At 73.5% G+C, this 112,619-nt stretch carries 99 protein-coding genes, 1 tRNA gene, 1 other RNA gene and 3 pseudogenes (1 of these 104 running past the window's edge); 52 read left to right on the top strand and 52 right to left on the bottom strand.

The genetic code is table 11. The features are described from left to right. The first annotated feature begins 84 nt into the window (after window positions 1-84). The 4 genes from ACH4PY_RS33100 (at window position 85) to ACH4PY_RS33115 (ending at window position 4,886) form a co-directional block, all read left to right on the top strand. Window positions 85-3,486 (top strand): hypothetical protein, encoded by a 3,402-nt coding sequence (locus ACH4PY_RS33100; RefSeq protein ID WP_398191646.1) that lies wholly within the window; start codon window positions 85-87, stop codon window positions 3,484-3,486. A gap of 3 nt (window positions 3,487-3,489) precedes the next feature. Beyond that, window positions 3,490-4,161, top strand: a complete 672-nt coding sequence (locus tag ACH4PY_RS33105; protein WP_398191649.1) for a hypothetical protein — start codon at window positions 3,490-3,492, stop codon at window positions 4,159-4,161. Window positions 4,162-4,313: 152 nt separating this feature from the next. After that, window positions 4,314-4,607, top strand: a complete 294-nt coding sequence (locus ACH4PY_RS33110; RefSeq protein WP_398191652.1) for a hypothetical protein — start codon at window positions 4,314-4,316, stop codon at window positions 4,605-4,607. Window positions 4,608-4,760: 153 nt separating this feature from the next. Then, on the top strand, window positions 4,761-4,886 hold the full coding sequence (locus tag ACH4PY_RS33115; RefSeq protein ID WP_398191655.1) for a hypothetical protein: 126 nt from the start codon (window positions 4,761-4,763) through the stop codon (window positions 4,884-4,886). A 415-nt stretch (window positions 4,887-5,301) separates the two neighbouring features. On the opposite strand, the gene ACH4PY_RS33120 is transcribed toward ACH4PY_RS33115, so the two are convergent. The 3 genes from ACH4PY_RS33120 to ACH4PY_RS33130 form a co-directional block, all read right to left on the bottom strand. Further along, on the bottom strand, window positions 5,302-5,706 hold the full coding sequence (locus ACH4PY_RS33120; protein WP_398191658.1) for a hypothetical protein: 405 nt from the start codon (window positions 5,704-5,706) through the stop codon (window positions 5,302-5,304). Continuing rightward, on the bottom strand, window positions 5,703-5,972 hold the full coding sequence (locus ACH4PY_RS33125; protein WP_398191660.1) for a hypothetical protein: 270 nt from the start codon (window positions 5,970-5,972) through the stop codon (window positions 5,703-5,705). The genes ACH4PY_RS33120 and ACH4PY_RS33125 overlap by 4 nt, the downstream gene beginning before the upstream one ends. Before the next feature lie 460 nt (window positions 5,973-6,432). Then, window positions 6,433-7,980: a hypothetical protein gene (locus ACH4PY_RS33130; RefSeq protein ID WP_398191663.1), complete on the bottom strand. Its 1,548-nt coding sequence runs from the start codon at window positions 7,978-7,980 to the stop codon at window positions 6,433-6,435. Between the two features lie 323 nt (window positions 7,981-8,303). Here ACH4PY_RS33130 and ACH4PY_RS33135 point away from each other — a divergent pair, with 323 nt between their 5' ends. From ACH4PY_RS33135 to ACH4PY_RS33155, 5 genes and pseudogenes are all read left to right on the top strand, one after another. Continuing rightward, a complete protein-coding gene (locus ACH4PY_RS33135; RefSeq protein ID WP_398191667.1) occupies window positions 8,304-9,362 on the top strand; it encodes an iron-siderophore ABC transporter substrate-binding protein in 1,059 nt (352 codons plus the stop codon). Between the two features lie 70 nt (window positions 9,363-9,432). Continuing rightward, on the top strand, window positions 9,433-10,305 hold the full coding sequence (locus tag ACH4PY_RS33140) for a Nif3-like dinuclear metal center hexameric protein (protein WP_398191670.1): 873 nt from the start codon (window positions 9,433-9,435) through the stop codon (window positions 10,303-10,305). Next, on the top strand, window positions 10,302-11,042 hold the full coding sequence (locus tag ACH4PY_RS33145; RefSeq protein WP_398191939.1) for a zinc ribbon domain-containing protein: 741 nt from the start codon (window positions 10,302-10,304) through the stop codon (window positions 11,040-11,042). The genes ACH4PY_RS33140 and ACH4PY_RS33145 overlap by 4 nt, the downstream gene beginning before the upstream one ends. Before the next feature lie 38 nt (window positions 11,043-11,080). Further along, window positions 11,081-11,722, top strand: a pseudogene (locus ACH4PY_RS33150) (histidine phosphatase family protein); the annotation flags it as partial. Between the two features lie 37 nt (window positions 11,723-11,759). After that, entirely contained in the window at window positions 11,760-12,137 is a 378-nt protein-coding gene (locus ACH4PY_RS33155) for a hypothetical protein (RefSeq protein WP_398191673.1), read from the top strand. 12 nt (window positions 12,138-12,149) lie between these two features. Here ACH4PY_RS33155 and eda read toward each other — a convergent pair whose 3' ends face one another. Continuing rightward, window positions 12,150-12,767 (bottom strand): bifunctional 4-hydroxy-2-oxoglutarate aldolase/2-dehydro-3-deoxy-phosphogluconate aldolase, encoded by a 618-nt coding sequence (eda, locus tag ACH4PY_RS33160; protein ID WP_398191676.1) that lies wholly within the window; start codon window positions 12,765-12,767, stop codon window positions 12,150-12,152. A 380-nt stretch (window positions 12,768-13,147) separates the two neighbouring features. After that, the gene (gene yaaA / locus ACH4PY_RS33165) at window positions 13,148-13,924 is read right to left on the bottom strand and encodes a peroxide stress protein YaaA (RefSeq protein WP_398191679.1); all 777 of its coding nucleotides are present in this window, start codon (window positions 13,922-13,924) and stop codon (window positions 13,148-13,150) included. A gap of 87 nt (window positions 13,925-14,011) precedes the next feature. On the opposite strand from yaaA, the gene rnpB reads away from it, so the two are divergent. Together rnpB and ACH4PY_RS33175 are read left to right on the top strand one after the other, a co-directional pair. After that, window positions 14,012-14,415, top strand: an RNA gene (rnpB, locus tag ACH4PY_RS33170) — RNase P RNA component class A. A gap of 96 nt (window positions 14,416-14,511) precedes the next feature. Continuing rightward, window positions 14,512-15,534, top strand: coding sequence for an LLM class flavin-dependent oxidoreductase (locus tag ACH4PY_RS33175; protein ID WP_398191682.1), 1,023 nt, complete (start codon window positions 14,512-14,514; stop codon window positions 15,532-15,534). 9 nt (window positions 15,535-15,543) lie between these two features. On the opposite strand, the gene ACH4PY_RS33180 is transcribed toward ACH4PY_RS33175, so the two are convergent. Beyond that, on the bottom strand, window positions 15,544-16,494 hold the full coding sequence (locus tag ACH4PY_RS33180; RefSeq protein WP_398191685.1) for a LysR family transcriptional regulator: 951 nt from the start codon (window positions 16,492-16,494) through the stop codon (window positions 15,544-15,546). A 173-nt stretch (window positions 16,495-16,667) separates the two neighbouring features. Between ACH4PY_RS33180 and ACH4PY_RS33185 the strand changes: the two genes are divergently transcribed. Beyond that, on the top strand, window positions 16,668-17,924 hold the full coding sequence (locus ACH4PY_RS33185) for an MFS transporter (RefSeq protein ID WP_398191688.1): 1,257 nt from the start codon (window positions 16,668-16,670) through the stop codon (window positions 17,922-17,924). 158 nt (window positions 17,925-18,082) lie between these two features. Here the strand turns inward: ACH4PY_RS33185 and ACH4PY_RS33190 are convergent, their stop codons facing one another. Both ACH4PY_RS33190 and ACH4PY_RS33195 read right to left on the bottom strand, forming a co-directional pair. After that, window positions 18,083-18,595, bottom strand: a complete 513-nt coding sequence (locus ACH4PY_RS33190) for a hypothetical protein (protein WP_398191691.1) — start codon at window positions 18,593-18,595, stop codon at window positions 18,083-18,085. A 15-nt stretch (window positions 18,596-18,610) separates the two neighbouring features. After that, window positions 18,611-20,047, bottom strand: coding sequence for a helix-turn-helix domain-containing protein (locus ACH4PY_RS33195; RefSeq protein WP_398191694.1), 1,437 nt, complete (start codon window positions 20,045-20,047; stop codon window positions 18,611-18,613). A gap of 131 nt (window positions 20,048-20,178) precedes the next feature. On the opposite strand from ACH4PY_RS33195, the gene ACH4PY_RS33200 reads away from it, so the two are divergent. Further along, window positions 20,179-20,412, top strand: a complete 234-nt coding sequence (locus tag ACH4PY_RS33200; protein ID WP_398191696.1) for a hypothetical protein — start codon at window positions 20,179-20,181, stop codon at window positions 20,410-20,412. Between the two features lie 159 nt (window positions 20,413-20,571). Here ACH4PY_RS33200 and ACH4PY_RS33205 read toward each other — a convergent pair whose 3' ends face one another. Continuing rightward, a complete protein-coding gene (locus tag ACH4PY_RS33205) occupies window positions 20,572-21,504 on the bottom strand; it encodes a hypothetical protein (RefSeq protein WP_398191699.1) in 933 nt (310 codons plus the stop codon). Window positions 21,505-21,775: 271 nt separating this feature from the next. Continuing rightward, window positions 21,776-23,959 (bottom strand): serine/threonine-protein kinase, encoded by a 2,184-nt coding sequence (locus tag ACH4PY_RS33210; protein ID WP_398191702.1) that lies wholly within the window; start codon window positions 23,957-23,959, stop codon window positions 21,776-21,778. Between the two features lie 444 nt (window positions 23,960-24,403). Between ACH4PY_RS33210 and ACH4PY_RS33215 the strand changes: the two genes are divergently transcribed. Beyond that, window positions 24,404-25,210, top strand: coding sequence for a LysM peptidoglycan-binding domain-containing protein (locus ACH4PY_RS33215; RefSeq protein WP_398191705.1), 807 nt, complete (start codon window positions 24,404-24,406; stop codon window positions 25,208-25,210). 155 nt (window positions 25,211-25,365) lie between these two features. Here ACH4PY_RS33215 and ACH4PY_RS33220 read toward each other — a convergent pair whose 3' ends face one another. Beyond that, window positions 25,366-26,565 carry a cellulose binding domain-containing protein gene (locus ACH4PY_RS33220; RefSeq protein WP_398191708.1) on the bottom strand — a complete coding sequence of 400 codons (1,200 nt, stop codon included), beginning with the start codon at window positions 26,563-26,565 and terminating at the stop codon, window positions 25,366-25,368. Window positions 26,566-26,899: 334 nt separating this feature from the next. On the opposite strand from ACH4PY_RS33220, the gene ACH4PY_RS33225 reads away from it, so the two are divergent. Then, a complete protein-coding gene (locus ACH4PY_RS33225) occupies window positions 26,900-28,258 on the top strand; it encodes a SpoIIE family protein phosphatase (protein ID WP_398191711.1) in 1,359 nt (452 codons plus the stop codon). A 73-nt stretch (window positions 28,259-28,331) separates the two neighbouring features. Here ACH4PY_RS33225 and ACH4PY_RS33230 read toward each other — a convergent pair whose 3' ends face one another. Beyond that, window positions 28,332-28,583, bottom strand: a complete 252-nt coding sequence (locus ACH4PY_RS33230) for a hypothetical protein (protein WP_398191714.1) — start codon at window positions 28,581-28,583, stop codon at window positions 28,332-28,334. A gap of 97 nt (window positions 28,584-28,680) precedes the next feature. Between ACH4PY_RS33230 and ACH4PY_RS33235 the strand changes: the two are divergent. Next, window positions 28,681-29,436: pseudogene (locus ACH4PY_RS33235) on the top strand (helix-turn-helix domain-containing protein); the annotation flags it as partial. 37 nt (window positions 29,437-29,473) lie between these two features. Here the strand turns inward: ACH4PY_RS33235 and ACH4PY_RS33240 are convergent. Then, the gene (locus ACH4PY_RS33240) at window positions 29,474-31,666 is read right to left on the bottom strand and encodes a tetratricopeptide repeat protein (protein ID WP_398191717.1); all 2,193 of its coding nucleotides are present in this window, start codon (window positions 31,664-31,666) and stop codon (window positions 29,474-29,476) included. Between the two features lie 119 nt (window positions 31,667-31,785). After that, entirely contained in the window at window positions 31,786-32,430 is a 645-nt protein-coding gene (locus ACH4PY_RS33245; protein WP_398191720.1) for a dihydrofolate reductase family protein, read from the bottom strand. 226 nt (window positions 32,431-32,656) lie between these two features. On the opposite strand from ACH4PY_RS33245, the gene ACH4PY_RS33250 reads away from it, so the two are divergent. The 3 genes from ACH4PY_RS33250 (at window position 32,657) to ACH4PY_RS33260 (ending at window position 35,675) form a co-directional block, all read left to right on the top strand. After that, complete coding sequence (locus ACH4PY_RS33250) at window positions 32,657-33,598, top strand: ABC transporter ATP-binding protein (protein ID WP_398191723.1); 942 nt, start codon at window positions 32,657-32,659, stop codon at window positions 33,596-33,598. Next, on the top strand, window positions 33,598-34,329 hold the full coding sequence (locus tag ACH4PY_RS33255; RefSeq protein WP_398191942.1) for an ABC transporter permease: 732 nt from the start codon (window positions 33,598-33,600) through the stop codon (window positions 34,327-34,329). The genes ACH4PY_RS33250 and ACH4PY_RS33255 overlap by 1 nt, the downstream gene beginning before the upstream one ends. 80 nt (window positions 34,330-34,409) lie before the next feature. After that, window positions 34,410-35,675: a sensor histidine kinase gene (locus ACH4PY_RS33260; RefSeq protein ID WP_398191726.1), complete on the top strand. Its 1,266-nt coding sequence runs from the start codon at window positions 34,410-34,412 to the stop codon at window positions 35,673-35,675. 41 nt (window positions 35,676-35,716) lie between these two features. Here the strand turns inward: ACH4PY_RS33260 and ACH4PY_RS33265 are convergent, their stop codons facing one another. Next, complete coding sequence (locus tag ACH4PY_RS33265; RefSeq protein WP_398191729.1) at window positions 35,717-36,175, bottom strand: ASCH domain-containing protein; 459 nt, start codon at window positions 36,173-36,175, stop codon at window positions 35,717-35,719. Between the two features lie 86 nt (window positions 36,176-36,261). Next, complete coding sequence (locus tag ACH4PY_RS33270) at window positions 36,262-37,347, bottom strand: DUF5937 family protein (RefSeq protein ID WP_398191732.1); 1,086 nt, start codon at window positions 37,345-37,347, stop codon at window positions 36,262-36,264. A gap of 102 nt (window positions 37,348-37,449) precedes the next feature. Here ACH4PY_RS33270 and ACH4PY_RS33275 point away from each other — a divergent pair, with 102 nt between their 5' ends. Together ACH4PY_RS33275 and ACH4PY_RS33280 are read left to right on the top strand one after the other, a co-directional pair. Further along, complete coding sequence (locus ACH4PY_RS33275; protein WP_398191735.1) at window positions 37,450-38,760, top strand: MFS transporter; 1,311 nt, start codon at window positions 37,450-37,452, stop codon at window positions 38,758-38,760. Next, complete coding sequence (locus ACH4PY_RS33280; protein ID WP_398191738.1) at window positions 38,757-39,383, top strand: response regulator; 627 nt, start codon at window positions 38,757-38,759, stop codon at window positions 39,381-39,383. The genes ACH4PY_RS33275 and ACH4PY_RS33280 overlap by 4 nt, the downstream gene beginning before the upstream one ends. A gap of 35 nt (window positions 39,384-39,418) precedes the next feature. Here the strand turns inward: ACH4PY_RS33280 and ACH4PY_RS33285 are convergent, their stop codons facing one another. Continuing rightward, window positions 39,419-40,867: an MFS transporter gene (locus ACH4PY_RS33285; protein ID WP_398191741.1), complete on the bottom strand. Its 1,449-nt coding sequence runs from the start codon at window positions 40,865-40,867 to the stop codon at window positions 39,419-39,421. A 237-nt stretch (window positions 40,868-41,104) separates the two neighbouring features. Between ACH4PY_RS33285 and ACH4PY_RS33290 the strand changes: the two genes are divergently transcribed. From ACH4PY_RS33290 to ACH4PY_RS33305, 4 genes are all read left to right on the top strand, one after another. Next, on the top strand, window positions 41,105-41,776 hold the full coding sequence (locus ACH4PY_RS33290) for a class I SAM-dependent methyltransferase (RefSeq protein ID WP_398191744.1): 672 nt from the start codon (window positions 41,105-41,107) through the stop codon (window positions 41,774-41,776). 105 nt (window positions 41,777-41,881) lie between these two features. Continuing rightward, a complete protein-coding gene (locus ACH4PY_RS33295; protein ID WP_398191747.1) occupies window positions 41,882-42,796 on the top strand; it encodes an N-acetylmuramoyl-L-alanine amidase in 915 nt (304 codons plus the stop codon). Between the two features lie 202 nt (window positions 42,797-42,998). Beyond that, window positions 42,999-43,814: a hypothetical protein gene (locus tag ACH4PY_RS33300; protein ID WP_398191749.1), complete on the top strand. Its 816-nt coding sequence runs from the start codon at window positions 42,999-43,001 to the stop codon at window positions 43,812-43,814. A gap of 141 nt (window positions 43,815-43,955) precedes the next feature. Continuing rightward, window positions 43,956-44,240, top strand: a complete 285-nt coding sequence (locus tag ACH4PY_RS33305) for a hypothetical protein (protein ID WP_398191752.1) — start codon at window positions 43,956-43,958, stop codon at window positions 44,238-44,240. A gap of 42 nt (window positions 44,241-44,282) precedes the next feature. Here the strand turns inward: ACH4PY_RS33305 and ACH4PY_RS33310 are convergent, their stop codons facing one another. From ACH4PY_RS33310 to ACH4PY_RS33320, 3 genes are read right to left on the bottom strand one after another with little or no spacing between them, the layout of a single operon-like run. Then, on the bottom strand, window positions 44,283-45,389 hold the full coding sequence (locus ACH4PY_RS33310; RefSeq protein WP_398191755.1) for a prenyltransferase/squalene oxidase repeat-containing protein: 1,107 nt from the start codon (window positions 45,387-45,389) through the stop codon (window positions 44,283-44,285). Next, a complete protein-coding gene (locus tag ACH4PY_RS33315) occupies window positions 45,386-46,147 on the bottom strand; it encodes a class I SAM-dependent methyltransferase (protein WP_398191758.1) in 762 nt (253 codons plus the stop codon). The genes ACH4PY_RS33310 and ACH4PY_RS33315 overlap by 4 nt, the downstream gene beginning before the upstream one ends. Next, window positions 46,141-47,640 carry a glycosyltransferase family 4 protein gene (locus ACH4PY_RS33320; protein ID WP_398191761.1) on the bottom strand — a complete coding sequence of 500 codons (1,500 nt, stop codon included), beginning with the start codon at window positions 47,638-47,640 and terminating at the stop codon, window positions 46,141-46,143. Before ACH4PY_RS33320 ends, ACH4PY_RS33315 begins: the two co-directional genes overlap by 7 nt. 205 nt (window positions 47,641-47,845) lie before the next feature. Between ACH4PY_RS33320 and ACH4PY_RS33325 the strand changes: the two genes are divergently transcribed. Both ACH4PY_RS33325 and ACH4PY_RS33330 read left to right on the top strand, forming a co-directional pair. Then, window positions 47,846-48,445 (top strand): TetR family transcriptional regulator, encoded by a 600-nt coding sequence (locus tag ACH4PY_RS33325; RefSeq protein ID WP_398191944.1) that lies wholly within the window; start codon window positions 47,846-47,848, stop codon window positions 48,443-48,445. Window positions 48,446-48,736: 291 nt separating this feature from the next. After that, the gene (locus tag ACH4PY_RS33330) at window positions 48,737-49,342 is read left to right on the top strand and encodes a LuxR C-terminal-related transcriptional regulator (protein ID WP_398191947.1); all 606 of its coding nucleotides are present in this window, start codon (window positions 48,737-48,739) and stop codon (window positions 49,340-49,342) included. Here the strand turns inward: ACH4PY_RS33330 and ACH4PY_RS33335 are convergent. The 4 genes from ACH4PY_RS33335 to lanKC form a co-directional block, all read right to left on the bottom strand. After that, on the bottom strand, window positions 49,311-51,050 hold the full coding sequence (locus ACH4PY_RS33335; RefSeq protein ID WP_398191764.1) for an ATP-binding cassette domain-containing protein: 1,740 nt from the start codon (window positions 51,048-51,050) through the stop codon (window positions 49,311-49,313). The genes ACH4PY_RS33330 and ACH4PY_RS33335 overlap by 32 nt on opposite strands. Before the next feature lie 322 nt (window positions 51,051-51,372). Continuing rightward, window positions 51,373-53,049, bottom strand: coding sequence for an ABC transporter ATP-binding protein (locus tag ACH4PY_RS33340; protein WP_398191767.1), 1,677 nt, complete (start codon window positions 53,047-53,049; stop codon window positions 51,373-51,375). Between the two features lie 443 nt (window positions 53,050-53,492). After that, a complete protein-coding gene (locus tag ACH4PY_RS33345; RefSeq protein WP_398191770.1) occupies window positions 53,493-53,609 on the bottom strand; it encodes a SapB/AmfS family lanthipeptide in 117 nt (38 codons plus the stop codon). Window positions 53,610-53,677: 68 nt separating this feature from the next. Next, window positions 53,678-56,368 (bottom strand): class III lanthionine synthetase LanKC, encoded by a 2,691-nt coding sequence (gene lanKC, locus ACH4PY_RS33350; protein WP_398191773.1) that lies wholly within the window; start codon window positions 56,366-56,368, stop codon window positions 53,678-53,680. A gap of 482 nt (window positions 56,369-56,850) precedes the next feature. Here lanKC and ACH4PY_RS33355 point away from each other — a divergent pair, with 482 nt between their 5' ends. Then, entirely contained in the window at window positions 56,851-57,705 is an 855-nt protein-coding gene (locus tag ACH4PY_RS33355; protein ID WP_398191776.1) for a helix-turn-helix domain-containing protein, read from the top strand. A gap of 16 nt (window positions 57,706-57,721) precedes the next feature. After that, window positions 57,722-57,916 carry a DUF397 domain-containing protein gene (locus tag ACH4PY_RS33360; protein WP_398191779.1) on the top strand — a complete coding sequence of 65 codons (195 nt, stop codon included), beginning with the start codon at window positions 57,722-57,724 and terminating at the stop codon, window positions 57,914-57,916. Between the two features lie 18 nt (window positions 57,917-57,934). On the opposite strand, the gene ACH4PY_RS33365 is transcribed toward ACH4PY_RS33360, so the two are convergent. The 3 genes from ACH4PY_RS33365 to ACH4PY_RS33375 all read right to left on the bottom strand — a co-directional run bounded on the left by ACH4PY_RS33365 (window position 57,935) and on the right by ACH4PY_RS33375 (window position 61,402). After that, window positions 57,935-58,573 (bottom strand): hypothetical protein, encoded by a 639-nt coding sequence (locus tag ACH4PY_RS33365; protein ID WP_398191782.1) that lies wholly within the window; start codon window positions 58,571-58,573, stop codon window positions 57,935-57,937. Next, complete coding sequence (locus ACH4PY_RS33370; RefSeq protein WP_398191785.1) at window positions 58,570-59,256, bottom strand: hypothetical protein; 687 nt, start codon at window positions 59,254-59,256, stop codon at window positions 58,570-58,572. The genes ACH4PY_RS33365 and ACH4PY_RS33370 overlap by 4 nt, the downstream gene beginning before the upstream one ends. Before the next feature lie 94 nt (window positions 59,257-59,350). Next, window positions 59,351-61,402 carry an MFS transporter gene (locus tag ACH4PY_RS33375; RefSeq protein ID WP_398191788.1) on the bottom strand — a complete coding sequence of 684 codons (2,052 nt, stop codon included), beginning with the start codon at window positions 61,400-61,402 and terminating at the stop codon, window positions 59,351-59,353. Between the two features lie 234 nt (window positions 61,403-61,636). On the opposite strand from ACH4PY_RS33375, the gene ACH4PY_RS33380 reads away from it, so the two are divergent. The 3 genes from ACH4PY_RS33380 to ACH4PY_RS33390 all read left to right on the top strand — a co-directional run bounded on the left by ACH4PY_RS33380 (window position 61,637) and on the right by ACH4PY_RS33390 (window position 64,566). After that, complete coding sequence (locus tag ACH4PY_RS33380) at window positions 61,637-62,734, top strand: peptidoglycan-binding protein (RefSeq protein ID WP_398191791.1); 1,098 nt, start codon at window positions 61,637-61,639, stop codon at window positions 62,732-62,734. 509 nt (window positions 62,735-63,243) lie between these two features. Next, complete coding sequence (locus ACH4PY_RS33385; protein ID WP_398191794.1) at window positions 63,244-63,801, top strand: hypothetical protein; 558 nt, start codon at window positions 63,244-63,246, stop codon at window positions 63,799-63,801. A gap of 111 nt (window positions 63,802-63,912) precedes the next feature. Next, window positions 63,913-64,566, top strand: a complete 654-nt coding sequence (locus ACH4PY_RS33390; protein ID WP_398191797.1) for an HAD-IA family hydrolase — start codon at window positions 63,913-63,915, stop codon at window positions 64,564-64,566. On the opposite strand, the gene ACH4PY_RS33395 is transcribed toward ACH4PY_RS33390, so the two are convergent. Then, window positions 64,567-65,148 carry a TMEM165/GDT1 family protein gene (locus tag ACH4PY_RS33395; protein WP_398191800.1) on the bottom strand — a complete coding sequence of 194 codons (582 nt, stop codon included), beginning with the start codon at window positions 65,146-65,148 and terminating at the stop codon, window positions 64,567-64,569. 602 nt (window positions 65,149-65,750) lie between these two features. On the opposite strand from ACH4PY_RS33395, the gene ACH4PY_RS33400 reads away from it, so the two are divergent. Continuing rightward, complete coding sequence (locus ACH4PY_RS33400) at window positions 65,751-66,437, top strand: DedA family protein (protein WP_398191803.1); 687 nt, start codon at window positions 65,751-65,753, stop codon at window positions 66,435-66,437. 287 nt (window positions 66,438-66,724) lie between these two features. Next, window positions 66,725-68,143, top strand: a complete 1,419-nt coding sequence (locus tag ACH4PY_RS33405) for a family 2B encapsulin nanocompartment shell protein (RefSeq protein WP_398191806.1) — start codon at window positions 66,725-66,727, stop codon at window positions 68,141-68,143. Window positions 68,144-68,334: 191 nt separating this feature from the next. On the opposite strand, the gene ACH4PY_RS33410 is transcribed toward ACH4PY_RS33405, so the two are convergent. From ACH4PY_RS33410 to ACH4PY_RS33430, 5 genes are all read right to left on the bottom strand, one after another. Further along, the gene (locus tag ACH4PY_RS33410) at window positions 68,335-69,087 is read right to left on the bottom strand and encodes a hypothetical protein (RefSeq protein WP_398191809.1); all 753 of its coding nucleotides are present in this window, start codon (window positions 69,085-69,087) and stop codon (window positions 68,335-68,337) included. A 19-nt stretch (window positions 69,088-69,106) separates the two neighbouring features. Continuing rightward, the gene (locus tag ACH4PY_RS33415) at window positions 69,107-69,373 is read right to left on the bottom strand and encodes a hypothetical protein (protein WP_398191811.1); all 267 of its coding nucleotides are present in this window, start codon (window positions 69,371-69,373) and stop codon (window positions 69,107-69,109) included. Between the two features lie 1,069 nt (window positions 69,374-70,442). Further along, window positions 70,443-71,747: an RNA polymerase sigma factor gene (locus ACH4PY_RS33420; protein ID WP_398191813.1), complete on the bottom strand. Its 1,305-nt coding sequence runs from the start codon at window positions 71,745-71,747 to the stop codon at window positions 70,443-70,445. Further along, window positions 71,747-72,166: a YciI family protein gene (locus tag ACH4PY_RS33425; protein ID WP_398191816.1), complete on the bottom strand. Its 420-nt coding sequence runs from the start codon at window positions 72,164-72,166 to the stop codon at window positions 71,747-71,749. The genes ACH4PY_RS33420 and ACH4PY_RS33425 overlap by 1 nt, the downstream gene beginning before the upstream one ends. A gap of 195 nt (window positions 72,167-72,361) precedes the next feature. Beyond that, window positions 72,362-72,433: transfer RNA gene (locus ACH4PY_RS33430), tRNA-Val, on the bottom strand. Window positions 72,434-72,439: 6 nt separating this feature from the next. Between ACH4PY_RS33430 and ACH4PY_RS33435 the strand changes: the two genes are divergently transcribed. Continuing rightward, window positions 72,440-73,846, top strand: coding sequence for a hypothetical protein (locus ACH4PY_RS33435; protein WP_398191819.1), 1,407 nt, complete (start codon window positions 72,440-72,442; stop codon window positions 73,844-73,846). 75 nt (window positions 73,847-73,921) lie between these two features. Here ACH4PY_RS33435 and ACH4PY_RS33440 read toward each other — a convergent pair whose 3' ends face one another. Further along, complete coding sequence (locus tag ACH4PY_RS33440) at window positions 73,922-74,152, bottom strand: zinc ribbon domain-containing protein (RefSeq protein WP_398191822.1); 231 nt, start codon at window positions 74,150-74,152, stop codon at window positions 73,922-73,924. Window positions 74,153-74,250: 98 nt separating this feature from the next. Here ACH4PY_RS33440 and ACH4PY_RS33445 point away from each other — a divergent pair, with 98 nt between their 5' ends. After that, a complete protein-coding gene (locus ACH4PY_RS33445) occupies window positions 74,251-74,793 on the top strand; it encodes a DUF4383 domain-containing protein (RefSeq protein ID WP_398191825.1) in 543 nt (180 codons plus the stop codon). A gap of 90 nt (window positions 74,794-74,883) precedes the next feature. On the opposite strand, the gene ACH4PY_RS33450 is transcribed toward ACH4PY_RS33445, so the two are convergent. Continuing rightward, entirely contained in the window at window positions 74,884-75,540 is a 657-nt protein-coding gene (locus ACH4PY_RS33450; protein ID WP_398191827.1) for an O-methyltransferase, read from the bottom strand. A 36-nt stretch (window positions 75,541-75,576) separates the two neighbouring features. Here ACH4PY_RS33450 and ACH4PY_RS33455 point away from each other — a divergent pair, with 36 nt between their 5' ends. Then, a complete protein-coding gene (locus ACH4PY_RS33455; RefSeq protein WP_398191831.1) occupies window positions 75,577-76,206 on the top strand; it encodes a nucleoside/nucleotide kinase family protein in 630 nt (209 codons plus the stop codon). A gap of 15 nt (window positions 76,207-76,221) precedes the next feature. On the opposite strand, the gene ACH4PY_RS33460 is transcribed toward ACH4PY_RS33455, so the two are convergent. Genes ACH4PY_RS33460 through ACH4PY_RS33470 form a run of 3 tightly spaced genes read right to left on the bottom strand, consistent with a single transcriptional unit; the run spans window position 76,222 to window position 80,825 of the window. Beyond that, entirely contained in the window at window positions 76,222-77,037 is an 816-nt protein-coding gene (locus ACH4PY_RS33460; RefSeq protein ID WP_398191834.1) for an HAD family hydrolase, read from the bottom strand. Next, on the bottom strand, window positions 77,034-79,628 hold the full coding sequence (locus ACH4PY_RS33465; RefSeq protein ID WP_398191837.1) for a phosphoribosyltransferase: 2,595 nt from the start codon (window positions 79,626-79,628) through the stop codon (window positions 77,034-77,036). The genes ACH4PY_RS33460 and ACH4PY_RS33465 overlap by 4 nt, the downstream gene beginning before the upstream one ends. Before the next feature lie 21 nt (window positions 79,629-79,649). Beyond that, window positions 79,650-80,825: an HpcH/HpaI aldolase/citrate lyase family protein gene (locus ACH4PY_RS33470; RefSeq protein WP_398191840.1), complete on the bottom strand. Its 1,176-nt coding sequence runs from the start codon at window positions 80,823-80,825 to the stop codon at window positions 79,650-79,652. Window positions 80,826-81,075: 250 nt separating this feature from the next. Between ACH4PY_RS33470 and ACH4PY_RS33475 the strand changes: the two genes are divergently transcribed. Further along, window positions 81,076-82,005 carry a TerD family protein gene (locus tag ACH4PY_RS33475; protein ID WP_398191843.1) on the top strand — a complete coding sequence of 310 codons (930 nt, stop codon included), beginning with the start codon at window positions 81,076-81,078 and terminating at the stop codon, window positions 82,003-82,005. 21 nt (window positions 82,006-82,026) lie between these two features. Here ACH4PY_RS33475 and ACH4PY_RS33480 read toward each other — a convergent pair whose 3' ends face one another. The 6 genes from ACH4PY_RS33480 to ACH4PY_RS33505 all read right to left on the bottom strand — a co-directional run bounded on the left by ACH4PY_RS33480 (window position 82,027) and on the right by ACH4PY_RS33505 (window position 86,561). Further along, window positions 82,027-82,758, bottom strand: a complete 732-nt coding sequence (locus tag ACH4PY_RS33480; RefSeq protein ID WP_398191846.1) for a Tellurium resistance — start codon at window positions 82,756-82,758, stop codon at window positions 82,027-82,029. Between the two features lie 92 nt (window positions 82,759-82,850). Beyond that, entirely contained in the window at window positions 82,851-84,026 is a 1,176-nt protein-coding gene (locus tag ACH4PY_RS33485; protein WP_398191849.1) for a DUF475 domain-containing protein, read from the bottom strand. Between the two features lie 59 nt (window positions 84,027-84,085). Then, a complete protein-coding gene (locus ACH4PY_RS33490; protein WP_398191852.1) occupies window positions 84,086-84,661 on the bottom strand; it encodes a TerD family protein in 576 nt (191 codons plus the stop codon). 72 nt (window positions 84,662-84,733) lie between these two features. Beyond that, entirely contained in the window at window positions 84,734-85,309 is a 576-nt protein-coding gene (locus ACH4PY_RS33495) for a TerD family protein (protein ID WP_031523543.1), read from the bottom strand. A gap of 70 nt (window positions 85,310-85,379) precedes the next feature. Next, window positions 85,380-85,859 (bottom strand): peroxiredoxin, encoded by a 480-nt coding sequence (locus tag ACH4PY_RS33500; protein WP_398191856.1) that lies wholly within the window; start codon window positions 85,857-85,859, stop codon window positions 85,380-85,382. Window positions 85,860-86,120: 261 nt separating this feature from the next. Then, window positions 86,121-86,561, bottom strand: a complete 441-nt coding sequence (locus ACH4PY_RS33505) for a DUF3052 domain-containing protein (protein ID WP_398191859.1) — start codon at window positions 86,559-86,561, stop codon at window positions 86,121-86,123. Window positions 86,562-86,956: 395 nt separating this feature from the next. Here ACH4PY_RS33505 and aceE point away from each other — a divergent pair, with 395 nt between their 5' ends. From aceE to ACH4PY_RS33520, 3 genes and pseudogenes are all read left to right on the top strand, one after another. Continuing rightward, on the top strand, window positions 86,957-89,704 hold the full coding sequence (gene aceE, locus ACH4PY_RS33510) for a pyruvate dehydrogenase (acetyl-transferring), homodimeric type (protein WP_398191863.1): 2,748 nt from the start codon (window positions 86,957-86,959) through the stop codon (window positions 89,702-89,704). Between the two features lie 484 nt (window positions 89,705-90,188). Then, complete coding sequence (locus ACH4PY_RS33515) at window positions 90,189-91,313, top strand: alpha/beta hydrolase (RefSeq protein ID WP_398191950.1); 1,125 nt, start codon at window positions 90,189-90,191, stop codon at window positions 91,311-91,313. Between the two features lie 54 nt (window positions 91,314-91,367). After that, window positions 91,368-92,081, top strand: a pseudogene (locus ACH4PY_RS33520) (DUF4429 domain-containing protein); the annotation flags it as partial. Window positions 92,082-92,091: 10 nt separating this feature from the next. Here the strand turns inward: ACH4PY_RS33520 and ACH4PY_RS33525 are convergent. Next, window positions 92,092-93,111 carry an aldo/keto reductase gene (locus ACH4PY_RS33525; protein ID WP_398191865.1) on the bottom strand — a complete coding sequence of 340 codons (1,020 nt, stop codon included), beginning with the start codon at window positions 93,109-93,111 and terminating at the stop codon, window positions 92,092-92,094. Continuing rightward, window positions 93,108-93,575, bottom strand: coding sequence for a MerR family transcriptional regulator (locus ACH4PY_RS33530; protein ID WP_398191869.1), 468 nt, complete (start codon window positions 93,573-93,575; stop codon window positions 93,108-93,110). The genes ACH4PY_RS33525 and ACH4PY_RS33530 overlap by 4 nt, the downstream gene beginning before the upstream one ends. Before the next feature lie 61 nt (window positions 93,576-93,636). Here ACH4PY_RS33530 and ACH4PY_RS33535 point away from each other — a divergent pair, with 61 nt between their 5' ends. Then, a complete protein-coding gene (locus ACH4PY_RS33535; RefSeq protein ID WP_398191872.1) occupies window positions 93,637-94,452 on the top strand; it encodes a serine hydrolase domain-containing protein in 816 nt (271 codons plus the stop codon). 286 nt (window positions 94,453-94,738) lie between these two features. On the opposite strand, the gene ACH4PY_RS33540 is transcribed toward ACH4PY_RS33535, so the two are convergent. After that, window positions 94,739-95,449 (bottom strand): pirin family protein, encoded by a 711-nt coding sequence (locus ACH4PY_RS33540; RefSeq protein ID WP_398191875.1) that lies wholly within the window; start codon window positions 95,447-95,449, stop codon window positions 94,739-94,741. 97 nt (window positions 95,450-95,546) lie between these two features. Between ACH4PY_RS33540 and ACH4PY_RS33545 the strand changes: the two genes are divergently transcribed. The 5 genes from ACH4PY_RS33545 to fabF all read left to right on the top strand — a co-directional run bounded on the left by ACH4PY_RS33545 (window position 95,547) and on the right by fabF (window position 100,521). Continuing rightward, window positions 95,547-96,752, top strand: coding sequence for a PucR family transcriptional regulator (locus ACH4PY_RS33545; RefSeq protein WP_398191878.1), 1,206 nt, complete (start codon window positions 95,547-95,549; stop codon window positions 96,750-96,752). An 89-nt stretch (window positions 96,753-96,841) separates the two neighbouring features. Continuing rightward, on the top strand, window positions 96,842-97,798 hold the full coding sequence (locus ACH4PY_RS33550) for an ACP S-malonyltransferase (RefSeq protein WP_398191881.1): 957 nt from the start codon (window positions 96,842-96,844) through the stop codon (window positions 97,796-97,798). Further along, window positions 97,795-98,832 (top strand): ketoacyl-ACP synthase III, encoded by a 1,038-nt coding sequence (locus ACH4PY_RS33555; protein ID WP_398191884.1) that lies wholly within the window; start codon window positions 97,795-97,797, stop codon window positions 98,830-98,832. The genes ACH4PY_RS33550 and ACH4PY_RS33555 overlap by 4 nt, the downstream gene beginning before the upstream one ends. Before the next feature lie 68 nt (window positions 98,833-98,900). Next, window positions 98,901-99,149, top strand: a complete 249-nt coding sequence (locus ACH4PY_RS33560; protein WP_398191887.1) for an acyl carrier protein — start codon at window positions 98,901-98,903, stop codon at window positions 99,147-99,149. 103 nt (window positions 99,150-99,252) lie between these two features. Next, entirely contained in the window at window positions 99,253-100,521 is a 1,269-nt protein-coding gene (gene fabF, locus ACH4PY_RS33565) for a beta-ketoacyl-ACP synthase II (protein WP_398191890.1), read from the top strand. A 75-nt stretch (window positions 100,522-100,596) separates the two neighbouring features. Here fabF and ACH4PY_RS33570 read toward each other — a convergent pair whose 3' ends face one another. Beyond that, window positions 100,597-101,472 carry an NAD(P)-dependent oxidoreductase gene (locus tag ACH4PY_RS33570; RefSeq protein ID WP_398191893.1) on the bottom strand — a complete coding sequence of 292 codons (876 nt, stop codon included), beginning with the start codon at window positions 101,470-101,472 and terminating at the stop codon, window positions 100,597-100,599. Window positions 101,473-101,556: 84 nt separating this feature from the next. Further along, window positions 101,557-102,051 carry a DUF3145 domain-containing protein gene (locus ACH4PY_RS33575; RefSeq protein WP_398191896.1) on the bottom strand — a complete coding sequence of 165 codons (495 nt, stop codon included), beginning with the start codon at window positions 102,049-102,051 and terminating at the stop codon, window positions 101,557-101,559. 261 nt (window positions 102,052-102,312) lie between these two features. Between ACH4PY_RS33575 and ACH4PY_RS33580 the strand changes: the two genes are divergently transcribed. Continuing rightward, complete coding sequence (locus tag ACH4PY_RS33580) at window positions 102,313-103,212, top strand: SGNH/GDSL hydrolase family protein (RefSeq protein WP_398191900.1); 900 nt, start codon at window positions 102,313-102,315, stop codon at window positions 103,210-103,212. A gap of 274 nt (window positions 103,213-103,486) precedes the next feature. On the opposite strand, the gene ACH4PY_RS33585 is transcribed toward ACH4PY_RS33580, so the two are convergent. Further along, entirely contained in the window at window positions 103,487-105,967 is a 2,481-nt protein-coding gene (locus ACH4PY_RS33585) for a glycoside hydrolase family 3 protein (RefSeq protein WP_398191903.1), read from the bottom strand. 84 nt (window positions 105,968-106,051) lie between these two features. Here ACH4PY_RS33585 and ACH4PY_RS33590 point away from each other — a divergent pair, with 84 nt between their 5' ends. The 4 genes from ACH4PY_RS33590 to ACH4PY_RS33605 all read left to right on the top strand — a co-directional run bounded on the left by ACH4PY_RS33590 (window position 106,052) and on the right by ACH4PY_RS33605 (window position 108,917). Next, the gene (locus ACH4PY_RS33590; protein ID WP_398191906.1) at window positions 106,052-106,624 is read left to right on the top strand and encodes a TetR family transcriptional regulator; all 573 of its coding nucleotides are present in this window, start codon (window positions 106,052-106,054) and stop codon (window positions 106,622-106,624) included. Between the two features lie 454 nt (window positions 106,625-107,078). Further along, window positions 107,079-107,252: a hypothetical protein gene (locus ACH4PY_RS33595; protein WP_398191909.1), complete on the top strand. Its 174-nt coding sequence runs from the start codon at window positions 107,079-107,081 to the stop codon at window positions 107,250-107,252. Window positions 107,253-107,267: 15 nt separating this feature from the next. Further along, the gene (locus ACH4PY_RS33600) at window positions 107,268-107,450 is read left to right on the top strand and encodes a hypothetical protein (protein WP_398191912.1); all 183 of its coding nucleotides are present in this window, start codon (window positions 107,268-107,270) and stop codon (window positions 107,448-107,450) included. A gap of 513 nt (window positions 107,451-107,963) precedes the next feature. After that, on the top strand, window positions 107,964-108,917 hold the full coding sequence (locus ACH4PY_RS33605; protein WP_398191915.1) for a zinc-binding dehydrogenase: 954 nt from the start codon (window positions 107,964-107,966) through the stop codon (window positions 108,915-108,917). 36 nt (window positions 108,918-108,953) lie between these two features. On the opposite strand, the gene ACH4PY_RS33610 is transcribed toward ACH4PY_RS33605, so the two are convergent. Beyond that, window positions 108,954-111,314, bottom strand: a complete 2,361-nt coding sequence (locus ACH4PY_RS33610) for an extracellular solute-binding protein (protein WP_398191919.1) — start codon at window positions 111,312-111,314, stop codon at window positions 108,954-108,956. Continuing rightward, window positions 111,311-112,619, bottom strand: partial view of a VWA domain-containing protein gene (locus ACH4PY_RS33615; protein WP_398191922.1) — the 3' portion only. Its footprint extends 164 nt past the window's final position; 1,309 of the gene's 1,473 nt are visible here — the last part of the coding sequence; its start codon lies beyond the right edge, outside the window; it ends in the stop codon at window positions 111,311-111,313. The genes ACH4PY_RS33610 and ACH4PY_RS33615 overlap by 4 nt, the downstream gene beginning before the upstream one ends.

Genomic DNA, 112,619 nt, shown 5'->3' on the forward strand with positions numbered 1-112,619 from the left:
ACCGCGGGGAAGACGGCGTCCGCGCACGACATCACGGCGGCGACCGCTGCTCCGCCGGACACGTCCGCGGCCAGGGACAAACAGGTGGTGCCGCTCCACCCGGATCAGCCCCCCGGGAATCCCGGTGCGCCGTCTGCTGCTGATGCGGCCCCTGTTCCGCAGCCGGCGGCGGTGACGGATTTCTCGCCGGGGCCGAAGCAGACCGATGAGCAGATGAGGTCCGCGGACGTCACCGACGACCAGCTCGCCCGCAGCAACGAACCCGACTTCACCGGTGCGCTGAAGGACAAGAAGCAGGCAGATGCGCACTCGGCCACCGCGCCGGGCAGGGCGCGGGGTGCGGAGAAGCAGCAGATCGCCGCGGCCAAATCCGGGGCTGCGGCCTCCGGTGCGCACGCGATGGCGCAGCTGACGGCGACGCGGCACGCGGCGGGGAAGGCGGTGGACTCCGGCAAGGGCGGGGCGAAGTCGAGGGACGAGTCGCGCCGGGCGGAGGCCACGGCCCGGCTGCAGAAGGTCTTCGACGCCACGAAAAGGGACGTCGAAGCGATTCTGTCGGGCCTGGACAAGAAGGTCGATGCGCAGTTCTCCGCGGGGGAGGCGAAGGCGCGGGCGGCGTTCGAGACGGATCAGAAGGCCCGGATGTCCGCGTACAAGCACAAGCGGTACGGGGGTTGGCTGGGCGGGGCGAAGTGGGCGAAGGACAAGCTGCTGGGGATGCCGAAGGAGGCGAACGACCTCTTCCAGATCTCCCGGCAGGTCTACGTCACCCAGATGCAAGGCGTCATCTCGTCGGTCGCCGACACCATCGGCACGGACCTGGGTGCGGCGAAGTCGCGGATCGCGAAGGGCCGTGCGGACCTCACGGCGGAGGTGAACAGGCTCCCCGCGGACCTGAAGAAGTACGGCCAGGACGCGGCGAAGGACTTCGCGGGCAAGTTCGACGACCTCGAGTCCGAGGTGGACGACAAGTCCAAGGAGCTCGTGCAGACCCTGGCGACGAAGTACACGCAGGCGCTGCACAAGGTCGACGAGGAGATCAAGAAGCTCCAGGACGCGAACAAGGGCCTGGTGTCCAAAGCGGTCGGGGCGATCGCGGGGGTGATCAAGACCATCACGGAGCTGAAGAACCTCCTGATGGGCATCCTCGCCAAGGCCGCCACCGCCATCAGCAAGATCATCAAGAACCCCATCGGGTTCCTGAACAACCTCGTCCACGCCGTCGGCGCGGGCCTGAAACTCTTCCTCGCCAACATCGCCGACCACCTCAAAAAAGGCCTGGTGTCCTGGCTGCTGGGCACCGCGGTCAAAGCCGGACTGAACCTGCCCGCCTCCTTCGACCTCAAGGGCATCATCCAGCTCATCACCGGCCTGCTCGGCCTGACCTGGGCCAACATCCGCGCCCGCATCACCGCCAAGGGCATCCCCGACCAGGCCATGACCGAGGTCGAGAAATCCGTGCCCGTCGCCCAGAAGCTCGCGAAGGAAGGCCCGGCCGGGGTCGAGCAGGAGATCGTCAAGGACGTCGGCGACCTCAAGGCGACCATCCTCGGCAAACTCACCTCCTACCTGATCCCGACCGTCATCATCGCCGGCATCACCTGGATCCTGTCCCTCCTCAACCCCGCGTCCGCGTTCGTCCGCGCGGTCAAGGCGATCGTCGACATCGTCTCCTTCGTCATCAACCAGGGCGCCCAGGTCGTCGAGTTCGTGCAGGCCGTCCTCGACGCCGTCATCGCCATCGCGAACGGCGGCACCGCCGGCGTCCCCAAAATGGTCGAAACAGCCCTCGCCGCCGCCATCCCCACCCTCCTCGGCCTCCTCGCCTCCCTCCTCGGCATCGGCAACCTCGCATCCAAAGTCAAATCCGTCTTCCACGCCGTCGCCAAACCCGTCAACCGCGTCATCGACAAAATCGTCGGTTTCATCGTCAAAATCGGCAAGAAGATCTGGGCGAAGCTCAAATCCAAGCTCAGCAAGAAGAAGGGGGGACACAACAGCAAGGGCAAAGACACACCCGAGAGCAAACAGCAGCGCCTCACCAAGGGGCTTGCCGCAGCCCGGTCCGCTGCCCAGCGACTGAACAGAAGCGGTCGGTTCAGCAGAGCAGCCCTTCGCACAGTTTTTGCGGCGATCAAGACCCGCTACGGAATGACAACTTTGGAACCGATCGCACGGGGGACCAGTTGGTCTGCCCGTGGAACGGTGAATCCCACCGGCGAGATCGGACTTGACGTTGACAACTCTGAAGCCGGCGATAACGATCAAGATACGCAGGATCCATCAGACGCGCACTACCTCGAAATGATCCGCGGCGCGTTGCCCAAACACGCCGAAAAATTCTCCCGAGAGGCGCAGGAGTCATGGAACAAAACCCTGCGGGAAGTCGAGGTCGACGAAACACCGGTATGGAGCGAGCCACCCGTTCAACTTGCCGGCCTTCCGTCGGACGCCGCAACACTTATCAATAATCAAGAAATCTTGAAGCAGCTACTCGGCTATTTCAAGGAGAAGTCCCGAAAGAGAAGTCCCAATGGCGCCCCCTCGGACACCCCTGCAGACACGGGCAATTTCTACAACCACGCCTTCAGGACAGGCGGCCCACTGCGTGAGAAAATGCTGCTGGCATTGGGTAATGCCGCACTGCAGGAACTCAAGGAGCCGAGCGACGACCGCTCGACGGATGCCACGAACCAAGTCAACACCATGCAGTACGGAGTAGCCTCGGGTTCGTTCGGAAAGTTCGCACCGTTACCCGGATCCGGTCCCGGGGCGAACAAGGAGCTCGAAGCCATGGTCACCACAAAGGGGGGAATCATTGGGTTTCTCCGCTTCGTCGCCACCGAAAGTTCGGAATGGAATACGAAAGTTTTTGACCTGTGGATGAAACACAAGCCCTCCAAAGAGTATCTGATGAGCCTGTTCCGGGAGGCAGACTCCGGCAAGCACGAATGGATTCCCACCGATTACATCCCGGCCGTTCTCTTACGCGCCATGAGTCATCTCACTCAGGGAGACAAGCTCGAAGCGGCTCGCTGGGTGGCGTTGCACCACGCCCTGCGATCAAGGACCGAGCAGGTAATCTGGGCCATTGAAGGCGTATCACCTAAGGGCCATTCCGGCGCCCTCTGGGAGCAGTACGTCAAGGACGGAAAGACCAAGTACAAATTCACCCTGACCAACGGCCAGGAAGCTTTCCACAACCAACTGCGCAGCATCTTCGACCAGCACCACGGCAGCGCTCTGCAGTACGTGAACGTCCTGCGAGGGCGACTCAAAGACGCTGACAACCCCCTGATCTGGAACGGTCGCCTCGACCGACACGACCCACAATTCCTCGACAAGCCGGTCGCCGCGCTCGTCAAGACGGCTGTCGGCATAATGGAGTTGACCGTCCGGGAGTTTGCCGTTGAGCAAGAGATGAACTTCGACGACATCATGACCGATCTTGACGAAGCCGACGAAACCGTACAAGAGGTGAGCTGAAAGATGTCATTCCTCGAACCTCAGATTGAGCGGGCTGTTCAACGCCGACTGAAGAGGAATCCGCCCTTCGGCGACGCCGACATCGCCCAGATCGAGGCCTTGGCCGTCCTCTTCCCGCGCGATCTCGGCGACCTCGCCCGTTTCCCCATGCTGAGGACGCTGAACGTGATCGGGTACGGGGGACGCGACCTCTCTGTGCTCGCTGGCCACCCGCGGTTGGCGTCGCTTTCCATGCGGTTCAGCGCTCTCGCCGATGTGAGCGCGGTGCCGACGCTTCCGTCGATCCGCCGCCTCAAGATTCCCCTCAACGCTATCGAGGACATCTCCCCCCTGCGGTCCGGGTCAACGAAGCTACGCGAAGTCGACCTCGTCGGCAACCCACTCCTCGAGGAGAGCTATCGCGAAGTGGTGCCCGAACTTCGGCAGCAAGCAACGGAAACCGTGAACGTCTCCGAAGAGCGAGAGTGGAAGATCACTCGCAAGCTATACGCTATCGGACTACCGTTCGACTATTTCCGGCAGGGTGACACCTACCTCCTGTGTCGGCCCGGGCTGGAGTTCACCAACACGCCCGACGCAGGTCACCTGGAAATCGCCCCAGCCGATCTGGAGGAAGTCCTTCAACGAGGCCCGGAGGAAGTCCGCAGGCTGTTCATCACGAAAGCGGACCACTGAGTTTGTCGCTGGGATGTCGGGTGGGGGCTGACGGGGCATGACGGTCGCGTATTCCGGTTGATGAGGTATCCGCTGGGTGGTGGTTTTGACACCTGAACGGTGTCCCATAATTGATCTCTGAATGGGCTCGGGTGTGGTCGTGCCCTGTGAGGGTGGGTCGTCTGTCCGGCGAGGGCGACGTTGCACATGCGGGCGAAGACGTGCTCGACGCGGGCGCGGACCAGCGGTGGCTTGCGGTGTACATCGTGGATGTCGACCGCCGTCCACGCGAAGATCCTCTCGCGTTCGTTCAGCTTTGCGGCGCGGACGGTCAGCGGCTCGAAACCCACTTGGTGGCTGACCGAGTGATGCAAAACCCTGAGACTTTGCCTCACGTCCTCAAGGCAAACAGGCATCAGCGTCGAAAAGACTTAATTCGCGCGACGCTACGGAACATGAACTCGTGATGTCGGTTGACTCGTGGTGACGGCGTCAGGGTCCGAGACCGCCGGCTGTTAGCGGCTCGGGTTCAAGACTCTGGCTGCAACCATCGCCGCGGCGAGATTCACTTCGACGTCATCTCTCCATGAGCAGACCTCCAGCCATGAGAGGTAGCCGCCTTGCACGAAGACCAGGACCTCGCCAGGGCACTCGCCGGTTTCCGTGAACAGCTGCATGTCGGCAGCCACGACGGTGCCGGGCCCGTTGGCGCGGGCTCCACCGCATCGACGTCGATGTCGAAGTAGGTAGTGCCGCACCCGCACTCACAGCGGGATCGCATGCTGAGTCGGGGCACCTGCCGTCGGAGGGCGACGTGAACGGGCTCGTCCTGGTTCAGGACGAGGTCAAGCACGTCGACTACGTCCTCGGGCAAGCTGTCAGTCATGCCGCCACCGTAGCTGACCAGCAGCTTTGGTCTTCGATCAATGTCGGGGCCGTCGACCCCACGCTCACAGGTCCAGGGCCGGGTCGGTGCCGGCGATGCAGCCGTCGATGGCCTCCGGTCGGTTCCGCGGCATCGTCAGTTATCGACTGCCCTGCCTCGTCTTCCAAGACGAGGCAGGTATTTGCGCCTGGCCGCGGTGCGCCTGCCCGCGGCCAGGTCTCCTTCCTCACCTCGACCGCGTCGTCATCGCGCTCGATACGCTCCACGGCAAGTAGTCAGATTTGTTGGACGGTGATGCGGGGGTAGTCCGCGAGGAGTTTGGTGAGGTCGTCGGTGTCGGAGGTGAAGACGATCACCGCGCCGGGTTGGTCGAGGGCGGTGACGGCCAGGAACGTGTCGATGACGTATTTGTGGCCGTGCATGCCTGTCGAGCGGCGGAGGGATTGGGCGGCTCGGGCCTGGTCCGCTCCCAGGGGGTGGATCACCAGGCGGGAGGTGAGCCAGTTCCAGCGGGGCTGGGGGATGCGGCCGTCGTCGGCCTCGACCACCGTCATCGGGGTGATGACCACCGGGATGCCCTCGCGGCGGGCGTCCTCGATCAGGGCCAGGACGGAGCGGTCGGCCCGCACCGCTTTGGACAGGGCCTCGCTGTCGAAGACGTAGACGAACGGTGAGGTCACGCGGCTCCTCGTCGGTCCGCCGCGAGTTGGGCGGCAATGCGGGCCTGGGCTGCCTCGCGGACGTGGCGGGCCTCGGCCAGTTCCTCGTCCGTCACCGCGCCGTGCTCCTCCTGGAGCCAGTCCGACAGCTCGCCCAGACGGTCGATCCGGTCCTGGTGGACCAGGGCGTCGGTGACGTAGGACGACAGCTCGCGCTCCCCGACCCGTTCGCGGATCGACGCGAGCAGCTCCTCCGGGATGGTGACCGTCACGCGCTTCATCGTCATACTTCGAATCATACTCTCGCATGGTGATGCTGCCCGGCTTCGGCGCCTCAGGACTCCGCCGGGCGGCGGTGGCGGCCTGGGGTGGGTGGGGGGTTGGGGGGCGGGGACTCCGGGGAGGCGGGGCCGCGGTGGCGGCCCGGCGGGGGTGAGGGGTCGTGCGGGTCGGTGCTGGTGGATGCGGTGGCGTCGGACAAGGTCGAACTCCCCGTGGTGTGTCGGCGGCGCCGGAGACGAGCGAGCAGCGATGACGCGTCCGCGTGCTCACGTTGCGTCCCCCGATGCGCAACGGCGAGCGTTGAGCTTATCTCCGGGTGGGCGGGCGGGAGTGGCCGGCCCCCCGGCTCTCCTTCTGCCGCCCGTGGTTGCCCTGGGCCGCCCAGCTCCTCCCATCGCACCCTCGCCGTCACCGCCCGTGGGTGGGGTGCCCAGCGGGCGGGGTCGGCCGCCGGTGCCGTGCGGCTCATGACGCGCGGACCGCGGCGAGCGGTGCCTGCTGGAGCGGCAGTACGGCCCAGGTCCGGCGTACCGGCAGCGCCCTCCCGTACTCCCCGGCGGAGGCGGAGGCGGCCCCGGGCGCAAGCGCCCCCGGCGAAGGGGCCCGGCCCCCACCGCCCCCCACGGGCAGCAGCACCCGGCCTCCGGCGCACCCGGCGAAGGCCCTCGTCCCCCGGGAGCCCGCCGACACGCACGGCGTGGCCCCGAGTACGGCTCCCCCGGCGAGAGCCGCGGCCCCCTCCGCCGAACCCCCTCGCCCCAACGCCCGCCGCCCCGCGGCGCCTTGCCCTGCTCCCCCGCCGGAGGTCCCGGCACCCGGCGGCTCCACCGGCGCGGTGCCCGTCGCGGCCTCCCAGGCCGGCGCCACCACCCCCCAGCTCACCGGCGGCTCGTACGCCGCCAGCCCCCACACTCCCGCGGCCCCTCCCGCCGCGCCCGGCGAATCTCCCGCGCTCTCCGTGAGCCCCGGCTGCCCCACCGCGTACGGCAGCTTCAGCTCGTCCCGCGGCAGCCACACCCCCGCCGCCCCCAGCCAGCCCACCGGCGAGGCCCGCCAGTGGAGGCGGCGTTCGCCGGGGCGCCACAGCGCCAGCGACTCCGCGCCGCCGGGGACTTCGGCGCGGAAGGCCACCACGGAGGCCTCGGGGGCGAGGATGAGGCCGGGCTGGGCGGCGACGGGTGTGAGCTGGACGCCGGGGACGCGCAGGGCGTCGGGGAAGCGCACGGGGTGGTGGCTGCCGAGGACACCCCAGCCGAGCCGGGCCTCTCCGGGCGCGTCGCTGCGCAGCACCAGCAGCCCGCTGTCGGGCTCGGCGAGCAGCAGCCGGTCGTCGCTGTCGTCGGTGATCTGGAGCAACGGGCTGGTGCGCCCGGTGCCGAGGTCGGCGGCCACCGCCTTGGTGCGGCCGCCGAGTTCGCGGTCGAGGACGAGCAGCCGTCCGGCGCGGTCGAGCCAGACGCCGCCGGTGCAGCGGCCCTCGACGGTCAGGACGGGCTGCGGCCCCTGCCCGTCCGTGGTGCCGTGGACGCGCCACACGCGGGTACGGCAGGTGGCCGCGTCGTACGCGAGGGCGTAGGCGACGGGCGGGGAGGCGGGGACGGGCGGCAGCAGCCGTACGTCGTCGCCGGTCAGCGAGCCGACGGGCTGCTCGGCGGTCTCCGGGCCGGAGGGGTGGAGCAGGACGAGGTCCCAGTGGTCGGCGACGCGGCGGCGGACGAGCACCCGCCCGTCGGCGAGCGGCAGCGTCTCGGTGCCGGGTTCCTCGGGCTGCCGTCCGGGCAGCGGTACGGCGTAGGGCTCGGGCCCGCCGAGGGTCCAGCGCTCGACGAGCAGGCCGCGGCCGGTGCCGTCGGACGTGACGCTCTCGGCGAGGCAGGCCGCGTACGAGCCGTCCGCGGCGATCGTGAACCCGGTCCGGCGCACGGTCCGCAGCAGCACGTCGGCCGCCGCTCCCGCGGCGCCGCCGCCCGCGGCCCGCAGCGTGCTCATCGCTCCCACAGCTGTGACGGTCATGTGTGTCGTCCACCTCCGGCGCAAGACCGTAGTTTTCGCACTTCCGGGCGATCAACGCGACTGGGGGCCATTCACCCGTAAGGGTGTCGCCGTGCACGATTCGCCCGCGGGGCGTACGCGGGTGTGCAAAACGGCGCTCAGCCGGACGGAGCGGCCGCAGGCCCGGAAAACGGGGGTGGGTGTAGGACGCACCCACGGATGAGGTTAGGCTCACCTAAGACTGTGTTTGAGCTTTGAACCACCAGCGGGGCCACGCCCACCGCGCACGGCCCCGCGCACCTCACAGCCACGCCCACGCACACCCACGCACCAGGAGTCCCGTCATGTCCCACCGGCGCCGCCGTACCACCACCGCCGCCGTCGCTCTCGCCGTCGCCGCCGGGCTCGCCCTCGCCGCGTGCGGCGGTTCCTCCGACGACGGCGGGAAGGGGTCGGGCGGCGCGGACGCCGCCGCCAAGGACAAGCAGGCGGTCGCCAAGGGCGGCAAGGACTTCGGCTCCGCGGGCGACAAGACCGCCGAGATGGGCACGGACGCCAAGCCCGGCCAGTGGCCGCGGACGGTCAAGCACGCGATGGGCACGACCGTGATCCCGAAGCAGCCCACCCGGGTCGTCGTCCTCGACGTCGGCGAGCTGGACAACGTCGTGTCGCTCGGCGTCAAGCCGGTCGGCTACGCGCCCACCGAGGGCTCACCCGCGCTCCCGTCATACCTGAAGAAGGACGGCGGCAGCCCGAAGAACATCGGCACGATCAACAACCTCAACCTGGAGGCCATCGCGGGCCTCCACCCGGACCTCATCCTGGGCAGCCAGCTGCGCGCCGCCACGCAGTACAAGGCGCTGGAGAAGATCGCGCCGACCGTCTTCTCCGTCCGGCCCGGCTACACCTGGAAGCAGAACTACCTGCTCAACGCGGCCGCGCTGGACAAGACCGCGCAGGCCGAGGCGAAGCTCACCGAGTACGACGGCAAGATCAAGGCGCTGGACGCGGCGCTCGGGGCGAAGAAGCCCGTCGTGTCGATGGTCCGCTACATGCAGGACGGCAAGACGCGGCTGTACGCGAACCAGTCCTTCATCGGCACGATCCTGAAGGACGCGGGCATCCCGCGGCCCAAGAACCAGGACATCGACGACCTCGCCGCCGAGATCTCCGCGGAGAACATCGACAAGGCGGACGCGGACTACATCTTCACCGGTGTCTACGGCGACCCGAAGACGACGGACATGGCGCGGGCGCAGGCGAACCCGCTGTGGAAGAACCTGCGCGCGGTCAAGGCCGGGCACGCCTTCGACGTCCCGGACGAGACCTGGTACCTCGGGCTCGGCGTCACGGCCGCCGACCTGGTCGTCGCCGACCTCCAGCACTACCTGACGGCGTCCTGAGGGCCGCCCGGCCCGCACTCCCTCCCGCCGCGGGAGGCTTCGGCGCCCTCTGCGGGTAATCTTCCTAGACGTGCCACGTCTATCCGACCTCATCGACGCCCTCGACGCCCTGTGGCCGCCGGCCACGGCGGAGAGCTGGGACGCCGTCGGGCTGGTGTGCGGCACCCCGGAGGCGCAGGTCTCCCGGGTGCTGTTCGCCGTCGACCCCGTGCAGGAGGTCGTGGACGAGGCCGTCGCCGCGGGCGCCGACCTGCTCGTCACCCACCACCCGCTCTACCTGCGCGGCACCACGAGCGTCGCGCCCGTGGGCCCCGCCGGTTTCAAGGGCCGGGTGGTGCACGACCTCATCCGCAACGGCATCGCGCTCTACGTGGCGCACACCAACGCAGACCGCGCCGACCCCGGCGTCTCCGACGCGCTCGCCTCCGCCGTCGGGCTGCGGGTGACCGGGCCGCTCGTGCCGGACCCGGCCGACCCGGCGGGGCGCCGCGGGCTGGGCCGGATCGGCGTGCTGGACGAGCCGCTGAGCCTCGCCGAGTTCGCCGCGCAGGCCGCCCGCGGGCTGCCCGAGACGGCGACCGGGCTGCGGGTGGCCGGCGACCCGGCGGCCCCGGTCCGTACCGTCGCGGTGTGCGGCGGCTCCGGCGACAGCCTGTTCGCGCAGGTGCGGGCCGCGGGCGTGGACGCGTACCTGACCGCCGACCTGCGGCACCACCCCGCCTCCGAGGCGCGCCAGGCCGCGCCGCTCGCGCTGATCGACGCCGCGCACTGGGCCACCGAATGGCCGTGGTGCCCGCAGGCCGCCCGCGAGGTGGACGCGCTCGCCGAGCGGCACGGCTGGGCGCTCAGCACCCAGGTCTCGTACGCCGTCACCGACCCGTGGACGGCGCACGCACCCTCCGCTTCTCCCGTCCCTTCCAGCAGCCCAGGAGCCCCCCGCTGAACGCCGAGCCCGCCGACCAGATCCGCCTTCTCGAAGTCCAGGCCCTCGACGCGCGCATCGCGCAGCTGGACCACAAGCGCAAGACCCTCCCCGAGCACGCCGAACTCGAACGCCTCGGCGCCGACCACGCGCAGCTGCGCGACCTGCTGGTGGCCGCGCAGACCGAGGAGAGCGACACCGCCCGCGAGCAGACCAAGGCGGAGCAGGACGTCGACCAGGTCCGCCAGCGGGCCACGCGCGACCAGCAGCGGCTGGACTCCGGCGCGCTCGGCGCGAAGGACCTGGAGAACGTGCAGCGCGAGCTGGCCTCGCTCGCCAAGCGGCAGTCCGACCTGGAGGACGTCGTGCTCGACGTCATGGAGCGCCGCGAGGCCGCGCAGCAGCGCGCCGCGGAGCTGGGCGGCCGGGTCGGGGCCGTGCAGTCCGAGACGGCGGCGGCCGAGGCCCGCAAGACGGAGGCGCTGGAGGCCATCGACGCGGAGGGCTTCACCGTCGCCAAGGAGCGCGAGGTGCTCGCCTCGGCCGTGCCCGACGACCTGATGAAGCTCTACGACAAGCTGCGCGCGCAGGGCGGCGGCGTCGGCGCCGCCCGCCTCTACCAGAAGCGCTGCGAGGGCTGCCGGCTGGAGCTGAACATCACCGAGCTGAACGAGGTGCGCGCCGCCCCCGCGAACCAGGTGGTGCGCTGCGAGAACTGCCGCCGCATCCTGGTGCGCACCGCCGACTCGGGCCTGTAGGACCGGTGACGGCGCCGGAGACGGGGGCGGCCTCCGGCGCCGGGCCCGACCTCGGGGCGCCCACCGTGCTGCTGCTGCTCCGGCACGGCGAGACCGCGCTGACCGCCGGGCGCCGCTTCTCCGGGAGCGGCGGCGCGGATCCGGCGCTGTCGGACCGCGGACGTGAGCAAGCGGAGCGCGCGGCACGGGCGTTGGCGTCCGCGCGGCCGCCGGTGGACGCCGTCGTGTCCTCGCCGCTGGCCCGCTGCCGGGAGACCGCCGCGGTGGCCGCGGGCCGGCTCGGTCTGCCGGTGACCGTCGAACCGGGGCTGCGCGAAACGGCGTTCGGGACGTGGGAGGGCCTGACCTTCGCCGAGGCCCGCGAACGCGACCCGGCCGCGCTGGACGCCTGGCTCGCCTACCCCGCCGCCGCGCCGCCCGGCGGGGAGAGCTTCGCCGACGTCGCCGCCCGCGTCACCGCGGCCCGCGACACGCTGCTGGCCGCGCACCGCGGGCGTACGGTCCTGGTGGTCAGCCATGTCACACCGCTGAAGACCCTGCTGCGGCTCGCGCTCGGCGCCCCGCACGAGGCGCTCTTCCGGATGGACCTCGCCCCGGCGTCGCTGTCGGCGATCGCCTGCTACGCGGACGGCAACGCGACCGTCCGCCACCTCAATTCCACCGCGCATTTGACGCCTTGACCGTGCACAGCGGACGGCACGGGGTCACAATGACCGCGTGGACGGACCAGACGGGGACGCGCGGGAGGGCTCGCCCGACCGCGCAGGAATAGACCGGCTCATGGAGCCGCTGCGGACGAACATGCCCGCCGACGGCGACATCAGCTTCGAGGGCATCCGCGGGATGGGCAACCCCGTGCCCCTGCTGGTGCAGAACGACGGCACCAGCGTGCTCCAACTGTGGCTCGAACCCTTCGGCCAGGACTACTGGCTGAACCCCGGCGAGTCGGTGTACGTCACCTCGTACGGCATGTGGAACGGCCACCCGTTCGAGGTGGTCCACGAGGAGGACTGCATCACCGTGTGGGCGACCTCGTGGTTCGCGACGGTCTCCGACATGGCCGGGGCCGAATTCCCGGCGGGCAGCCGGAGTTAGCCCACCGCGGCCTCACGGCGCGAGGGCGGCCGCCTCCTTGGCGAGGGCGGTGACGCCCTCCCAGTCGCGGGCGGCGAGCAGATCCTGCGGGATCATCCAACTGCCGCCCACGCAGGCGACGTTCGGGAGCTTCAGATACTGCGGGGCACGGGCCGCGTCGATCCCGCCGGTCGGGCAGAAACGGGCCCGCGGCAGCGGCGAGGCCAGCGACTTCAGGAAGGGCGCGCCCCCGGCCGGCTCCGCCGGGAAGAACTTCATGTCCGTGATGCCACGCTCCAGCAGGTTCAGCACCTCGGAGGCCGTGGACACACCCGGCAGATACGGCAGCCCCGTCCCGCACATCGCGTCCAGCAGCGCGTCCGTCCACCCCGGGCTCACCAGGAACCGCGCCCCGGCCGCGGTCGCCGCCGCCGCGTGGTCCGGCGTGAGCACCGTCCCGGCCCCCACGACCGCGCCGGGCACCCCGAGGGCCACCGCCTGGATCGCCTCCAGCGCGGCGGGCGTCCGCAACGTGATCTCGATCGCCCCGAGCCCCCCGGCGAGCAGTGCTTGCGCGAGCGGCACGGCGTCGTCGGCGTCCTCGACGACGACGACGGGTATCACGGGGGCGAGGCCGAACACGGAATCCATGCGCTTATCCTGACCGGCGGGTCCATCCCGTGCAACGCGCGTTGCACAGGGCGCAACACCACGATGCCTGGTTCTTGCCACCTGGCGTGGCAGGTCGCCTTTCGCCCCGGCGGGGGCTGAGCGCTCCGTTCTCCCCCAGAGCTTCGCCTGGGAGGTGCCCCCACGCGCCCCTGGGTGGTTGCCACGGGCGGTGGCAGCTCGCCTTTCCCCCGGTGGGGGCTGAGTGCTCCGTTCTCCCCCAGAGCTTCGCCTGGGAGGTGCCCCCACGCGCCCCTGAAAAACGGGGCCCCCGCAAGGCCAGCTCCCGCAGGGGTTCGCGCATGCCGCGCAGGGCACCTCCCAGGCGAAGCTCTGGGGGAGAAGGGCGAGCCCGGCGGGGGCTATAGCTCGGGGACGAGGATGTCGAAGCGGGGGCCGTCTGTCTCGACGGTGAAGCCGAGGTCGCGGAGGTCGGAGGCGAGGGCCTCCCGCGTGCGGGGGCGGGCGCCGGCGGAGAGCAGGGACCGCACCACGCGGCCCTTCGTCGCCTTGTTGAAGTGCGAGACGACCGTGCGCCGCTCGACCCCGTCCACGACGGTGACCTGGAGCACCCGCACGGCCACCGTGCGGTCCGCGACGTCCCCGCGGGGGCGCCACGCCGCCGCGTACGCCGACGAGCGCAAGTCGAGCACGAGCCCGCCCCCCGCTGCCTCCGGCAGCACCCGCTCCAGGTGCGGCTTCCAGTACGCGGCGAGCCCGCCTGCGCCCGGCAGCCGTACGCCCATGGAGCAGCGGTACGCGGGGATGCGGTCGGCAAGGCGTACCGCGCCCCACAGGCCGGAGAAGACCAGCAGGGACTGCCCGGCGCGGCGCTTGGCGGCGGTGTCGAGGGTGGCGAGGCCGAGCGCGTCGTAGAGGACTCCGGTGTAGAGCCGTCCGGCGGGCACCGCGGGGGCGGTGCGCAACGCGGCGTTGCGGGCGATCTCGCCGCGCAGCCCGGGGGTGAGGCCGAGGATGTCCGCGGCCTTGTCCTCGTCGCCTTCGCACAGCGTGATCAGCTCGTCGAGCACGGCCGCGCGGGGTGCGGTGAGCGCGGGCAGCGACAGCTCGTCGAGTGCGAGCGGGCGCCCGCGGACGGCGCCGGTCTTCCCCTCCGACGGCGGCAGCAGGACGAGCACGGTTTCTCCTTCGCGCGGTGCGGTCGCCGCCAGCCTACGCGGCCTGAGCAGGGGCGCCTGATCCACTAGGATGGCGGGTACGGCAGACGAGCCGGGCGGACGGTCGCGTCGGGATCCTCGGATCCCGCCGAGGAAGGTCCGGGCTCCACAGGGCAGGGTGATGGCTAACGGCCACCCGGGGTGACCCGCGGGACAGTGCCACAGAAAACAGACCGCCGGGGATCTCGGTCCCCGGTAAGGGTGAAACGGTGGTGTAAGAGACCACCAGTGCCCAGGGTGACCTGGGCAGCTAGGTAAACCCCACCCGGAGCAAGGTCAAGAGGACGGTGCGGGAACGTACCGTCCGCGCGGACGTTTGAGGGCTGCCCGCCCGAGTCCGCGGGTAGACCGCACGAGGCTGTCGGCAACGGCAGCCCTAGATGGATGGCCGTCGCCCGGGCCGCCGCGAGGCGCCCGGTGCACAGAACCCGGCCTACAGCCCGGCTCGTCTGCCGCCCTCTCCCGTTCCCTGCCGGGGCGGGGCCAGGGGCCCGGCGCGGCTCCGGTGATTGAGGAATCAACCAACTGGCGGAGGTGTTGTCCCGCTCATGAAACGCATCGGCTTCCTGTCCTTCGGCCACTGGTCCGACACTCCCCACTCGCAGACGAGAACCGCCTCGGACGCGCTGCTCCAGGCCGTCGACCTGGCGGTGGCGGCGGAGGAGCTCGGGGCCGACGGCGCGTACTTCCGGGTGCACCACTTCGCCCGGCAGCTGGCCTCGCCCTTCCCGCTGCTGGCGGCGATCGGGGCGCGGACGTCGCGGATCGAGATCGGCACGGGCGTCATCGACATGCGCTACGAGAACCCCCTCTACATGGCCGAGGACGCCGGCGCCGCCGACCTCATCTCCGGCGGGCGGCTCCAGCTCGGCGTCAGCCGTGGTTCACCGGAGCAGGTGATCGACGGGTGGCGCTACTTCGGGTACGGGCCCGCCGAGGGCGAGACCGAGGCGGACATGGCCCGCAAGCACACCGAGGTGCTGCTGGAGGTGCTGCGCGGCAAGGGCTTCGCGCAGCCCAACCCGCGGCCGATGTTTCCCAACCCGCCGGGGCTGCTGCGGGTCGAGCCGCACGCGGAGGGGCTGCGGGACCGCCTGTGGTGGGGCGCGGGCTCGAACTCCACCGCGGTCTGGGCCGCCGGGCTCGGCATGAACCTGATGAGCTCGACGCTCAAGAACGACGAGGGCGGCGCGCCCTTCCACGTCCAGCAGGCCGCGCAGATCCGCGCGTACCGGCAGGCGTGGGCCGAGGCGGGCCACGACCGCGAGCCGCGCGTCTCGGTGTCGCGCAGCATCTTCGCGCTCACCGACGACCGGGACCGGGCGTACTTCGGCCGTGACGGCGACAGCGCCGACCACGTCGGCTACATCGACGCCGACACGCGCGCGGTTTTCGGCCGTACGTACGCGGCCGAGCCGGACGTGCTGGTCAAGCAGCTCGCCGAGGACGAGGCGATCGCGGAGGCGGACACGCTGCTGCTCACCGTGCCCAACCAGCTCGGCGTCGACTACAACGCCCATGTGCTGGAGAGCATCCTCACGCACGTCGCCCCGGCGCTCGCCTGGCGCTGACCCGGTCCGTCAGCGCGGCACCGTCCACGGCGGGGTCCACGTCCCCGGCCCCGAGTGGGCCGGGACGGTGGCGGCCAGGTGGGTGCGCAGCAGTGGCAGGGCGGGGTGCGGGTTGTCGCGGTGCCACAGCAGGGCGTGCGGGTAGACCGGGCTGGGGTCGGTGACCGGGACCAGGCGCAGGCCGCGGGGGGCGAGGGTGGCGGCCCGCGGCACCCGGGGCAGCGCGAACTCGCCCATGAACGTGGCCAGTTCGGGGTTGCCGACGATGGTGTCGAGCAGCGCGTCGGAGCCGAAGTTGGGACCGGTCGCCTCGATCGTGAGGCCGAACCGCGCGATCAGGTCGTCGTAGTAGGCGCCCCACTCCGTGCCGGGGGCGAGGCCGGGCATCCAGATGCGGTGCCCGGCCAGTTCGGCGAGCGGCACCGACGGGGCGTCCGCGAGGGCGTGGGCGGGGCCGGTCAGCAGGTGCAGCGGCTCGTCCAGCGCACGGGCGTACGCGATGTCGTCGGGGAGCGGATGACCGGGCGCGACGACGGCGCGGAAGGTCGCGTCGAGGGTGCCCGCGCGGATCGCGGCGACGGCCTCCTCGATCCCGAACAGCATCACCACGTCCAGCTCGATCCCGGGGTGCGCCTGGTGGAAGGCGCGCATCGTGCCGGACGCGGCGCTGCGCGAGGCCATGATGTCGACGCGCAGCGGGCGGCTGCCGGCCCGCACGGACGCCGCCGCGCGTTCGGCGGCGCGCAGCAGCTCGCGTGCGTGCGGCAGGAACGCCTGCCCGTCGACGGTGAGCTGGGCCCCGCGCGGGGTGCGGGTGAACAGCCGGACGCCGAGGCCGCGCTCCAGGGCGGCGATGCGCTTGGAGACGGCCTGCTGGGTGAGCGACAGCTCGGCTGCGGCCTCCTGGAAGCGCCCCGCGTCGGCCGCGGCGACGAAGGTCCGGACGGTGTCGAGGTCCATGCCGCCAGCCTAGGGACACAACCGCGGGTTGTGGCCCGGCGGCCTCGCGGTTGTTTGCGCGCCGTCGTCGGCGCCCGCTTGGATGACGCGGGTCGCGGACCGGACGGGCAGGCCGGCCGCGCGTCCGCCCGCCGCAGGCCGGGCGGCACCGGCATGCGCGGAAGGCGGGACGGATGGGCACGACGGGGGCGGCGGGCGGAAGCGGCGGTCAGCGGCTGGGGCGGCGGTTCGCCTGGCTGTGGGGGGCCTACGGGACGAGCGCACTCGGCACGTGGCTGGCGTTCGGCGCCTTCCCGCTCATCGCCATCCGGGTGCTGCACGCCGGGCCCGCCGAGGTCGCCGCGCTGTCGGCGACCGGCGCGGCGGTGGGGGCGGCGGTGGCGGTTCCGCTGGGGCCGTGGGTCGAGTTCCGCCGCAAGCGGCCGGTGCTGGTGGCGCTGGACCTGGTGCGGTGCGGGGCGCTGCTGACCGTCCCGGTGGCCTATGCGCTCGGGGCGCTGACCTTCGTGCAGCTGCTGGCCGTGTCGGTCGTGGTCGCCGCTGCGGACATCGGCTTCCGCACCGCCTCGGGCGCCTACCTCAAGACGCTGCTGCCGCCCGAGCATCTGCTCACCGCCAACGCGCGCTTCGAGTCGACGGCGTGGTCGACCACGATCGTCGGGCCGCCGCTGGGCGGCGCGGCGATCGGGCTGCTCGGGCCGGTGGCGACGGTGGTCGCCGACGCGGCGAGCTACCTGCTCTCCGCGCTGGGCATCCGCGCGAGCGGACGCGGCGGCGACGAACCGCGCCCCGACCGCGGAAAGATCCCCCGGACCCGGGCGCGCGACCTGCTCGACGGCTGGCGCTACATCCTCGCCGACCCGGCGCTGCGCCCGCTGTTCTTCTGCGCCGCCCTCTTCAACGCCCTGGTGATGGCCGCCGAACCGCTGCTGGCCGTGCTGATGCTGGGCCGTCTCGGCTTCACCCCGTGGGAGTACGGGCTGGCCTTCGCCGCGCCCTCGCTCGCGGGCCTGCTCGGCTCGCGGCTGGCCCGGCGCCTCGTGACGCGCTTCGGGCAGCACCGGGTACTGGTCGGCTCCGGCACGTTGCGCGCGCTGTGGCCGGTGGGCCTGGCCTTCATCGGGCCGGGAGCGGGCGGGCTGGCGCTGGTGATCGGGGTCGAGCTGGGGCTGATCTTCTGCTGCGCGGTCTTCAACCCCGTCTACGCCACGACCCGTCTGGAGCGCGCCGCCCCCGACCGGGTCGCCCGCATCCTGTCCGCGTGGGCGGTGACGACGAAGGCCTCGACGGCGCTGCTGACCGCGGTGTGGGGTGTGCTGGGCGCGCTCGTCGGCCCGCGCCCGGCGCTCGCGCTGGCCGGGGTGCTGGTCCTGGCGACCCCGCTGCTGCTCCCGCGCCGCGAGCCGGAGCCCGTGCCCGTACCGGCGTGAGGCCTTCGGCGGGCGGCCCTCGGCGGCGGGACTCAGCGAGTGGGCGGCCCTCGGCGGCGGGACTCAGCGAGTGGGCGGCCCTCGGCGTCGGGGCTCAGCGAGCGGGGGGCCCTCGGCGTCGGGGCTTCAGCGGGCGGGCGGCCCTCGGCGTCGGGGCTTCAGCGGGCGGGCGGCTGCGCGCGGGCGGCGCCGGGCGGCCACACCACGTCCACCGGTATGCCCAGGGCACGGGCCTCCAGGACGGTGTCGGCCGTGCCGCCGCCCCTGCCGGTGGGGGGCTCGCCGTTCCACACCGCGACCAGGCGCTGGGCGCGGCGCAGCAGGGCGCGGTTGGCGGTCTCGTACGCGCGCCGGTCGGCCGTGGCGTGGTCCATGACCTCGACCTCGGCCGCGGCGCCGAGCAGCCGGTCGAAGCGGGCGGCGTGCCCGGGGCCGACCTTGGCGGCGCGGTAGTCGCGGGAGGGGACGACGGCGACGAGCCGGCCGCCCGCGGCGAGCACGGCCTCGGCGAAGACGCTGTCGGCGCCCGCCGCGAGGCATGACACACCCGTCAACTCCGGTCCCGCGTAAGGGGCGAGGAGTCGGTCGAGGGCGGTCCGCACCAGCGGGACGGACTCCGGTGTGAGGTCCATGTGGCCGGTCACGGCCAGTGTCGCGCGCTGCGTCGCCATGGCGTTCGCTCCCCCTCAGTCGGCCAGTTGTTCGCGGAGCCTAGCGCGCACCTCCCGGACCGGCGCCGAGTGCCCGTAGCCGACGGTGCAGGAGTAGAGCCACTCCGCGCCCTCGCGGACCCGGCCGGAGCGCACACCGGACGCGGCGTCCACGGCGGCGTGCGCCTCCGCGACGGCGGCGTGCAGGTCGCCGAGCAGGAAGTAGGTCTCGGCCAGGCCCAGCCGGTCGAGGGCGACGGCCCGCCCGGCGCCCTCGCCGCGGGTGGCGAGCGCGTGCCGGATCTCCTGCCCGGCCCGCTCGGCGTGCTGGTGCGGGTCGTTGCGGGCGAGTTCGAGGTGCCGGCCGCCGGTGGTGCCCGCCAGTTCGGCCTCGTCGAAGTAGCCGATCCAGTACGGCTCCTGGCCGCCGCCGGACGTCACGGACAGCGCGTGCCGGGCCTGCTCGGTGGCGCGGGTGAAGGCGGCGGTACGGCCCATCGCGGCGAGCGCCCATGCCTCGCGGGTGTGCAGCATGGCGCGCAGCCGGGGTCCGGCGACCTCGCGGGAGCCGTCCTGCGCGAGCCGGATCAGCTCCAGCGCGTCCGACGGCCGCCCGGCGTAGAGGAGTTGGCGGGCCATGCCCGCGAGCACGTTGGCGCCCCACAGCCGGTCGCCCCCGGCGTGCGCGGCGCGCAGGCTGAGCCGGTAGTAGTCCTGGGCGCGGCGCTGGAGGCCGGAGTCCCAGGCCATGCCCGCCGCGGTGCCGGCCAGCAGGGCGAGCACCCGGTAGAGGCGCTCCTCGACGGCCGGTGCCTGGTGCTCGCTCAGCAGCGCGGTCACCTCGGAGAGCTGGCCGAGGACCGCGCGGCGCCGCAGCCCACCGCCGTAACTGTGGTTCCAGGCGCGGAACGCCCGTGCTGTCTCCTCCAGTTGGCCGATGTCGCGCAGTCCCAGGCGGCCCGGACGGACCCGTCGGCGGCCGGTCTCACCGGGGTGCATCCAGCCCTCCAGCGAATCGAGCAGGACGGGCCCGCTCATCGCGGTCGCGGCGAGCGCGCGGGCCAGCGCCCGGCGGTCCATCGCGAGGTCGGCGCGGGTGAGCCGGGCCGCCAGATCGACGGTCGCGGCGGCCTGCCACGGGGAGTCCACGCGCAGCGGCACCTCGGGGTCGGGCGCCGCCTGCGGTGCGCGGGCGCGCTCCCAGGGCCGGGAGGCCAGGCCGAGCAGATCGCCGGGGACGCGCAGGCCGTCGGCGATCCGCCGCAGCACCTCGATCGAGGTGATCTGGGCGCTGCCGGACATGATCGTCGAGACCTTGCCGGGCGTGAGGCCGCACGCGAGGGCGATCTTGTTCTGGGACATCCCCGCGTACTGCTTCAGCAGCCGGAAGGCGGCGGCGAAGTCGTGCTCACGCAGGGCGTGTCGGAGGTCCGGCCTGGCCAGGACGCCGGACGGGATGGGCGAGGGGCTCACGGTGTACTCGGCGCTTCCTCGTGTTCGTCGGGCTCGTGGAAGCCCGACTGGGGCTTCGTGCACGGGGGTTACCGCCTCGGGAACCCGGGACGGTACTACCCGCATTCGTCCCGCCCCACGACTCTGGGTACATGCCTGATCACGAGACGGCCCAGACGCTCGGCGCGCGCCGGGGTGCGCCCCCGGCCGCGCCACCCCGCGCACCGCGCCGCTGCGACCACTGCGGGCGGACCACCACCGAGTGGGCGGTACGCGAACGCGCCGACGACCGCGGCCCGGTGGAGCTGGTGTGGTGCCGTGACGCGCGGTCCTGCGGCGCCACCCGCCGCGCGTGCCGCACCCTGCCCCGTACCTGGGACAGGTGAGTTGAGCCGGGCCCCCGGCGGTTCGCCGTGCTGCCGGAGGCCCCGCCTGCGTGACCCGTGCTCCCCCGCGCCGGGTCACGCAGGCACCCATGCCCCGCGGGGGCGCCGGCCGACGCGTTTGGCCCGTTCCCCGCAGCCGGGGTGGTAGCGGGACCTGGCTCAGTCGTCCTTGCTGACGGCGTACCACAGGTCGAGGTTGCTCCGGAACAGCCGGCCCGGGTATTCCTCCCCGGTGTCGGGGACGGTGATCCGGACGTACGGGTGGTCGCCCTTGTCGACGGTCACCTTGCCGCCGCCGTACACCTCCGGCTTCTTCGCCGCGGCGGCCTTCAGCCGGCCCGCGACGGCGTCGGCGGTGTCCTCGTCCTTGGTGACCACGCACATCACCTCGGTGTTCTTGCCGCCGTCGTCCGCCTGGCCGAGCACGGTCAGCTGCACGTCCTCCTTGGCGCCGAGCGCGTTGAAGTCGGCGCGGTAGACGTCGCCGAGGCAGTCGGCGGCCCGCCCGTACTGCTCCGAGCCCGCGAGCGAGTCGCCCTTGCCGGGGTCGGCGGCCGTGAAGCCCGCGGCGCTCGTGGAATAGCGCACCTCGTCCTTGGTGACCAGGATCGTCAGGCCGCCGCCCTTGTCGCCCTTGGAGGTCAGGACGTCCGTGCCGTCCTTCTTCGCCACCGTCCAGCCGGCGGCCTTGAGCTTGGCGACAACCGCGGCCTGGTCGAAGTCGCCCTGCCAGACGCCGGATTCGCCGGTGTCGATCTCGTTCGCGATCTGCTCCGGCTTGAGCGTGTCGCCCCACGGCGGCCCCGCGTAGCTGTTGAGCAGCGCGCTCGGCGACACCGCCACGGAGCTGTAGCGCTTCTTGTCGGACGCGCTCAGCTTGCGCACCCGCTCCTGGTCGACGTAGGTCACCTGCTGTGACGCGGCGCTCTTCGGCAGGTGCCGCAGCGCCTTCTCCGTCGCCGAGCCACCGCCCGAGCCGGACGAGCAGCCGCTCACGGCGGCCGCGACCAGCACGACGGCGGCGAGCGCGGGGGCGCCGCGGACGACCGCGGGAACGAACGGGGCAGCGGATCTGTCAGGTCCTATGTGCATGACAGTGCAGCCTAGGGCCTGCCGCTTGGGTCTCCGTGGAGGAAGGAGCGGGGTCCGGTACTCCCCCAGAGCTTCGCCTGGGAGGTACCCCCAGCTGCAAGGCCGATGAGGGAGGCAACGCGGCGGGGGTCCCCCCATGGCGAAGCCTCCGGGGGGAGTTGTCGACCGACGACAACGCCGGGGGCACCTCCCGCCGAAGGCAGGCGGCAGATGTGCGTGCCGGGGCACGCGACGCCGCGGAGACCCAAGCGGCAGGCCCCAGGGGGAGTTGTCATTGCAGGGCGGCGATCGCCTTGCGTACGCGGGTCGCCAGTGCGTCGGGCAGCGGGCCGAAGCCGACGGCGGTGGCGTCCTGCGTGCCGGGGGTGCTCGTCGCGTACGTCAGGAAGGCCCGCAGCGTGGCGAGGGTTCCGGCGGTGTTGCCCTTCGCGCACACGACGGCGTAGCTGACGGCGGTGATCGGGTAGGCGCCGGGCGCGCTGCCGGTGTGGGCGGGGGCGAGTACGAGGTCGCCGCCGGGGCCGCCGCCAGCGGTCGCGTATGTGAGGAAGGCCGTGGCGGTGGCGGGGCCGACCGCCACCGGGTCGCCCGCGCCGGTCGCGATCCGCGCGGTGGCGAGCGGGTCGGCGGGGCCGGCGACGGTGTAGCCGATCGAGCCCGCGACCGTCCCGACCTCGTGCTCCTGGGCGATCGCGCCGGCGCTCCCGACACCGTTCCCGTCCGGCCACGAGCCGTCGGGGGTGTGGGTCCAGACGGATCCCGCGGCCGTGTGCAGATAGGTGGTCAGGGCCAGGGTCGAGCTGCTGTAGTCGGCGCGGTGGACGGCCCGGACCGCGGTGGAGGGGAGCGTGGCGTCCGGGTTGAGGCTGCCGATCGCCGCGTCGTCCCAGCGGGTGATGCGGCCGTCGAAGATCTTCGCGAGCGTGGTCGCGTCCAGGACCAGGTCCTTCACGCCGGGCACGTTGTAGACGACGGCGATCTGCGTGGCGGCGAGCGGCAGATCGACGGCCTGCCCGCCGTCCTGACTGTCGCAGCGGGCGCGCGACTGGTCGAGGCCCTTCTGGTCGAGCGGGGCGTCGTCCACCGCGAAGTCCGTCTGCCCGGACAGGAAGCTCGTGAGGCCCGCGTCCGGGCCCGTGCCGAGGTAGCCGACCGTGGCGCCGGGGCACCGCGCCTGGAAGCGCGTGGTCCACCGGTTCATGAGCGGGCCGACCAGGTTCGAGCCGCTCCCCCGGACGCCGCCCTGGGCGCCGGCGCAGGAGAAGGGGGCGGCGGTGGCGGTGGGGGACGCGCTCTTGCCGGGGCCGTCGGCCGAGGCGTGGTCGCCGCCGTGGTCACCGCCGTCGCGCAGGACGACCAGGGGTACGGTCACGGCCGCCGTGACCGCGAGCACGGCGCCGGTGACGACGGCCGCGGTGCGCTTCGGCCTGGGCCGCCGCGGGGCGGGGGCACCGGAGGCGGACGGTATATAAGGGGCGGGCGGTACGGGAGGGGCCGCGGGCCCGGGGGCCGCGTCGGGGCGGGTCACGTTGTCCGGTCGCGTCGGGGTGTCCCGGCGCGTCGGGGTGTCGGCGGGCGCGGGTACGGACGGGGACCCGGCGGGAGCGGCGGGTGCGGGTGCGCCGGAAGCAGGCGCCGGGGGCGCGGGCGGCTCGCCCGTGGGCGCCGACAGGGCGGTGAGCAGCTCCTCCACGGTGGGCCGGTCGGCGGGCTCCTTCGCCAGGCACCCCGCGACGAGGGGCCGCAGCGCGCCGGGCAGCCCCGTCAGGTCGGGGTCCTCGTGGACGACCCGGTAGCCGATGCCGTACGAGCCCTTCCCGTCGAAGGGGCCGTGGCCGGTCGCGGCGAAGACCAGCACGGAGCCGAGCGCGAAGACGTCGCCCTCGGGACCGACACCCCCGGTGCGCAGCTGCTCGGGGGACATGTAGCCGGGCGTGCCGATGACGACGCCGGTCGTGGTGAGCGGGGCGGCGGTGACGGCGCGGGCGATGCCGAAGTCGATGACGCGCGGGCCGTCGTCGGCGAGCAGCACGTTGCCGGGCTTGAGGTCGCGGTGGACCAGGCCCGCGCGGTGGATGTCGCGCAGCGCCTCGGCGAGCCCGGCGGCGAGCCGCCGCAGGGCGTACAGGCTGAGCGGCCCGGCGGACGTGACGTGCTGGTGCAGCGAGGGGCCGGGGACGAAGAGGGTCGCGAGCCAGGGCTGCTCGGCGTCCGGGTCGGCGTCCACGACCGGGGCGGTGAAGGCCCCGCTGACCCGCCGCGCCGCCTCGACCTCGTGCCGGAAGCGGACCCGGAAGCCCTCGTCCGTGACCAGCTCCGGCCGGATGACCTTGACCGCGAGCCGCCGCCCGGACACCGAGCGGCCGAGGAAGACCACGCCCATGCCCCCGGCGCCCAGCCTGCGCTCCAGCCGATAGCCGCCGATGGACGACGGATCCCCCTCCTGCAGCGTCACCGTGCGTTCCCTCCCCTGTCCTCGGCGCAGCACCAGGATAGGGACGCCGGACCCACCGGGTCGCCTTCCCGGAAGACGGGCGACTTGTCCGTTTTACCGGTTAAGGCATAAATGACTTCTTCAGGAAGTTAAGAACTTATTCATGCGATAAGGCTGCGGAATACCTCGCGGCCGGAACGTGACGCGCGGCACAGGACGCACATCACTTACTACCCCGCTTAGTGGATTACCGCCCCCTCCCCCGGGCCCATTTCCCACGGAGTACCCGGACCGACCCGGCACGCTCTCTACTAGGCCGCTTAGAACACCAGGTAATTGTCGCGTCAAATTCCAGCTGATAGCAATGTGCTCGCCGCAGCGCACCGCAATCGAAATGCGGGTCGGACTGGCATCGGCGGGGGCCGGCGTCTGCGGACAGGTAATAACTGGAACGAGGTCCGCACCATGCCGAAGCACGCCCGTAACCGCTCGCTCGCAAAGCGTCTGGTCTCCGTGCGCGGAGCCGTCGTCGTCGGAACGTTCGCCGCGCTCTCCTGCGGGATCGTCACCGGCACGGCGAGCGCCGCCACCCCGGAGAAGGCTCCCGCCAAGTCGACCGTGTCCGCGAAGCAGAAGGCCGAGCACAAGGCCGCCAAGCGCACGTACACCGTCAAGAAGGGCGACACCCTGATCGGCATCGCCCGGCACCACAAGGTGACCGGCGGCTGGAAGGGCATAGCCGCCCGCAACCACATCACCAGCCCGTACATCATCCACCCGGGCCAGGTGCTCCAGCTCCCGCACGCCCCGCACGCGCACGCCCCGGCCGCGAAGGCGCCCGCGGCCAAGGCCCCGGCCGCGAAGACGACGGCGTCCACGGCCACCGCCACGGCGTCCGCCGCGACGTCCACCACGACCACCGCGCAGACGGCGAGCACCGCCACCGCCTACCCGGACAACCTGGACGGCTGGATCAACCACTCGCTGGCCATCATGAAGCAGCAGGGAATTCCCGGCAGCTACGACGGCATCTACCGCAACATCATGCGGGAGTCCTCCGGCAACCCCAAGGCCATCAACCTGTGGGACTCCAACGCCGCGGCCGGCACGCCGTCCATCGGTCTGCTCCAGGTGATCCAGCCGACCTTCGACGCGTACCACGTGCCGGGCACCTCGACCGACATCTACGACCCGGTCGCGAACATCACCGCCGCGTGCAATTACGCGTACCACGTGTACGGCTCGATCGACAACGTCAACGGCCCGTACTGAACCGCGATTTCGCATTCACCCCGGCGCACCCGCGCCGCCCGCCGGAAAGGCGGGCGGCGCGGGTGCGGCGGCTTCGGTCGGGAAAGGCCGCCGGGTCGAAACGGATCAGGCCGGGTCGGGCTCGATCAGGCCGAGTCAGGCCGGACCGGGCCGGATCAGGAGCAGGCGGTGCCGTTCAGGGTGAAGGCGCTGGGGGACGCCGTGCTGCCCGTCGTGGTGCCCTGGAAGCCGAAGGACTGCGAACCGCCCGCCGGGATCGAGCCGTTGTAGGCCAGGCTGCTGGCCGTGACGGCGCCGGAGGACGGGCTCACCGTGGCGTTCCAGGCGCTGGTGACGCTCTGGCCCGAGGGCAGGGTGAAGCCGAGCTTCCAGCTGCTGACCGCGCTGGAGCCGGTGTTGGCGATCGTGACGTTGGCGGTGAAGCCGCCGGACCAGGTCTGCGTCGCGTACGTCACCTTGCAGGCCGACGAGCCCGTGCCGCCGGTGCTGCCGCCGTTGGTCGAACCGCCGTTGGTCGTGCCGCTCGACGTACCGCCGTTCGTGGTGCCGCCGTTGGTCGAGCTGCTGCCGGTGTTGACCGAGGACGAGAAGGAGTTGACGGCCAGGCCCGCGCCGTTCTGCCAGGGCTCGAAACCGGCCTGCACGCTGGTGAGGTACCAGTTGCTCTGGGCCAGCCCGCGGCTGATCGTCTCGTTCGCGAAGGCCTTGACGTCGAAGCTCCAGCTGCTGATCGCCGAGGGCGCGACGAAGGAGATGACGTCGTTGCCGCCGTTGTTGCCGGTCCACACGTCCCAGCTGCGGCCCCCGACGTTGGCGGTGCCCACCTTGGAGCCCACCGGCTGGACCGCGCCGACGTGGTTGAACCACACCATGATCTCGGTCTTGTTGACGCCGTCGGTCTTCGGCGTCGGGTCCAGCCAGATGTCGTAGGCCGCGTCGAACACCGCGTTGCTGACGAAGTTGTACGAGATGCTCGTCGGCGCGCTGCTGATCTGGCTGAGCTGCGCGGGCAGGTTGGTGCCGGGCGAGCAGTTGGTGTAATGGCAGCCGTTGAAGATCGACGGGTACGACTTCGGCGCACCGTTGGTCGGCACCGAGCCGTCCGCCGTGGTGAGCTGGAAGCCGCTGCTGGTGACGTTGATGCACTGGGTCGCCGAGGTGCCCCAGCGGTTGTTCTGCACGACGTACTTGCCCTGGATCGTCGTCGACCCGTACTGGTCGCAGATCTGGGTGTCGGCGTGCGCGGCCGGGGCGGAGGCCAGGGTGACCAGGCCGCCGACGCCGAGGCCGAGTACCGCGAGCGCGGCGACGGCGGTTCTGCGCGTGGAGCGGAGGGCTTGCTGTAGCGACTTCATGCTTGTCCCTTCGATGACAGGCACGGAGGTGGGGGGACCGAGCAAGCGCGGTGCGGGCGGGCTCCTTTCGATGCGATTCGATCGTGGTTCGATTCGATTCGATCAGCATGGGAGCGCTCCCACAACTGCTTCGGAACAAGGACGGTAAGGGTGGCGTCCCACGCGTGGCAAGAGTCCCGTCCGACCCACGCACGTATCCGCAGGTGGGCGCCACCGGCCGACGCGGGGCACTGCGCTGGATGGGGGCCGTACGGGCGCGTCGCGGGAGGCGTGCACCGGCCGGACGGGGCCCGCGGGTTGACTGGGCCGCCGGACGGGAGCGGGTGGAGGCGGCGTGGTGGCGGGCAGCGACGAGGGCGACGGCAGGAGCGGTACGGCCGCGGGGCGCGACGCGCACCACGAGCGGGAGGACGGTGTGTGCGGCCACGCCGGCCGGACCGCCCACCGCCACCCCGCCGCGGACGCCCTGGACTACGCAGCCCTCTTCGCCGCCGTCCCGGCCGCCTGCGTCCTCCTCGACCGCGACCTCAGGATCGTCACCTGCAACAAGGCCTACACGGAGGTCACCGGCCGCAGAGCCGACGAGCTGTCCGGATGCAGCTTCTTCGAGGCCTACCCGCCCGATCCCAGCGAGCCGACGTCCGACGGGGCGGAGGTGCAGCGCCACGGCCTGGAGCTGGCCCGGCGGACGGGTGAGACCAACATGCTGCTGCTGCACCGTTTCGCGATTCCGCACCCGGAACGTCCCGGCGAGTTCGACCCCCGCTGGTGGAACGTCACCAACCGCCCGCTGGTCGGCCCCGAGGGCCAGGTGGAGCTGATCATCCACCGCATCGACGACGTCACCTCCTTCGTCCGCTGGGAGCGCGAGGGCGCCGAACCCGTGCCGGACGGCGAGCTGATGAAGGCCCCGCGCGCCGAGCTGTTCACCCGGGCGCGCGAGCTCCAGCAGGCCAACGCCCGCCTCCAGGAGATGACCAGCCGCACCCGCGACCTGGCCCTCACCCTCCAGCGCGCGATGCTCGCGACCCCGGACCTGGACGCCCACCCGGAGATCGCGGTGCGCTACCGCCCGGCGCTGCGCGACCTCAACGCGTGCGGCGACTGGTACGACGTGGTGGACCTGTCCGAGGGGCGGCTCGGGCTGTCCGTGGGGGACGTCGTCGGCCACGGGGTGGACGCGGCGGCCATCATGGGCATGCTGCGCAGTGCGCTCAGCGCGGCGATGCGTGTCGCGGACGGCCCGAGCGGGGCGCTGGAGACGCTGGGCCTGTACTCGCGGGCGTTGCCGGGCGCGATGTCCACGACGACCTTCGCGTGCCAGGTCTACCCGGAGAGCAAGCTGCTGACGTACAGCAACGCGGGCCACCCGCCGCCGGTGCTCATGGAGCCGGACGGCACCTTCTGTTTCCTGGACCAGGCGACCGACCCGCCGCTGGGGGTGCGCCTGGAGCACGTACCGCGCCCGCAGGCGACGGTCGAGTACGGCTCCGGCTGCCTGCTGGTGATGTACACCGACGGCCTGATCGAGCGGCGGGACGAGGACATCGACGTCGGCCTGGACCGGCTCGTCGCCGCCGTCCGCGAACTGCGCACCCTCGATCCCGAGGAGCTGGCGGACGACCTGCTGAAGGCGATGGCCAAACCGGACGGCCAGGAGGACGACGTCTCCCTCATGGTCATCCGGCTCTGAGCCGCGCCCGAAGCCTGCCGCGCCGCGTCGGTGCCGGGCCCGCGGCACCTCCCGGGGTGCGCCGGGGCGCCGGTCAGGCGTCCCGCTCCCACGTGTGGCGCCCGGCGTGCGCCGCGAAGAGGGCGCAGCCGGTGGTGGGGCCGTGGGCCGGGCAGTCCGCCCGCACGGCGACCTCACGCGGGCGGCCCCGCGTACCGCCCCACTCCGACCAGACGGCTCCGGCCTCCGGGCCGTGCAGATGGTCGTAGGCGAGCCCGGCGTGGTCGCCCCCGTGCCCGTCCTCCAGCGCGCACACCAGCCTGCGGGCGTTCAGGTCGGAGGCCACGTCCTCGCCGAACGCGAGGACGCGTGCGGCGAGCCGCGCCCCGAGAAATCGCGACCGCGTCGCAGTAGAGCGCGCTGTGCCGGTCCCCGTCGCCGACGTGCGCCCACACCACCTTGCCGGGCACGTCCTCGCGCGAGGCCACGCCCCACATCCGCTGGCTGAGCACGTCCACGAGGTAAAGCCCGCGCCCCCGCGCCGCGTCCTCGCCCCCCTGCCGAGCACGGGCACGCGGAAGGCGTCCCCGTGCTCGGCAGGGGGGGGGCGGGACCGTCGCCGGTGCCCCGGTTCCTGGCTCGGCTACCTCGGCGAGGAACTCCGCCTCGCGCGGGACGCGCAGGGACTTTCGGGCCGCGAACTGGCCTCGCAGACCTCGTACTCGTTCCAGCAGCTCTGCAACGTCGAGAAGGGCCGCCGCACGCCGTCCGAGGCGTTCACGAACGAGGTGGACGCCGCCCTCAACACCGGGAAGCGGTTCGCACGGATCCTCCGCCGGGTCCTGGCGGAAGCGCTGCCGGACTGGTTCCAGGGCGCGCCCCGGGAAGAGGCACAGGCGATGCGTATCCAGACGTACCAATGCCAGGTCGTGCACGGCCTGTTGCAGACGGAGGAATACGCGCGGGCGCTGATCCAGGCGGCTCAGCCTCGGGCCTCCCAGGACCGGATCGAGGCCCTGGTCGCCACGCGGATGGCACGGCAGGCCATCTTCAGGGGGGAGAACCCGCCGTACTTCTGGGCCATCCTGGACGAGGCCGTGCTTCGTCGCCCGGTGGGTGGCTCAGCAGTGATGGTTCCGCAGCTGGAACGGCTGCTCAAGGAGTTTGCGAGCCCCCACATCACGATCCAGGTCCTGCCGTTCGCGGCGGGGGCACACGCAGCCACAGAAGGCCCGTTCATCCTCTGGTCCAACCGGGGGCCTGACCCTCGCGCCAGGCCGCCGCCGTGGCGAGGACGGCGCGGGTGTCGGGGTGGTCCGCGCCCAGCACCCGCGTCAGGTCGTCGGCGAGTTCGGCGTACGCGGTCAGCGCCGCCTCCGTGTCGCCCGCCGTGCCCAGGCTCTTGGCCAGGTCTTCGCGCAGGAGGAAGGCGTTGCGGTGGTCGGGTCCGAGGACCCGCTCCACGTCGCGCAGCAGCTCGGTGCAGGCGGCCACCGCCCCCTCCGCGTCGCCCGCCTTGCCGCGCCACCGGGCGAGGATGTGGCGCAGGGCGAGGGTGCGCCGGTCGTCGGGGCCGAAGACCCGCACCGCGTCGGGCAGCAGCTCGGTGAACGCCGCCACCGCGTCCTCCGGGTCGCCCGACTCACCTCGCCACCGTGCCAGGCCGAGCCGGGCGGAGAGGGTGTTGTGGTGGTCCGGGCCGTGGACGCGCCGGGTGTCGTGCAGCAGCTCGGTGTACGCCGCCACGGCCCCTTCCGTGTCACCGGACTCGCCGCGCGACTCGGCGAGATCGAGCTTGGTGGCCAGCGTGCTGTAGTCGTTGCGGCCGAGGACCCGCGTCCGGTCCTCGAGCAGTTCCTCGTGCGCCTTCGCCGCGCCCGCCGCGTCACCCGCCCGGGCCCGCGCCTGGGCGGCGCACTGCCGGGCGGCGAGCGTGCACCAGTGGTCGCGCCCCAGGTGCCGGGTGGTCGCCCCGATCAGCGCGCGGTAGAACTCCTCGGCCTCGGCGGCCTGCAGGGCGTCCTCCAGGCTCATGCCGTGGCGGAACAGCACTATGTGGGCGGCCCCGCGCGCGTAGAGGCATCCGGTGGGCTCGCCCAGGGCGACGAGCACGGCGGCGTTCGCGCGCAGTGCGGCGGCGAGGGCGCTGTCGCGTTCGTTCTCCGGCCAGGCCTCGGCGAGCGCGTCCGCGGCCACCCGGAGGCACGCGGCGAACCGCTTCGGTGTGAGGGTCTCGCGGGTCGTGCGCTGCACCAGCGCGTGGACGTGCACGGTGCGCTCGGGCCGGTCCGGGGTGTGGTCGACGAGGCTCAACCGGTGCAGGAGCCGCAGCGTTTCGTGGACCTGCCCGGCGGTGACGCGGCGGGTGCGGCCGGGCAGGAGACGCCCGCGGCCCTTCCGGGCGAGGAAGGCGCGGGCCGCCGGGGCGGTCAGGACGTCCGCGGGGATGCCGTTCGGGTCCAGCATCGCCGTCAGCGCGAGCAGCGGGCGGGCCAGGCCGCGGGGTTCGCAGGTGTCGGCCAGCTCGGCGGACAGGGACCAGGCCGCGGCGACCGGGAGGCGCTGGTCGTCGGGCAGGGCGTCGGGGCGGGGCAGGGCGTGCGCGAGGGTGCGGGTGCGGTCGGCGAGCAGGGCACGGTACGCGGCGGCGCCGACGGCCTGGTCCGCCAGGTACGCGGCCGCCTGCGACAGGGCCAGCGGCAGGCGGCCCAGCTCCCCGGCGAGGGCGGCGAGTTCGGCGGCGGGCTCGGTGCGGCCGTGCGCCGCCAGGACTCCGGCGAGGTAACCGGTGGCCTCCTGCGGGGTGAACAGGCCGACGTCGACGCGGCGGCGGCCCGTACCGGTCAGGGCGGCGTCGCGGCGGCGGGTCGTGACGAGGGTGCGGCCCGCCGGGCTGTCCGGCGGCCACAGGCCCCTGAGGTCCGCCGGGTCGGCGACGTCGTCCAGCACGACGAGCCAGCGGTGGGGCTTGGCCCGCAGCCACGCGAGGAAGGCGGCGGCCGCCTGCTCCGGCTCCGCCGGGTCCGCCCCGCACAGCTCGGCGGCGGCCTGCGCGTAGGACGCGACGACGGCTGGGCGGCCGGTGGCCGTGACCCACACCAGGACGTCCAGCTCGCGGGCGTCCCACGCCCGGTGCGCGTGCGCGGCGGCGAGCTGCGTCTTGCCGACGCCGCCGAGCCCGGTCAGGACGTGGCAGGGCCCGTCCGCCCGCAGCTCGGCGGACTCCGGGCGCGGCTGGAAGGACTGGGCGAGCGCGGGCAGCACCCCGACCTGGTGCGGCAGTGTCGCGGGCTGCCGGGGCGCGGCGTACAGCGTGACCTGCTCGGCCGCCCCGACCGCGAACCCTCCCCCGGCCGCCCGGATCTCCACGTCCCGCCCGGCCCTCAGCCCGCGTCCGCCCCCGTGCCCGCCGGGCGCCGTGTCCACCACCCTGCACCACCTCCGGCACCGATTCTCCCGCCGGGGGCTTCTCGGGGCGGACGGTTTCCCGGGGGCCGGTGGAACTCCGCCCCGGTCGACTTCCGGATCGGCAACCCGGGCGCCGCCGGTCAGCGGCGCCAGAACAGGTGGTGCACGATGCCGCTCGGGCTCGGGATCACCTCCAGGTGGAAGCGGTCCTCCAGGTCCTTCGGGGAGTCCCACAGCCGCAGCCCCTCCCCCAGCTCCAGCGGGACGACGGCGACGTGCAGGGAGTCGACGAGGTCGGCGTCCAGGAACTCGCGGACGGTGGAGACCCCGCCGCCGAGGCGGACGTCCTTGCCGTCCGCCGCCTCCCGCGCCTGCGCGAGGACGGCCGCCGGGTCGGCGTCGACGAAGTGGAAGGTGGTGTCGGAGAGCGAGAACGACGGCCGGGTGTGGTGCGTCATGACGAACACCGGCGTACGGAACGGCGGCTCGTCACCCCACCAGCCCTGCCACTCGTGGTCCTCCCACGGGCCGCGCTGCGGCCCGAACTTGTTGCGGCCCATGATCTCGGCGCCGATGTTGTTCAGGAAGTCCCGCGTGAAGTAGTCGTCCAGCCCGCGCGTCCCACCGGGCTCGGTGCGGCCGACCCAGCTCGCCGTCGCCCCGGCCCAGCCGAACAACCGCTCGGGATGCGGGAGCCCGAACGGCATCTCCAGACTCTGGTTCTCCGCGGCTGCGACGCCGTCCTGCGAGACGCAGAAGTTCATGACCCTGAGCAGCTGTCCCATGGCGTTGACCTCGCCGTTCCTTCTCGTACGCTCTCGCGCGGGGCGGATGCCCCTATACAAGTGCGTCGAACGGCGCGGGCCGGAATCGACACGGCGGCGGAAGATTTCTCCGGGACCGTGCCGGGGGCGCCCGGCGAGCCCACCCCGCGGGCGGGACATTTGTACCGGGGCCCCGGGGACATTCGGTGCTGCCCCGGCCAACCCCCGTGCCCCTAGCGTCAGTTGCATGGAAGATGCCGCGCGGCTACGCGCAGTACGGAAGAGGTTCGGGAGCGTCGAGGCCGTCGCCGGGCTCGATCTGCGGCTCGCCGCGGGCGAGACCTGCGCGCTGCTCGGGCGCAACGGCGCCGGGAAGTCCACGACGATCGCGCTGCTGCTGGGGCTGGACCGCCCGGACGACGGGGAGGTGCGGGTCTTCGGCGGGACCCCGCGGGAGGCCGTGCGGGCGGGCCGGGTGGGGGCGATGCTCCAGGCGGGCAGCCCTGTGCCGCGGGCGACCGTACGGGAGCTGGTGGACTTCGTGGCCGCCACGTATCCGCGGCCGCTGCCCGCGGGCGAGGCGCTGGAGCTGGCCGGGATCGGGGAGCTGGCGGAGCGGCGGGCGGACCGGCTGTCCGGCGGGCAGGCGCAGCGGCTGCGGTTCGCGCTGGCGGTGGCGGGCGGGCCGGAGCTGCTGGTGCTGGACGAGCCGACGGCGGCGCTGGACGTGGAGGCCCGGCGGGCGTTCTGGCGCTCGATGCGCGGGTACGCGGCGCGCGGCAACACCGTGCTGTTCTCGACGCACTACCTGGAGGAGGCGGACGGCAACGCGGACCGCGTCGTCGTCCTCGACGAGGGCCGTACGGTCGCCGACGGCACCGGCGAGGAGATCAAGCGGCGGGTCGGCGCGACGCTCGTGGCGTTCGACCTCGCGGGCGGCGGCACCGCGGGGCTGCGCACGCTGCCGGGGGTGCTGTCGCTGGAGGTGCGCGGCGAGCGCGCGGTGCTGCGCAGCGCCGACTCCGACGCGACCGTCCTGGCGCTGGCCGCCGCCGGACGGGTGCGCGGGCTGAGCGTGACGCCCGCGAGCCTGGAGGAGGCGTTCCTCACCCTGACCGCGCACGACACCCCGCACGAGACCGAGGGCCGGGGGCCCGCCACCGCCCCGTACGAGGAGGCCGTCCGATGATGCTCGCCTACATCCGCCTGGAGGTCCGCCGCACGCTGCGCGACACCGGCTTCGTCGTCGTGGGGATCGCGACCCCGCTGCTGATGTACCTGCTCTTCACCAACCTCGGCACCGGGGAGTCCGCCGAGGACACCATGGACTACGCCCGCTACTCGATGATCGGCATGGCCGCGTACGGGGCGATGGGCGCGGCCCTCGGCGTGGGGCCGGGGATCGCGGACGACAAGGCGCGCGGCTGGCTGCGGCAGCTGCGGGTCACCCCGCTGACCCCGCTCCAGGTGGTGCTGGCGCGGGCGCTGACGGCGGGGGTGACGGTGCTCCCGGCGATCGTGTCCGTCTTCACCGCGGGCGCGCTCGTGGACGGGGTGCGGCTCGCGGTGTGGCAGTGGGCCGCGGCGGCGGTGCTGATGTGGCTGGGCACGATCCCCTTCACCCTGCTGGGGCTCGGCAACGGCTACGGGCTCACCGCGCAGACCGCCGGTGTCGTGAGCATGGTCAGCATGATGGGGCTCTCGGTGCTCGGCGGGCTGTGGCTGCCGGCGGACGTCTTCCCCGGCTGGCTGGCCGCGATTTCGCGCTGGACGCCCACCGCCCGCTTCGGCGATCTGGGCTGGAGCGTGCTGGACCGGCACGCCCCCGGTCCGGGCACGGTGGCGGTGCTGGGCCTTTGGCTGGTCGTTTTCGCCGGTTACGCTGTGTTCTCCTACCGGCGGAGCGCCCGGACCGTATGACCGTACGACCGTACGGACCGGCGTCGCCTCCCCCGGCGGACGCAAGGCGGCAGCGCACTCGACGGGGGACGGGGACCACCATGGCAAGGACGAGGACGAAACGGGCAGGCAACGCGAAAGCGGACGCCGGCGCCCCGGACGAGACGTGCAGCCGCCGCATGTGGTGGCGGCGCGGCCCCGAGGACTTCGAGCAGGAGATCGAGCACCTCAAGGCACCCGACGGCGGGGCGCTCATCCCGTGGCTGCTGATGGTGATCGGCCCCGGCGCGGACATCCTCAAGGGCGAGGTGGCCCTGCCCTGGCTCGCCGGGAGCGGGCTCCTGCTCTTCTGCGTGCTGTACGTGTCCACCGTCCGCTCGTCCTTCAGCGAGCGGTGGCGGCGCAGCCGGGTGCCCTACCGGCTGCTCGCGGCGCTCGGCGCGGTCACGCTCGCGCTGGCGATCGGCTACGGCGGCAACTTCATGCTGCTTTTCGTGCTGACGTCGCTGGGCGCAGGCTGCGTGTCGCGCAGCCGCCGCTTCCTGGGCGCCTCACTGACGGTGCTCAGCGCCTCGGCGGGCGTGGTGTCGAGCCTGCACCACGAAGGCTTCTGGAGCACCACGAGCCTGGCGTACGGGACGTTCCTGTCCGGCTTCGTCGTGTCACTGATCATCACGCTCTTCCAGGCGGTGGCGCAGCTCAAGGCCACCCGGCAGGAGCTGGCGCGCAACGCCGTCGCCGAGGAGCGGCTGCGCTTCTCGCGCGACCTGCACGATCTGCTGGGGCACACGCTGTCCGTCGTCGTGGTCAAGGCGGAGGCCGCGCGGCGGCTCGCGCCGCGCGACATGGACGCGGCGCTGACGCAGGTCGGCGACATCGAGGCGGTCGGACGGCAGGCCCTCACCGAGATCCGCGAGGCCGTCACCGGCTACCGCGAGGGCAGCCTCGCGACCGAGCTGGACCGGGCGCGCTCGGCGCTGGCCGCTTCCGACATCGAGGTCGTGGTGCGGGAGTCAGGCCCGCCGCTGCCGCCGCAGACCGAGGCGCTGCTGGGCTGGGTGGTGCGCGAGGGGGTCACGAACGTCGTACGGCACAGCGGCGCGGCCCGCGCCCGGATCGAGCTGCACGCGGCGGACGGGCAGGCCCGGCTGACGATCACCGACGACGGCTGCGGCCCCGCGCCCGCCGCCCCGCCGCGCCCCACGGCCGCCGGGAGCACCGCGACGCTGCCTCGTACGGGCACGGGCCTGCGCGGCCTGACCGAGCGCCTCGCCGCGGCGGGCGGCTCGCTGACGACCGGCCCGTCCCCGTCGGGCGGCTTCCGCGTGACGGCGGTGCTGCCGACGGGCGAGGACACGGCGGGCTGAGCCGGGGGCCCGGGGCGGGCCTGGTGTCCGGCCGCGCGGGGTCAGGCCTCCGGGGTCGGCGTGCGCAGGTCGGCCACGACGCGGAAACGCTCCAGCACCACCGGGGTGGTGTCGTCGACCGTGAAGTGCGGGTCGTCCAGGGCCTCGCGCATCGCGTCGCTGTGCCAGAAGGCCTCGTGGCCGCGGCGCCACTGCTCGACCGTCGTGTAGCCCTCCCCCTCGTCCACCGCGTGCGCGAGGTCCACCTCCCCGAGCGGCACCACCCGCACCTCGGTGACCTCGACGACGGCGACCCCCTGCCCGGCGGAGTCCAGCACCACCGACCGCTCCCCGACCCGCGGCAGCTCCTCCCCCTCGTGCGTGTAGTCGGCGACGACCCCGGTCGTGGACGTCTTGCTGCCGTCCAGCACCGCGGCGACCAGCTGGTCGCGCAGTTCCCCGGGAAAGCCCAGCTGCATGATCCCCGGCGGCTCGGCGCCGCCCTCTGTTCCACTCGTCATGGCACGTCACGCTAGCGGCTCACCCCCGCGGGCCACGCGCCCGGAGCGGAAGGCGGCCGCGAGGCCGGGCGTGGCCGGTCTCCTGCTCACCGCAGGACGGCCGACAGCAGGTCGCTGCCCAGTGCCGTCAGGTCGGGAAGGTTGAGGGAGTAGCGGACGTACCGGCCGTGCCGCCGGGACGTGAGCAGGCCCGCGCGGCGCAGGACGGCGAGGTGGCGGGAGACCTCCGGGGGCGACAGCCCCCAGAAGTGGGCCAGCTCGCTGGTGGTGTGCGGGCCGCGGGCCAGCGTGCGCAGCAGCCGGAGCCGTACCGGGTGGGCGAGGGCCTCCAGCCGGAGGGTGACCGTCTCCACGGAGACCGGCTCGGCCGGGGCGGGCCCCGCGACGGGGTACTGCACGACCGGGTGCCACCCGGGCGCGTGGACGGCGACCAGGTGCGGGCGGTTGAAGACGCTGGGGATGAAGGTCGCCCCGGCGACGCGGGCGGCGGTTGCCTTGTCCTGGACCTTGTCCACGACGATGCACCCGCCGTCCGCCGCCAGGCCGACCGCGCCGGAGACCGAGGTCAGCGCCGCCCCGAGGCCCTGCCGCCTGAGCAGCTCGTTCTTCAGCCGCAGATCGGTCGCGAGCTGCACCACGACGCCCGCCCAGGCCGCGTCGAAGAACGCCTCCGCGCACTGCTCCAGGGTGCGGCGCACCCGCGCCCGCACCGCCGCCGGGTCCGCGAGCAGCCGTTCGGCGAAGGCCTCCTGGAGCGCCCCGCGGGCCTGCGCGACCTCCAGGGCCCGTTCGCGCGCCCGCGCGTCGGTGAGCGGCGAGGCCCCGCGGAAGTGCACCCGATTGCTGCCGCAGGTGGTGACGAGCGCGGCCGTCACGTACGTCTCGTCGTCGATCCGGTCCACGTCGTCGAGTTCCTCGGCGAGGGTGGACCGGGGCCGCCCGGGGATCAGGAAGTCGGCCTGCGTGTAACGCCAGAGGAACTCCGCCTCCCGCAGCCGCTCGGCCAGCTCCGGCGGCAGCCCGGCCCACACGTCCGCGGCCCACGCGGCGAACTGCGGGTGGTGGCCGGGTTCGGCGAGCACGTGCAGCATCGCGGTCAGTTCGGCCAGCGGGGAGGCGGCGAACCGCACCGGCTCGGAGGGCGCGCCGCTGATGTCGATCCTCAGCGTCATGCCCCCATCATCACCGCACGGGGGCCCGGGTGGCGGCGCCGATTGACGGGAGGCGTCAACCGGCGTGCCCCGCCGCGGCGGCCGGGCGCACCGTCTGACGTCATGGCAACCACCACCGCGCTCCGGCCCCGCGCCCTCGTCCGCGCCTCGGGAGGCCCCCGTTACGCCGTCGCCCTGGCCGTGGACGCGCTCGGCACCGGCCTGCTGCGGCCTTTCCTGCTGCTGTACGGCGTGACGGTGCTGGGGCTGTCCGCCCCGGTCACCGGCACCGCGATGACGGCCGGCATCGTCGTCGGCCTGGGGTGCATGCCCCTGGTGGGCCGGTGGCTGGACCGCGGCGCGCGCAGCACCGTCGTGGCGGCGTCGATGCTGGTACGGGTGCTGGGTGTGGCGCTGCTGCTGGCCGCTCCGGCGGGGCACGTCCCGCTCTTCGTCGCGGCCGCGCTCTTCCTCGGCATCGGCAACCAGGCCTGGCCGGCCGCACATGCCGCGCTCGTGGCGACGGTCGCGCACGGCAGGGAGCGCGACACCGCGCTCGCCGGGGCCCGCGCCCTGCGCAACGCGGGCCTCGGCGCCGGGGCGCTGCTCGCGACCGCGTGCATGGCGGGCGGCACGGGGGCGCTGCGGACGCTGGCGGCCGTCACCGCGCTCGCCTACCTCGCCGCGGCGGCCCTCGCCCGGTCGGTCCATGTGCGCGCGGACCCGGCGGACACCGTCCCGGCAGGGGACGGGACCGGCATGCCCGCGCCCGCGCCCCGGATGGGCCTGCTGCTGGCCGCCAACGTCGTCTACGTCTTCTGCCTCAACGTCCCCGAGGTCGCGCTCCCGCTGGTCCTGACGACACAGCTGCACGCGTCCGCGGTGTGGCCCGGGGCGGTGTTCGTGGCCAACACGGTGCTGGTCGTCACGCTCCAGGTGCCGCTCACCGCCGCGCTGGCCCGCTTCCCGCGGCGGACCGTGCTGGCCGCCTCCGGGGTGCTGCTGGCCGTCTCCTACCTCGGCTTCCTCGCGGCCGTCCCGCTGGGCGGCGGCCGGGCGGTCCCCGCCGTCGCCGCGGTGTCCGTGCTCTGCACCGTCGGCGAGATCGTCTACGCGGGCAGCGCCACCGCCCTCGTCACCGCGCTCGCCCCGGCGCCTGTCCTGGGCCGCGCCCTCGCCCGCTTCCAGCTCTCCACGGGCTTCGGCCTCGCCGTCTCCCCCGCCGTCATCACCGCGCTCGCCCCGCACGGCCCGGCCGCGCTGTGGGGCGGTCTGGCCGCGGCGACGCTCGGGTCCGCCGCCGCGGTGGCCGCCGAAGGCCACCGCGGGCGCGGCCCGGACACGGCCCGCCGGGCCGGAGCGCCCCGGCCCCGCCCGGAGCGCCCCGGGCTCGGGGAAAGGCCCGCTCGGGCGGGCCGTAAAGTGGCGGGGTGACGGAGGACGGGGCGCGGTCGGTGCGGGTGCTGCTCGCCGAGGACCAGGGGATGATGCGGGGGGCGCTGGCGCTGCTGCTGGACCTGGAGGACGACATGGAGGTCGTCGCGCAGGTCGGGGCCGGGGACCGGGTGGTGGCCGAGGCGCTGGACGTACGGCCCGACGTGGCGCTGCTCGACATCGAGATGCCGGGGATGAGCGGGCTGGACGCGGCCGCGGAGCTGCGGGAGAAGCTGCCGGAGTGCCGAGTGCTGATCCTCACGACGTTCGGACGTCCGGGCTATCTGCGGCGGGCGATGGAGGCGGGGGCGGCGGGCTTCCTGGTCAAGGACGGGCCCGTGGAGGAGCTGGCCGGGGCGATCCGGCGGGTGCTGCGCGGGGAGCGGGTCATCGATCCGGCGCTGGCCGCCGCGGCGCTGAGCGCCGGGCCGAGTCCGCTGACGGCGCGGGAGCGGGACGTGCTCAACGCGGCCGCGGACGGCGCGACGGTCGCCGACATCGCCGGGAAGCTCTTCCTCTCGGAGTCGACCGTCCGCAACTACCTGTCCGCGGCGATCGGCAAGACCGGCAGCCGCAACCGCATGGAGGCGGTGCGCGCCGCCCGTCAGAACGGCTGGCTCTGACGGGCGGCGCGTGACCGCTCAGCGCGGCCGGGGCCTCATCCCTTGAGCTGGGGCTGCGGCTTGGGCAGCAGCACCGCGAGCGCGCTCGCCCCGACCAGGAAGGCCGCGCTCACCAGGAACGCCAGGCCGTAGCCGGAGGACAGCGCCACCGCGTCGCTCGCGCCCGCGTGTCCGCGCGCGGTGATGCGGGAGGCGGCGATCGTGGCGAGGATCGTCAGGCCCAGGGCGCCGCCGAGCTGCCGGGAGGTGTTGAGCAGGCCGGACACCAGGCCCTGGTCCGTGCGGCCGATGCCGGACATCGCGGCGGCCGCGACCGGGGTCATCATCAGGCCCGCGCCGAACATGGTGAGGAGGCCGGGTCCGAGGATGATGCCGACGAAGGTGCTGTCGGCGCTCACCCGGCTCTGCCAGGCCAGGCCCGCCGCGGAGATCAGGCCGCCGCAGGCGACCAGGAGCCGGGCGTCGAAGCGGGCCATGAGGCGCGGGGCGAGCTTGGACCCGGCGACGATCGCGATGGTGTGCGGCAGGAACGCCAGGCCCGTGCGGATCGGGCTGTAGTGCATCACCTGCTGCATGTAGAGGGACAGGAAGTACCACGTCGAGAAGGTCGCGGCGCCCGACACGAAGAGCAGCGTGTTCGACGAGGACACCGAGCGGATGGTGAACAGCCGCAGGTGGATGAGGGGTTCGGCGGTGCGTGCCTCGACCGCCGTGAAGAGCGCGAGCACCAGCAGGCCGCCGACGAGCGGGCCCAGCGAGCGCGCCGACGTCCAGCCGTGCGACTCGGTCTCCGCGATCCCGTACGCGAGCGCGGCGACGCCGCCGGTCACGAGCACCGCGCCGGGGATGTCCAGCCGGCGCACGGACTGGCCGCGGCTCTCGGTGAGGAAGAGCACCGCGCAGATCAGCACCAGCGCGCCGATCGGCACGTTGACGAGCAGCACCCAGCGCCAGGACAGCCAGTCGGTGAGGGCGCCGCCGACGAGGCCGCCCGCGGCGCCGCCGCCCGCGCCGACCGCGGTCCAGGTGGCTATCGCCCGGGTCCGCTCGGGGCCTTCGGGGAAGGAGGTGGTGAGAATGGACAGGGTGACGGGGGCGAGCACCGCCGAGCCGAGGCCCTGCACCGCCCGCGCGGTGATGAGCATCGCCGGGTTCTGCGCGAGGCCGCCCGCCAGGCTCGCGGCGGTGAACAGGCCGAGGCCGGTGACGAAGGTGGCCTTGCGGCCGAGCAGGTCGGCGGCGCGGCCGCCGAGCAGCATGAAGCCGGCGAAGGTGAGCGCGTATCCGTTGACGACCCACTGCTGCGCGCTCTCGCCGAGGCCGAGCGAGGTGCGCATCGAGGGCAGCGCGACATTGACCACCGACACGTCGAGCACCACGAGGAACTGCCCGGCGCACACCGCGAGCAGCACCGCCCAGGCGGGTGCCGCCCTGCGCGTGCCGCGGTCGGACGGGGTGGTGCGCTCTCCGAGGATTTCACTCATGGGCCCCATGCTCCCGGTCCGGAGGCCTTCTCCGCATCGGGACTTGGGACTACGACCATGGCCCCGGGTGCCTACGCCGCGCGGCCCGCGTGCGGCTACCGCCCGCGGCCCGGGGGGCGTACGCCGGGCGTCCGGCGGGACCGGCGGCCGCTCGCCGCGCCGACCCGGGAGGACGCGCCCTGCGTACCCGCACGACCTGCGGCTTCGTAGGATGCGGGGATGACAGAGGCGACGGGGATGACAGAGACGGCGGAGACGGCGGGACCCGCGGCGGACGTGCTCGCCGCGTTCCAGGCGGCCCGGGGGTTCATGCCCGCGGACGAGGGCCTGGCCCTGCACGCGGCGGCGCGCGGCGCGGCCGCGCGGCTGCGGCTGCCGGTCCTGGAGATCGGTACGTACTGCGGGCGTTCGACGATCCTGCTCGCGGACGCGGCCCGGCGGGCGGGCACGGTCGTGGTGACCGTCGACCACCACCGGGGCAGCGAGGAGCAGCAGCCCGGCTGGGAGTACCACGACCCGACGCTGGTCGATCCGCACACCGGGCTGATGGACACCGTCCCGCACTTCCGCCGCACCCTGCACGCGGCGGGCCTGGAGGATCACGTCGTCGCCGTCGTGGGGCGGTCGCCGCAGGTCGCGGCGCTGTGGGCACGTCCCTTCGGTCTGGTGTTCATCGACGGCGGCCACACCGACGAGCACGCGGGCGCCGACTACGAGGGCTGGGCGCCGCGCGTGGCGCCCGGCGGGCTGCTCGCGATCCACGACGTCTTCCCCGACCCGGCGGACGGCGGCCAGGCCCCCTACCGCGTGTACCTGCGCGCGCTGGAGTCCGGCGAGTTCGCCGAGGAGTCGGTGACGGGCTCGCTGCGGCTGCTGCGCAGAGTGACCGGAGGCGATCACACGCGGTGACCGCCACCGCCCCGCGGCGGACGTACGGTAGCGGCCCGGTCGCGCCGGGTGGCCGTTGCGCGGGGGCGGTGCGGGGCGGCGAGCCGGGCCGATAGAGTCGCGGGCGTGTTCAGCAACGAGTCACACGGGGGCACTCGGAGCAGGTCGCTGGCCGTCACGGCAGTCGTGGTGGTCGCGGCCCTGGCCGGGGGCTGGTTCGTGTACGACGCGCACCGCGGTACGGACGCCGGTACGGCGGACGGCCGCGGGCCCGCGGCGGCGCCCGCCGCCGATCGTACGAGCCCCGCCCCGGTCGCACACGGTGACTCCGCGACTGCGGGCCCGGCGTCCGCGGCGCCCCGCAGGGAGCTGACCGGCCGCGTCGTCGTGCTCGACCCGGGACACAACCTCGGCAACGCCCGGCACACCGCCGAGATCGACAAGTCCGTCGACATCGGCACCAACCGCAAGGCGTGCGACACCACCGGCACGGCGACGAACGCCGGTTACCCCGAGGCGACGTACACCCTGGACGTCACCCACCGGGTGCGGGCGCTGCTGGAGGCGAGCGGCGCGAAGGTGGTGCTCACCTACGACGGCGACCGCCCGTACGGCCCCTGTGTCGACGAGCGGGCCCGGACGGGCAACGCGGCGCACGCCGACGCCGCCCTGTCCATCCACGCCGACGGGGCACCGGCCGACAAGTTCGGCTTCCATGTGATCGCGCCCAAGTCCGTGCACAAGGGCGCGGCCGACACCCGCGCGGTCGCGGCGCCCTCGCTGCGCCTGGCGACCACCCTGCGGTCGCACTTCACGGCCGTGACGGGCGAGCCGTTCGCCAACTACCTGGGCGGCAAGGGCCTCACCGTCCGCGACGACCTGGGCGGCCTCAACCTCACCAGGGTGCCGAAGGTCTTCATCGAGTGCGGCAACATGCGCAACGCGCGCGACGCCGCCGAGATGACCGACCCGGCCTGGCGGCAGAAGGCCGCCGAGGGGATCGCCGACGGACTCACCGCCTTCCTGGAAGGGAAGAGGTGACAGGGCTGTAGCAGTCCGGTATGGATCGTGCACCAATGCGTATACGAGGCCACCCGGTCAAGATCGTCCCCGTACCATGGGGCACCTCCCCGAACTCGACGGTGCCAGGGCGCACATGCCGCACCCGCGGCGGGTGCGAGAGCCGTTGCGAGAGCACGACAGACACCAGCAGAAGCAGTACCGACAAAGGACAGGACCTGACGTGAACATCCGCTCCCTGACCCGAGGAGACGGCGCGGTGATCGGAGCAGCGGCGCTGCTGCTCATCGCTTCCTTCCTGCCGTACATCAGCATCGACTCGCAGTACGGGTCCGCGTCCAAGAACCTCTGGCACTCGGGCCTCTTCCCGGTGCTGCCCGCGGTCACCCTGACGGCCGTCGCCGCCGGTGCGGCGGTGTTCGCCTCGCACGCCCCGCAGTTCAACGGCAAGCAGGTGCTCGGGCTGTCGTTCAAGCAGTGGTCGGTGGCGCTGTCGCTCTTCGCGGGCTGGACGGCCGTGTGGGCCGTGCTCTTCACCGACTTCGGCGGGTACGACAAGGGCGCGGGCGCCTGGCTGACCTTCGTCTTCGGCGTGGTCATCGCGGTCGTCGCGCCGCTGTCGGACCGCCTCCCGGCGCTCAAGGCGCCGCTGGCGAGCGCCCCCGCCCCGGCCGCGCAGCAGCCCTACGCGGTGGGCGGCCCGTCCTACGGCGCCACCCCGCAGCAGGCCGGCTACGGCTACCCGGGCGGCGCCCAGTCCGTCGACCCGAACTTCGGCCAGCAGCCGTACGGAGCGCAGACCGCCGCGCCGCAGGCCCCGCAGCCGACCGCCGCGGCCTCGGACTTCAGCGCCTTCTGGTTCGCGGTGCCGGTGCCGCGCCCGCTGTACGCGGAGGACGGTTCCGGCGCGCAGATCGCCGAACTGACCCCGGGCACCTGGTACCTCGCGGTCGACCAGCGCGGTGCGCAGCTCATCGCGCAGACCCAGGACGGGCGCCGCGGCGTCCTCCAGGACAGCAGCGGAATCCAGCGCGGCTGAACCGTATCTCCTCAAGGCACCACACGGCGGCAGGCCTCCCCGCACCGGGGCGGCCGGCCGCCGTTCCGCGTGTCCGGGCCCGCGCGTGCGCACCGCTCCCGCACGGGGTTTCGAACGACGGATCGCGGCAAGACAGCCGTCATGTACAGACGTTACGGCGGCAACCCCGCCGCGGCGATCATCATGATCGCCGCAGACATCGCTGCGCTGATCCTCATCCTGTGGATCATCTTCTTCGTCTTCGACGCCAACCGGGGCAACGACCTGGTGAACTGGGTCCACCACTCGGCGAACTGGCTGGCGACCTGGTCGAGGGACCTCTTCACCCCGGACAACGCCAATTGGCGCACGGTCCTCAACTACGGCCTGCCGGCCGTGGTCTACCTGGCCATCGCCCAGGTGGTAGCCGGCCGGGTCAACCGCTGACCGGCCCCCGGTGACCCACCGGAGCCTTCTCCTTCAGAACGTTCAGCACTCTCGGAGCCGGGGCGGGCAGCAGCCGGGCGCAAGGCCGTTCGGCAGCCGCTCCGCCCCGAAGACGGCGGTGGTCGCCTCGTCCCCCCCGAGTGCGGCCACCGCCAACAGCAGCGCGCCCGCCGTCCAGGTGGTGCGCTCCACGGGCCAGTAGGCGTCGTCGTCGAAGACGTAGCCGGTCCAGTACAGCCCGTCGTCCGCGCGCAGGTGCTGGATGTCGGCGAGGATGCGCACCGCGCGGTCCGACTCGCCCACCGCCCACAGCGCCAGGGCCAGTTCGGCGCTCTCCCCGCCGGTCACCCACGGGTTGGGCAGCACGCAGCGCACCCCGAGGCCGGGCACCACGAAGCGGGACCAGCCCTCCTCGATCCGGGCCACGGCGCGCGGGCCGCGCAGCGCCCCGGACAGCACCGGGTAGTACCAGTCCATCGAGTAGCGGGACTTGTCGAGGAAGCGCTCGGGGTGCCGGCGGATCGCGTGGCCCAGCGCACCGGTCGCCAGTTCCCAGTCCGGCTGCGGCTCCTCGCGGTGCTCGGCCAGCGCCAGCGCGCAGCGCAGCGCCTGGTGCACCGACGAACTCCCGGTCAGCAGCGCGTCGGTGACGACCGCCCCGCCGTCCTCCACGGATTCCCGCTTCCAGCCGATCTGCCCGCCGGGCTGCTGGAGCGCGAGCACGAACTCCACGGCGGCGACGACGGTCGGCCACATCCGGTCGGCGAACGCGTCGTCGCCGGTGGCCAGGTAGTGGTGCCAGACGCCGACGGCGACGTACGCACAGAAGTTGGACTCGCGCGAACGGTCCACCGGGCGCGCCGGATCGCCGTCCTGGTAGGCGGCGAACCACCCGCCGTCCGGCTGCTGGTGGCGGGCGAGCCAGGTGTACGCGGCCTCCGCCGCGTCCCGTTCGCCCGCGGCGTCCAGCGCCATCGCGGCCTCGATGTGGTCCCACGGGTCGAGGTGGTGGCCGGGGAACCACGGGATCGCCCCGTCCGGCCGCTGCGCGGCGAGCACCGCGTCCACCGTGTGCTCGGCCTGCTCGGCGGTGAGCACACCGGGCAGCACGAGCCGTTCGGTACCGCGCCACCGCCCGGCCCTGGTCACGCGGGGGCGTCCAGCGACTCGTCGAACACCGCGGCGGTGTCCGGCAGTTGCGGCTTGGTCGCGTACGCCACGAAGCTCTTGCCGATCAGCGGGTTGAGCGCCTGCTCGGCCAGCCGGGTGGCCAGCGGCTTCTTCACGATGTCCCACACCAGCAGCTTGTGGTAGAGCTTCACCGGCAGGGCCTTGTCGTTGTCGACGCCGACCGCGCACTTGATCCACCAGTACGGCGCGTGCAGGCCGTGCGCGTGGTGCGTGCCGTACGGGCGCAGGCCCGCCTCCCGCAGCCGCTCCAGCAGCTCGTCGGCCTTGTAGATGCGGATGTGGCCGCCCTCGACCTCGTGGTAGGCGTCGGAGAGCGCCCAGCAGACCTTCTCCGGCCCGTAGCGCGGCACGGTCACGGCGATCCGGCCGCCGGGCCGCAGCACCCGCACCATCTCGGCGAGCACGCCCTTGTCGTCGGGGATGTGCTCCATCACCTCGGAGATGATCACGACGTCGAAGCTGTCGTCGGGGAAGGGGAGATGGTGGGCGTCGCCCTCCATGGCCACCGCGCTCGCCCCCGCGGGCGCCTCGCCCGCCTCCCGCATCGCCGCGAACCACTTCGCGACCTCGCGGATCTCCTCGCCGTTGCGGTCCAGCGCGACGACGCGGGCGCCGCGGCGGTAGCACTCGAAGGCGTGGCGGCCGCCGCCGCAGCCGAGATCCAGCACGCGGTCGCCTTCGGCGACGGGGAAGCGGGTGAAATCCACGGTCAGCATGAGGTGCTCCCCGTTCCGGGTGCGTTGACGTTTCCGTTCGGGCCCGGGCCCCCAGGGGCGCGGGGAGCTGCGCGAGCAACCACCCGCGGGCCGGTGGTCCGGATCGGACCCGTCCGCCCCTCCGGGTCGGTGGCGACGCGCGCCACGGTGGTGGCCTGAGCGCGCAGTTCTCCCCCGAAGCTTCGCCCGGGAGGTGCCCCCACGCGCCCCTGGGGGGTGCCCTCCTGCGCAACGGCGCCGTACGCCGCGATCGCTTCGCGGTAGAGGTCCGCCGTGCGGGCGGCCGCGCGGGCCCAGGTGAAGTGGGTCAGGACGCGGGTGCGGCCCGCGGACGCGAGGCGGTGGCGGAGCGCGGGGTCGGCGAGGGCGCGGTCGAGGGCGGCGGCGAGGGCGGGGGCGTCGCCCGGCGGGACGGCCAGGCAGGTCTCGCCGTCGGGCCCGGCGACCTCCGGGACGGCGCCGCCCGTGGTGGCGACCAGCGCCGTGCCGGTCGCCATCGCCTCCGCGGCGGGGAGCGAGAAGCCCTCGTAGAGCGACGGCACGCACGCGACCTGGGCGCTGCGGATGAGGTCGACCAGTTCCGCGTCGCTTATGCCCTTGACGAAGTCGACCGCGCCTTCGAGCCCGTAGCGCTCGATCGCCTCGGCGACGGGCCCGGCCTCGGGGCGCTTGCCGACGACGACCAGATGCGCGTCCGGGTGCGCGGCCCGCACCTTCGCGAGCGCCTCGACGAGGAAGACCAGGCCCTTGAGGGGCACGTCGGCGCTGGAGGTCGTGACGATGCGGCCGGGTACCTCGGGCACCGCCGGGTCGGGGCTGAAGAGTGCGGTGTCGGCGCCGATCGGCACGGTGTGCACGCGCTCGGGGCGTACTCCGAGGTCCGTGGTGATCTCGGCGCTGGAGGAGCCGGAGACGGTGAGCACGGAGGGGAGCCGCCGGGCCACCCGCTTCTGCATGCGGGTGAAGCCGTACCAGCGGCGTACCGACGCGCGCCGCTTCCAGTCCTGCGCGGCGGCCAGTTCCAGCCGCCGGTCGACGGTGACGGGGTGGTGGATGGTCGTGACCAGCGGCATCCGCAGGCCCAGCAGTCCGTAGCCGAGCGTCTGGTTGTCGTGGACGACGTCGAAGTCGGCGCGGCGGGCGGCGAGATGACGGCGCGCCCGCAGGCTGAAGGTGAGCGGCTCGGGGAAGCCGCCGGTCCACATGGTGGCGACCTCCAGCGCGTCGATCCAGTCGCGGTACTCGCCGCGCGAGGGCGTACGGAACGGGTCCGGCTGGCGGTAGAGGTCGAGGCTGGGCAGCTCGGTGAGGGTGACACCCGCGCCGACCGCGTCAAGGACGGGGTAGGGCTGGGCGCCGATCACCTCGACGCGGTGGCCGAGCGCCGCCAGCTCACGGGAGAGGTGCCGTACGTAGACGCCCTGGCCGCCGCAGTACGGGTTGCCCTTGTAGCTCAGCAGCGCGATCCGCAGCGGTCTGGAATCTGCCGTCACTCCGGCCCCCTTCGCAGCGATTGAGCCGGAGCGTAACCGGTCGCGCTAATCTAGAACAAGTTTCAGACTCGATGGTACAGAGGGTGGATCACCCGGCAACCGGACGGCCCCCCGCGGGCCGGACGGCGCCCCCGGGGGGCCGCCTGCGCGACGGACGGACGTGCCCATGGACCGCGTGACCGGTGGTGTGACCGGCAGGACCGGTGTGACCAGTGCGAACCGTGTGACAAGTCTGTCCGGTTTGACCGTACGACAGGAAGCCCGGCGGCGCCGCATCCTGGAGGCCAGCACCGGGCTCGCCGCCGGGGGCGGTTTCGACGCGGTCCAGATGCGGGAGGTCGCCGAGGAGTCCGGGGTCGCGCTCGGCACGCTCTACCGCTACTTCCCGTCCAAGATCCATCTGCTGGTCGCGGTCATGCAGGACCAGCTCGGGCGGTTGCACGGCACGCTGCTGGACCGCCCCCCGGCCGCCGCCACCCCCGGCGAGCGGGTGGCCGAAACACTGCTGCGGGCCTTCCGGGCGCTCCAGCGCGAGCCGCTGCTCGCCGAGGCCATGGTGCGGGCGGTGATCTTCGCCGACCGGTCGGTGCGCGAGGACGTCGACACGGTGTCGGTGCTGACCCGGGCGATCATCCTGGACGCGATGCGGCTGGGCGGGGAGCCGAGCGCGGAGTGCCTCTCGGCCGTCCGGGTGGTCGAGCACACCTGGCACGCGGCGCTGGTCAGCTGGCTGACCGACCGCGCGGCGGTACGGCAGGTGCAGACGGACATCCGCACGGTGTGCCGGCTGATCCCGGCGGGGTGAGGCGCGGGCGAGACGCGGGTGAGGCGCGGGACGAGGCCGCGCCGATGTTTGGCCAAAGCCTGACCGTGTCACCCACACGGGTGGCGCGAAACGTGTCGCGCCGCGCGCCCCCAAAAGCATCCGATTCACCCCTGTCCACCACTGAATGACGCGAATACGGGTCCTCCAGGACAACTCGCCAGGGTAGGAATGGACCGCTCTCTTCCGGTCCCGTCCGTGGCGACCGGCGTGCGCCGAGACAAGGGGACGGCCGAGTTGATACGCGTTCTGGTGGCCCATGACACCAGCCTGATGCGGTCCGCACTGGCGGCGCTGCTGGGCAACGAGCCGGATTTCGAGGTGACCGACGTGGGATGGCAGCAGATGGGTGAGCCGGGCCGATGTCGCGGCACCCATGTGTGCGTGGTGGACGCGGACTGCCCCGGCTGGCGCCGGCACGCCGACCGCTACGCGACCCCGGCCGCCGGAGTGCGCAGGCGCACGGACGGCGGCAACGGCTCCGGCGGCGGCGCGTGCAGCGCGGTCATCGTGCTGACCAGCAGCGGCAAACCGGGCAACCTGCGGCGCGCGTACGCGGCCGACGCGCTCGGCTTCGTCAACAAGGACCGTTCCGCGGATCGCTTACCGGCGGCGATACGCCGCGTCGCGGCGGGGAAACGGTTCGTCGACGAGTCGCTGGCCGTCGAATTCCTGCAAGCCGCGGACATGCCGCTCACCCCGCGCGAGCTGAGCGTGCTGTCGCTGAGCGCGGAGGGCGCGTCCGTCACGGAGATCGCCCGCAGCCTGCACCTGTGCAACGGCACGGTGCGCAACTACCTCGCGGCCATCACCCGGAAGACGGGGGCGCGCAACCGGGTGGACGCGATCAGGATCTCCCGCTTCGCGGGGTGGGTGTGAGCGGCGCCGCCGCGGCGGCGGGCGCCGGAGCAGGGGCCGGGGCCGGGGTCCAGGCGGCGGCCAGGTCCCGGTAGAGCGGCGAGAGCGCGAGCAGTTCGGTGTGCGGGGCGCACGCGGTGTGCGCGCCGTCCAGCACCAGGGTGCGGGCGGCGCGGCGCGCGGAGCTGATCCGGTGGGCGACGACGACCAGGGTCGTCCCCGGCCGCGCCGCGAACGCCCGCTCCGCGCGGGCCTCGGCGTCCGCGTCCAGATGGCAGGTCGCCTCGTCGAGCAGCACGACCCGGCCGGGGGCCGCGTACGTCCGTGCGAGCGCGAGCAGTTGCCGCTCCCCCGCGGACAGGGCCGCCGGATCGACCCAGCCGTCCGGCCCGCCCAGCGCGGCGACCAGCTCCCCCGCCCCCACGGCGTCGACGGCCTCCAGGACGGCCCGCTCTCCCGGCCCTCCCGCCGTCAGGTAGCCGACGTTCTCCGCGACCGTGCCGCGGAAGACGTACGCCTCCTGCGGCACCAGCACCACCTCCCCGCGGACCCGCACCTCCCCCGCACCGGCCCGCAGCATCCCCGCGACCAGCCCCGCGAACGTCGACTTCCCCGCCCCGCTCGGCCCCACCACGGCCAGGTGCTCCCCCTCCCCCACCGCCAGATCCACCCCGTCCAGCACCGGCGCCGCGCCCGGCCCGTACGCGAAACCCACCCCCCGCAGCTCGACGGCGGCCCCGGGCGCCGGGCTCCCCGGCACGGGCCTCGCGGCCTCCGCCGGATCCGCCCCCGCCGGGGCCAGCCGGGTGAGGATGACGCCCAGCCGGGTGCCCGCGGCGCCGAGGGTGTGGACGAGGTTCTGCAGGGCGGGCTGGAGGGACTGCGTCAGATAGGCGAACGCGCCGAGCAGCGCCCCCGGCGTCAGACGGTGCGAGGACAGCAGCCAGGGCGCCGCCAGCAGCAGCAGGACCAGCGGGAGCTGGCCGCCGACCGCGAGGGCCGCGGTACGCACCACCCCGAAGCGGGCCAGCGAGCGGGCGGCGCCCAGCGCGGCCCCGATCCGCTCGTCGGCCCGCGCGGCAACGGTCTCGCGCGCCCCGCACGCCGTGATGTCCCGCAGCCCCGCCGCGAGCGCGCCGCACTCCCGCGCCACCGCCTCGTCCGTCGTGAGGTAGCGGTCCTGCCGCCGCGCCAGCGGGCGCAGCGCCGCCACGAACAGCCCGACGCCCGCCACCAGCGGCGGCAGCACCACCAGCAGCAGGACGGGTGCCAGCGCGATCATCCCGGCCAGCGCGCCCGCCGCCGTGAAGACGAAGGAGCGCAGCACCATGACGATGCCGCCGAACGCGTCCCGCGCGATCTCCACCTGGTGGGTGAGCCGCGAGACGACCGCGGAGTCCGCCGTGCGCCCGCCGCCCCCGGCCGCCCGTACGGCGTCCCGCAGCCCACGCCGTACGACCCCGCGCACCAGCCGGTCCCGCAACGGCTCGACGAGCGCGGCGACCGCCCCGAAGACCCGCGCGGTCCCGTACGCCCCCGCGGGCACCCCGGCTGCGGCCAGCGCCAGCCACCACAGTCCGGTGCCCTGGCGCCCGCGCAGGAAGCCGTCGTCCATCGCCCGCGCCAGCGCGTAGCCGAGCAGGAACGTCTGCCCGGCCTCCAGCACGGACCACCCCAGCAGCACCGCGACGACCCCGCCCCGCCCCCGGAACGCGTCCCGCACCCGCATCCCCCCGCCCCCCGGGCCGCCATCGGCGTGCGCCCCGGGGGGCGGGGCGGGATCGTCGCGGTGCGCCCCGGCGCCGGGGACGGCCTTCCCGGGCGGGGCCGGACGCGGGCCGCCGCGGGCGGGGGCGGCCGACGCGCCGGCACCGGGCGGGCGTCCGGCGGAGGCTCCTTCCGTCGGCCCGCTCGTGCGGCCCGCGTCCGGGACGCCGCCGGTGGACGCGGGCCACGCGTCGGCGCCGCCCCGCCCCCCGGCCGCAACGGCCGGCTCCTGCCCGTCCGCACGGGGCTCGTCCGGGTCGGGCCGGTCTTCCGCGCTGGAAGCGCTACGCATCGAACGCTCCGAAGAGGGTGCGGTAGTCGGGGTCGGGCCACAGGGCGGCGTGCGGGGCCAGGGCGCGGAGGCGTCCCGCGTCCAGCCAGGCGACGAGGTCGGCGCGGGCCGCGGTGGTCGCGCGGTGGGTGGTGAGCAGACGGGTGCGGTGCGGGTGGTCGTGGAAGAGGGCGCGGGCCACGCGCAGTTCGGTGACGGTGTCGAGGCTGGACGTCGCGTCGTCCAGCACGAGCAGCCGCCCCGGGTGCGCGAACGCCCGCGCCAGGCCGAGGCGTTGGAACTCCCCGCCGGAGAAGGGCGCGTCCGCGCGGGGTGTCGCGTAACCGGCGGGCAGCAGCGTCACGAAGCCGTCCGCCTCCGCGGCGCGCGCGGCCCGCGTGACGTCCACGGCCGGGAGGGGCCGCGGCCCGAACGCGACGGCGTCCCCGACCGTCTCGCCGAACAGCACGGGCCGTTCGAAGGCGTAGCCGACCGCGTCGCGCAGCTCGCGCTCGGTGAGGTCCGGCAGCGGGCAGCCGTCGAGCAGCACGGTGCCGTGCTCCGGGTCCGCCAACCGCCCCGCGAGCGCGGCCAGTACGGACTTGCCGGCTCCCGAGCGTCCCACCACCGCGACGCAACTGCCGCCCGGCACGGTCAGGTTGAGCCCGTCCAGTACGGTCTCGCCGCCGCGGCACGCGGTCACGTCCCGCAGTTCGAGCGTCCCCGGGCCGTGCGGCGGCAACGTCCGCTCCCCGTAGGCCGGTACGGGCTCGGCCAGCACGTCGGCGATCCGCGCGGCCGCGGCCCGGCCGCGTACGACCGCGCCCAACTGGCCCACGACCACACCGATTCCGGTGGCCAGCAGGACGTAGCGGCCCGCCGCGAGGAGATCGCCGGGACTCAGGGCGCCCTGCGCCAGCCGGATGCCGCCCACCGCGAGGACCGCGATCTGGAGCAGCGGCACCAGAACGGTCGCCTGCGCCGTCGCCCGGCCCTGCACCTGCCACATCTTCCGCCCGTGCACGCCCAGTTCGGGCAGCGGCCCGAGCACACGGGCCGTCTCGCGCTGCTCCGTCCCGGCCGCGGCGATGGTGCGCGCCCCGCCGAGCGCCTCGACCAGCAGCGTCGCGATCCGGCCCTGCGTCTCCTGGTAGCCGGTCACGCAGTCCGCCGACGCGCGGGCGAAACGGTGCACCAGCAGTGTCAGCAGGGGGGCGCCCGCGAGGAAGACCACGGCGAGCCAGAGGTCGGTGAGGGCCAGCGCCACGATGCCGCCGATCGGTGCGGCCAGCGCCGCGGGGAGGGCGGCGGCGGCCGCGGGGGTGCCTGCGGCGTCGGCGGCGTTGCCGACCAGCCGTGTGACGAGGTCGCCCTCGCCGTGCCGGGCGGCCGCGCCCGGACCCGCCGCGAGCACGTGCCGCAGCGTGCGGCGGCGCACGAACGCGGTGGCTCGCGCCGTCGTCACGCCCGTGAGCAGGTCTTCGGCCGCGGCGGTGGCCGCCTGGGCGGCGACGATCGCCGCGCACAGGGCGACCCAGCGGGTCGCGGCCTCGCCGCGCAGCAGCAGGTCCAGGGCGTGGCCCAGGGCGGCGGGCAGCGCGACCGCTCCCGCCGCGGAGGCGAGCCCGAGCGCGGTCAGCGCGGTGACCCGCCCCACGTCCCGCCGCGCGGCGGCTGCGACGCTTCCCATGACCTCTCCTTCCGGGACGCTCCGGGTTGCGTACTGCGGTGCCCCCGCGCCACCGTGTTCGCCACGGGGTGCCCCTTGCGGAGGTGTCCGCGACCCAGAGCTTCGCCTGGGAGGTGCCCCCACGCGCCCCTTCACGCTCCGCGCTGCCCCCGGGGCGCAGCGCGCGATCTTCCGCGCGAGGTGGCTGGTCGCCCTGCGCGGCATGCGCGAGCCCCTGCGGGGGCTGGCCTTGCGGGCGAAGGCGGGCGTTTTTCAGGGGCGCGTGGGGGTACCTCCCAGGCAGAGCCTGGGGGAGAACTGCGCGCGCAACCCACCATCGGCAGAAGGTCGCGAGGTCCACCGCAAGGGGCAGCCCGTGGCGAAGGGGGGCCCGCCGCGGGGGCGGGGTACGGGGACGGCCCCGGGGGCGGTTGGGTCGCCGTCCGGGGCCGCCGCCGCGCGGGCTAGAGGCAGATCAGGAAGCTCACGGAGCTGATGCAGCTCAGCAGGCTCAGAGAGCTGGCGGCGCCGCCGCCGCTGTGGTTCTCGGTCTCCATGTTCTGCAGGTCGAGGAGCGCCATGACATGTCCCTTCGATCGGTTGTGCGTGGATGGGTGGTGCGCGGTCCCGGCCGGTGGCCGGGCCCGGTTCAGGAGCCGCCCCTGAAGGGCGGGAGGAAGGGCAACCCCGCGGCGGCGGCGCCGCCGGTCGCGGCGCCCAGGGCCAGCAGGCAGCCGGCGGTGCCGGTGCCGAGGTCCATGGAGAGCCGCATCATCTGGTTGCCGGGGAAGGCGAGCCCGCCGCCGTACGGCATGCCGTACCAGCCGAGTGCGCCGGTCTGTTCGGCGAGTGCGCCGGCGGGCACGGGGGTGCGGGTGCGGGCCAGGTGCAGCAGCGTGCCGGCCCGGCCGGCGAAGAGGCCGGGCTGGGCGTACAGCCGCAGTGTGGCGGCGCGCACGATGTCGGTGCGGGCCTGCTCGAAGCGGACGGCCTCGTCGGACGTGAGGGTCCCGGCGTGCCGGGCGAGCGGCAGCAGGTCGTCGAGGACCATGCCGATGCCCGCGCTGCCGTCGCCGAGGTAGGGCATGGTGCGCCAGCCCTCGTCGACGTCGAGGCCGCCCGCGGCGGTGTGCACGCAGCGGTCGAGGTCGAGGGAGAGGGCGCGGGCGGCGTGCACGAGCAGGCCGCGGGCGCCGGTGCGTTCGTGGAGGCGGACGAAGAGCAGTGCGGCGCCGGTCGCCCCGTGCATGAGCCCGGCGCGGGGGGTGCCGCCGGAGAGCCGGGCGGCGACGATGCCGGCGGCTTCGAGGGCGCGGTCGCGCAGCGAGATGTCGCCGGTGCTGCGGGCGAGGCTGTCGAGGACCAGGCCGAGTCCGGCGAGGCCGCCGTACAGGTCGGAGGCGAGGTGCTGCCACTTCTCGTCGAGCAGGCTGTGGACGAGGTCGAGGGCGCGCTCGGTGTGGCCGAGCCGGTCGAGGACGTACGCGATCCCGGCGACGCCGTCGTAGAGGCCGAGGGGGGTGCCGTTCGGGGGCGGCGCGGTGCGGTCCAGGAGCCAGCGTTCGCCCGCGGGGTAGCGGGGCAGTCCGGTCTCGGCGAGGGCGAGCAGCACTCCGGCGGCGCCGTGCGCGAGGCCGAGCCCGCCGCCGTCGCCGAACTGCGCGATGTCGCCGGGGAAGAGCCGGTCGTCGCGCCGCGGTGTCGCGGAGGCGAGGATCGCGCGGGCCATGGCGTCGCGGGCGGCGGGCCAGTCCCCGACGTCGACGGGCAGGTAGCCGCTCGTGCCGTCCGTCCGGGCGGCCGCCGCGCGGGGGTGGTCCGGAACGGTGTCCCGGGTGATCTCCCGGACCGCCTCCGCGAGCCACTCGTGCGGCACCGGGAACTGCTCGGCGATGACCTCCGCGAGGTGGGCGGCCTTGGTGCGGTCGATGGGCAGCAGGGTGGTGACGGGGAGGAAGAGGGCCAGCCGCAGGCACGCGAGGGCGTAGTGGTCGACGGCGGTGCCGCGGCGGTCGGGGGGCGCCATGAAGCCGGGGTGGGCGACGGACTGGCCGCGCCCGTCGCCGGCGTCGGTCGCCGCCTCGAAGTCCAGCAGGCGGACGGATTCGTCGTCGGGGCCGACCATGACGTTGTACATGTGCAGGTCGTTGACGACGAGGCCGCGGGCGTGGACGGCGGCGACCGCCCGCGTGACGCCCTCGTGGATCCGCAGCGCCCAGCGCGTGTAGTCGGCGACGGCCTCCGGGTCCGGCTCGGGGGTGAGCAGCGGGTGGCGGTGGCCGAAGTAGCTGTTGAGCGGCTTGCCTTCGAGGAATTCCATGACCAGGAAGCGGTGGTCGCCGAGGGTGAACCAGTCGCGCAGCTCGGGGGCGACGCCCGATCCGCCGAGCGCGCGCAGCACGTCGCGTTCGCGCTCCAGGCGGGTGACGGCGTCGGCCCCGTCGGAGGCGAGTCCGGCGTGCGGGCGGCCCTCCTTGAGGACGACCTTCTCCCCGGTGCGGGTGTCGGTCCCGGTGTAGACGCCGCCGCCGTTGGAGAAGTGCAGCGCCTTCTCGATGCGGTACGGCAGTTCGCCGACGGTGGTGGCGTTGCGCGCCTCCAGGTGCGGGCGCAGGAAGTCCGGCAGCGTCACCCATTCCGGTACGTGGAAGGCGGGCGCGCGGCTGTCGGGGACGAGCCGGCCCTCGGCGTCCTCGATCGCGGAGACCAGCGTGCCGTGCTCGCCGACGCAGAAGCGTTTGGCGAAGGCCCCGTAGCGCACGTAGAGCGGGCCCTCGCGCCAGCGCAGGTCGGTGAGGATGTACGGGCCGCTCTCGCCGTCGAGGAGTTCGCCGAGTTCTTCGAGGATCTCGTGCAACTGCTCGTCGCCGTCCGGGTAAATGGTGACGAACTTTCCGCTGGTGTCGCGCCCGGCGTATTTCGAATTGCGCAGGTGCAGCAGCTGCGGGCTGGGCACGAATTTAAACGGAATGCCGCGCGGCACGCAGTGGTCCCATACCTTGGCGGCGACCTTGTCGGCGTTGCCGAGGCCGGCGGAGACATGGATCTTCCAGCCCTGCAAAGGGCGTCCGGCTCCGTCCCGACCGCTGGGGCCCGGGTCGAGGTGCAGCCAGTCCCCGACCCGGAGCGTGTGCCAGCCGGCCGGTACCTCGCGCTGCGCGGTCTCGAAGGCGGCGACCGGCGTCCGGACCGGCCCCTCTCCCGAGACCGCGCCGGACACCGCGCCGGCCACCGCGCCGGATGCCGAAGCGGAATCGCTGGACACGGCCATGGGAAGCCGGTCGAGGCTTTCGTAGAAATGCCGGTCCGCGAGGCAGAAAACCTCGTAGCGGTTGTCCATCGATCCCCCTTGTGGCGGTGACGGACACGAGATTTCCATATCGGCGGGCGGGCGGAGAAGTCACTGTTGTCACGTCCTGGCCGTGACGAACGCACGGGTCCGGCGGGCGCGTCGGCGTAGTCCCGCGGGCGGTCGCGGGCGGTGGTCGCGGGTGCGACCGGAGGGGATGTCAACTGCCGTGCGGCGTAGGGGCGTCAACGCGCCGCCCGGCGGAACGGACGCCGTCCGGCTGATGTTCCTCGGCCATTCGGGGGCCTCCCGGGACCCGCTGTGGGCTGCACCGTGCGAAAAGACCACAGCAACCGCGTACCCCGTCAACACCCCTACGTCATAAGGGAGTTGACTGTCCGAAGACGTATGTACCGCCGAACCTTATGGGGCAATACTGCCCCTCTGCAACCTTGTCGCCGAAATTTCCAGAAACGATCTGGACCCGGCGTGAGCGGAACGGCACACTCGAACCAGAGTCAAGAAGGGACACCATGCCGCTCAGAAGCACCGCAACCGCCCGTCAGGAGCGCCTCGGTGCGGAGCTACGGAAGATGCGCGAGGCAGCCGGAATCACGGCCCGCGACACCGCCCGTCTGCTCGGCACCGACCCGGCCAAGGTCAGCCACATCGAGGCCGGACGGCTCGGCGTCAGCGAGGAGCGGCTGCGGCGCCTCGCGTCGTTCTACCAGTGCGGTGACGAGGCCCTCATCGACGCGCTGGTCGTGATGGCCAACGGCATCGGCCGCAAGGGCTGGTGGGAGGCCTACCGGGGGGTCGTGCCGGCCCCGCTGCTGGACATCGCCGAGCTGGAGTTCCACGGCACCGCGATGCGCGCCGTCCAGATCACCCACATCCCCGGTGTCTTCCAGACCGAGGACTACACCCGCACCATGTTCAGCAACACCGTCCTGCCGCTGCCCCAGGCCGAGTTGGAGGCCCGTGTGGCCCACCGGCTGGAGCGCAGCGGCGTCCTCTACCGCGACTCGGGGGCTCCGTACGAGGCGGTGATCCACGAGGCGGCGCTGCGGATGGGGTACGGCGGCCCCAAGATCGCCCGAGCGCAGCTCGACCATCTGCTGGAGCTGAGCCACCTGCCGCGGATAAGCGTCCGGGTCGTGCCGTTCGCGACCCACGCGTACTTCAGCTCCGGCCACGTGCACCTGTACGTGTGCGGCGCCGTACCCGCCCTCGACACGGTGCAGATGGACTCCTCGCCCGGCCCGATCTTCCTGCACGCCGCGCCCCACCTGGCCAACTACCGCGTCATCCACCAGCGTCTCGCCGCGGCCGCGCTCGACGAGTCCCCGTCACGGGACTTCATCCACGCCGTCGCCCGAGACCTCTGACATCCGAAGGCAGCCGATGACCGCGCATACCACGTCCTGGCAGAAATCCACGTACTCGAACGATTCGGGCGATTGTGTGGAGGTCGCCGTCTCGGCGGGTGGCGCGGTACTGATACGCGAAAGCGACGAACCGGGCGTCGTGCTGTCCACGACGCCCGGCGCGCTGGCGCGCTTCCTTCAGGCGATCAAGCGCGGCTCCGGCGCCTCCTGACGCCTCCCGGCGCGCCGGTCACGGCGTGGGGAGGGCGAGGAGGTGGGAGGTCAGGGCACGGTACCGGCGCAGGGCCAGACGCAGGGCCTCCGTGTCGCTGCCGCCCTGCGCCACCGCGGCCCGCGCACCGGCGACGGCACGCTCGGCCTGCTCCAGCGCCGTGGCGAGCACCTTCTCCGCCTCGCCGACCGCCGACTTCGGCTCGTCGACGAAGCTGACCACCGCCTTCTGCATCCGCTGCTCCAGCGCGTCCCCCGTACCGCCCGGCTGGGCGGACGGCGTACGGCGGTCGGCGGAGGCGGGCGCGGTGGCCGGGGCGGAGGCGGGCGGAGCGGAGGCGGGCGGAGCGGCAGGGCGCTCCGGTGTCTCGCGCGACCCGGACGTCTCGGCCGCCTCGGGCGCCTTGCGCATGTCCCGTCGGTCGGTGGTCCCGCGCGCCTCGGACGTCATGGGGGTCTCGCGCGTCTCGCGTGCCTCGGACGCCCTGGTGGACGTCTCGCGTGCCTCGGGCACCGGGGGCACCCCGCGCGCGCCGGACGCCTTGCGGGTGTCGCGCGCCTCGGACGTCTCACGCGCCTCGTGCGTCTCGCGTGCCTCGGCAGCCTCGGAGGTCTCGGACGTCTCGGTCGTGTTCGGCTTCGTGTGCGTGTCGGTCATCGTTCCATCCCCGTTCCCGTCGTCGTCCGGTCCCGCGCGGTCAGCGCGGAGAACCGCTTGCCGAGCGGCGCCTTCTCGGAGCCGTCCGTTACCTCGTCGGCCTCGTAGGCCTTGTCGGCCTCGTCCGCGCCTCCGGCCCGCTCCGCGGGCACGGCCGCCGCCCCGAGCAGCTGCTCGAACAGGCCGCGCGCGGCCACGAGCGCGGTACGGCGCCCCTCGGTGTCGAGGGAGGCGTCGGTCGCCGCGGTGTGCGCGTCGCGGTAGCCCTGGACGTGGTAGGGGTGGTGGACGGAGAGCGCGTCGAGGTGCTCGGGCGAGTCCGCCGGGGGGTAGCCGCACTCGACGGCGAGTTCGCCGACGACGGTTTCCGCCTCGGCGAGCGCGGCACTCGGGTCGTCGACGAACTGCCCCTGGATCGCGGTCCAGCGCCCCGCGTACCGCTGCCGTGCGTTGTCGTCGAGCGACGTCCGCTCCATGTCGCGGTAGCGCTTGACGCGCCCGGCGAGTTCACGGCGGGCCGCCCGCGCGTCGCCGTCGTGCAGGGCGAGGGTGCGCTCGTACTCGGGGCCGAACCGCCGCTTCACGCCGGGTCCCGCGCCGCCGCCCTTGAGCAGGACGGCCGCGACTGCCGCGGCGATGACGACGATCGCCGCCACGAGGGCGATGATCGTTCCTGTGGACATGGTCTGCTCCCGTCTGTCCCGGTGTGGGCCTCAGACGTTCGGCTTGCCGCCATTCCGCCGCGCAAACCCGTAACAGCCCGCCCCCGCCGGGCGGTTACGCCTCCGTGCGGTAGGAGCCGCTGCGGGCGGCGGTCCGCGGTTCCGGGCGGTCGGCGTCGCCGCCGCACAGCTCGCTGCTGAGTTTGCGGACGAGCGCGGCCAGTTCGGCGTGCCCGGCCGGGTCCCAGTCGCCGAGGAGTCCGGCGAGGACGGAGCGGCGGGCCTCGGTGAGCTGCTCGGTGAGGGCGACGCCGGAAGCGGTGAGCACGAGCGGGTTGCCGGACCGTACGGCGTAGCCGCCGGCCTCCGCCTCGACCGCGGCGGTCTCGATCAGCTCGCTGGGCACGGTGGTGCGGCGGGCGAGTTCGACGGGGTCGGCGCTGCCGTCGTGGGCGATCCGCAGCAGCAGCCAGCTGGTGGCGGGATGGATGTCGACGCCCGCGAGCCGGGTGATGCGCTGGTAGAGGTCGCGCCGGGCGTCCCGGCTGCCGAGCAGCGACAGGCAGCGGGCGATCTCGTCGAGCGAGGAGCGCTCCACGGGGTTGACGCCTACCGTCTCGCCGCCGTCGGGCACGGTGACGCTGCCGCGCAGCGGCTGCTCCTTGAGCAGCCAGGCCATGACGAAGCCGAGCGCGGCGACCGGGATCGCCCACAGGAAGACGGTCGTGATGGCCTGCGAGTACGCGTGCAGCACGGGCCCCTTGACGCTCGGCGGCAGCCCGCCGATGGCCTTGGGGTCGGCCTGGAGGCGCGCCGGGTCGAAGCCGGGCGGTACGGGAAGGCCGCGCAGCGCCGCGGTGAGCTTGTCGGAGAGCTGGTTGGTGAAGACGGTGCCGAAGACGGAGACGCCGAAGGAGGCGCCGATGGAGCGGAAGAAGGTCGCACCGGAGGTCGCGGCGCCGAGGTCCTCGTAGCCGACGGCGTTCTGCACGGCGAGCACGAGCACCTGCATGACCATGCCGAGGCCGAGGCCGAAGACGAAGAAGTACAGGCTCATCACCCAGGTGGCGGTGTGCTCGTCGAGGGTGTGCAGGAGCAGCAGCCCGATCGCGGTGACGGCGGTGCCGAGGATGGGGAAGATCTTGTACCGGCCGGTACGGCTGACGATCTGCCCGGAGACCGTGGACGCCAGCAGCAGGCCGACGACCATCGGGATCATGTGCACACCCGACAGCGTCGGCGAGTAGCCGTGCACGACCTGGAGGAAGGTCGGCAGGTAGGTCATCGCGCCGAACATGGCGAAGCCGATGATGAAGGAGATCACCGAGCAGACCACGAACGTCCGCACCCGGAACAGCTTCGGCGGCAGCACCGGCTCCTGCGCGCGCCGCTCGATGACGACGAACGCGACGACCAGCAGCACCCCGGCCGCGGCCAGCGCGATGATCGACGGCGACCCCCAGGAGAGCGTGGTGCCGCCGAGCGAGGTGACCAGCACCAGGCAGGTCGCGGCGGCGGCGACGGTGGCCATGCCCAGGTAGTCGATGCGGTGCGAGGTGCGGCGGGCGGGGATGTGCAGCACGGCGGCGATGACGGCGAGCGCGACGACACCGATGGGCAGGTTGACGTAGAAGACCCAGCGCCAGGACAGCTGCTCGGTGAACACCCCGCCCAGCAGCGGCCCCAGCACGCTCGCCGCACCGAAGACACCGCCGAAGACGCCCTGGTAGCGGCCGCGGTCGCGGGGCGGCACGATGTCGCCGACGATCGCCATGGACAGCGCGATCAGCCCGCCGCCGCCCAGGCCCTGGAGCGCCCGGAAGGCGATCAGCTCCCCCATGCTCTGCGCGACACCGCACAGCGCCGAGCCGATCAGGAAGATCACGATGACGGTCTGGAAGAGCCGCTTCCGGCCGTACATGTCGCCGAGCTTGCCCCACAGCGGGGTCGCGGCGGTCGAGGCGAGCAGGTAGGCGGTGACGACCCAGGACAGGTGGTCGATGCCGCCCAGTTCGCTGACGATGGTCGGCAGCGCGGTCGACACGATCGTCTGGTCCAGGGCGGCGAGCAGCAGTCCGAGGGCGAGCGCCCCGATGGCGATCCGCACCTGCCGCCGGTCCTGGCCTTCCCCCGGCGCGACCGCCGTGGTGCTGGTGTCCTGCGCCATCAACGGCTCCTCGCGTCGCCCCCCGACGGTCGGACTCCCATATTCACACCATTGGTACGGCTTTGGCCTGCGGGAGTGCGCCACTGGGGAGGGACCGGCTGTGCGGCGGCATGGTGTGTCGGCATAATCACTGACACGTCTTTGCGAACGCGCGAACGACGGCAGGAGGGGAACCCAGTGGCGCCGCAGCAGCCGCACCGAGCAGCCGGTTCGTACGAGCCCGTGGAAGACGGTGTGACCGATGTGACGGGGGGGCCGGGCGGTGCGCGCGGCCAGGTCATCGAGGGCACGGTCGTCTCCGCGGGCGGCGGTGGGTACGCCGCCGAACGCTCCGCGGGGTACGGCGGGGAGTACGGCGCCGGGCGGGCCGCCGAGCGGTCGGCCGAACGCGCCGCCGCGCTCGCCGTGACCGAGGGCTTCCACCCGCTGCGGGTACGCCCCTACGTCGGGCCCTCCGACGACGGCACCGCCGCCGGTACGACCGCGCGCGCCCTCATCGACGTCGACCCGGACGGCGGCCCCGCCACCACCGACCTCGGCCTCTTCCCCACGGCCTACGCCGAGATGGAAGCGGCCGAGGAATACCCCACGGGAGGCCCCACCGGGCACGGTGCGCTGCTCGCGGAGGACGGCGGGGCGGTTCCGGACCTCTACGAGCCGTCCGCCGCGGGCGCTGCCGCCGCTGCCGCTGCCGCGCACGGGCGGCACCGGCGCAGGCGGCGCGGCATCGTCGTGGCCGCCGCCGCGGTCGCCGCGTCCGCGCTCGCCGCCGGGGCGGTCGCCGTGACCGGCTCGGTCATGGGCGAGGAGAACGGCGGGACGCGAGCACTGCCCGAGCCGTCCGCCGCGACGCCCGACGTCACCCTGCCCGCGGACGCGGCGCCGGGCGCCGCGTCCGAGCCCGTCGCCGTCACGCACACGCCGCCGATGCGGGCGACGACCTCACCCGCGCCCCGGCTCGCGCCGAAGGCGTCCGCGACGCCCACCGTGGCCGCCACGACCGCGCCGCCGTCCGCCACGGCGACGGTGAGCGCGCCGCCGCCCTCGCAGAGCGCCTCGCCACCGGTGACGGCTCCGCCGTCGGACGGCGGGACGTTGCGGCTCGGCGCGAGCGGGGCGGAGGTCAGCGACCTCCAGCAGCGGTTGACCCAGGTGTGGGTCTACGCCGGGCCCGTCAGCGGCACGTACGACCGGGCGACGGAGCGTGCGGTGGCGACGTTCCAGATCTGGTACGGCGTCCAGGGCGACCCCGCGGGCGTCTACGGTCCGGCGACGCGCTCGGCGCTGATGTCTGCGACGGCGTCCTCGGGGAACGGGCACCATCGCTGGTAGCTCTTTGCGGGGGCGCTCCGGGGGGCTTGTCGCGGTGCGTTGTGCGACCTCGCGGTGGGTGGGTGGCTGGTCGCGCAGTTCTCCCCCAGAGCTTCGCCTGGGAGGTGCCCCCACGCGCCCCCTTTCGCGGCGCCGCCGTCGCTGGGTCGGGGGCCGCCACGGGGCACCTCCTCGGAATGCGCCTTCACCCTCACCCGTAGTAGGTGAGCCCCTCCCAGCGCATTCCTGCGGGGGCACCCCGCACCGTCCCCCTCCAGGCCGGTTCAGCGGCTGCCTGCCGGTGGGGGTGAGGTTGAGGGTGCTCGTTTTTAGGGGCGCGGGGAACTGTGCGACAAGCCCCCACCGGGGCGAGGGCGAACTGCCACCGCAAGTGGCAACCACCCAGGGGCGCGTGGGGGTACCCCCAACGGAGCGACAAGCCCCCACCGGCGGACGGTCGCGCGGCGAACCGCAACAGGCCCCCCCGGGGCGCAAGGGGCGGCGTAAAAGAAGGGGCTAGGGTCAGGGCGATGGCGCCCTATGGAGTGGACGAGTTTCAGCTCATGCTGTTGCGGCGCATGGCGGATCACCAGCCGGGACTGGTGGACGACGCCCTGCGCGCGCTGAGCGCCTCCCACGCGGACCTGCGGGCCGCGCACAACGGGTGGCAGGCGCGACTGCGATCCCGCACGCATCCGGGGGGTGCCCGGCGGTACCGGATGGCGCTGGGGCCTCCCGAGCGGGAGGTGGAGCGGCGGATCGGTGATCTGACGTGCACCGCACTGCTGTGGCCCCTGCCGTTGTGGCCGGACCTGCGGTTCGAGGTGTTGTGCGCGCCGGGCGGCGGGGTGTGGAACGAGTGGCTGGTCCGCGCGCCGGGCGCGGCTCGTCCGGCGCTGGGCCGTACCGCGGATCTGGAGCCGTGGTCGTGCGTCGTCGAGGACGTGGCGCGGGCGTTTCCGCCGACCGAGCCGCTGCCGCCGGACGCGCCGAGCCGCGCCCGGCTCGCGCTGACGGCGCCGGAGACCGGCGAGCGGCTGGTCGCGCATTTCACGTGGGGCCTGCTGCAGTACGTCGCGGATCGCTGAGCAGCGCGTTTGTGGTACCGCCCATCCGTTTGTATCGTATGGGAACAAAGTGGTTCCGCCCGCTTCCCCTGACCGGCGGGCGGAGCCACTGCGCCACGTCGAGGGAGAACCATGCCGTCCGTCTTCACCGTCCGCGCCCTGCTCCTCGACATGGACGGCACGCTGGTCGACTCCGGCGCGGTGGTGGAGCGCTGCTGGTCGCGCTTCGCGCACCGGCACGGGCTGGAGCCCGCGGCCGTTCTCGCGGTCGTGCACGGACGGCAGGGGCACGCCACGATGGCCGAGCTGCTGCCGGACCGCCCGATGGCGGAGAACTACGCGGAGAACGCGGTCATGCTGGCCGAGGAGACCGCCGATCTCGACGGTGTCGTCCCGGTCCCCGGCGCCCCCGCGTTCCTCGCCTCACTCGCGGGGCTCCCGCACGCGCTGGTGACGTCGGCGAGCGACGGTCTGGCGCGGGCCCGTATGGAGGCGTCCGCGCTGCCGCTGCCGCCGGTCATGGTGACCGCGGAGCGGGTCGGCGCGAGCAAGCCGGATCCGGAGGGCTTCCTGAAGGGCGCCGCCGAGCTGGGCTTCGCGCCCGCCGAGTGCCTGGTCTTCGAGGACGCCGAGGTCGGTGTCGCGGCGGCGCGCGCCGGGGGGATGCCGGTCGTCGGTGTGGGTCCGCGCGCGGCGGCGTACGGGCCGGACGCGCTCGCCGCCACGCTGCTGGACGTGACGGTCACCGCAGGCCCGGAGGGCCTGCTCACGGTGACCGTCGGATAGTCAGCCGGCGATCGCCTCGTAGAGGCTGAAGACCGCGAGCACCGCCATGGCGGCGGCGGCGATCTTGGTGATGAGCGTGAGCGGCACCTTCTTCATGAGCATCCGCCCGCCGAAGATGCCGAGCGCACCGACCGCCCACAGGCCGAGGACCGCGCCGATGCCGACGGAGAGCGGGTTGTCGTAGCGGGCGGCGAGGTTCGCGGTCATGATCTGCGTCAGGTCGCCGAACTCGGCGACCAGGATGAGCATGAAGCCCGCGCCCGCGACCTTCCAGAAGCTCTGGTCGGCGGGCGCCTTGACGTTCTCCTCGTCCTCCGGCTTGGAGCGCAGCAGCATCACCGCGCCGCCGAGGAAGAGGACGCCGACGATCGCCTGGAGCAGGCGGTGCGGGAGCAGCGTGAGCAGGCTGCCGGCGGCGATGGCGAGCGCGACGTGGACCAGGAAGGCCGCGGCGACGCCCGCGAAGACGTACGACGCCCGGTAGCGGGTGCCGAGCATGAGACTCGCGAGGGCGGTCTTGTCGGGGAGTTCGGCCAGGAAGATCACGCCGAAGACGACGACGATGACGGTCAGGCTGAGCACGGGTCGGTTTCCTCGATCGGTAGGGGCGCCCTGCCGAGAGACCGGAAAAAGGGGGTCGCTTCGGCACGGCAGCGTCGGAACACTGCGGCCGAAGGTCTCGCTGGCGGTGCGCATCGCGTGCGATGCCCCACCGCTCCGGGCGCCGGCCAGGTCGCCTGCCGCGCCTTACGGCACCGCATACGAACCCGGCAGTATGTCGACGGTCCGGCGAAGAGCTACTCCCCTTCTGCTGCCCACCAGTGTACGGGACCCCGGACCTGGGCATATCCCGGGCACAGGAGTGGAACGGCGGCGGCGCGGGCCGTAACGATGCGGTATCGGCGGCACTTGGGGCGGAGCGGGAACGTTGCTTCAGGAGGTATTCCTGTCGTGACAAGGTCGTGATTGTCTCGTACGTCACTCACCCTGACCGGTACCGCCCGGCCATGCTGGCGTACGCTGTACGGCTGACGGCGGATGAAGATCCGCCGGCGTTGACGCAAGACCGGCACTGAGCGTTCACAAGGCCCTGACCTGTGCGAATGGTCAGGATCGATTCGTCATTGCAGGACCTGACAGGACCCGGAAGCGACATGTAGGACCGGCAAGGACGAGGAGGCGCGGTGCTGCAAGGCCTGGGCTCTCTTTTCGAGTGGCCGTGGATCTATCTGCTCGTCGCACTGTCCGTGCTGCTCGACGTCTTCGTGCCGGTGCTGCCCAGCGGTGTGCTGGTGGTGAGCGCGGCGACCGCCGGTTCGACCGGCTCCAGCGACGACATACTCGACGTGGTGGCGCTGCTCGCCTGCGCCGCCATCGCGTCCTGCCTCGGGGATCTGCTCGCCTACCGGCTCGCCTTCCGCGGCGGGGAGTGGTTCGCCCGCCGGATGGCCGCCTCCCGGCGACTGACGGCCGCGCACGACCGGCTCGGCCAGGTGCTGGCGAGCGGTGGCGGCGCCCTGGTCGTCCTCGCCCGTTTCGCGCCCGCGGGCCGCAGTGTGGTGAGCCTCGGCGCGGGTACGGCCCGCCGCCGGCCGCGTGAGTTCCTGCCGTGGTCGGCCCTCGCCGGGGTCTGCTGGGCCACCTACAGCGTGGGCCTGGGCTGGGTCGGCGGCGAGTGGCTGGGCGCGAGCTGGCTGGGCACGCTGATGTCCTTCGTCGCGCTGCTGGGCGCGGGTGTCTTCGCCGCGTACGTCTTCCGCCGCGAGCGGCGCTCGGCGCTGGCCGCCGCGAGCTACGCGGCCGTGCCGCTCACGATCCCGCCGCAGAGCGCCGCGGGTCCGGACCGCACCTCGGTCGTCGAGGCCCTGTAGCAGCCCGGCAGGGCGCCGTGGAGCCCCGCGCGGGCCCCGGAGCGCACGCCGGGCGGCCGACCGCGTCGCGCGCCTGCCGTTCGCGCCCCCTCTCCGCCTTTCACCACCCGGCGCCACCCTGCTCCGCCCGTCCTGCACGGCTGTCCGCAGGGGCAGTTGTGCAGGCGTTTTCCGTTGCTCTCCCCCACCCGCCGTCAAAGTATTCTCACTCGATACGGCAATAGTCAGCACGCAGCGTCACCGAAAGAATGCTCCCGTATCACCCCCATACGGGAAGGACAGGCACCATGTCGGTAGATGCGGGCCAGGACACCGCACTCGGCAACTCCCCGGATGACGCGCGGACGAGCCTTGACACGGCCGCCGCGCGGAATCTGGCCACGACCACGAAGTCCGCGCCCCAGATGCAGGGGATCTCGTCCAGGTGGCTGCTGAAGGCGCTGCCCTGGGTGAACGTCAACGCGGGTACGTACCGCGTGAACCGGCGGCTGAGCTACGCCGTCGGGGACGGGCGCGTGACCTTCGTCAAGACCGGGTCGCAGGTCCGGGTCATTCCGCAGGAGCTGGGCGAGATCGCCGCCCTGCGGACCTTCACCGACGAGGAGGTGCTCACCGCCCTCGCCGACCGCTTCGTCCAGCGCGAGTTCGCGCCGGGCGACGTGCTGGCCGCGGCGGGCGAACCGGCCGACACGGTCTACCTGATCGCCCACGGCAAGGTCGACAAGCTCGGCGAGGGCTCCTACGGCGAGGAGAACCGTCTCGGCAGCGTCGCCGACGGCGGGTACTTCGGCGAGCAGGCCCTCCTGTCGGCCGACGCGGCCTGGGACTTCACCGCCCGCGCGGTGACGACCACGACCGTCCTCGCGCTGACGCGGCAGGATCTGGAGCAACTGACCGCCCAGGCCGAGCCGCTGCGTACGCATCTGGACGCGGTGCGCGCGGTCCCGCAGCAGCGCACCAACCGCAAGGGCGAGGCCGACATCGCGTTCGCCTCCGGCCACCGCGGCGAGCCCCGGCTGCCCGGCACCTTCGTCGACTACGAGCTGAAGCCCCGCGAGTACGAACTGAGCGTCGCGCAGACCGTGCTGCGCGTCCACAGCCGCGTCGCGGACCTCTACAACGAGCCGATGAACCAGACCGAGGAGCAGCTCAAGCTGACGGTCGAGGCGCTGCGCGAGCGCCAGGAGCACGAGCTGATCAACAACCCGGAGTTCGGCCTGCTCCACAACGCGGAGTACGACCAGCGCATCCAGCCGCACGCCGGCCCGCCGCTGCCGGACGACCTGGACGAGCTGATCAGCCGCCGCCGCGGCACCCGCTTCCTCTTCGCCCACCCGCGCACGATCGCGGCGATCGCCCGCGAGTGGACACGGGCCGGCATCTACCCCACCCCCGTCGAGCTGCACGGCCACTCCGTGCCCGCCTGGCGCGGCATTCCCATCCTGAGCTGCAACAAGATCCCGGTCACCGAGGCCCGTACGAGCTCGATCATCGCCATCCGTACGGGCGAGGACAACCAGGGCGTCGTCGGCCTCAACCAGACCGGCCTGCCCGACGAGTACTCCCCCGGGCTCAACGTCCGCTTCATGGGCATCGACGAGAAAGCCGTCATCAGCTACCTCGTCAGCACGTACTTCTCGGCCGCGGTCCTGGTGCCGGACGCGCTCGGCGTGCTGGAGAACGTGAACGTGTCCAACTGGGGCTGACCCTCAGCCCACAAGGGGGAGGCCCCGCCGCCGGTCCGGGCGGCGGGGCCTCCCCCTTCGGTTCGCTCCGCACGGGACGGGTCGTGGTCCATGGCCGGGCCTCACAACTGCCCGGTCCGGCGGATCATGCCTCAGCGGACGGGGCCCGACGGGCCGGCTGTCCGTACGTCGCAGGATCCGCCGGACAGGCCCTAACCGAGGATGTCCCGGAGTGCGTCCGCCGAGACGGCGAGTCCGCTGCCGAAGGGCGAGTCGAGGTCCCAGATCAGGAAGAGCAGGAAGGCGATGAGCGCGCTGAACAGCCCGGCGAGCAGCAACTCGCGTGCCGAGCGCCGGATCTGCAGCGTGAAGATCAGGCCGACCGTCACCAGTGCCCCGGTGATCAGGCCGAACCACACCACCGGCGGCATCGTCGCCCCCGCGCTCTGCCCGCGCGCGGTGCGGGCCGCGTCCGCCGCGGCGACCTCGTCCACGAGCGGCTGGTAGGCCTGCGCCTCCAGGTCGGTCTTGGGGTCGTACTGCGTGATGTCGGTACGGACCTGGTCCAGCAACTGGGTGCCGCGCGGCGCGAGGCCGCCGTGGTGGCGCATGTACGGCCACTCCTTCTCGGCGGCGAAGGACGCGTAGGCGTCCACGTCGGCCCGCACCTTGTCGCGAATCGCGGGCGGGTAGACCTGCACCCGCTCCTTGACCTCGTGCAGCGCCTGCGCCTCGGCCTGGACGGTGGACTGCGCTCCGCTCTGGCCCTCCCACACCCCGGCGATGGCCAGGCCCAGCACGATCGCGTAGATCACACCGATCATCATGACCATGTACTCGATGACGTCCGGTGTCTCGTTCGGGTCGTCGTCGTCGCCGATTCTGCGCTGCCGCAGGACGACGATGGCGATCACGACCGCGCAGACCGCGACCATCGCGATCAGCAGGGCCACCCACTGCGTCATATGAACTCCCCCTCGTGTCCTACCGGTTGTTCCTGCGATACGCGCCCGATCCGGGCTTGAGCACGGCCGCTGCCAGCAGCCCCGGCACCGTCGTGACCAGCAGCACGGTCGTGAGCTTGCGGCGGTGCTGCACGGGCGCCGAGGCGGGCACGGGCGGCCGGTCGGGCCAGTGCACGGCGGGCGGCGCGGGTTCGGGCGCGGGTGTGGTCGGTGCCGGTTCCGGCGGCCGGGGGCTCGGTCTCGGCTTGGGCTTCGGGGCGGGCGGGGGCTGGGGGATGGCTCTCACCACCGGTTTCTTCGTGGGTTTCGGCTTCGGGTGCGGTACGGCCGTGGGTTTCGGGGTCGTGGTCGGCGCAGGTGTCGTGGGGGGCGGGGGCGGCGGTGTGGTCGGGGGTGGTGGCGGGGGCGTCGGCCGGTGGCAGTGCAGCGGCGCGGGCCACTTCCACTCCCGGTGCCAGTGCCCGCACCAGTGGAAGGGCCGCGGCAGCTTCGGCGGTTTCGGAAGGTGCGGCGGATGCGACGGGTGCGACGGGTGCGCGGGGTGCGGCGGCCGGGGCTTCGGCGTGTGGTGCGAGGCCGGGACCGCGGGCTCCGGCACCCGGACGCGGACGTCCACCTGCCCGCCGGAGACGCGTACGGAGACGTGTGCGGGGATCCGCACGGAGACGGCGCCCGGGGCGCGCGCGGAGGCGCGTACGGGCGAGGACGGCCGGTCGGCGGGATCGGGCGCGCGCACGGACCCGGGCGGGCGCGGGCGCCCCGGCGCGGCCTCCGCCGCACCGCTGACCCCCCACGCCCCGGCGGCCGCCGTCACCACGGCGACCACCGTCCAGGCCCGCAAGCGCCTCCCTCTGGGAGTGCTCACGCGTTCATGGTCAGCACCGCGCAAGCCACCGCACAGACAGATCGGCGGCATTCCCCGTAAGGGGGACCAAGGCCGTCAAACATACGATCACCTGCTCGAATCCCCCGGTCCGGTGAGCCGCCCACCGGATGATCCACGACGAGGTGCTGCTCGACGGGAGTTCGCGGCCGAGCATGGCCACGTTCGTGACGACGTGGATGGACCCCGAGGCCGAAGCGGCGGCAGCGCAGGCAGGCCGCCGGGCTGCCGGCGGACCGGCCCAACCTGGTCACGGGCTCCGACGTCCAGATCGTCGGCCAGTACTACAACCTCGTACGGCTCGGCCGCGAGGGCTGCACCAAGGTCATGGAGGGTCTGCGGGACACCGCGCGGTTCGTCGCCGACGGCATCTCCGCGCTCGACGCGTTCGAGGCACCGGGCCGCGTCCGGCTTCTCCCACCTGTGACGGCGGCTCCCCGGGGACCGCCCCCGGCGGTCATCCCAGCGGCGGTCATCCCAGCGCGGCCGCCTTGCGCATCAGCACGGACCGCTCGCGGGCGTTGCCGCACAGCCGTGCGGCGAACTCCAGCTCCTCCCGGGCCTCGGCGGTGCGGCCGAGCCGGGCCAGCAGCTCGCCGCGCACGCTCGGCAGCAGATGCGACCCGGACAGCCCCCCGGCGGCGGCCAGCTCGTCCACCATGCGCAGGGCGGGCTCCGGCCCGCTCGCCATGGCGACGGCCACGGCCCGGTTGAGCTGGACCACGGGTGAGGGGGCCACCCGCCCGAGCGCCTCGTAGAGCAGCACGATCCGCTCCCAGTCCGTCTCGCCCACCGAGGCCGCCGTCGCGTGGCAGGCGGCGACGGCGGCCTGCAGCCCGTACGGCCCGAGGCCGCGCCCGGCGCCGCCGGCCCGGCCGAGCGCGGCCAGGCCCCGGCGGATCGCCGAGCGGTCCCAGCGACGCCGGTCCTGGTCCTCCAGCAGCACCGGCTCCCCGTCCGGCCCGGTGCGCGCCGGGAAGCGCGCGGCGGTCAGCTCGAAGAGCGCGAGCAGTCCGTGCGCCTCCGGCTCGGCGGGCAGCAGCGCGGTCAGCGTCCGGGCCAGCCGGACCGCCTCGTAGGCGAGGTCGCGGCGGATCAGCTCGTCGCCCGCCGTGGCCGTCGAGCCCTCGGTGAAGATCACGTACAGGACGCTCAGGACGGCGCCGAGCCGCTCCCGGCGCTCCTCGGCGGGCGGCAGCTCGAAGGGGACGTGCGCGGCCGCGATCGTCTTCTTGGCCCGGGTGATCCGGGCCTGGACGGTCGCGGTGGGCACCAGGAACGCACGGGCGACCTCCTGGCTGGACAGCCCGCCCACCACGCGCAGCGTGAGCGCCACCCGGGCCTCCGGCGACAGCACCGGGTGGCAGGCGGTGAACATCAGCGCGAGGACGTCGTCGTCCACCCGGTCGGGGTCCCACGGCAGGTCGTCCGGCTGCCCGGCGACCGCGTGCACGCCCGAGCTGAACTCGCCCTCGGCCAGCTGCCCGGCGAGCAGCGCGTACCGCTCGTCGAGCGCCGACCGGCGGCGGTAGGCGTCGACGGCCCGCCGCCGCGCGGTCGCGAGCAGCCACCCCACCGGGCTGTCCGGCACCCCGTTTCGCGCCCAGCCGACGAGCGCCTCGGCCAGCGCCTCCTGGGCGACGTCCTCGGCGAGCGCGAAGTCCCCGGTCCAGCGGGCCAGCGCGCCGACGATCCGCGCGGACTCGATCCGCCACACGGCCGAGGCGGCCCGCCGCGCCGCCTCGGCGCCCGGCGGGCCGCCGCCGACCTCGGCCATCAGAGCTGGCCGGTCCGCTCACGCCAGGCCCGCTCCCTGACGATCCACTCGTTGTCCTGCGGGAATTCGTCGATACCCGGCACCCGCCGGATCTCGACCTTCGAACCGGCGGTCGCCGGGAGCCGCTTGGCCCACTCCACCGCCTCCTCCTTCGAGGCGACGTCGATGAGGTAGAAGCCGCCGAACAGCTCCTTGGTCTCCCCGTAGGGCCCGTCGGTGACCACCGGCGTCTCCGCCCCGAAGTCCACGACCACCCCCTGCGACGGGTCGTCCAGCCCCTCCGCGGCGACCAGCACCCCGGCCCGGATCAGCTCCTCGTTGAAGCGCCCCACCGTCTCCAGCATCTCGTCGAAGGGCGTCTCCATCATCTTCGCGACGGATTCGTCCGTCCCGCGCATGATCAGCATGTACTTCGCCATCGTGGCTCTCCTCGTCCGGGGGGTCGCGTCTGTCGACCCTCTCTATCCCAGGTCGAGCGGCGGACGCGCGGATCGACACAGGGCGCGGAAACGGAGCAGGTTTTTTTCTTCCGGTTCCTCTCCGGACTCCTCCGGCGCCGGAACGGGCCGCCGCCGGGGGGGAACCGGACGGCCGGCAGGACCGTCGGTGAGGGGTGGGCGTGGACGGTTTCGAACCGCCGACATCCGCCTTGTAAGGGCGGCGCTCTACCACTGAGCTACACGCCCCGCAGAATGCGACGTCACAGGTTACCCCGCCGCGGGGGCCGGTGGGCAAGGGCATACCCGGGCGCGTACGGGGGTCCCGGGGGCGGGCGGACCGGGCCGTGTGTTCGGGGCGGGTGGGTGGGAGGATGGGACGCGACGGTGTGGGGCGGCGACACGGGGAGAGAGCAAAACGTGACGACGGCACGTTCGTGGTGGCGGCGCGGCGACAACACGCGTGCCGAGGCCCAGGCCGCGAAGGACGCCGCCGCGCAGGCCTTCTACGAGCTGGACACCGCGCAGCGGGAGCTGGAGATCTCCATCGAGACGATCTCGGCGGTCGAGCAGTCCGCCGAGGCCCGCAGGGCACTGTCCGGCTTCGAGGCGCTCAAGAACCGCATCGACGAGGCCAGCGCGGCCTACATCCGCACCGTCGACGCCCACGACCTGGACCGGGACGACCTGGACCACGGCGCCGCCAACCGCGCGATCACCGAGCTGAACCGCGCCAAGGACGACCTGGCGAACGTGCGCAAGGAGCTGGAGCGCTACCAGACGCAGACGGCCCCGCTGCTGGACCGGGCCGAGACCCAGCTGGCCCGGCTCGCCCCGGCCCGTGAGCAGGCCAGGCAGACGCTGCTGGCCGCCAGCCAGGCACTCGACGCCGTACGCGCCGCGGGGCTGGCCGCGGACGACCTCGCGGCCCGGCTCGCGGCGCTCGCCCCCGAGCTGACCAAGCTCAACGAGGGCGCCGCCAAGCACGGCGTCCAGGACACCGTGCGGCGCGCGAACGACATCCGGCTCAAGGCGGAGGCGATCCGGGCCGAGGCCGAGCGGCTGCCGGAGCAGGCCCGGGAGATCGACAAGCGCCTGGTGTCGCTGCGCACCCGGGTACAGGCGCTCGGCACCCGCGCGGAGGGCGTGGCCCCCGTGCTCAGCGAGCTGCGGCGGCGTTTCTCGCTCGCCTGCTGGCAGGACCTCCAGCCGGTGCCGGAGCAGGCCGCGCAGGCCGTACGGCAGGCGGAGGCGACGCTCGCCGAGGCCCGCCGGGCGCGGGACGCCCAGCAGTGGGCGCAGGCCACCGCGAAGCTCGCGACGGTGCGCACGCTCATGGACGACGTGGACGGCGCGGTGGGCGCCGCGCGGGACCGGTTGCAGCGCCTCAACGAGGTCAGCAAGGACCCGAAGGCCGAGGTCGAGCGCACCCGCTTCGCGATCCGGGACGCCCAGCGGCTGGCGATGCAGGGCCGCACCCAGCCCGAGCCGCGGCACGCCCGCCCGCTGGACGAGGCGGTCGCGCGGCTGGACCGGGCGCTGGCCGGGCTGGAGGGGGCGCACCCGGACTACTGGGCGTTCCTGACCGAGACGGCCGCGGTGCGCGAGAAGGTCAACCGTGTGGTGTCCAACATCCGCGAGGACCGCGCGGCCGGCCGCTGAGGAATCCTTTCCCCGGCTTCCCGGCTTCCCGGCTCCCCGGCCCGGGACCCGGCCCCGGGCCGCGTCCGTACGGCGTCAGCTGCAGCAGCCGCCACCGCAGCAGCCGCCTCCGCCGCCCGCGGGGGCCGGGGCGGCCGCGGAACCGCCGGCGGACGAGGCGGTGCCGCCGACCGAGACGGTCGAGAGCAGCTTGACGGTGTCGCCGTGGCCCTGGGGGCAGGGCGCGGGGGCGGCGGACTGCGACATGGGGCGGCGCATCTCGAAGGTCGCGCCGCACGTCTTGCACCGGTATTCGTAACGAGGCATGGCCACAGCGTATCGGGGCCGCGCTGCCGGGCGGCGGTCCCCGGCCTATCCTGGGAAGTGGCGTCCTCGACCGGTCAACCTCCCCGAAGGAGACGCCCATGCAGCTGAACGACCACGTCCCCGTCGACCACCGGCTCAGCCAGGTCTACCGCTTCGGCGCCGGACTGATGGGCCTGATCCTCGTCGTCTTCGGCATCCTCGGCCTGCTCAACCACGTCTCGTTCCTGAACCAGGCGGGTGAGCGCGTCGCGGGCCTGAACTCCAACGGAGCGCTCAGCTCGATCTCGATCGGCGTCGGCGCGCTGCTGTTCGTCGGCATGGTCATCGGCGGCAATTTCGCCTCCACCCTCAACATCTGCGTCGGCGCGGCCTTCCTGATGAGCGGCTTCGTCAACCTGGCGCTGCTGGACACGGACAGCAACCTGCTCGCGTTCAAGATGTCCAACGTGCTCTTCAGCTTCGGGGTGGGGCTGCTGCTGCTCTTCTTCGGCATGTACGGGCGGGTGACGGGCGGTCTCCCGCACGACAACCCGTACTGGCGCAAGCGGCACCCGCAGGAGGCCGCACGCGAGTACGAGGCCCGCGAGAAGGCGGCCGCCCCGCAGCGCCGCCCGCCGCCGCGCGGCATCCCGCAGCACTGATCTCCGCCCCGACGGCGGCACACAGGCCACCGGCCATACGTATGAGGTACGACCGGTGGCCTATGTGCGCGGCAGCCGTGCCGGGCGGACCTAGCGGCGGCGGGCCAGGGTCAGCCCGTCCGCCACCGTGAGCAGGACGTCGTCGACCCGGTCGTCGGCCCGCACGTGGTCGTTGAACGCGCGGATGGCCGCGCCGCCGCCCGTGGTGTCCGGGTCGCTGACGTCGCCGTGGAAGAGGGTGTTGTCGACGACCAGCAGGCCGCCGGGGTTCATCCGCGGCACCAGCTCCTCCCAGTAGTCGACGTACGCGCCCTTGTCGGCGTCGAGGAAGACCAGGTCGATCCACGGGCCCTCCGGCAGCGCCCGCAGTGTCTCGATCGCCGGGGCGATGCGCAGGTCGATACGGTCGGCGACGCCTGCCTTCTGCCACGCCTCGCGGCCCACGGCCGTCCACTCCTCCGAGACGTCGCACGCGATGACCCGCCCGTCCTCGGGCAGCGCCTGGGCCATCGACAGCGTCGAGAAGCCGGTGAAGGTGCCGACCTCGACGATCTGCCGCGCGCCGGTCAGCCGCACCAGGAACGCCAGCAGCGGGCCCTGCTCCTCCGCCGTCTGGAGGCCCGCGACGTCGCCGAGCCGCTGGTGGGTGACGTCCACCAGTTCGCGTTGCACCGGGTCGAGCGGATTGTGCTCCAGGACGTATGCGTACAGCTCGGGCGTGAGCTGCGGGTTTTTCGTTTCGTACACGAGTCTGCTCCCAGGTCTGGCACTTAGGGTGACGGGATGCTTGTCGATGACGCGGTCGCCCTCGTGCCCAGCATTCCAGGCCGCCGCGCGCTGCTGGGGCTCGCGGGCGCGCCCGCCGCGGGCAAGTCGACGCTGGCCAGGCGGCTGGTCGCGGGCGTCGACGAACGGCTCGGCGCCGGAACGGCCGCGTATGTGCCGATGGACGGCTTCCACCTGTCCAACGCGCAACTGGACCGGCTGGACCTGCGCGACCGCAAGGGCGCCCCCGAGACGTTCGACGTGGACGGCTACGTGGTGCTGCTGGAGCGGTTGCGGGCGGAGCGGGCGCGCCCGGTGTACGCGCCCGACTTCGACCGGCGCCTGGACGAGCCGATAGCGGCGGGTCTCGTCGTGCCGCCCGGCGCCGCGCTCGTCGTCACCGAGGGCAACTACCTCGCCGACGACGGCCCCGGCTGGGCGCGGGTGCGCGACCTGCTGGACGAGCTGTGGTACGTCGAGACGCCGCGGGGCCTGCGGGAGCGGCGGCTCCTGCGCAGGCACCTGCGCGGTGGGCGGACCGAGGAGGAGGCGCGGGAGTTCATCGCCTCCAGCGAGCGCGTCAACGCGATGCGTGTGGAGAAGGGGCGGGGGCTGTGCGACCGGGTCGTCTCTCCGCGGGAGGGTTAGGGCTCCGGGGTGCCCTCACACGTGTGCCAGGAACTCCCGGAGGATCTGTTCGCCCGCGGCCACGCCCGCCGTGGGGAGGGGGGTGACGGTGGGGGCAGTCCAGCCGGTGTCGGCGAGTTCGCCGTGGCCGGGGGTCCAGCCGCGGTCGGCGGCGAGCAGGAGGTCGACGTCGAGCAGGGAGTCGCCGGCGGCCAGGACGCGGTCGGCGCCGGTGCGGCGGACGACCTCGGCCAGGGCCGCGCTCTTGGACAGCGGCCGGGGCACCGCGTAGATCTTGCGGCCCTGGAGGGAGACCGTCCAGCCGAGCGGTTCGGCCCAGGCGCCGAGTTCCTTGACCCACCCGGCGGGCAGCCGCTCGCGGTCGACGACCAGGTAGCAGAAGAGGTCCTCGGCGATCCGCTCCTTTCGCAGCCACTCCGGGTCGGCGGTCGCGGCCAGGTGCGCGCGCACCTCGTCGAGCGGGGCGGAGCCGTCGGCGAGCCGGCGGCGCATCTCGGTGTTCCAGTCGTGGTCGGTGCGCCCGTTGACCAGCAGGTGCCCGCCGTTGGCGCAGATCGCGTAGCTCGGCGTCGGGCAGGGCAGGCTGATCCGGCGGTACTGCTTGCGGGTGCGGGTGGTGGCGGGCACGAAGCGTACGGCGTCGGACAGTTCGGCCAGGACGCGGGCGGCGGTCTCGGTCATGAACGACAGCGGGCGGCTCTCGTGCACCTCGACGCACAGCAGCCGCGGGGCCTGCTCGTCGGGCATGCCCAGGGCGAGCGCGGCGGCCGAGTAGATGAGGGTGCGGTCGAGGTCGCTGGCGACGATCGTCCGACTGTAGGCGCGGTTCACCGGCCTGCCACCGCCTTGCCGTCGGTGCCGGTCGCGCCGCGGGTGTAGCGCGGGTGGATGAGGCCGACGCACGAGTAGGGCAGGTCGTCGGTCTCCTCGACGGGCACCCCGCGCTGGTCGGCGAGCAGGCGAACGTGGTCGAGGTCGGCGCCCGCGCCGCGGGAGGCGAGGATCTTCCACGGGACGCGCCGCAGCAGCACCCGGGTGGTCTCGCCGACGCCGGGCTTGACGAGGTTGACGTCGCCGATGCTGTACTCCTCGCTGATCCGCTCGACAGCCGCCCAGCCCGCCCAGGTCGGGGAGCGGTCCTGCGCGCGCAGCGCCTTGACGTCGCGGGCGACGTCGTCGCCGACCTCGTCGAAGGCGGCGGTGACGGTGTCGAGGAAGAGTCCGGAGACGTCGGAGCCGGCCAGCTCGCGGTAGAACTTGGCGCCGTGGAACTCGCCGGGCCCGACGAGGTCGGCGCGCAGCACGGTGCGCGAGACGAGGCCGGAGACGGTGGAGTTGAGGCACGCGGAGGGGATCAGGAAGTCGTCGCGGGTGCCGTACGTGGACACGCAGCCACCGGGGTCGGCGAGCACCGCGATCTCCGGGCGGAAGCGGGCGAACTCGGGGAAGGCGCCGATGGCGTCGGCGAGTTCGCGGGTGATGGCGCCCTTGCCCGTCCAGCCGTCGACGAAGACGCAGCCGGCGGCGTCGTGGTGGGCGGCGAGCCAGCGCAGCGCGGCGGGGTCGATGCCGCGGCCGCGGACGATGGAGACGGCGTAGTGCGGGAGGTCCAGGCCGTGCGCCTGCCGGGCCCAGCGGCGCATCAGCACGCCGACCGGGGTGCCGGCGCGGGCCAGCGACACCAGGACGGCGTCGGGGCCGCGCTCGGCGAGCACCAGCTCGGTCACGGCGCCGACCGCGCGGGCGATGCGCCCGGCGGAGGTCTCCAGGGCCGCCCGGAAGAGGTCCTGGTAGGCGGCGCTGGGCTGGTACTCGACGGGCAGCGACTCGGCGTAGTGGGCGCCGCCGCTCTGGATGGCCTCCTCGCGCTCCTCGGTGGGTGCTTCGAGCTGCACGTCGGACAGGTCCTTGAGCAGCCAGCCCACCTCGTCCGCGGCATAGGAGCCGAAGGCGGGGCCGCGCAGCGGTCCGGGGGTTGCACTCATCAGGCCGGGGTTTCCGTTCGGTCGGGAGGGGGCGGGCTCGGGGGCGGGCTCATGGGCGGAGGCGGGCTCGTGGGTGGGGGCCGGCTCATGGGTGGGGACGACGGCGAGCAGCACCGCGCCGGTGTGCGGGGCGAGGGAGGCGAGCAGCCCGCCGGGCGCGTGCAGCGCCGGGGTGTCGCCCGCGGAGTCGGTGACGACCACGACGGCGTCGAATCCGGCGCCCGCGACGTTGTAGGCGTACCGCTCGCGCGAGCCGTCGTCGGCGGGGTCGTCGTGCGCGGGGAAGACGAGCCGGCTGCGTATCGCGTAGCCGGGGTCGTCGACGGCGAGCACGGGAGAGCGGGTGGTGGTGGAGAAGTACGCCGCCACCCCGGCCGCCGCCTCCGCCTCCGCTCCCGCCGGGAGCCCCTCGGCGCCCTCCTGCGGCCCCGCGGGCGCTGCGCCGGGCGCGTAGGCCTCCAGGACCTGGGCGAGCCGCAGCGGCGCGTACATCAGCTCCTCGGTGCCGAGGACGAGCACCCGGCGGGCGCCCGCCGGGAGGGCCTCGGCGAGGCGGCGGCCCATGGCGGGCAGGGCGGCCTCCAGGGCGGCTCGGTGGGCGGGCAGGAAGCCGTGCCGGCCGCCGTCGGGCACGCCGGCGGGCCAGTCCAGGGCGACGCGGCGGACCTCGGCGGCGGGGGCGTCGGCCGCCTCGGCGGCGGGGGTCAGCTGGGCGACGAGGGCCTGGGCGGCGGTGAGCACGCCGTCCGGGAGCGTGACCGTCCCGGCGGCCAGTGACAGCACGTCGACGCGGGCGCCCAGCTCGGCGGCGAAGGCCGTGAGCCGGGCGTGGTCGGCGGGGGCGCGCATGTCGGTGAGGGCGACGACGACGTAGTGGCCGCGGGGGTGGCGGGCGTGCAGGTCGCGGATGGTGTTGAGGACCGTCTGCCCGGTGGAGAACTCGTCGTCGACGAGCACCAGCGGCCCCGTCCCGGCGAGCAGCGCCGGGTCCTCGGGCAGCAGCAGGTGGCCGGTGGCGTGGCTGTGCTCCTCCTGGAAGGCGCCGCCGGAGGCGAGCCCGGCCACCTCCCGGCGGGTGGAGTGCAGGTACGGCACGGGTCCGACGCCGTCGGCGACGGCGTGGCCGAGTCCGGTCGCGGTCTCGGCGTAGCCGACGACGACCGTGCGGGCCGCGTCCTGCTCGCCGAGCAGCGCGCGGACCCGCAGGCCCAGGTCGTGGGCGTGCCCGTAGACCGTGCCGGGGCGCTGCGGGACGTGCTTGCCGAGCACGTTGGACACCAGCAGGTGGGCGCGCTTGGGGTTGCGGCGCAGGGCGAGGCCGAGCAGGTCGGGCAGGCCCTCGCCGTGCAGGGCTATGCCGAGCCGGTCGGCGACCCACTGGCCCGGCCAGGGGGCGTCGGCGGCGGGGCGGGGGCGGTCTTCTCCGGTGAATTTCATGTCTTGTACAAGGATGCCTGGTCAGGCGGCGGGAACACAGGCCGCGAGGAGTTCGACGAAGCTGATGCTCTCGCGCGCGACGCCGAAGGCCTCGGCCCGCAGCAGGGTGCGCTCGGCCCAGGCGCGGTGCGGCTTGACCTCGTTCATCTTGTTCGTGTACGCGGAGCGCAGCACTCCGCCGCCGCTGCGGTCCTCGTGCAGGATGTCGGCGGCGTCGCTGTACTCCTCGTGCGTGACGACGTTCAGCGCGTGCACGATCGGGACGTGGGTGGGGTGGATGCAGGTCTTGCCCTGGAGTCCGTTGGCGCGGTCCAGTTCGATCTCGCGCAGCAGCCCGTCCATGTCGCGCTCCAGCAGCGCGGCGCGCAGCTCCTCGGACTCGCCCTCGGCGAAGGGGCTGCGGCGCAGCTGCGGCTTGAAGATGCGCTCCTGGTGGTGGAAGTACTCCCAGACCGGGCCGGTCACGGTGAAGCCGGAGCCGTCGGCACGGCCGAGGACGTTGACGACGTCGGCGATCACCGAGGCGACGATCCGCACGTCGTAGGCGGTCATGGCGGGCCCGCGGCGGATGCCGTAGGAGGAGCAGAAGTCGGTGACGCCCAGGCGCAGCGCGAGCACCCGCTCGCGGTACTTGTCGACGGTGCGGGATATGCCGTTGAGCGCCTCGACCCGGGTCTCCAGGTGCATCAGCTCGGGCGACTCCAGCACGGGCATGGCGAACAGCCGGCGCCCGCACGCGGCCTCGGCGGCGGTGAGCGCCTCCAGGAAGGGGACGCCGGTCTCCTCGGTGAACTTCGGCAGCACGAAGCCCGACAGCAGCGCGACGCTGTCGCCGAGCCGGGTGGTGAGGTCGGTGATCTGCCACGGGGTGCGGACCCGGATGAAGAGCAGCGGCAGGGCGCCGGCGGCGTCCGGGCGGTCGGCGAGGTCGCGGAAGTGCCGGACGATGTTGGCCTCGCCGGCCTCCACGTCGCGGTCGTCGATGGAGTCCTCCAGGCACAGCACCATGGAGACGACCCCGCGCGCGGCCTGCTTCAGCACGTCGTCGGCGAGCGAGGGCCGCGTCGCCGGCGAGTAGAGGGTCGCGCCGAGGGCGGCCGCGAGCATCGCCGCGGGCGAATCCGAGGTGAATTCCCTCGGCTCGATGTGAAACAGCTCCTGCCGCGTTTCGGCGGCGAGGTGGCCGAAGTGTCGCATGGCGCCCCCTTTCCAGGTACGGGTCAAGTGACGGGCCTTGAGGACAACTGGCCGATTATCGTACGAGTGAGCATGCCCCAGACGTTCCCTCCGAACGTGAAGAACACGTAACCACCGCAGGTCGGCGGGGTGACCCGGAGGATCCCGTCCACCGTACGGCGGCGACCGGGGCGGCGGAAGCGCCGCCGCGGGGCCCGGCGCCCCCGTCCGACGTTGTGAGGCGGCCCGCCGGAAGGGCAGGATGGCGGGCATGACGCACATGATGGTGAAGGGCTCGAACGTCCCCCTCGACGCCCCCGGCATCCGCGCGGTGCTGCGCTGGAGCCCCGGCAGCGGAACACCCGACGTGGACGCCTCCGTGCTGCTGCTGGGCCCCGGCGGCAAGGTGCGCTCGGACGCCGACTTCGTCTTCTACAACGCCCCCCGGCACCCCTCGGGCGTGGCCCGCCACCTGCCCAAGCACCGAGTGGCCGAGGGCCTGACCGACACCGTCGAGGTGGACCTCGCGGCGCTGGACCCCGACGTCCAGCGGGCGGTCATCGCCGCCTCCTGCGACGGCGGGCCCTTTCGGCTGGTCCGCGACCTGTGCGTGCTGCTGTACGACACCGCGGCGCCCGGTGGCCCGCCGCTGCTGACCTTCGACGTACGCCCCGACACCGGCGCCGAGACCGCGCTCAACTGCGGCGAGCTGTACCGCAAGGACGGCGGCTGGAAGTTCCGCGCGGTGGGGCAGGGCTACGCGACCGGCCTGGTAGGCCTGGCGACCGAGTTCGGCATCACGGTGGACGACGCGGCGGAGGAGGGCGCCCAGGCCGCGAAGGGCGACGACGCCACGTCCCAGGCCCAGGCCCAGGCCCCCGCGCCGAACCGCCCGCCGCAGCCGCCGAGCCCGTCGCAGGTGCAGACCCGCCCGCACCCCGCGCCCTCGCCCGACCAGTCCAGCGCGTACGGCTACCCGCTGCCCGCGCCCTCCGTCGGCCACGTCCCCGCCCAGCCCGCGTACGGCTACCCGCAGCCCGTCGCCGCCCCGCCGCCGCCCTCGGTGGCACCGCAGGTGCACCAGCAGCCGCAGCCCGGCTACCCGGCGTACGGCTACCCGCAGCCGGTGGCCGCCTCCGCGGTGGGCGGCCCGGCCTTCGTGCTGCCCCCGCAGGGGCCGCAGTTCCAGCAGCAGCGCTGACGGGGCGGTCCGGGACCGCGGTCAGAGCTTGGACTTGTAGCCGCGGCCCCACTGCAGGCCCCAGCCGTACAGCCGGTCGATCTCGGCCTGGAAGCCGTAGACGTACTTGACCTCGCGGCGCACGGTCAGCTCGCCCTTGTTGTTCTCGATGAGCACCACGGCGCACGAGCGGGCCTGCGGCTCGCGCTCGTTGAGCGGGATCTCGATGCGCGGGCCGGAGCCGGGGAAGATCTCGATCTTGGCGTGCGTGCGGTCGAAGGCGGGCGTGCCGTCGTAGATGTAGACGAAGACCAGCAGCCGCTTGAACTCGTCGCGCTTGTCGAAGTTGATGTAGAGCGTCTCACCGGAGGTGCCGCCGAAGCGGTCGTCGCCGCTCATCTGGATGTACGGCGGCGCGTCCAGGTCGCCGTGGAACTCGCCGAGCGGCTGGACGACGCCCTTGCTGCCGTCGGCCAGCTCGTACATGCACGCCAGGTCCAGGTCGACGTTGACCATCGCCGGACCGGCGGCCTGGACCACCCGGGGCCGGAAGACGTCGAACTGGCGGCGCAGGAAGCCGCGCTCGTCGGTGGCCCAGCTGCCGGTGTCGGACGAGCGCATCGACCACGACAGATTGACCCGCATGTTGCCGACCGCCGCGCCCTGCTTGGTCAGCGACACCACCGGGTGCCGCTTGGTCAGTTCGACCGTGTGCGCGTTCGCCATGTCGAACTGCGCCGCGCCGCTGGGCCGGAAGAAGTCCCGCCACGCCATTGCCGCCACCCCTCCGTAGCCGTAGCTCCCCCCGCTCACGTGCCGCTGCCCCCGCCGGGCGGCGGGGGCAGCGGGACGTCACGGGTGACCGGTCACACGCCGGTCGTGACTTCCGTCTTGTCGTCGTCCGCCGACTGGGAACCTTCCCCGAGACGACGGTTGCGTACCACCGACGACCAGTACGACGCCGCGATCAGGACGACGCCGACGAGGCCGGTGACGACCTCGCTGATGTCGTACTTGATGGTGGCCAGCAGGATGAAGGCCAGCGCGCCGATCGCGTAGTGGGCGCCGTGCTCCAGGTACACGTAGTCGTCCAGCGTGCCCTTGCGGACCAGGAAGACGGTCAGCGACCGGATGTACATCGCGCCGATGCCGAGGCCGAGCGCGATCTCGAAGATGTCGTTGCTGATGGCGAAGGCGCCGACGACACCGTCGAAGGAGAACGAGGCGTCGATGACCTCCAGGTAGAGGAACATGAAGAACGCGGCCTTGCCGGCCAGCCCCGCCACCTGCCCGGCGGTGGGGCCGCTCTTCTCCGCGGCCGCGCCCTCGGCCTCGTCGTCCCCGTCCCCGTCCCCGTCCTCGTCGTCGTCCTCCTCGTCCTCCAGGCGCTCCTCGAAGAAGCCGGAGATGCCGCCGACCACGAGGTACGTGATGAGGCCGCCGACACCGGCGAGCAGGACCGTCTCGGCCTTGTCGATCTCACCGTGCCCGCCGTGCACCGGGACACCGGTGGCCACCGTGGTGGCGGCGATCACGAGCACGACGAGCGCGATGACGACCGAGAGCATGTCCAGCTTGCCGAGCTTGGCCAGCGGGCGCTCCAGCCAGCCGAGCCAGGTGATCTCGCGCTCCTCGAAGATGAAGTCGAGGAAGATCATCAGCAGGAACATCCCGCCGAAGGCCGCGATGGCCGGGTGGGCTCCGGTGACCAGCGCCTCGTAGCGGTCGTGGTCGTTGATCGCGACCTTGACCGCCTCCCACGGGCTCAGCTTCGCGGTGATCGCCACGATGATGATCGGGAAGACCAGCCGCATGCCGAAGACCGCGATGAGCACGCCCACCGTCAGGAACATCTTCTGCCAGAAGGCGTTCATCTTCCGCAGGATGCCCGCGTTGATGACGGCGTTGTCGAACGAGAGCGAGATCTCCAGGACCGACAGGATCGCTACGATCGCGAGTCCGTGCCACCCCCAGAGGACGCCGGCCAGGGCGAGGCCGGCGGCAGTGATGCCGAACGACCAGCCGAATGTTCTGAGGAGCACGTGCTTCCCACCCAATCCTTGTGACCTATGACCACGAGGTCCCCCGCACGGTGCGGGCTTTACGAAACGTTGACCCCGAAGTCTAGGGCGATCCCGCGCAGACCGGAGGCGTACCCCTGACCTACCGCACGGAACTTCCACTCGCCGTTGTAGCGGTAGAGCTCGCCGAAGATCATCGCCGTTTCGGTCGAGGCGTCCTCGGTGAGGTCGTAGCGGGCCAGCTCGGCTCCGTCACTCTGGTTCACGACCCGGATGTACGCGTCGCTGACCTGGCCGAAGGTCTGCGCACGGGCGTCCGCGTCATAGATCGACACCGGGAAGACGACCTTGTCGGCCCGCTCCGGGACCAGCGTCAGATCCACCAGGATCGTCTCGTCGTCGCCGCCGCTGCCGCCGGTGAGATCGTCACCGGTGTGCTCGACGGAGCCCTCGGGACTCTTCAGATTGTTGTAGAAGACAAAGAACTCGTCCCCCAGCACCCGGCCGTTGCCGCACAGCAGCGCGCTGGCGTCCAGGTCGAATTCGGCGCCGGTGGTCGAGCGGGCCCGCCAGCCCAGGCCGATCTGCACCCGGGTGAGATTCGGCGCGGCCTTGGAGAGGGAGACGTTGCCTCCCTTGGCCAGTGTGACGCCCATGGTGGTCCTTCCCCCTAGGTCGGTGCTCTGTCGCTGCTGCTCGTCGCTGCCGCTCGGTCGAACCGGCCCGGGTCAGACGTTGACGCCGAAGTCCTGCGCGATGCCGCGCAGGCCGGAGGCGTACCCCTGGCCGATGGCGCGGAACTTCCACTCGCCGCCGTGCCGGTACAGCTCGCCGAAGACCATCGCCGTCTCGGTCGAGGCGTCCTCGGTCAGGTCGTAGCGGGCCAGCTCGCGCTGGTCGGCCGCGTTCAGGACGCGGATGTAGGCGTTGCGCACCTGGCCGAAACTCTGCTGGCGCTGCTCGGCCTCGTAGATCGACACCGGGAAGACGATCTTCACGACGTCGGCCGGCACGCCCGCGAGGTTGACGTTGATGACCTCGTCGTCGCCCTCGCCCTCACCCGTGAGGTTGTCACCGGTGTGCTCGACCGAGCCGTCCGGGCTGCGCAGGTTGTTGAAGAACACGAAGTGCTGGTCCGACAGCACCTTGCCCGCCTCGTTCGTGAGCAGCGCGCTCGCGTCGAGGTCGAAGTCGGCTCCGGTGGTCGTGCGTGCGTCCCAGCCCAGACCGACGACGACCGCCGTGAGATTGGGCGCCTCCTTGGTCAGCGAGACGTTGCCACCCTTGCTCAGGCTGACTCCCACGAGTCCTCCCCATCGGTTCGTGTGTATACGTTCGTGCCACCGGGCGATCCACCCGGTCAACGAGGTGAGCTTAGTGACCCGTTCCCGTCGACCGCACTGCTTCCAGCGCCTTTACGTAGTCGTGAAGGTCCCGCGCGTCCGGCAGCCCGTTCAGCACGGACCACCGGATCACACCGTCCCGGTCGATCACGAACGAGCCGCGCAGCGCGCAGCCCTTCTCCTCGTCGAAGACGCCGTAGGCGCGTGAGGCGTTGCCGTGCGGCCAGAAGTCGCTGAGCAGCGGGAAGTCGAAGCCCTCCTGGTCGGAGAAGGCGCGCTGGGCGTGCATGGAGTCGCACGAGACCGCGAGGAGGGTGGTGTCCTCGCGCTGGAGGGCGTCCAGCTCCCGCTGGAGGGCGTGCAGCTCGCCGCTGCACACGCTCGTGAAGGCGAACGGGTAGAAGACCAGCACGAGGTTCTTCTTCCCGTGGAAGCTCGTGAGGGTGGTCGTCCGGCCGTGCTGGTCGGGCAGCGCGAAGTCGGGTGCCGGCCTCGGCAGGGTGCTGCTCATTCTTCCTCCTGGCGGCGGGCGCCCCGGGCTGCCCCTTGCGGTGTCCCCGCGGCCGTCCGCCGGTGGGGGCTGAGCGCGCAGTTCTCCCCCAGGCTTCGCCCGGGAGGTGCCCCCACGCGCCCCGTGAGGGCGCCCTCTTCACGCGGGGCGAGCGTTTTTTAGGGGCGCGGGGAACGGCGCGCTCAGCCCACCGCGAGTGGCACTCGGCAACGCAAATAGCCCCGGCGGCGGGGAGCCGCACCGCCGGGTGAGCCGGGAAGGCTACCGCTTGCCGGCCTTCGCCGCCTTCGGCGTGACCAGACGCGTCCCCGTCCAGTCCTTCGCGGCGTTGACGCTGCTGGTCTGCGCCAGTCCGGCCGTCTGCGCGGCCTCGCCGATCTCGCTGGGCTCGACGTGTCCGTCGCGGCCCGTCTTGGGCGTCATGAGCCAGATCGGGGCCCCGGGGTCGACCGTCGATGTCGCGTCGACGAGCGCGTCGGTGAGGTCGCCGTCGTCCTCGCGGAACCACAGCAGGACGGCGTCGGGCACGTCGTCGTACTCCTCATCGGCGAGCTCCTCGCCCGTGAGCTCCTCGATACCCTCGCGAAGCTCCTGGTCGGTGTCCTCGTCGTACCCGAGCTCCTGGACCACCTGTCCGGGCTCGAAACCAAGCCGGCTCGCCGGGTTGGTCCGCTCCTCCGCGTGGTCCGCGGTCGCGCTCACGCTTTGCCTCCTGTCATGGGGTGAGCCCGCGCGCACGCGGACTTATTGGCGGTAGTCCACACGGGCGCGGCGGATCGCGCAAGTACCCGGCGTACGAGACCGCCGAAACGGTGACGATTCGACCGTGTCACCGCAACCCGTACCCCCTATGGTGACGCAGCTCACGACGGTTTGCCGGTGTTACGCACGATTGGCGCCGCCAGTCGGTCGTACGTCCGAGTGGGCGTAGAGTTCACGTTTGGCCGCGGGTGGGACCCGGCCCGAATTGCCGCAGTCCCGGATGTTCCGCGGTTACCACTGGGTAGAGATGACGTTTGACGCGGGGCGGTCCACGATGGATGCGGCGCGACCCCGCGGTGCAAACGAGCACCACCACCGAGCAGCAAAGGAACAGCGTGGCTTCCGCATCCGATCGCAACCCGATCATCATTGGCGGCCTTCCGAGCCAGGTCCCGGATTTCGATCCCGAGGAGACGGCGGAATGGCTGGACTCGCTGGACGCGGCCATCGACGAACGCGGCCGTGAGCGCGCCCGCTACCTGATGCTGCGGCTCATCGAGCGCGCCCGCGAGAAGCGCGTCGCGGTGCCCGAGATGCGCAGCACCGACTACGTCAACACGATCGCCACCAGGGACGAACCGTTCTTTCCCGGCAACGAGGAGATCGAGCGCCGCATCCTCAACGCCACCCGGTGGAACGCCGCCGTCATGGTGTCGCGCGCGCAGCGCCCGGGGATCGGCGTCGGCGGCCACATCGCGACCTTCGCGTCCTCGGCCTCGCTCTACGACGTGGGCTTCAACCACTTCTTCCGCGGCAAGGACGACGGCACCGGCGGCGACCAGATCTTCTTCCAGGGCCACGCCTCCCCCGGCATCTACGCCCGCGCCTTCCTGCTCGACCGGCTGACCGAGGCGCAGCTCGACGCCTTCCGGCAGGAGAAGTCGAAGGCGCCGAACGGCCTGTCCAGCTACCCGCACCCGCGGCTGATGCCGGACTTCTGGGAGTTCCCGACCGTGTCGATGGGCCTGGGCCCGCTCGGCGCGATCTACCAGGCCCGGATGAACCGCTACATGCACGCGCGCGGCATCGCCGACACCTCGGCGTCGCACGTGTGGGCCTTCCTCGGCGACGGCGAGATGGACGAGCCGGAGTCGCTCGGCCAGCTGTCCATCGCCGCCCGTGAGGGCCTGGACAACCTGACCTTCGTCGTCAACTGCAACCTGCAGCGCCTCGACGGCCCGGTGCGCGGCAACGGCAAGATCATCCAGGAGCTGGAGTCGCAGTTCCGCGGCGCCGGCTGGAACGTGATCAAGCTGGTCTGGGACCGCTCCTGGGACCCGCTGCTGGCCCAGGACCGCGACGGCCTGCTCGTCAACAAGATGAACACCACGCCGGACGGGCAGTTCCAGACGTACGCGACCGAGTCCGGCTCGTACATCCGCGAGCACTTCTTCGGCGGCGACCAGCGGCTGCGCAAGATGGTCGAGAACCTCACCGACGAGCAGATCCTGCACCTCGGGCGCGGCGGCCACGACCACCGCAAGATCTTCGCCGCCTACACCGCTGCATTGGCCCACCAGGGCCAGCCGACGGTGATCCTCGCCCAGACCATCAAGGGCTGGACGCTCGGGCCGAACTTCGAGGGCCGCAACGCGACCCACCAGATGAAGAAGCTCACCGTCGACGACCTCAAGCGCTTCCGCGACCGGCTGCACCTGCCGATCACCGACCAGCGCCTCGACGAGGGCTACCCGCCGTACTACCACCCCGGCCGGGACTCCGAGGAGATCCAGTACATGCACGACCACCGCAAGGCCTGCGGTGGGTACGTGCCGACCCGGGTGGTGCGCGCCAAGCCGCTGCCGCAGCCGGCCGACAAGACGTACGCGGCGGCGAAGAAGGGCTCGGGCGCCCAGTCCATCGCCACCACGATGGCCTTCGTGCGGGTGCTGAAGGACCTCATGCGGGACAAGGAGATCGGCAAGCGCTTCGTGCTGATCGCCCCCGACGAGTACCGCACCTTCGGCATGGACGCGTTCTTCCCGAGCGCGAAGATCTACAACCCGCTGGGCCAGCAGTACGAGTCGGTGGACCGCGAGCTGCTGCTCGCCTACAAGGAGTCGCCGACCGGGCAGATGCTGCACGACGGCATCTCCGAGGCGGGCTGCACGGCCTCGCTCGTCGCGGCGGGCTCGGCCTACGCCACGCACGGCGAGCCGCTCATCCCGGTCTACGTCTTCTACTCGATGTTCGGCTTCCAGCGCACCGGCGACCAGTTCTGGCAGATGGCCGACCAGCTCGCCCGCGGCTTCGTGCTGGGCGCGACGGCCGGCCGCACCACGCTCACCGGCGAGGGCCTGCAGCACGCGGACGGCCACTCCCAGCTGCTGGCGTCCACCAACCCGGCGTGCGTCGCCTACGACCCCGCCTACGCGTACGAGATCGCGTACATCGTGCAGGACGGTCTGCGCCGGATGTACGGCGAGACGGCCGACGGGCAGCCCGGCGAGGACGTCTTCTACTACCTGACGGTCTACAACGAGCCGATCCAGCACCCGGCCGAGCCCGCCGACGTGGACGTCGAGGGCATCCTCAAGGGCATCCACCGGATCCGGGCCGGGGCGGCCGGGGCGATCCCGGCGCAGATCATGGCGTCCGGCGTGGCCGTGCCGTGGGCGCTGGAGGCCCAGCGCATCCTCGCCGAGCAGTGGAACGTACGGGCCGACGTGTGGTCCGCGACCTCCTGGAACGAGCTGCGCCGCGAGGCCGTCGCCGTCGAGGAGCACAACCTGCTGCACCCCGAGGAGGAGCAGCAGGTGCCGTACGTGACGCGCAAGCTCACCGGCGCCGAGGGGCCCTTCGTGGCCGTCTCGGACTGGATGCGCTCGGTGCCGGACCAGATCTCCCGCTGGATCCCCGGGCAGTACACCTCGCTGGGCGCGGACGGCTTCGGCTTCGCCGACACGCGCGGGGCGGCACGGCGTTTCTTCCACATCGACGCCGAGTCGATCGTGCTCGCCGTGCTGACCGAGCTGGCGCGTGACGGCAAGGTCGACCGGTCGGTGCTCAAGCAGGCCGTGGACCGCTACCAGCTGCTCGACGCGTCGGCCGCCGACCCCGGCGCCGCCGGCGGCGACGCCTGACACCCGCACCACGGAGCACCCCGGAGCCCCGGACGGCAGCCCTGCCGCCCGGGGCTCCGCCCGTTCCCGGGCCTCGTCACGCGCTTTCCCGGCCCCGGCTTGTCTAGGCTGACCGGGCGCGCCGCCGTCCCCTGACCCCCGGCCGGGCCGCCCGCACCCCCGCACGGTCCACGCCCGCTCCGTCCCGAGGCAACCGCGAGTGTCCGCACCTCCAGCGCCGCCCCTCCCCCGCGAACCCCTTGCCGGGGAGCCACGCCGCACCGGGGCCCGGCCCGCCGCGGGAGGCCCGCCGCGCCCGCGCGGGCCCCGCCCCGGCACCGGTCCCGCGCGGGCGGTGGCGCTGCCGCGTCCGCGGACCGAGGCCGTACCCCCGAAAGCCGTACCCCCGAAGGCGGTACCCGCCAAGGCCGCGCCGCCGGCCGCCCGCGTCTTCCTGCCCGGCAGGAGGGGGCCCGGGTCGGCGCGGGTGCTGGTGGCGCTCGCCGTGGCCTTCGTGCTGCTGGCCACGACCGGGTGGACGGCCGTCCGCCCGCACGGGCCGCGCGACGCCCGTACCGCCGCCGTGCACGCCTGGCGGCGGGCCACCGTCGCGGGCCACCGGCTGCCGGACCCGGACACCGCGCCGCCGGGCGCCGTCGCGCGCTTCTTCGCGTCCCTCAGCCGCCCGCAGGCCCTCGCCCTGGCCCGCCGCTACGCCCTCGTCGTCGGCAACCTCGACGGGGCGCCCGTGGCGCTGCGCTACCAGGCCAACCGGTACGCGCTGCGCGCCGCCCGCGACCGCGAGCGGCGCCGCTCGGCCGACGCCGCCCTGTCACCCGCGGGCCGCACGGACGCCGGGCGGCTCGCCAACCGCTACGCCTCGCTGCTGCGCGGCGGCCGGCAGATCCTCGCGTTCGACCCCGCCGGGGACGGGCGGGCCGCCGAGGTCTTCGGCGACCTCACGACGGCGGCCCGGGTCGCCGTCGTCGTGCCAGGCGTCGGCACCGACATCCTCACTTTCGAGCGCACCTACGGCCGCTACTCCGCCCCCGTCGGCATGGCCCGCGCCCTCTACCGGCGCGAGCGCGCCCTCGACCCGTCCGCCGGGGTCGCCGTCATCGCCTGGGCCGACTGGACCGCCCCCCAGGGCATCGGCCTGGACGCCTCCACCGCGGAGCTGGCCGAACGCGGCGCGCCCCGGCTGCTGCGGCTGCTGGCCGCCCTGCCGCGGCGGCAGCACGTGGCCCTCTTCTGCCACTCGTACGGCTCGGTGCTGTGCGGGGTGGCCGCGCCCCGGCTGCGGCGCGGGCAGGTGACCGACATCGCGGTGTCCGGCAGCCCCGGGATGCACGTCGGGAGCGCCGCGGATCTGCACACCGCGGCGCACGTGTGGGCGGCCCGGGACGACGGCGACTGGATAGCGGACGTCCCGCACATCGAGTTCGCCGGGCTCGGCCACGGTACGGATCCGGTCGCCGCGGCGTTCGGCGCCCGGGTGGTGCGGACGGGGCGGGCCGAGGGGCACGCCGGATATTTCGTCCCCGGCACCGCGAGCCTTGCGAACTTCGCCCGTATCGCGCTGGCCCGCTACTCCTTGGTCACGCTGAAGTCTGCGCCCCCCTCCGCGTAACGGGCCTGCACCGTGGGGCAGAGGGATGGACCGATTACGCATAGGGTGACGCGTATGGGCGATGTGCTGGCCGGAAGCAATGCCGTATGGGAGTTCGAGCCCGACGCCGTCGTGATCCGGTACAGCCGGAGTGCGGGCCGCAACGCGCGGCTGCTCCCGGCACTGCGCGAGCGGCGGATCCCGCACGCCGCGCTGGAGGCGGTGGAGCTGGAGGCGGGCCGCCGCGGCCATGTGGTGCTGCGGGCGGTGCCGCGGGCAGGGGCCGACCCGGTGGTCGAGGCGGCGGCCGGTCAGCTCAAGGAGACCGCCGACCCCTACCGGCTGATCCTGCCCGACTCCGCGGAGGTGCTCGCGGAGTTCTACCGCGACGAGCTACGCGCGGTGATCGCCGGACCCGGCGAGCCGCTGACCCGCTTCCTGGTGGACGCCCCGGCCCCGCCGCTGGCCTTCAAGGCGTACGACGCGCGGGTGCTGTTCGACGGCCGCACGGTCAGCTTCCGGTGGTTCTGGACCGGCGCGTCCACCGCCAAGTGGAAGGCCGGGGACCAGAGCTTCCCGGTCGAGGAGCTGCGCGGCGTCGACTGGCGCTCACCGGAGCTGCTGCACGGCTACCTGCGGCTGCTGCGGCGCGACGGCGGGCCCCAGCCGGGCGAACCCGACCAGGACCCGGCCGCCGTGCTGTTCGGCCTCGGCTACGGCCCGGTGCAGGAGTCGCTGCCGTTCGCCGCAGCGGTGCTCGCGGCGATCCGGGCGGCCCGCGTCCGGCCGTAGCCGCGGGTCACTCGCGCGCGTCGGACGTCGAGCTCATGTCCGGGTAGCGGTCGCCCGCGACCTGCCCGGCGATGGCGTCCAGCTCGGCCAGCTCGGCGCCGTCCAGGACGATCCCGGCCGCCGCGACGTTCTCCAGGACCCGGGATGCCTTGCGGGTGCCGGGGATCGGCACGACCGTCAGGCCGTGCGCCTGGGCCCGCGAGTGCACCCACGCCAGCGCGATCTGCCCCGGTGTCGCGTCGTGCGCCTTCGCGACCCGGCGGATCGGCTCCAGCAGCTCCGCGTTACGCCGGGCGTTGTCACCGGTGAAGCGCGGCTGGTGGCGGCGGAAGTCGTTCGCGGCGAGATCCACGGTGGCGTCCTGGAAGGAGCCGGTCAGGAAGCCGCGCCCGAGCGGCGAGTACGGCACGAAGGCCACACCCAGGTCGGCCGCCGCGCCGACCACCGACTTCTCCACGTCCCGGCTGAAGAGCGACCACTCCGACTGCACCGCGGCGATCGGGTGCACCGCGTGCGCCTCGCGCAGCTCCGGCCCGGTCACCTCGGACAGCCCCAGGTGCCGCACCTTGCCCGCGGCCACCAGCTCGCCCATCGCGCCGACCGACTCGGCCAGCGGCACGTCCGGGTTGCGGCGGTGCATGTAGTACAGGTCGATGATGTCGATGCCCAGGCGGCGCAGGCTCGCGTCCACGGCCTGCCGGATGTACGGCGGGTCGTTGCGGATGGCCCGGTAGGTCGGGTCGTCCGCGCGGCGCTCGTTGGCGAACTTCGTCGCGAGGGTGACCTCGTCGCGGTGCGCGGCGAGGAAGGGCGCGAGGAACTCCTCGTTCGCACCGATGCCGTACATGTCGGCGGTGTCGAAGAGCGTCACGCCCGCGTCCAGCGCGGTCTCCAGCGTCTCGCGGGCGGCAGCCTCGTCGGTGTCGCCGTAGAACTCGCTCATGCCCATGCAGCCCAGGCCCTGGACACCGACCAGCGGGCCGCCCGCGCCCAGCCGTACCGTCTCGATCCGTGCGGCGGCCATCATGCACCTGTCCTCTCCGGCGCCGGTTCGGCGCCCCCATACGTACCGATCTTGTGGTCGAGCACCGTCAGGGTGTCCTGCAGCTCGGCGATCCGCGCGACCACGTCCTCCCGGGTCGCCTCCAGCAGCGCCTTGCGCTGCGCGAAGGTCCGCTCACCGGCCTTGACCATCTCCGCGTACGTCACCATGTCGGCGACCGGCATACCCGTCAGCCGCAGCTTCCCGACGAGGGCCAGCCAGTCCAGATCCCGGTTCCGGAAGCGGCGCTGCCCGGTGTTCGACCGGTCCACGTGCGGCATCAGCCCGATCCGCTCGTACCAGCGCAGCGTGTGCGCGCTCAGCCCGGTCAGCTCGGCGACCTCGCTGATCGTGTACTGGTCCCGCCCGTCCGGTCTCGGATACGGCGGGGGCGGCGTGCACACCGCGGCCGGGGGTGTTTCCTGCTGCACCATCTGGACGACCGTCATGCTCTCCACGCTAAGACCTTGGAGTGCACTCGAAGCAAGTACGGCCGGTTAGGCTCGCCGCATGCAGACCCTGCGGATGATCGAACAGTGGCCCGTCCCGAACGCGGCGGCGGTCGTCGTACGCAAGGACGGCACCCTCGCGGGCACGTACGGCCCCCAGGACCGGCCCTTCCCGCTCGCCTCGGTCACCAAGCCGCTCACCGCCTGGGCGGCGCTCGTCGCCCTCGAGGAGGGCGCCTACGAGCTCGACGACCCCGCCGGGCCCGACGGCTCGACCGTACGGCATCTGCTCGCGCACACCTCGGGCCTCGCGTTCGACGAACACCGGGTCGTGGCCGCGCCGGGCACCCGGCGGATCTACTCCAACGCGGGCTTCGAGGTCCTCGGCGAGACCGTCGCCGAGGCCACCGGGATGCCCTTCGCCTCCTACCTCGACGAGGCCGTGCTCCAGCCGCTCGGCATGACCGCCACCGAGCTGCCGGGCTCCCCCGGCGCGGGCGCCGTCTCCACCGCCGCGGACCTGGCCCGCTTCGCCGCGGAGGTGCAGGCGCCGCGCCTGCTCCACCCCACGACGGTGGCGGGCGCGACCCTGGAGGTCGCCTTCCCCGGCCTGCGCGGCGTCCTCCCCGGCTACGGCATGCAGTCCCCCAACGACTGGGGCCTCGGCTTCGAGATCCGCTCCACCAAGTCCCCGCACTGGACCGGCGCGCACTCCTCCCCCGCGACCTTCGGTCACTTCGGCCAGTCCGGCACGTTCCTGTGGTGCGACCCGGACGCGGGGTTCGCTTGCGCGGCCCTGACCGACCGCGATTTCGGCCCCTGGGCCATCGAGGCATGGCCGCCCTTCACCGACGCGGTGCTGGCCGAACTCGCGTAGGGGGGTGCGGATGCCCTTGCCGGGCGGGGGCTGCGGGTGCCCTCCGGGCTGCCCCGTCCCGCCGTCGCGGGACCTCCCGCCGGTGGGTGGCTGAGCGCGCAGTTCCCCGCGCCCCTGAAAACGCTCACCCTGCGCGGTAAGGGCCTGCTCCTGCCGCGCAGGGCAACACACCAGGGGCGCGTGGGGGCACCTCCCGGGCGAAGCCTGGGGGAGAACTGCGCGGTCAACCCACCACCGGCGGACGGTCCCGGGACTGCCGCAAGGGGCAGCCCGGGGGGGCTGGGCCTCAGCCGAAGGAGGGCTCCGCGGACATCGCCCAGTAGACGTATTCCGCCGGGCCCTCCGTGCTGAGCGCAGCGGATTGCTCGTCCGTGAGGCGGGCGGCGTCGCCCGGAGAAAGCTCGGCTCCGTCGAGCCGCACGGTGCCCCGGAGTACGTGGACGTACCCGAAACGGGCCCCCGGCAGGGAGAGTTCGTCCGGCGCGGACGGGCGCCCCGCCCACAGGGCCGCCGCGGGCTGCCGCAGGGGCAGCACCGCGTCGGGGCCCTCCCCGGCGAGGAGCGTGAGGCCGGGCCCCACCGGCACGGGCGCGGTCGCGGCGGCGTACCGCGGGGGCACCCCGAAGGCGCCGGGGTGCAGCCACATCTGGAGGAAACGCAGGGGCCCCGCCCCGGCGTTGGCCTCGATGTGCCGTACCCCCGAGCCCGCGCCCAGCAGTTGCGCGTCCCCGGCCGCCAGCCGTACGACGCGCCCCGAGGCGTCCCGGTGCTCCAGGGTGCCTTCGACGACCCACGTCACGATCTCCGTGTCGCGGTGCGTGTGCTCGGCGAATCCGGCGCCCGGCGCGAGCCGTTCCTCGTTGCAGGCGACGAGCAGCCCGAAGCGGACGTTGCCGGGGTCGTAGAAGCCGGAGAAGGAGAAGGCGTGCCGGGTGTCGATCCCGGCGGCCTCGTCCCCGCCGCGGTAGCGGTCGGCGGCCCGCCGTACGTCGATCATGCGGCCCACCGTATCCACCGGCGGGGGAAGTGGGGCGAAAGCCCGCGAACGGGCATCCGGCGAATGGCGGGAAATCGGACCCCATAGGCTTGGCCATGTGCCGCATGCCTCGCAGTCTCCGCAGCCCCCCGCCGAACCCGGTCGCGGGGAGCACTCCGCGACGCTGCGCCGGCTGGAGAAGTCGGCGGGGCGGCTGGCCGCCAACGCCATCGCGCGGATGGACGAGACGCTGCCGTGGTACCGCGCGATGCCGCCGGAGAACCGCTCCTGGATCGGCCTGGTCGCCCAGGCGGGCATCGCGGCCTTCACCGAGTGGTTCCGGCACCCGGAGGCGCCGCAGGCGATCAGCACGGACGTCTTCGGCACCGCGCCGCGCGAGCTGACCCGGGCGATCTCGCTGCGGCAGACCGTGGAGATGGTGCGGACCACGATCGAGGTCATGGAGGCCGCGATCGACGAGGTCGCGGCGCCCGGCGACGAGGCGGTGCTGCGCGAGGCGCTGCTGGTGTACGCGCGGGAGATCGCCTTCGCCACCGCGCAGGTCTACGCGCAGGCCGCGGAGGCGCGCGGCGCGTGGGACGCCCGGCTGGAGTCGCTGGTGGTCAACGCGGTGCTGTCGGGCGAGGCGGACGAGGGCGTGCTGTCCCGGGCCGCGGCGCTGGGCTGGAACTCGCCGGACAAGATCGTGGTGGTGCTGGGCACCGCGCCCAACGGGGACAGCGAGCTGACGGTGGAGGCGATCCGGCGGGCCTCGCGGCACGCGAAGCTCCAGGTGCTGACCGGGGTGCTGGGCGAGCGGCTGGTTGTGGTGGCGGGCGGCTCGGACGATCCGCTGCGGGTCGCGAAGGCGCTGATCGGGCCGTTCGCGCCGGGTCCTGTGGTGGCGGGCCCGGTGGTCGGCGACCTGCTGTCGGCGACCCGTTCGGCGCGGGCCGCGGCGGCGGGTCTGCGGGCCTGCCAGGCGTGGCCGGACGCGCCGCGGCCGGTGTCGTCGGACGATCTGCTGCCGGAGCGGGCGATGGCCGGCGACCGGACGGCCCGCGAGCAGTTGGTGGAGGAGATCTACAGGCCGCTCGAAGAGGCGGGTTCCGCGCTGCTGGAGACGCTGAGTGTCTATCTGGAGCAGGCGTCTTCACTGGAGGGGGCCGCGCGCATGCTGTTCGTGCACCCCAATACCGTTCGCTACCGGCTGCGACGTGTGACCGATGTCACCGGCTGGTCACCCTCCGATGTGCGCTCGGCGTTCACCCTGCGCATTGCCCTGATCCTCGGCCGGCTCTCCGAGAGCGAGCGGCCTCGCTAGGGGTTTGTTGGACACCCACAAATCACCTCACAGTTCTTGGTCCCTGTCCCCACGGGCGTCGGACCCCGTCGGCGAGAGAGAGTGTGAACGTGCTCGTACTCGTCGCTCCCGGCCAGGGCGCCCAGACGCCCGGCTTCCTCGCCCCATGGCTCGAACTGCCCGGCGCCGCCGACCGCCTCGCCGGGTGGTCCGCCGCGGCCGAACTCGACCTGGCCCGCTACGGCACCGAGGCCGACGCGGACGAGATCCGCGACACCAAGGTGGCGCAGCCGCTGCTGGTGGCCGCCGGTCTGCTGTCCGCGGACGCGCTCGGTGTCACCCCCGCCGTGCTCGCCGGACACAGTGTCGGCGAGATCACCGCGGCCGCGCTCGCCGGAGTGATCTCGGCGGACGACGCCATCGCCTTCACCGCCGCGCGCGGCCGGGCGATGGCCGAGGCCGCCGCGGTGACCGAGACCGGTATGTCCGCGGTCCTCGGCGGCGACCCCGACACCGTGCTGGCGCACCTCGACGCGCTCGGCCTGACCCCGGCGAACATCAACGGGGCCGGTCAGATCGTCGCCGCGGGCACCCTGGAGCAGCTCGCCGAGCTGTCCGCGAACCGCCCGGAGAAGGCGCGGGTCATCGCGCTCAAGGTGGCGGGCGCGTTCCACACCGCCCATATGGCCCCGGCCGTCGCCGCCCTGGAGACGCTCGCGCCGAAGTTGGCCGTAAACGACCCGTCCGTCCCCTATGTTTCCAACGCCGACGGGCAGACGGTGGACAGTGGCGCCGAGGTTGTCCGCCGGCTCGTGGTGCAGGTGTCCAACCCGGTGCGCTGGGATCTGTGCATGGAGACGTTTGTGGAGCGCGGCGTCACCGCGATCATCGAGGTCTCGCCCGGCGGCACCCTCGTCGGGCTGGCCAAGCGGGCGCTGCCCGGGGTGCGGACGCTGGCGCTGAAGACCCCCGAGGACCTGGAAGCGGCCCGCGAGCTGATCGCGGAGGACGCCGAAGCAGCGGCCGCATCCGAAGCACCTGCCGAACAGGAGCCGTTGCAGCGATGACAGCGAAGATCAGCCCCAGCAAGGGTTCCCCGTACGCGCGGATCCTCGGCGTGGGCGGCTACCGCCCGAGCCGGGTGGTGCCCAACGAGGTGATCCTGGAGCGCATCGACTCCAGCGACGAGTGGATCCGCTCGCGGTCCGGCATCGCCAGCCGGCACTGGGCGGGCCCGGAGGAGACCGTCGCGGAGATGTCGCTGGAGGCGGGCGGCAAGGCCATCGCCGACGCCGGGATCAGCGCCTCCGAGATCGACGCCGTCGTCGTCGCGACGGTGTCGCACTTCAAGCAGACCCCGGCCGTCGCGACCGACATCGCGCACCGCATCGGCGCGGGCAAGCCGGCCGCGTTCGACATCTCCGCGGGCTGCGCCGGCTTCACGTACGGCCTGACCCTCGCCAAGGGCATGGTCACCGACGGCACCGCAAAGTACGTGCTGGTGATCGGTGTGGAGCGGCTGAGCGACCTGACGGACCTGGAGGACCGGGCGACGGCCTTCCTGTTCGGCGACGGCGCGGGCGCGGTCATCGTGGGCCCCTCCCAGGTGCCGGCGATAGGTCCGACGGTGTGGGGCTCGGAGGGCGACAAGTCCGAGACCATCAAGCAGACCGTGTCGTGGGACGAGCACTTCCGCGGCGCCGAGGCGGCCGAACTGCCGGTGGACTCGTCCGGCAAGGTGAAGTTCCCCGCCATCACCCAGGAGGGCCAGGCGGTCTTCCGCTGGGCGGTCTTCGAGATGGCCAAGGTCGCCCAGGAGGCGCTGGACGCCGCCGGGGTCAGCGCCGACCAGCTGGACGCCTTCATCCCGCACCAGGCCAACATGCGCATCATCGACTCGATGATCAAGGCGCTCAAGCTGCCCGACCATGTCGCGGTCGCCCGCGACATCGAGACCACCGGCAACACCTCCGCCGCGTCCATCCCGCTCGCCATGGAGCGGCTGCTCGCCACCGGTGCGGCCAAGAGCGGTGACACCGCGCTGGTCATCGGCTTCGGGGCGGGTCTGGTGTACGCGGCGACTGTGGTTACTCTCCCCTAGTCACACCCCCGCGGCGCCGCAGTCCCGCGCCGTCGCTTTCGGTTACACATCAAGGAGCCCCGAAGACAATGGCCACCCAGGAAGAGATCGTCGAAGGTCTCGCCGAGATCGTGAACGAGATCGCCGGCATCCCCACCGAGGACGTCAAGCTCGACAAGTCCTTCACCGACGACCTGGACGTCGACTCGCTGTCCATGGTCGAGGTCGTCGTGGCGGCCGAGGAGCGGTTCGGTGTGAAGATCCCGGACGACGACGTCAAGAACCTCAAGACCGTCGGCGACGCGGCCGACTACATCCTCAAGGCCCAGCAGGCCTGACGCCCGTAACCGGGCCGAAACGATCCCTCGGCCTCGGCCCGGGGACCGGCAACCGGGACGACGCGCCTGTCGCCCGCCCTTCTAGAGTGGAGAGACAATTCCTGTGAGCCCGACCAATCGCACCGTGGTCGTCACCGGTATCGGAGCAACCACACCGCTGGGTGGCGACAGCGCGTCGACCTGGGAGGCGCTGCTGGCCGGACGGTCCGGCGTGCGCCTGCTCGAACAGGACTGGGCCGCCGAACTGCCGGTCCGCATCGCCGCCCAGATCGCGGTGGAACCCGCCGAGGTGCTGCCGCGGCCGCTGGCCCGCAAGCTGGACCGCAGCGCGCAGTTCGCGCTGATCGCCGCGCGCGAGGCATGGGCGGACGCGGGCTACACCGCGAAGGCCGGCGAGGACGAGAAGGTCGACCCGGACCGGCTCGGCGCGGTCATCGCCTCCGGCATCGGCGGTGTGACGACCCTCCTCGGGCAGTACGACGTGCTCAAGGAGCAGGGCGTCCGCAAGGTCTCCCCGCACACCGTGCCGATGCTGATGCCCAACAGCCCGGCCGCGAACGTCGGCATCGAGGTCAACGCGCGGGCCGGCGTGCACACTCCGGTCAGTGCGTGCGCCTCGGGCGCCGAGGCCATCGGCTACGCGGTGGAGATGATCCGCACCGGCCGCGCCGACGTGGTGGTGGCCGGCGGCACCGAGGCGGCGATCCACCCGCTGCCCATCGTCGCCTTCGGCAACATGATGGCGATGTCCAAGAACAACGACGACCCGCAGGGCGCCTCCCGCCCCTTCGACGCGGACCGCAACGGCTTCGTCATGGGCGAGGGCGCCGGCGTGATCGTGCTGGAGTCCGCGGACCACGCGCGAGCGCGCGGCGCCCGGGTGTACGCCGAGGTGATAGGGCAGGGGATCTCCGCCGACGCCCACCACATCACCCAGCCGGAGCCGAGCGGCCGCGGGATCGCGGCGGCCCTCCAGCACCTGCTGGACAACTCCGACCTCAAGCCGGCCGAGATCGTGCACGTCAACGCGCACGCCACGTCCACCCCGCAGGGCGACATCGCGGAGATCAAGGCGCTGCGCAGCGTCTTCGGCGACGACGTGGACCACATGGCGGTCTCCGCGACCAAGTCCATGACCGGCCACCTGCTGGGCGGCGCGGGCGGCATCGAGACCGTCGCCACCGTGCTGGCCATGCACCACCGGCTGGCCCCGCCGACCATCAACCTGGTCAGCAAGGACCCGGCGGCCGACGCGGACATCGTCTCCGGCGAGGCCCGCCCGCTGCCCGAGGGCACGATCGCGGCCCTCAACGACTCCTTCGGCTTCGGCGGCCACAACGTCGTCCTGGCCGTGCGGAGCTGGAACGGCTGACCTCCGCCGTACGAGCGCGCCGGGGACCCGGGGCGGGCCGCGTGCCCGCCCCGGGTCCCCCGTTTTTCCACCGCCCTACGCGTCCCAGCTCGCGAAGTAGCCCGCCGCCATGTCCTCGCCGCCGTGCCCCTGCGCGGCGGCCCGGCGGAAGCGGGCGGAACCGGCCGAGGCGACGTCCATCCGCACACCCGCCGCCTGCCCGGCCGCGACGATGAGGTCCAGGTCCTTGGCGGCGCCCTCGACCGTGAAGCTCGGGGTGAAGTCGCCGCCGAGGATGGCCGCGGCCTTCGTCCGCAGGTACGGCGAATCCATCGCGCCGCCCTCGATGGCCTCGAAGAAGCGGTCCGGGTCGACGTCCAGCGCCTTGGCCAGGGCGAGCGTCTCGCCGGTCGCGGCGGTCAGGGCCAGCACCCAGTTGTTGAGGACGAGCTTCAGCCGGCTGGCCGGGCCCTCCTCGGGCGCGCCGGACAGCCATACGGTCGTCCGCCCGATCGCGTCGAAGACCTTGTCGGCGACCGGCCGGGCGGCGTCGGGCCCGGCCGCGAGCACGGTGAGCTGCCCGGAATCGGCCACCGAGCGCGTACCGAGCACGGGCGCGTCGACGAAGAGCAGGTCGTGGGCGGCGGCCCGGGCGGCGAGCAGCGCCTGCGCCTCGGGCCCGACCGTACCCGTCTGCAGCCAGACGGCACCGGCGGGAAGGGCGGGCTCGGCGGCGGTCAGCACCTCCAGGGTGGCCGGGCCGTCCAGCAGCATCGTCAGCACGGCGTCGGCGCCGCGTACGGCGTCGGCGGGGGCGGTGACGACGTCGATGCCGTCGGCGGCGAGGGGCTTCGCCTTGGCGGTCGTACGGTTCCAGACCCGGACGTGATGGCCGGCCGCGGACAGGTTGCGGGCCATCCCGGCGCCCATCAGGCCGGTGCCGAGGACCGCGACGGTGAGGTTGTCGGACATGAGCGCAGGCTACGGTGCGGGACCGCTGCCGCGGCAGGGCCCGAACGGGTCACACCGCGCCGGGTGCGGGCCGTCCGGGTGACCTCAGACGACCTGGTGCAGCCAGCGGACCGGGGCGCCCTCACCCGCGTAGCGGAAGGGCTCCAGCTCGTCGTCCCACGGCTTGCCCAGCAGACGCGCCAGCTCCGCCTCCAGATCGGCCTCGCCCTTGCGGGCGCGCTGCATGGCCGCGCGCAGCCGGTCCTCGGGGATCAGGATGTCGCCGTGCATGCCGATGACGGCATGGAAGATGCCCAGCTCGGGCGTGGCGCTGTAGCGCTCGCCCTCCGAGCCCGCCGAAGGCTCCGCGGTGACCTCGAAACGCAGCAGGTGCCAGCCGCGCAGCGCGGACGCCAGCTTGGAGGCGGTGCCCGGTTCGCCCTGCCAGGAGAACTCGGCACGCCAGGTGCCGGGCGCGGCCGGCTGCCGGATCCAGTCCAGGCTCACGCGCACGCCGAGGACGCCCGCGACGGCCCATTCGACATGCGGGCAGAGCGCGCGCGGAGCGGCGTGCACGTACAGAACACCACGTGTCGTCACCGGTACCTCCAGTGTGGGACGAGGTTCGCCTTCCCCAGCGGCCTCGCCACCCGAACCGGCTGCTCCCGGGGCAACATCAGGCTTTATTCTGCACTATTCACGACAAACAGGACAACACCAGACGTGTGACGCCCGGTCATGCCGACCTCCCGTCATCTCACCCGGGTGTCAGGGAAAAAGCTACCTTGCGGCGTCTCCGAGAGCGTGACGTACGGTCGGGCTGGTAGCGGATGTCACCCACTCGTCGGAGGGAAGTCCCGTATGCGCGCGCTCCTGCGACACTCCCTGGCGCTCGTCGCCGGTGCCGCTCTGCTGGGCGGATGCTCCACGGGCGGGACGCCCGCCGCGACCAAGGGCCCCTCGGCCGGGTCGCCCTCCGCACACACCTCGCATTCCGCGCCCAGGCCCGCGCCCGCGGCCCCCGCGCACCCCTGGAACGTCCACCCGGCGTCCGTCGCCGCCCTCGGCGACTCCATCACCCGCGGCTTCGACGCGTGCAAGCCCCTGCTGGACTGCCCCGAGGTCTCCTGGGCGACCGGCTCGCGCGACACCGTCGGCAGCGTCGCCAGCCGCGTCACCACGGGCGGCAGCTGGAACCTCGCCCGCACCGGCGCCCGCGTCCGCGACCTCCCCGCCCAGGCGAAGGCCGCCGCCGCGCACAAACCGGCCATGGTCACGATCCTCATCGGCGCGAACGACGCGTGCCGCTCGACGACCGCGGCGATGACGTCCGTCGCCGACTTCCGCGCGGACTTCGCGAAGACGCTGAGCTACCTGCACCGCACGCTGCCCGCCACACAGGTGCTCGTCGCCTCCGTCCCCGACCTCCAGCACCTGTGGTCCGTGGGCCGCGGCAACCCCCTGGCCCAGCAGCTCTGGAAACTCGGCCTGTGCCCCACGATGCTGGACGACCCGGGCTCCGACACCGCCGCCGCCCGCTCGCGCCGGACGGCCGTCCGCGAGCGGGTCGTCGCCTACAACGCGGCGATGGGCGCGGTGTGCGCGCAGTACGTGCGCTGCCGGTACGACGGCGGGGCCGTCTTCCGCTACGCCTTCACCGCGGGCCAGCTCAGCACGTGGGACTGGTTCCACCCCAACCCCCAGGGCCAGCACGAGCTGGCCACCCTGCTGGCGGGGATCGCGTCACGACCGCCGCGGTGACGCACCGGGGTGCGCCTCGCACTGCCGCGCGCGACCGTCCGCCGGTGGGGGCTGAGCGCGCAGTTCTCCCCCAGGCTTCGCCCGGGAGGTGCCCCCACGGGCCCCTGGGGGTGCCCCATCCCGCAGGGTGAGCGTTTTTCAGGGGCGCGTGGGGGTACCTCCCAGGCGGAGCTCTGGGGGAGAACTGCGCGACCAGCCACGACGGCGGGGAAGGTCGCGACGCCCACCGCAAGGGGCACCCCGGTGCGCAAGGGGCACGCCGGCGGGTGCGGGGTCAGGCGAGGGCCACCGTCAGGGTGGAGGTTGAGAGGGTGAGGGGGGACGGGGGGAGCTCCCAGGTATGGGTGGTGGGGGACCAGGATTGCGCCGCCCTGCGGGGGAGCGGGATCGCCGTCACCACGACCTCGCCCGGCGCCGCCGTGACCACGGCGAAACCGGCGAGGGTGGTGACCGGGCCCTCCGGGGTGGTCCGGTGGAGGTAGAGCTGGACGACCTCCCGCCCGGGGCGGGCCCCGGTGTTCCGGATGCGGACGGTCACGGACGCCAGCAGCGCCGGATCCTGCGCGGGCAGCGCGATCAGCTCCTCGTACGCCCAGGACGTGTACCCGAGCCCGTGCCCGAAGGCGTACGCGGGGGCGGGCGCCCCGGCCCGCTGCCAGGCGCGGTATCCCACGGCCGGCCCCTCCTCGTACGCGAGGACGCCGTCGCGCGGCACGACCTGCGTGACGGGCGCGTCCGCGAGCCGCGCCGGCCAGGTCGTCGGCAGCCGTCCCCCGGGTTCCTCCGCGCCGAGCAGCACGTCCGCGAGGGCGGCCCCGCCCTCCTGCCCGGGGAACCAGCAGAGCAGGACCGCGGCGACGTCGGCACGCCACGGAAGCTCCACGGGCGCACCGGAGTTGACGACGACCACGGTCCGCGGGTTGGCCGCGGCGACCCGCGCGACCAGTTCGTCCTGCCGCCCCGGCAGCCGCAGGTCGCGCCGGTCGAAGCCCTCGGACTCGACGCGTTCGGTCGTGCCGACGACCACGACCGCGGTGTGCGCGGCCCGCGCCGCCTCCTCCGCCTCGGCGAGCAACGCCTCCCCGTCCTGCTCGGGTTCGGCGTGCAGCAGGCCGAACCCGACCGCCGGCAGCGGGAGTTCGTCCGGCTTGGGCGGCAGGTGCAGCAGGCTCACGTCGACCGGCTCGCCCGCGGTGAGCACGACGGTGCCGCGCTGTGTGGGGGTGCCGAAGAACGCCTCGAAGGGGTCGCCGTGCGGGTCGAACTGCGGGCCCTCGTACAGCACACGACCGCCGACGGTGAGGGCGAAGCCGCCCGTGCCGCGGGTCCCGAAGCGGTGCGGGCCGCTCACCCGCGGGGTGAAGGTGCCGCGGATCTCGACGGAGTGCAGCGTGTCGTAGTCGACGCCCGGCGGCATCTCGCCGAACCACTGCACCTGCCCGCCGGGCAGCGGCTCGGTGCCGAGTTCGCGCCCGTCCGCCGCGCGGGCGACAGCCCGCAGCGCGAACCCGCCCGCCGCGGGCGGCAGTTCCTCGGCGGGATCCGCGCCCATGGCGTACGTGAGCGGCGTCCCCTCGGGCAGTACCGCGCCCAACGCGTCGAGCAGCGACACCACATGCCCGGGAAAGACCTGCGCGGACCCGCCCCCGAGGATCCTCGGCTCCCGCGCGGCGGCCCCGAACACCGCGACCCCGCGCCGCAGTTCGTCCCCTTCGAGCGGCAGCACGGGCGTCTCCCCCACCGCCTCGTTGCGCAGCAGCACACACCCCCGGACGGCGATCTCCCGCGCCAGGGCGTCCCCGTCCACCGGTGCGGGCCGGTCGGCCTCGGGAACGGCGGCGGAGACGCCCGCCAGCAGCCCCGCCCGTGCGGCGAGCCGCAGCACCCGGCGGACGGCGGCGTCCACCAGCTCCTCCGGCACCTCGCCCGCCCGCACCGCGGCGGCCAGCGGCGGCCCGTAGACCGTACGCGGCCCGGGCATCGCGAGGTCGAGCCCGCCCCGGATCGCGGCCGCGGTGTCACGGGCGGCCAGCCAGTCCGAGACGACGACACCGTCGAAGCCCCATTCCCCCCGCAGCACGCCGTTGTTGAGCGCGGCGTGCTCCGTCATCGTCACGCCGTTCACCGCGTTGTACGCCGCCATGACGCCCCACGGCCGCGCGTCCGCCACGATCGCCTCGAAGGGCGCGAGGTACAGCTCGCGCAACGCGCCCTCCGGGATGCGGTTGTCGACGGTGAAACGGTCGGTCTCCGCCTCGTTCCCCACGAAGTGCTTGACGGTGACACCGACCCCGCCGTCCTGCACCCCCCGCACGTACCCGGTGCCGATCGCCCCCGTCAGCAGCGGGTCCTCGCTGTACGCCTCGAAGTGCCGCCCGCCCAGCGGGCTGCGGTGCAGATTGACCGTCGGCGCGAGCAGCACGTGCACGCCCTTGCGGCGCGCCTCCTGCGCCAGCAACCGGCCCGCCCGGCGCGCGAGTCCGGGATCCCACGACGCGGCCAGCGCGGTCGGGCTCGGCAGCGCCACGGAGGGGTCGTCCGCACTCCACCGCCGCCCCCGCACCCCCACCGGGCCGTCCGACATCACCAGCGAGCCGAGCCCCACCGCGGGCAGCGCGGGCAGCGACCACATGTCCTGCCCCGCCAGCAACCGCGCCTTGTCGTCCAGGCCGAGGGCACGCAGCGCCGCCTCCACGGCGGCTTCGCGCTCGGCGTCCCCCGCCGTACCGTCCAGGCCGTTCGAGTCCACCGTCATCGCTCCATGCTGGCCCCGCGGGGCCACCTTGCCTGCCGTACGGTAGGTATGGATACCGATCCGTGACCCGAGCGGGGGCAGCACGTGCCGAGGACCAGAAGCGACCGCGGGCAGCGCCGGGCGGAGATCATCCAGGCGGCCACCGAGGTCATCGCCGAACGCGGCTACCGCGGCGCCACGCTCGCGGCCGTCGCCGAACGCGTCGGCCTCACCCAACAGGGCCTCATGCACCACTTCCCCACGAAAGAGGCACTCCTCGTCGCCGTCCTCGACGCGCGCGACCAGTGGGACATGGCCTCCTCGGCGCTGCGCACGCAGGGCGCGTGGCCGCTCGACATCGTGGCCGAACTCGTCGAATACAACGCGACCCGCCCCGGGATCGTCCAGGCCTTCACCGTCCTCGTCGGCGACAGCGTCACCGACGGCCACCCCGCACAGGACCACTTCCGCGAGCGGTACGCCCGGGTCCGGGCGGGCGGTGCGGAGGCACTGCGTGCGGCTTACGGGGACCGGCTCCCCGGGGGACTCACGCCCGAGCGGGCCGCGACGCTGCTCATCGCCGCGATGGACGGCCTCCAGATCCAGTGGCTCCTCGACCCCGACTCCGTCGACATGCCCGCCGCCTTCCGCGACTTCCTCGCGCTCCTCACCCCGTAGCCCGCCCCAGACTGCCTCTCACGGTAGACGTCGCGACCGTCCCCCGGTGGGGGGCTTGTCGCGCAGTTCCCCGCGCCCCTAAAAACGGGTGCCCTCCCACGCACCGGCGCCCAGCGCCGTGGAAAACGGGTGCCCGCATCCCATAAACGCTCACCCCCGCCGGCAGGTAGCCGCTGAACCGGCCTGGAGGGGGACGGTGCGGGGTGCCCCCGCAGGAATGCGCTGGGAGTAGCTCACCAACCAGGTAGGAGGGCGAAGGCGCATTCCGAGGAGGTGCCCCGTGGCGGCACCCGACCCACCCAGCGGCGCGCCGCGTAAGGGGCGCGTGGGGGTACCTCCCAGGCGAAGCTCTGGGGGAGAACTGCGCGCTCAGCCCCCACAAAGGGAAGGGCGCACACCGCACCGCACCACGCAGAACGGAGCGCCCCCCTAGTCACACCACCAAAGCACCTGCTTGCACGTCGGCGACGCCGACGGCGACGACGGGACCGTGGACGGCGGCGGCGCCGTCGTCGGCGGGGCCGTGGTGCGGGTGGGGCGCGGGGTCACGGGCACCGTGGGGCGGGAGGCCGTCGCCGTCGGGGAGGTCGTCGAGGGCGACGCGCTCGTGCTCGGCGGCCGGGAGTGACGCGGCGCGGACACCGTGGGCGCGGACACCGCCGCGGACGGCGACTCCGACGCGTCGGGCGCGCTCGTGCCGGGGGACGGCGACGTCCCGTCGGGTACGTCCGGGGCCGACGGCGCCGGCGCCGCCCCGCCCCCGGACAGCGCCGCCATGGACAGCATCGCGAGCGCGCCGGCGACGGCGACCGCCCCGACGCCGTAGACGGCGGCCCGCTGCTGCCGGTCGCGGCTGCGCCGCCGTTTGCGGATGCGGGCCCGGTTGCGGGCGGCGGCCCGCCCGCCGCCGGGCCGGGCGGAGGAGGGCAGCGCCTCGTCGTCCGCGGGGACGAGCGGGAGTTGTGCCGTCTCCCCGACCTGCGGGAGCTGCAGTTGGTCCGCCGGCGTACCGCACCCCGGGCAGGAGTATGCGCCGTTGAGGTGGCGGCGGCACGCGTAGCAGTAATCCATGGCGCATGGACCCTATGGGACGGGTGTGGCGTGACGAAACCCCCGGGGCCCGCTTGCCCCGGCTTTGCCGGGAAGGTCCCACCGGTCCCACCGCTGGCGAATCGTCGCAGGTGAGACAGCTTCCGTGGAGTGTCCCGTTCGCGACAGACCGCCGCTGATGTTCCTTGCCGGGGCCGCGCGGGCGCGGTGAGACTCGGTGCCGGACGGGCCGTCCGGGGCGGGACACGGTGTCGCGCCCGGCGTGTGCGGCCCGGGTGAGGGGCAGGCGATGCGTGCGGTGCAGGTAAGGGAGTTCGGGCCGCCGGAGGTGCTGCGGGTGGTAGACGTGGACGATCCGCGGCCGGCGGCCGGTGAGGTCGTGGTGGCGGTGGAGGCGGCGGGGGTGATCTACGGGGACGTCATCGTGCGGTCGGGCGGCTACCCGTTCCCGTTGCCGTACGTGCCGGGTCTGGAGGTGGGCGGGCGGGTCGTGGCGGTGGGACCGGACGGGGACGCCGGGTTGCTGGGGCGCCGGGTCGTCGCGACGACGCCGGGCTCGCAGGGCGGTTACGCGGAGCTGGCGCGGGCGGCGGTGGCCGATGTGCACGTGCTGCCGGAGGAGTTGGAGCTGCACCGCGCGGTGGCCGTCTTCCAGGCGGGCGCGCTCGCGGCGGGGCTGCTGGCGGCGATGCGGGTCGAGAAGGGCGACACGGTACTGGTCACGGCGGCGGCCGGGCGGGTCGGGTCGCTGCTGGTGCAGCTCGCGAAGGCGGCGGGCGCGACGGTGGTGGGGGCGGCGTCCGGGGCGCGGAAGGTGCGGGCCGCCGGGGAGTTCGGCGCGGACCGGGTCGTGGACTGGGCGGAGGAGGGCTGGGCCGAGCGGGCCGGGGCGACCGACGTGGTGCTGGACGCGGCGGGCGGCGAGCTGGCCGCGCAGGCGATGAGCACCCTGCGCAAGGGCAGCGGCCGCTTCGGCACGTACGGTTTCACGTCGGGTTCGTGGGTGCGGCTCGACGCGTACGAGCTGGGTGTGCGCGGCCTGACGGTGGTCGCGGCGGCGGGCATCGCCTTCGCCCGCCCGGCGGCGGAGCAGTACGCGGCGGCGTCCCGCGCGCTGGCGGAGGCGGCGGCGGGCCGGCTGACGCCCCGGATCCACGCGGTGCGCCCGCTGTCCGAGGCACCCGCGGCCCACGCGGAGCTGGCGTCCCGCGCGACGGTGGGCGCGACGCTGCTGGTCCCCTGAGGGCCCGCCCATGACGGCCCCCGCCGCACCACGCGCTCAGCCCGGCGTGCACACGTCGGTGAGCCCCGTCTCCCCGTCCTGGTCGCGGGTCCTCTGCAGGGCCGTCAACTGGTCCTCCAGGGTTCCCGGGTCGGCCAGGTAGCGCAGGACGGCCAGCGCGAAGGCGTCGCGCTCGGCGGTGGGCATCGCGTCGGAGGCGTCGTAGCAGTGGACGGCCTCGGGGTCGCGCAGGGCCTTGGTGATGCTCTCGGTGAGCGGGTCGGCCGGGGTGTCGGACAGGACGGAGCCGCGGACGGAGAAGCCGGACTGCGTGCTGGCCCAGGCCCGTTGGGCGCGGTCGGAGGCGAGGTAGCTGATGAGCTGGTGGGCCTGCGGGGTGTCGTGCAGGACGGCCGCGAGGTCGCCGGAGACCTCCCAGCGGGCCGGGCCGCCCCGGGCGCCGGGGATGAGCTGGGCGGAGTGGATGAAGGAGGCCGGCGTCCCGGCCCAGCCCACGTCGCCGCGCGCGAAGGAGGACTGGTGCTCCAGCTCGCACGTGGGCCCCGGACCGGCGACGCCCTTCGCGGCCTGCCCGAAGGGCGTGGTCAGGGCGTGCCGGGCGGCGGCCTGGCCGCCGGGCCGGACGAGGTCGTACCAGGTCGTCCAGGCGTCCTTGACGTGGGAGTCGGTCCACGGCAGCGTGCCGGCCGCCCACTGCTCGTAGACGTCCTTGCCGCTGCGCTGCAGCAGGATGTCCTCGATCCAGTCCGAGCCGGGCCAGCCGGACGTGGCCCCGTCGGCGAGGCCGAGGCACCAGTTGGCGGGCTTGCGCGCGGCGGCGGTGATGCCGTCCTGCCGCGCCGACGGGTACCACACCATGCTCTTGAGGTCGGTCTTGATGGGGACCCAGTAGAAGTGGCCGTCGACCTTCGGCACCCAGGTCGGGGCGAAGCCTGCGGGGCGCACGATGTCGTCGAGGGGGGTGAGCCGCCCGCTCTCGGCGTATCCGGCGAGTTCGCCGGGTCCGGGCAGCACGGCGACGTCGGGCGGGGTGCCCGCTTCCACCTCGGCGGCGAGGACGGCGCTCTCGGCGGAGCTGCCCTCGTAGTCCACGCGGATGCGGTACCGCTTCTGGAAGTCGTCGATGACGTTGTCCTTGAACTGCTGCTCCTGCGTGCCGGTCCAGTTGGCGAGCAGGGTCACCGAGCCTTTCCAGCCGGTGGCCTGCACGGCGACGACGCCGAGCGCGGCGAGCAGCGCGAGGCTCACCGCGACGGCCCCGAGGGTGCGCGGGCGCGGCAGGCGCCAGGCGGTGACGCGGACGCGGTATTCGTTGATGCGCGGTTGCAGCGCCAGCAGGACGAGCGCGGCGAGGACGAGCCCGCCGACCGCGATCCAGTCCGCGGCGGCGGCGCGGAAGCCGGTCCCGGCGAGGCGCGCGGAGGCGTGCGCCCCGGTGCTGGCGATGCCGTCGCCCGTCAGGGTGGGGGCCAGCGCCTGCTGCGCGTCGCGCAGCGCGGCGTGGGTGAGGACGGTGAAGGCGACGAGCGTGGCCAGGCCGCCCGCGAGCAGCAGGCGGGCGGCGATCAGCGGGACGTTCCAGCGCCGCCGGAAGCGCGCGCTGCTGAACCGCGCCGCCTCGCCGAGCAGCACCAGCAGCGCGAGCGCGAGCAGGACGGCCAGGCTCCAGCCCGCCCACAGCAGCGGCCCGAAGCGGCTGTGGTGGCGCGCCTTGTCCTGCTGCCCGGCCTGGAGGTCGCGCAGCCGGCCGAGGATGGTGGCGTCGGCGGCGGTGCCGGTGTCGTCGAGCATGGACTTCGCGTAGGAGATGTACGCCTGGTGCAGCAGGGAGCCGGGCGGCAGGGCGTTGGCGTCCTCGATCCAGCCGGAGTAGGTGGTGATCAGGCCGGTGACGGTCTGGATGGACAGCCGCCCCTGCGCCCCGGTCACGTCGGCGGCCGCGGCCCGCGCGAGGCTCTGGTGGGCGACCGAGACACGGGTGTGGAAGGTGGTGCTGCTGCCTGCGCCGGTACCGGGGGCGCTCTCCCCCGGGTGAGCCGTGGCGTAGTCCTCGGCGGTGTCGATGTCCTTCTGGGCCTGCCGGAGCGCGTCCATCGCGGTGTCGACGGCGAGGATGCCGGGCACGTCGGCGGTACGCAGCGGGCGGGCGTCGGCGTGCACGCCCTGGAAGGCCGCGAACAGCGCGACGGTCGTGAGCAGGACGAGGGCGAGCAGCGCGAGACGGCGCCGGGTCAGCTCGCGCAGCGTCCCGCCGGACCCCGGCCCCGGCCCCGGCCCGGACCCCGACCCGGACTCAGGCTCTCCCGGGCCGCCCGCGTCGGACGGGGTCGTGCGGCGGCCCCCGCGGCGTATCCCGGTCGGGGTGTCGGGCCCGGTCGGGGTGTCGGGCCCGCTCATGACGAAGCCCCCATCGTGCCGCCGCAGTTGCCGCAGTAGCGGGAGCGGGCGGGGTAGCGGTGGCGGCACCGCGGGCAGGGGACCAGTTCGCCGCCCTGCCGGGGCGGCCCGGCGGGCGCGGAGCCGTCCGGGCCGTGGGTGGTGTGGCTGCTGGCGGTCATCAGGTGCTGGAAGTCGACCGGATCGACATGGGAGCGCAGGGTGACGCGCCCGGTGTCCTCGTCGTGGATCTCGACGAGCCGGGCCAGTTCGGCCAGCAGCCGCCGGGCGCCCGCCTGGTGGGCGAGGGCGACGGCCCGGCCGAGCAGCGCCTCGGCCCGGTCGTGCTGCCCGCGGGCGTGGGCGTCGGTCGCGTCGGCGACCGCGGTGCCCAGCTCCTCCCACACCTGGGCGTGCGCCACCTGCCCGTCGGTGAGGCCGGAGAGGGCCGGGTCGTCCGTCCAGTGCACGACGAGCGGCTGCGGCGCGGGCGGTGCGACACCGGATCCGGCGGGGAGGCGTACGGCGACCTCGGCAGCGAGCAGGTCCTGGTCGCGCAGCTCGCCCTCGGGGTCGGCGGTGAGGCAGATGTGGAAGCGGCGCAGCTCCTCGCCCCAGGCCCGCGTGACATACGTGCCGGGCTCGTCCGGTTCGGGCGTCATGGGCTTCTCGTGCGGGAACGTCTGCTTGACGTACCGCAGTTCGGCCCCGGGCGCCAACGCTCCCACGGTGACGGTCAGTTCGGGGACGGTCTTGGCCAGCAGGGCGCGCATCAGCGTCCGGTACCGCTCGGCGAGGTCGGACTCGACGCGTACGGCGTCGGCGCTGCCGTGCAGGGCGGCGGCCACGTCGAGCAGCAGCCGGGCGTCCCAGTCGGTGCCGATGCCCCAGGCGTGGCACACGAACTGCCCCGCGCAGTCGTCCAGTACGCCCGCCAGCGGCAGGAAGTGGCCGTGCTCGTCGCGCCCGTCGGTGAGCAGCAGGGTGTGCCGGATCGGCGCGGTCTGGGCGGCCAGTTCGCGGCGGGCCAGGTCCAGCCAGCGGCCCAGGCACGTACCGCCCGCGGCGACGAGTTCGTGCACGGCGGCGGTCGCCGCGGCCCGGGTGAGGTCGTCGGCGAGTGCCATGGCGCCGCCGGGCGGGTAGGCGGGCGCGGCCTCGTGGGTGCCCGCCACGACCGTGAACGGTGTGCCGTCGGGCAGGAGTTGGAGCGCGGCGACGGCGGCCTTCTTGGCCTCGCGGAACTTCTCCGGGGGCCGGTCCATCGAGCTGGAGCAGTCGACGACGAGGACCTCGGCGAGCGCGGGCCCGGGGACGGCGCCCGCG

The sequence above is a fragment of the Streptomyces sp. NPDC021224 genome, from assembly GCF_044332905.1.
Lineage (GTDB): Bacteria > Actinomycetota > Actinomycetes > Streptomycetales > Streptomycetaceae > Actinacidiphila.

What these genes read in the sequence shown, in the direction of transcription:
- ACH4PY_RS33105 (WP_398191649.1), top strand. Translation starts at nt 3,490, where the DNA reads ATGTCATTCCTCGAACCTCAGATTGAGCGGGCTGTTCAACGCCGACTG.
- ACH4PY_RS33125 (WP_398191660.1), bottom strand. Translation starts at nt 5,972, where the DNA reads ATGACGATGAAGCGCGTGACGGTCACCATCCCGGAGGAGCTGCTCGCG.
- ACH4PY_RS33130 (WP_398191663.1), bottom strand. Translation starts at nt 7,980, where the DNA reads ATGACCGTCACAGCTGTGGGAGCGATGAGCACGCTGCGGGCCGCGGGC.
- ACH4PY_RS33135 (WP_398191667.1), top strand. Translation starts at nt 8,304, where the DNA reads ATGTCCCACCGGCGCCGCCGTACCACCACCGCCGCCGTCGCTCTCGCC.
- eda (WP_398191676.1), bottom strand. Translation starts at nt 12,767, where the DNA reads ATGGATTCCGTGTTCGGCCTCGCCCCCGTGATACCCGTCGTCGTCGTC.
- ACH4PY_RS33175 (WP_398191682.1), top strand. Translation starts at nt 14,512, where the DNA reads ATGAAACGCATCGGCTTCCTGTCCTTCGGCCACTGGTCCGACACTCCC.
- ACH4PY_RS33180 (WP_398191685.1), bottom strand. Translation starts at nt 16,494, where the DNA reads ATGGACCTCGACACCGTCCGGACCTTCGTCGCCGCGGCCGACGCGGGG.
- ACH4PY_RS33185 (WP_398191688.1), top strand. Translation starts at nt 16,668, where the DNA reads ATGGGCACGACGGGGGCGGCGGGCGGAAGCGGCGGTCAGCGGCTGGGG.
- ACH4PY_RS33190 (WP_398191691.1), bottom strand. Translation starts at nt 18,595, where the DNA reads ATGGCGACGCAGCGCGCGACACTGGCCGTGACCGGCCACATGGACCTC.
- ACH4PY_RS33200 (WP_398191696.1), top strand. Translation starts at nt 20,179, where the DNA reads ATGCCTGATCACGAGACGGCCCAGACGCTCGGCGCGCGCCGGGGTGCG.
- ACH4PY_RS33205 (WP_398191699.1), bottom strand. Translation starts at nt 21,504, where the DNA reads ATGCACATAGGACCTGACAGATCCGCTGCCCCGTTCGTTCCCGCGGTC.
- ACH4PY_RS33215 (WP_398191705.1), top strand. Translation starts at nt 24,404, where the DNA reads ATGCCGAAGCACGCCCGTAACCGCTCGCTCGCAAAGCGTCTGGTCTCC.
- ACH4PY_RS33220 (WP_398191708.1), bottom strand. Translation starts at nt 26,565, where the DNA reads ATGAAGTCGCTACAGCAAGCCCTCCGCTCCACGCGCAGAACCGCCGTC.
- ACH4PY_RS33245 (WP_398191720.1), bottom strand. Translation starts at nt 32,430, where the DNA reads ATGGGACAGCTGCTCAGGGTCATGAACTTCTGCGTCTCGCAGGACGGC.
- ACH4PY_RS33250 (WP_398191723.1), top strand. Translation starts at nt 32,657, where the DNA reads ATGGAAGATGCCGCGCGGCTACGCGCAGTACGGAAGAGGTTCGGGAGC.
- ACH4PY_RS33255 (WP_398191942.1), top strand. Translation starts at nt 33,598, where the DNA reads ATGCTCGCCTACATCCGCCTGGAGGTCCGCCGCACGCTGCGCGACACC.
- ACH4PY_RS33260 (WP_398191726.1), top strand. Translation starts at nt 34,410, where the DNA reads ATGGCAAGGACGAGGACGAAACGGGCAGGCAACGCGAAAGCGGACGCC.
- ACH4PY_RS33265 (WP_398191729.1), bottom strand. Translation starts at nt 36,175, where the DNA reads ATGACGAGTGGAACAGAGGGCGGCGCCGAGCCGCCGGGGATCATGCAG.
- ACH4PY_RS33270 (WP_398191732.1), bottom strand. Translation starts at nt 37,347, where the DNA reads ATGACGCTGAGGATCGACATCAGCGGCGCGCCCTCCGAGCCGGTGCGG.
- ACH4PY_RS33275 (WP_398191735.1), top strand. Translation starts at nt 37,450, where the DNA reads ATGGCAACCACCACCGCGCTCCGGCCCCGCGCCCTCGTCCGCGCCTCG.
- ACH4PY_RS33285 (WP_398191741.1), bottom strand. Translation starts at nt 40,867, where the DNA reads ATGAGTGAAATCCTCGGAGAGCGCACCACCCCGTCCGACCGCGGCACG.
- ACH4PY_RS33290 (WP_398191744.1), top strand. Translation starts at nt 41,105, where the DNA reads ATGACAGAGACGGCGGAGACGGCGGGACCCGCGGCGGACGTGCTCGCC.
- ACH4PY_RS33305 (WP_398191752.1), top strand. Translation starts at nt 43,956, where the DNA reads ATGTACAGACGTTACGGCGGCAACCCCGCCGCGGCGATCATCATGATC.
- ACH4PY_RS33315 (WP_398191758.1), bottom strand. Translation starts at nt 46,147, where the DNA reads ATGCTGACCGTGGATTTCACCCGCTTCCCCGTCGCCGAAGGCGACCGC.
- ACH4PY_RS33330 (WP_398191947.1), top strand. Translation starts at nt 48,737, where the DNA reads ATGCGGTCCGCACTGGCGGCGCTGCTGGGCAACGAGCCGGATTTCGAG.
- ACH4PY_RS33335 (WP_398191764.1), bottom strand. Translation starts at nt 51,050, where the DNA reads ATGCGGGTGCGGGACGCGTTCCGGGGGCGGGGCGGGGTCGTCGCGGTG.
- ACH4PY_RS33340 (WP_398191767.1), bottom strand. Translation starts at nt 53,049, where the DNA reads ATGGGAAGCGTCGCAGCCGCCGCGCGGCGGGACGTGGGGCGGGTCACC.
- ACH4PY_RS33345 (WP_398191770.1), bottom strand. Translation starts at nt 53,609, where the DNA reads ATGGCGCTCCTCGACCTGCAGAACATGGAGACCGAGAACCACAGCGGC.
- lanKC (WP_398191773.1), bottom strand. Translation starts at nt 56,368, where the DNA reads ATGGACAACCGCTACGAGGTTTTCTGCCTCGCGGACCGGCATTTCTAC.
- ACH4PY_RS33355 (WP_398191776.1), top strand. Translation starts at nt 56,851, where the DNA reads ATGCCGCTCAGAAGCACCGCAACCGCCCGTCAGGAGCGCCTCGGTGCG.
- ACH4PY_RS33360 (WP_398191779.1), top strand. Translation starts at nt 57,722, where the DNA reads ATGACCGCGCATACCACGTCCTGGCAGAAATCCACGTACTCGAACGAT.
- ACH4PY_RS33365 (WP_398191782.1), bottom strand. Translation starts at nt 58,573, where the DNA reads ATGACCGACACGCACACGAAGCCGAACACGACCGAGACGTCCGAGACC.
- ACH4PY_RS33370 (WP_398191785.1), bottom strand. Translation starts at nt 59,256, where the DNA reads ATGTCCACAGGAACGATCATCGCCCTCGTGGCGGCGATCGTCGTCATC.
- ACH4PY_RS33375 (WP_398191788.1), bottom strand. Translation starts at nt 61,402, where the DNA reads ATGGCGCAGGACACCAGCACCACGGCGGTCGCGCCGGGGGAAGGCCAG.
- ACH4PY_RS33385 (WP_398191794.1), top strand. Translation starts at nt 63,244, where the DNA reads ATGGCGCCCTATGGAGTGGACGAGTTTCAGCTCATGCTGTTGCGGCGC.
- ACH4PY_RS33390 (WP_398191797.1), top strand. Translation starts at nt 63,913, where the DNA reads ATGCCGTCCGTCTTCACCGTCCGCGCCCTGCTCCTCGACATGGACGGC.
- ACH4PY_RS33405 (WP_398191806.1), top strand. Translation starts at nt 66,725, where the DNA reads ATGTCGGTAGATGCGGGCCAGGACACCGCACTCGGCAACTCCCCGGAT.
- ACH4PY_RS33410 (WP_398191809.1), bottom strand. Translation starts at nt 69,087, where the DNA reads ATGACGCAGTGGGTGGCCCTGCTGATCGCGATGGTCGCGGTCTGCGCG.
- ACH4PY_RS33420 (WP_398191813.1), bottom strand. Translation starts at nt 71,747, where the DNA reads ATGGCCGAGGTCGGCGGCGGCCCGCCGGGCGCCGAGGCGGCGCGGCGG.
- ACH4PY_RS33425 (WP_398191816.1), bottom strand. Translation starts at nt 72,166, where the DNA reads ATGGCGAAGTACATGCTGATCATGCGCGGGACGGACGAATCCGTCGCG.
- ACH4PY_RS33435 (WP_398191819.1), top strand. Translation starts at nt 72,440, where the DNA reads ATGCGACGTCACAGGTTACCCCGCCGCGGGGGCCGGTGGGCAAGGGCA.
- ACH4PY_RS33440 (WP_398191822.1), bottom strand. Translation starts at nt 74,152, where the DNA reads ATGCCTCGTTACGAATACCGGTGCAAGACGTGCGGCGCGACCTTCGAG.
- ACH4PY_RS33445 (WP_398191825.1), top strand. Translation starts at nt 74,251, where the DNA reads ATGCAGCTGAACGACCACGTCCCCGTCGACCACCGGCTCAGCCAGGTC.
- ACH4PY_RS33455 (WP_398191831.1), top strand. Translation starts at nt 75,577, where the DNA reads ATGCTTGTCGATGACGCGGTCGCCCTCGTGCCCAGCATTCCAGGCCGC.
- ACH4PY_RS33465 (WP_398191837.1), bottom strand. Translation starts at nt 79,628, where the DNA reads ATGAAATTCACCGGAGAAGACCGCCCCCGCCCCGCCGCCGACGCCCCC.
- ACH4PY_RS33470 (WP_398191840.1), bottom strand. Translation starts at nt 80,825, where the DNA reads ATGCGACACTTCGGCCACCTCGCCGCCGAAACGCGGCAGGAGCTGTTT.
- ACH4PY_RS33475 (WP_398191843.1), top strand. Translation starts at nt 81,076, where the DNA reads ATGACGCACATGATGGTGAAGGGCTCGAACGTCCCCCTCGACGCCCCC.
- ACH4PY_RS33480 (WP_398191846.1), bottom strand. Translation starts at nt 82,758, where the DNA reads ATGGCGTGGCGGGACTTCTTCCGGCCCAGCGGCGCGGCGCAGTTCGAC.
- ACH4PY_RS33490 (WP_398191852.1), bottom strand. Translation starts at nt 84,661, where the DNA reads ATGGGCGTCACACTGGCCAAGGGAGGCAACGTCTCCCTCTCCAAGGCC.
- ACH4PY_RS33500 (WP_398191856.1), bottom strand. Translation starts at nt 85,859, where the DNA reads ATGAGCAGCACCCTGCCGAGGCCGGCACCCGACTTCGCGCTGCCCGAC.
- ACH4PY_RS33525 (WP_398191865.1), bottom strand. Translation starts at nt 93,111, where the DNA reads ATGATGGCCGCCGCACGGATCGAGACGGTACGGCTGGGCGCGGGCGGC.
- ACH4PY_RS33530 (WP_398191869.1), bottom strand. Translation starts at nt 93,575, where the DNA reads ATGACGGTCGTCCAGATGGTGCAGCAGGAAACACCCCCGGCCGCGGTG.
- ACH4PY_RS33535 (WP_398191872.1), top strand. Translation starts at nt 93,637, where the DNA reads ATGCAGACCCTGCGGATGATCGAACAGTGGCCCGTCCCGAACGCGGCG.
- ACH4PY_RS33540 (WP_398191875.1), bottom strand. Translation starts at nt 95,449, where the DNA reads ATGATCGACGTACGGCGGGCCGCCGACCGCTACCGCGGCGGGGACGAG.
- ACH4PY_RS33555 (WP_398191884.1), top strand. Translation starts at nt 97,795, where the DNA reads ATGACAGCGAAGATCAGCCCCAGCAAGGGTTCCCCGTACGCGCGGATC.
- ACH4PY_RS33560 (WP_398191887.1), top strand. Translation starts at nt 98,901, where the DNA reads ATGGCCACCCAGGAAGAGATCGTCGAAGGTCTCGCCGAGATCGTGAAC.
- ACH4PY_RS33570 (WP_398191893.1), bottom strand. Translation starts at nt 101,472, where the DNA reads ATGTCCGACAACCTCACCGTCGCGGTCCTCGGCACCGGCCTGATGGGC.
- ACH4PY_RS33580 (WP_398191900.1), top strand. Translation starts at nt 102,313, where the DNA reads ATGCGCGCGCTCCTGCGACACTCCCTGGCGCTCGTCGCCGGTGCCGCT.
- ACH4PY_RS33585 (WP_398191903.1), bottom strand. Translation starts at nt 105,967, where the DNA reads ATGACGGTGGACTCGAACGGCCTGGACGGTACGGCGGGGGACGCCGAG.
- ACH4PY_RS33605 (WP_398191915.1), top strand. Translation starts at nt 107,964, where the DNA reads ATGCGTGCGGTGCAGGTAAGGGAGTTCGGGCCGCCGGAGGTGCTGCGG.
- ACH4PY_RS33610 (WP_398191919.1), bottom strand. Translation starts at nt 111,314, where the DNA reads ATGAGCGGGCCCGACACCCCGACCGGGCCCGACACCCCGACCGGGATA.